General features: G+C 64.7%; 110 protein-coding genes and 3 tRNA genes (1 of these 113 running past the window's edge). 45 read left to right on the forward strand and 68 right to left on the reverse strand.

The window, feature by feature from the left end; all coding sequences use genetic code 11:
- Positions 1–29, reverse strand: the 5' end (the start) of a protein-coding gene (locus SH584_RS09295; protein WP_324806541.1) for a putative DNA modification/repair radical SAM protein. Its footprint begins 1,216 nt before the window's first position; 29 of the gene's 1,245 nt are visible here — the first part of the coding sequence; it begins with the start codon at positions 27–29; the stop codon falls past the left edge of the window.
- Between the two features lie 142 nt (positions 30–171).
- Between SH584_RS09295 and SH584_RS09300 the strand changes: the two genes are divergently transcribed.
- Positions 172–1,929, forward strand: coding sequence for a DUF885 domain-containing protein (locus SH584_RS09300; protein WP_324806543.1), 1,758 nt, complete (start codon positions 172–174; stop codon positions 1,927–1,929).
- Positions 1,930–1,932: 3 nt separating this feature from the next.
- Here the strand turns inward: SH584_RS09300 and SH584_RS09305 are convergent, their stop codons facing one another.
- The 8 genes from SH584_RS09305 to SH584_RS09340 all read right to left on the reverse strand — a co-directional run bounded on the left by SH584_RS09305 (position 1,933) and on the right by SH584_RS09340 (position 7,411).
- Positions 1,933–2,343 (reverse strand): hypothetical protein, encoded by a 411-nt coding sequence (locus tag SH584_RS09305; protein ID WP_322841491.1) that lies wholly within the window; start codon positions 2,341–2,343, stop codon positions 1,933–1,935.
- Between the two features lie 50 nt (positions 2,344–2,393).
- Complete coding sequence (locus SH584_RS09310; protein WP_324806545.1) at positions 2,394–2,930, reverse strand: demethoxyubiquinone hydroxylase family protein; 537 nt, start codon at positions 2,928–2,930, stop codon at positions 2,394–2,396.
- Complete coding sequence (locus SH584_RS09315) at positions 2,927–3,418, reverse strand: disulfide bond formation protein B (RefSeq protein ID WP_324806547.1); 492 nt, start codon at positions 3,416–3,418, stop codon at positions 2,927–2,929. The genes SH584_RS09310 and SH584_RS09315 overlap by 4 nt, the downstream gene beginning before the upstream one ends.
- A complete protein-coding gene (locus tag SH584_RS09320) occupies positions 3,418–4,743 on the reverse strand; it encodes a S41 family peptidase (RefSeq protein WP_324806549.1) in 1,326 nt (441 codons plus the stop codon). The genes SH584_RS09315 and SH584_RS09320 overlap by 1 nt, the downstream gene beginning before the upstream one ends.
- 44 nt (positions 4,744–4,787) lie before the next feature.
- A complete protein-coding gene (locus SH584_RS09325) occupies positions 4,788–5,957 on the reverse strand; it encodes a murein hydrolase activator EnvC family protein (RefSeq protein ID WP_324806551.1) in 1,170 nt (389 codons plus the stop codon).
- Positions 5,954–6,376, reverse strand: coding sequence for a 23S rRNA (pseudouridine(1915)-N(3))-methyltransferase RlmH (locus SH584_RS09330; protein ID WP_322841486.1), 423 nt, complete (start codon positions 6,374–6,376; stop codon positions 5,954–5,956). Before SH584_RS09330 ends, SH584_RS09325 begins: the two co-directional genes overlap by 4 nt.
- Before the next feature lie 7 nt (positions 6,377–6,383).
- The gene (gene rsfS / locus SH584_RS09335; protein ID WP_322842327.1) at positions 6,384–6,713 is read right to left on the reverse strand and encodes a ribosome silencing factor; all 330 of its coding nucleotides are present in this window, start codon (positions 6,711–6,713) and stop codon (positions 6,384–6,386) included.
- A 74-nt stretch (positions 6,714–6,787) separates the two neighbouring features.
- Positions 6,788–7,411, reverse strand: coding sequence for a nicotinate-nucleotide adenylyltransferase (locus tag SH584_RS09340; protein ID WP_324806554.1), 624 nt, complete (start codon positions 7,409–7,411; stop codon positions 6,788–6,790).
- 72 nt (positions 7,412–7,483) lie between these two features.
- On the opposite strand from SH584_RS09340, the gene SH584_RS09345 reads away from it, so the two are divergent.
- The gene (locus SH584_RS09345) at positions 7,484–8,533 is read left to right on the forward strand and encodes a DUF3667 domain-containing protein (RefSeq protein WP_324806556.1); all 1,050 of its coding nucleotides are present in this window, start codon (positions 7,484–7,486) and stop codon (positions 8,531–8,533) included.
- Here the strand turns inward: SH584_RS09345 and SH584_RS09350 are convergent.
- The 4 genes from SH584_RS09350 to SH584_RS09365 form a co-directional block, all read right to left on the reverse strand.
- On the reverse strand, positions 8,530–8,910 hold the full coding sequence (locus SH584_RS09350; RefSeq protein ID WP_324806558.1) for a hypothetical protein: 381 nt from the start codon (positions 8,908–8,910) through the stop codon (positions 8,530–8,532). The genes SH584_RS09345 and SH584_RS09350 overlap by 4 nt on opposite strands.
- Before the next feature lie 74 nt (positions 8,911–8,984).
- Complete coding sequence (locus SH584_RS09355) at positions 8,985–9,365, reverse strand: hypothetical protein (RefSeq protein WP_324806560.1); 381 nt, start codon at positions 9,363–9,365, stop codon at positions 8,985–8,987.
- A 65-nt stretch (positions 9,366–9,430) separates the two neighbouring features.
- Entirely contained in the window at positions 9,431–11,383 is a 1,953-nt protein-coding gene (gene ftsH, locus SH584_RS09360) for an ATP-dependent zinc metalloprotease FtsH (RefSeq protein ID WP_324806562.1), read from the reverse strand.
- Between the two features lie 217 nt (positions 11,384–11,600).
- On the reverse strand, positions 11,601–12,287 hold the full coding sequence (locus SH584_RS09365; RefSeq protein ID WP_324806564.1) for a hypothetical protein: 687 nt from the start codon (positions 12,285–12,287) through the stop codon (positions 11,601–11,603).
- A gap of 187 nt (positions 12,288–12,474) precedes the next feature.
- Here SH584_RS09365 and SH584_RS09370 point away from each other — a divergent pair, with 187 nt between their 5' ends.
- Both SH584_RS09370 and SH584_RS09375 read left to right on the forward strand, forming a co-directional pair.
- Positions 12,475–13,626 (forward strand): aspartyl/asparaginyl beta-hydroxylase domain-containing protein, encoded by a 1,152-nt coding sequence (locus tag SH584_RS09370; RefSeq protein WP_324806566.1) that lies wholly within the window; start codon positions 12,475–12,477, stop codon positions 13,624–13,626.
- A gap of 225 nt (positions 13,627–13,851) precedes the next feature.
- Positions 13,852–14,061, forward strand: coding sequence for a hypothetical protein (locus SH584_RS09375; protein WP_324806568.1), 210 nt, complete (start codon positions 13,852–13,854; stop codon positions 14,059–14,061).
- Between the two features lie 69 nt (positions 14,062–14,130).
- On the opposite strand, the gene SH584_RS09380 is transcribed toward SH584_RS09375, so the two are convergent.
- The 5 genes from SH584_RS09380 to ptsP form a co-directional block, all read right to left on the reverse strand.
- Positions 14,131–14,529, reverse strand: a complete 399-nt coding sequence (locus tag SH584_RS09380) for a low affinity iron permease family protein (protein WP_324806570.1) — start codon at positions 14,527–14,529, stop codon at positions 14,131–14,133.
- A gap of 53 nt (positions 14,530–14,582) precedes the next feature.
- Positions 14,583–15,533 (reverse strand): tRNA lysidine(34) synthetase TilS, encoded by a 951-nt coding sequence (gene tilS, locus SH584_RS09385; protein WP_324806572.1) that lies wholly within the window; start codon positions 15,531–15,533, stop codon positions 14,583–14,585.
- A 19-nt stretch (positions 15,534–15,552) separates the two neighbouring features.
- Positions 15,553–16,452, reverse strand: coding sequence for a tetratricopeptide repeat protein (locus SH584_RS09390; RefSeq protein WP_324806574.1), 900 nt, complete (start codon positions 16,450–16,452; stop codon positions 15,553–15,555).
- A 71-nt stretch (positions 16,453–16,523) separates the two neighbouring features.
- Positions 16,524–17,309 (reverse strand): helix-turn-helix domain-containing protein, encoded by a 786-nt coding sequence (locus SH584_RS09395; RefSeq protein ID WP_322841474.1) that lies wholly within the window; start codon positions 17,307–17,309, stop codon positions 16,524–16,526.
- 86 nt (positions 17,310–17,395) lie between these two features.
- Positions 17,396–19,657 carry a phosphoenolpyruvate--protein phosphotransferase gene (ptsP, locus tag SH584_RS09400; RefSeq protein WP_324806577.1) on the reverse strand — a complete coding sequence of 754 codons (2,262 nt, stop codon included), beginning with the start codon at positions 19,655–19,657 and terminating at the stop codon, positions 17,396–17,398.
- A gap of 132 nt (positions 19,658–19,789) precedes the next feature.
- On the opposite strand from ptsP, the gene SH584_RS09405 reads away from it, so the two are divergent.
- Entirely contained in the window at positions 19,790–20,185 is a 396-nt protein-coding gene (locus SH584_RS09405; RefSeq protein WP_324806579.1) for a hypothetical protein, read from the forward strand.
- Between the two features lie 24 nt (positions 20,186–20,209).
- On the opposite strand, the gene SH584_RS09410 is transcribed toward SH584_RS09405, so the two are convergent.
- From SH584_RS09410 to SH584_RS09420, 3 genes are all read right to left on the reverse strand, one after another.
- Positions 20,210–21,052, reverse strand: a complete 843-nt coding sequence (locus tag SH584_RS09410; protein WP_324806581.1) for a hypothetical protein — start codon at positions 21,050–21,052, stop codon at positions 20,210–20,212.
- 130 nt (positions 21,053–21,182) lie between these two features.
- Positions 21,183–22,241 carry an NAD(P)H-dependent flavin oxidoreductase gene (locus tag SH584_RS09415; RefSeq protein ID WP_416385130.1) on the reverse strand — a complete coding sequence of 353 codons (1,059 nt, stop codon included), beginning with the start codon at positions 22,239–22,241 and terminating at the stop codon, positions 21,183–21,185.
- Entirely contained in the window at positions 22,238–23,494 is a 1,257-nt protein-coding gene (locus SH584_RS09420; RefSeq protein WP_324806583.1) for an aspartate kinase, read from the reverse strand. The genes SH584_RS09415 and SH584_RS09420 overlap by 4 nt, the downstream gene beginning before the upstream one ends.
- 53 nt (positions 23,495–23,547) lie before the next feature.
- Between SH584_RS09420 and ubiG the strand changes: the two genes are divergently transcribed.
- Positions 23,548–24,273 (forward strand): bifunctional 2-polyprenyl-6-hydroxyphenol methylase/3-demethylubiquinol 3-O-methyltransferase UbiG, encoded by a 726-nt coding sequence (gene ubiG / locus SH584_RS09425; RefSeq protein WP_324806586.1) that lies wholly within the window; start codon positions 23,548–23,550, stop codon positions 24,271–24,273.
- A 49-nt stretch (positions 24,274–24,322) separates the two neighbouring features.
- On the opposite strand, the gene SH584_RS09430 is transcribed toward ubiG, so the two are convergent.
- The 6 genes from SH584_RS09430 to SH584_RS09455 form a co-directional block, all read right to left on the reverse strand.
- On the reverse strand, positions 24,323–25,198 hold the full coding sequence (locus SH584_RS09430) for a class I SAM-dependent methyltransferase (RefSeq protein WP_324806588.1): 876 nt from the start codon (positions 25,196–25,198) through the stop codon (positions 24,323–24,325).
- Positions 25,199–25,275: 77 nt separating this feature from the next.
- Positions 25,276–26,043, reverse strand: a complete 768-nt coding sequence (locus SH584_RS09435) for a class I SAM-dependent methyltransferase (protein ID WP_324806590.1) — start codon at positions 26,041–26,043, stop codon at positions 25,276–25,278.
- Positions 26,044–26,147: 104 nt separating this feature from the next.
- Positions 26,148–26,819, reverse strand: coding sequence for a glutathione S-transferase family protein (locus SH584_RS09440; protein WP_324806592.1), 672 nt, complete (start codon positions 26,817–26,819; stop codon positions 26,148–26,150).
- A gap of 57 nt (positions 26,820–26,876) precedes the next feature.
- Entirely contained in the window at positions 26,877–27,320 is a 444-nt protein-coding gene (locus SH584_RS09445) for a hypothetical protein (protein WP_324806594.1), read from the reverse strand.
- Positions 27,321–27,397: 77 nt separating this feature from the next.
- Positions 27,398–28,198 (reverse strand): undecaprenyl-diphosphate phosphatase, encoded by an 801-nt coding sequence (locus tag SH584_RS09450; protein WP_324806596.1) that lies wholly within the window; start codon positions 28,196–28,198, stop codon positions 27,398–27,400.
- A gap of 29 nt (positions 28,199–28,227) precedes the next feature.
- Positions 28,228–29,169 (reverse strand): complex I NDUFA9 subunit family protein, encoded by a 942-nt coding sequence (locus SH584_RS09455; protein WP_324806597.1) that lies wholly within the window; start codon positions 29,167–29,169, stop codon positions 28,228–28,230.
- Positions 29,170–29,314: 145 nt separating this feature from the next.
- On the opposite strand from SH584_RS09455, the gene SH584_RS09460 reads away from it, so the two are divergent.
- The 3 genes from SH584_RS09460 (at position 29,315) to SH584_RS09470 (ending at position 32,155) form a co-directional block, all read left to right on the forward strand.
- Positions 29,315–29,401: transfer RNA gene (locus SH584_RS09460), tRNA-Leu, on the forward strand.
- A gap of 149 nt (positions 29,402–29,550) precedes the next feature.
- The gene (locus SH584_RS09465) at positions 29,551–31,215 is read left to right on the forward strand and encodes a site-specific integrase (RefSeq protein ID WP_324806599.1); all 1,665 of its coding nucleotides are present in this window, start codon (positions 29,551–29,553) and stop codon (positions 31,213–31,215) included.
- Between the two features lie 190 nt (positions 31,216–31,405).
- Positions 31,406–32,155: a ParB N-terminal domain-containing protein gene (locus tag SH584_RS09470; protein WP_324806601.1), complete on the forward strand. Its 750-nt coding sequence runs from the start codon at positions 31,406–31,408 to the stop codon at positions 32,153–32,155.
- Between the two features lie 45 nt (positions 32,156–32,200).
- Here the strand turns inward: SH584_RS09470 and SH584_RS09475 are convergent, their stop codons facing one another.
- Both SH584_RS09475 and SH584_RS09480 read right to left on the reverse strand, forming a co-directional pair.
- On the reverse strand, positions 32,201–32,551 hold the full coding sequence (locus SH584_RS09475; RefSeq protein WP_324806603.1) for an excalibur calcium-binding domain-containing protein: 351 nt from the start codon (positions 32,549–32,551) through the stop codon (positions 32,201–32,203).
- 432 nt (positions 32,552–32,983) lie between these two features.
- Positions 32,984–33,703 carry a recombinase family protein gene (locus SH584_RS09480; RefSeq protein WP_324806606.1) on the reverse strand — a complete coding sequence of 240 codons (720 nt, stop codon included), beginning with the start codon at positions 33,701–33,703 and terminating at the stop codon, positions 32,984–32,986.
- Positions 33,704–33,901: 198 nt separating this feature from the next.
- On the opposite strand from SH584_RS09480, the gene SH584_RS09485 reads away from it, so the two are divergent.
- From SH584_RS09485 to SH584_RS09495, 3 genes are all read left to right on the forward strand, one after another.
- Positions 33,902–34,744, forward strand: coding sequence for a hypothetical protein (locus tag SH584_RS09485; protein WP_324806608.1), 843 nt, complete (start codon positions 33,902–33,904; stop codon positions 34,742–34,744).
- Positions 34,734–35,294: a hypothetical protein gene (locus tag SH584_RS09490; protein ID WP_324806610.1), complete on the forward strand. Its 561-nt coding sequence runs from the start codon at positions 34,734–34,736 to the stop codon at positions 35,292–35,294. The genes SH584_RS09485 and SH584_RS09490 overlap by 11 nt, the downstream gene beginning before the upstream one ends.
- Before the next feature lie 112 nt (positions 35,295–35,406).
- Positions 35,407–35,865: a hypothetical protein gene (locus SH584_RS09495; RefSeq protein WP_324806612.1), complete on the forward strand. Its 459-nt coding sequence runs from the start codon at positions 35,407–35,409 to the stop codon at positions 35,863–35,865.
- A 250-nt stretch (positions 35,866–36,115) separates the two neighbouring features.
- Here SH584_RS09495 and SH584_RS09500 read toward each other — a convergent pair whose 3' ends face one another.
- Complete coding sequence (locus SH584_RS09500) at positions 36,116–36,580, reverse strand: thiol-disulfide oxidoreductase DCC family protein (protein ID WP_324806614.1); 465 nt, start codon at positions 36,578–36,580, stop codon at positions 36,116–36,118.
- A gap of 134 nt (positions 36,581–36,714) precedes the next feature.
- Between SH584_RS09500 and SH584_RS09505 the strand changes: the two genes are divergently transcribed.
- From SH584_RS09505 to SH584_RS09520, 4 genes are read left to right on the forward strand one after another with little or no spacing between them, the layout of a single operon-like run.
- Positions 36,715–37,122: a DUF350 domain-containing protein gene (locus SH584_RS09505; protein WP_324806616.1), complete on the forward strand. Its 408-nt coding sequence runs from the start codon at positions 36,715–36,717 to the stop codon at positions 37,120–37,122.
- A gap of 24 nt (positions 37,123–37,146) precedes the next feature.
- Positions 37,147–37,545: a hypothetical protein gene (locus SH584_RS09510; RefSeq protein WP_322841435.1), complete on the forward strand. Its 399-nt coding sequence runs from the start codon at positions 37,147–37,149 to the stop codon at positions 37,543–37,545.
- A gap of 7 nt (positions 37,546–37,552) precedes the next feature.
- Complete coding sequence (locus SH584_RS09515) at positions 37,553–38,698, forward strand: glutathionylspermidine synthase family protein (RefSeq protein WP_324806618.1); 1,146 nt, start codon at positions 37,553–37,555, stop codon at positions 38,696–38,698.
- A 2-nt stretch (positions 38,699–38,700) separates the two neighbouring features.
- Positions 38,701–39,102, forward strand: coding sequence for a potassium channel family protein (locus SH584_RS09520; protein ID WP_324806620.1), 402 nt, complete (start codon positions 38,701–38,703; stop codon positions 39,100–39,102).
- 82 nt (positions 39,103–39,184) lie between these two features.
- Here SH584_RS09520 and SH584_RS09525 read toward each other — a convergent pair whose 3' ends face one another.
- Both SH584_RS09525 and SH584_RS09530 read right to left on the reverse strand, forming a co-directional pair.
- Positions 39,185–39,712, reverse strand: a complete 528-nt coding sequence (locus SH584_RS09525) for a glycine zipper 2TM domain-containing protein (protein WP_324806622.1) — start codon at positions 39,710–39,712, stop codon at positions 39,185–39,187.
- Positions 39,713–39,807: 95 nt separating this feature from the next.
- A complete protein-coding gene (locus SH584_RS09530; protein ID WP_324806624.1) occupies positions 39,808–40,125 on the reverse strand; it encodes a PilZ domain-containing protein in 318 nt (105 codons plus the stop codon).
- Positions 40,126–40,219: 94 nt separating this feature from the next.
- On the opposite strand from SH584_RS09530, the gene SH584_RS09535 reads away from it, so the two are divergent.
- The 4 genes from SH584_RS09535 (at position 40,220) to SH584_RS09550 (ending at position 44,603) form a co-directional block, all read left to right on the forward strand.
- On the forward strand, positions 40,220–40,744 hold the full coding sequence (locus SH584_RS09535; RefSeq protein ID WP_324806626.1) for a gamma carbonic anhydrase family protein: 525 nt from the start codon (positions 40,220–40,222) through the stop codon (positions 40,742–40,744).
- 40 nt (positions 40,745–40,784) lie between these two features.
- Positions 40,785–41,477 (forward strand): pirin family protein, encoded by a 693-nt coding sequence (locus tag SH584_RS09540; RefSeq protein WP_324806628.1) that lies wholly within the window; start codon positions 40,785–40,787, stop codon positions 41,475–41,477.
- Between the two features lie 94 nt (positions 41,478–41,571).
- Positions 41,572–42,903 (forward strand): hypothetical protein, encoded by a 1,332-nt coding sequence (locus SH584_RS09545; protein WP_324806630.1) that lies wholly within the window; start codon positions 41,572–41,574, stop codon positions 42,901–42,903.
- 83 nt (positions 42,904–42,986) lie between these two features.
- A complete protein-coding gene (locus SH584_RS09550) occupies positions 42,987–44,603 on the forward strand; it encodes a serine hydrolase (protein ID WP_324806632.1) in 1,617 nt (538 codons plus the stop codon).
- On the opposite strand, the gene SH584_RS09555 is transcribed toward SH584_RS09550, so the two are convergent.
- The 23 genes from SH584_RS09555 to SH584_RS09665 form a co-directional block, all read right to left on the reverse strand.
- The gene (locus SH584_RS09555; RefSeq protein WP_324806634.1) at positions 44,600–45,223 is read right to left on the reverse strand and encodes a DNA-3-methyladenine glycosylase family protein; all 624 of its coding nucleotides are present in this window, start codon (positions 45,221–45,223) and stop codon (positions 44,600–44,602) included. The genes SH584_RS09550 and SH584_RS09555 overlap by 4 nt on opposite strands.
- The gene (gene rlmB, locus SH584_RS09560; protein ID WP_322841426.1) at positions 45,223–45,963 is read right to left on the reverse strand and encodes a 23S rRNA (guanosine(2251)-2'-O)-methyltransferase RlmB; all 741 of its coding nucleotides are present in this window, start codon (positions 45,961–45,963) and stop codon (positions 45,223–45,225) included. The genes SH584_RS09555 and rlmB overlap by 1 nt, the downstream gene beginning before the upstream one ends.
- A 28-nt stretch (positions 45,964–45,991) precedes the next feature.
- Positions 45,992–46,681, reverse strand: coding sequence for a phosphate regulon transcriptional regulator PhoB (phoB, locus tag SH584_RS09565; protein ID WP_324806636.1), 690 nt, complete (start codon positions 46,679–46,681; stop codon positions 45,992–45,994).
- A 4-nt stretch (positions 46,682–46,685) separates the two neighbouring features.
- Complete coding sequence (phoU, locus tag SH584_RS09570; RefSeq protein WP_322841424.1) at positions 46,686–47,381, reverse strand: phosphate signaling complex protein PhoU; 696 nt, start codon at positions 47,379–47,381, stop codon at positions 46,686–46,688.
- A 14-nt stretch (positions 47,382–47,395) separates the two neighbouring features.
- The gene (gene pstB, locus SH584_RS09575) at positions 47,396–48,142 is read right to left on the reverse strand and encodes a phosphate ABC transporter ATP-binding protein PstB (RefSeq protein WP_324809551.1); all 747 of its coding nucleotides are present in this window, start codon (positions 48,140–48,142) and stop codon (positions 47,396–47,398) included.
- A gap of 191 nt (positions 48,143–48,333) precedes the next feature.
- Positions 48,334–49,536 (reverse strand): phosphate ABC transporter permease PstA, encoded by a 1,203-nt coding sequence (gene pstA, locus SH584_RS09580; protein WP_324809553.1) that lies wholly within the window; start codon positions 49,534–49,536, stop codon positions 48,334–48,336.
- Between the two features lie 88 nt (positions 49,537–49,624).
- Entirely contained in the window at positions 49,625–51,001 is a 1,377-nt protein-coding gene (gene pstC, locus SH584_RS09585) for a phosphate ABC transporter permease subunit PstC (protein ID WP_416385177.1), read from the reverse strand.
- 28 nt (positions 51,002–51,029) lie between these two features.
- Positions 51,030–52,067: a substrate-binding domain-containing protein gene (locus SH584_RS09590; protein WP_324806641.1), complete on the reverse strand. Its 1,038-nt coding sequence runs from the start codon at positions 52,065–52,067 to the stop codon at positions 51,030–51,032.
- 135 nt (positions 52,068–52,202) lie between these two features.
- Positions 52,203–53,207: an ATP-binding protein gene (locus tag SH584_RS09595; protein ID WP_324806644.1), complete on the reverse strand. Its 1,005-nt coding sequence runs from the start codon at positions 53,205–53,207 to the stop codon at positions 52,203–52,205.
- Between the two features lie 33 nt (positions 53,208–53,240).
- Positions 53,241–53,705 (reverse strand): hypothetical protein, encoded by a 465-nt coding sequence (locus SH584_RS09600; RefSeq protein WP_324806646.1) that lies wholly within the window; start codon positions 53,703–53,705, stop codon positions 53,241–53,243.
- Between the two features lie 31 nt (positions 53,706–53,736).
- Positions 53,737–54,078 carry a hypothetical protein gene (locus SH584_RS09605; protein WP_324806648.1) on the reverse strand — a complete coding sequence of 114 codons (342 nt, stop codon included), beginning with the start codon at positions 54,076–54,078 and terminating at the stop codon, positions 53,737–53,739.
- Between the two features lie 75 nt (positions 54,079–54,153).
- Complete coding sequence (locus tag SH584_RS09610; protein ID WP_324806650.1) at positions 54,154–54,747, reverse strand: response regulator transcription factor; 594 nt, start codon at positions 54,745–54,747, stop codon at positions 54,154–54,156.
- Positions 54,748–54,931: 184 nt separating this feature from the next.
- Positions 54,932–55,017 (reverse strand) — tRNA-Tyr (locus tag SH584_RS09615).
- A 52-nt stretch (positions 55,018–55,069) separates the two neighbouring features.
- Complete coding sequence (locus tag SH584_RS09620; protein ID WP_324806652.1) at positions 55,070–56,215, reverse strand: capsule biosynthesis protein; 1,146 nt, start codon at positions 56,213–56,215, stop codon at positions 55,070–55,072.
- Positions 56,216–56,259: 44 nt separating this feature from the next.
- Positions 56,260–57,741 carry a capsular polysaccharide export protein, LipB/KpsS family gene (locus tag SH584_RS09625; RefSeq protein WP_324806654.1) on the reverse strand — a complete coding sequence of 494 codons (1,482 nt, stop codon included), beginning with the start codon at positions 57,739–57,741 and terminating at the stop codon, positions 56,260–56,262.
- A gap of 142 nt (positions 57,742–57,883) precedes the next feature.
- Positions 57,884–58,753: a glucose-1-phosphate thymidylyltransferase RfbA gene (gene rfbA, locus SH584_RS09630; RefSeq protein ID WP_322841415.1), complete on the reverse strand. Its 870-nt coding sequence runs from the start codon at positions 58,751–58,753 to the stop codon at positions 57,884–57,886.
- A 19-nt stretch (positions 58,754–58,772) separates the two neighbouring features.
- Positions 58,773–59,663 carry a dTDP-4-dehydrorhamnose reductase gene (rfbD, locus tag SH584_RS09635; protein ID WP_324806657.1) on the reverse strand — a complete coding sequence of 297 codons (891 nt, stop codon included), beginning with the start codon at positions 59,661–59,663 and terminating at the stop codon, positions 58,773–58,775.
- Positions 59,664–59,666: 3 nt separating this feature from the next.
- Positions 59,667–60,725, reverse strand: a complete 1,059-nt coding sequence (rfbB, locus tag SH584_RS09640; RefSeq protein WP_324806659.1) for a dTDP-glucose 4,6-dehydratase — start codon at positions 60,723–60,725, stop codon at positions 59,667–59,669.
- A gap of 3 nt (positions 60,726–60,728) precedes the next feature.
- On the reverse strand, positions 60,729–61,292 hold the full coding sequence (gene rfbC, locus SH584_RS09645; protein WP_324806661.1) for a dTDP-4-dehydrorhamnose 3,5-epimerase: 564 nt from the start codon (positions 61,290–61,292) through the stop codon (positions 60,729–60,731).
- A 64-nt stretch (positions 61,293–61,356) separates the two neighbouring features.
- Positions 61,357–62,595: a glycosyltransferase family 4 protein gene (locus SH584_RS09650; protein WP_324806663.1), complete on the reverse strand. Its 1,239-nt coding sequence runs from the start codon at positions 62,593–62,595 to the stop codon at positions 61,357–61,359.
- Positions 62,596–62,601: 6 nt separating this feature from the next.
- A complete protein-coding gene (locus SH584_RS09655) occupies positions 62,602–63,417 on the reverse strand; it encodes an inositol monophosphatase family protein (protein ID WP_324806665.1) in 816 nt (271 codons plus the stop codon).
- Positions 63,418–63,495: 78 nt separating this feature from the next.
- Positions 63,496–64,338: a 3-deoxy-8-phosphooctulonate synthase gene (gene kdsA, locus SH584_RS09660; RefSeq protein ID WP_324806667.1), complete on the reverse strand. Its 843-nt coding sequence runs from the start codon at positions 64,336–64,338 to the stop codon at positions 63,496–63,498.
- A gap of 22 nt (positions 64,339–64,360) precedes the next feature.
- On the reverse strand, positions 64,361–65,470 hold the full coding sequence (locus SH584_RS09665; RefSeq protein ID WP_324806670.1) for a polysaccharide biosynthesis/export family protein: 1,110 nt from the start codon (positions 65,468–65,470) through the stop codon (positions 64,361–64,363).
- Positions 65,471–65,768: 298 nt separating this feature from the next.
- Between SH584_RS09665 and SH584_RS09670 the strand changes: the two genes are divergently transcribed.
- The 8 genes from SH584_RS09670 to SH584_RS09705 all read left to right on the forward strand — a co-directional run bounded on the left by SH584_RS09670 (position 65,769) and on the right by SH584_RS09705 (position 77,312).
- On the forward strand, positions 65,769–67,475 hold the full coding sequence (locus tag SH584_RS09670; RefSeq protein ID WP_324806672.1) for a glycosyltransferase family 2 protein: 1,707 nt from the start codon (positions 65,769–65,771) through the stop codon (positions 67,473–67,475).
- A gap of 11 nt (positions 67,476–67,486) precedes the next feature.
- Entirely contained in the window at positions 67,487–68,590 is a 1,104-nt protein-coding gene (locus SH584_RS09675) for a phytanoyl-CoA dioxygenase family protein (RefSeq protein ID WP_324806674.1), read from the forward strand.
- Positions 68,587–69,873, forward strand: a complete 1,287-nt coding sequence (locus SH584_RS09680; protein ID WP_324806676.1) for a hypothetical protein — start codon at positions 68,587–68,589, stop codon at positions 69,871–69,873. Before SH584_RS09675 ends, SH584_RS09680 begins: the two co-directional genes overlap by 4 nt.
- 171 nt (positions 69,874–70,044) lie before the next feature.
- Positions 70,045–70,692, forward strand: a complete 648-nt coding sequence (locus SH584_RS09685) for an SIS domain-containing protein (protein ID WP_324806678.1) — start codon at positions 70,045–70,047, stop codon at positions 70,690–70,692.
- Positions 70,689–71,630, forward strand: a complete 942-nt coding sequence (locus SH584_RS09690; RefSeq protein WP_324806680.1) for an NAD-dependent epimerase/dehydratase family protein — start codon at positions 70,689–70,691, stop codon at positions 71,628–71,630. Before SH584_RS09685 ends, SH584_RS09690 begins: the two co-directional genes overlap by 4 nt.
- The gene (locus SH584_RS09695; protein WP_324806682.1) at positions 71,627–72,925 is read left to right on the forward strand and encodes an HAD-IIIA family hydrolase; all 1,299 of its coding nucleotides are present in this window, start codon (positions 71,627–71,629) and stop codon (positions 72,923–72,925) included. The genes SH584_RS09690 and SH584_RS09695 overlap by 4 nt, the downstream gene beginning before the upstream one ends.
- Entirely contained in the window at positions 72,922–73,896 is a 975-nt protein-coding gene (locus SH584_RS09700) for a GHMP family kinase ATP-binding protein (protein WP_324806685.1), read from the forward strand. Before SH584_RS09695 ends, SH584_RS09700 begins: the two co-directional genes overlap by 4 nt.
- Before the next feature lie 125 nt (positions 73,897–74,021).
- A complete protein-coding gene (locus tag SH584_RS09705) occupies positions 74,022–77,312 on the forward strand; it encodes a glycosyltransferase (RefSeq protein ID WP_324806687.1) in 3,291 nt (1,096 codons plus the stop codon).
- On the opposite strand, the gene SH584_RS09710 is transcribed toward SH584_RS09705, so the two are convergent.
- Positions 77,309–80,113, reverse strand: coding sequence for a rhamnan synthesis F family protein (locus tag SH584_RS09710; protein WP_324806688.1), 2,805 nt, complete (start codon positions 80,111–80,113; stop codon positions 77,309–77,311). The genes SH584_RS09705 and SH584_RS09710 overlap by 4 nt on opposite strands.
- Positions 80,114–80,292: 179 nt before the next feature.
- On the opposite strand from SH584_RS09710, the gene SH584_RS09715 reads away from it, so the two are divergent.
- From SH584_RS09715 to SH584_RS09740, 6 genes are all read left to right on the forward strand, one after another.
- Positions 80,293–81,204: an NAD-dependent epimerase/dehydratase family protein gene (locus SH584_RS09715; RefSeq protein ID WP_324806690.1), complete on the forward strand. Its 912-nt coding sequence runs from the start codon at positions 80,293–80,295 to the stop codon at positions 81,202–81,204.
- Positions 81,205–81,265: 61 nt separating this feature from the next.
- Positions 81,266–82,960: a methyltransferase domain-containing protein gene (locus SH584_RS09720; RefSeq protein ID WP_324806693.1), complete on the forward strand. Its 1,695-nt coding sequence runs from the start codon at positions 81,266–81,268 to the stop codon at positions 82,958–82,960.
- Positions 82,957–83,184, forward strand: a complete 228-nt coding sequence (locus SH584_RS09725; protein WP_324806695.1) for a hypothetical protein — start codon at positions 82,957–82,959, stop codon at positions 83,182–83,184. The genes SH584_RS09720 and SH584_RS09725 overlap by 4 nt, the downstream gene beginning before the upstream one ends.
- 155 nt (positions 83,185–83,339) lie before the next feature.
- Positions 83,340–84,503, forward strand: coding sequence for a KpsE/RkpR family capsule polysaccharide export protein (locus SH584_RS09730; protein ID WP_324806697.1), 1,164 nt, complete (start codon positions 83,340–83,342; stop codon positions 84,501–84,503).
- A gap of 58 nt (positions 84,504–84,561) precedes the next feature.
- A complete protein-coding gene (locus SH584_RS09735) occupies positions 84,562–85,290 on the forward strand; it encodes an ABC transporter permease (RefSeq protein WP_324806699.1) in 729 nt (242 codons plus the stop codon).
- Positions 85,287–85,934 (forward strand): ABC transporter ATP-binding protein, encoded by a 648-nt coding sequence (locus SH584_RS09740; protein WP_322841393.1) that lies wholly within the window; start codon positions 85,287–85,289, stop codon positions 85,932–85,934. The genes SH584_RS09735 and SH584_RS09740 overlap by 4 nt, the downstream gene beginning before the upstream one ends.
- Here the strand turns inward: SH584_RS09740 and SH584_RS09745 are convergent.
- From SH584_RS09745 to SH584_RS09755, 3 genes are read right to left on the reverse strand one after another with little or no spacing between them, the layout of a single operon-like run.
- Positions 85,931–86,707: a DUF5672 family protein gene (locus tag SH584_RS09745; RefSeq protein WP_324806702.1), complete on the reverse strand. Its 777-nt coding sequence runs from the start codon at positions 86,705–86,707 to the stop codon at positions 85,931–85,933. The genes SH584_RS09740 and SH584_RS09745 overlap by 4 nt on opposite strands.
- A gap of 22 nt (positions 86,708–86,729) precedes the next feature.
- A complete protein-coding gene (gene kdsB / locus SH584_RS09750) occupies positions 86,730–87,542 on the reverse strand; it encodes a 3-deoxy-manno-octulosonate cytidylyltransferase (protein WP_324806704.1) in 813 nt (270 codons plus the stop codon).
- Between the two features lie 6 nt (positions 87,543–87,548).
- The gene (locus SH584_RS09755; protein ID WP_324806706.1) at positions 87,549–88,553 is read right to left on the reverse strand and encodes a KpsF/GutQ family sugar-phosphate isomerase; all 1,005 of its coding nucleotides are present in this window, start codon (positions 88,551–88,553) and stop codon (positions 87,549–87,551) included.
- 597 nt (positions 88,554–89,150) lie between these two features.
- Here SH584_RS09755 and SH584_RS09760 point away from each other — a divergent pair.
- Positions 89,151–89,888 (forward strand): outer membrane protein, encoded by a 738-nt coding sequence (locus SH584_RS09760; protein ID WP_324806708.1) that lies wholly within the window; start codon positions 89,151–89,153, stop codon positions 89,886–89,888.
- Positions 89,889–90,077: 189 nt separating this feature from the next.
- On the opposite strand, the gene SH584_RS09765 is transcribed toward SH584_RS09760, so the two are convergent.
- Together SH584_RS09765 and SH584_RS09770 are read right to left on the reverse strand one after the other, a co-directional pair.
- Positions 90,078–90,878 carry a transporter gene (locus SH584_RS09765; RefSeq protein ID WP_324806709.1) on the reverse strand — a complete coding sequence of 267 codons (801 nt, stop codon included), beginning with the start codon at positions 90,876–90,878 and terminating at the stop codon, positions 90,078–90,080.
- Between the two features lies 1 nt (position 90,879).
- Positions 90,880–92,769 carry a potassium transporter Kup gene (locus SH584_RS09770; protein WP_324806711.1) on the reverse strand — a complete coding sequence of 630 codons (1,890 nt, stop codon included), beginning with the start codon at positions 92,767–92,769 and terminating at the stop codon, positions 90,880–90,882.
- Positions 92,770–92,894: 125 nt separating this feature from the next.
- Between SH584_RS09770 and SH584_RS09775 the strand changes: the two genes are divergently transcribed.
- Positions 92,895–94,427 carry a sensor histidine kinase gene (locus SH584_RS09775; protein ID WP_324806713.1) on the forward strand — a complete coding sequence of 511 codons (1,533 nt, stop codon included), beginning with the start codon at positions 92,895–92,897 and terminating at the stop codon, positions 94,425–94,427.
- Positions 94,411–95,100, forward strand: a complete 690-nt coding sequence (locus SH584_RS09780; protein WP_324806715.1) for a response regulator transcription factor — start codon at positions 94,411–94,413, stop codon at positions 95,098–95,100. Before SH584_RS09775 ends, SH584_RS09780 begins: the two co-directional genes overlap by 17 nt.
- A gap of 48 nt (positions 95,101–95,148) precedes the next feature.
- Here SH584_RS09780 and SH584_RS09785 read toward each other — a convergent pair.
- Positions 95,149–95,222: transfer RNA gene (locus SH584_RS09785), tRNA-Gly, on the reverse strand.
- A gap of 51 nt (positions 95,223–95,273) precedes the next feature.
- On the reverse strand, positions 95,274–95,603 hold the full coding sequence (locus tag SH584_RS09790) for a hypothetical protein (RefSeq protein ID WP_324806718.1): 330 nt from the start codon (positions 95,601–95,603) through the stop codon (positions 95,274–95,276).
- Between the two features lie 111 nt (positions 95,604–95,714).
- On the opposite strand from SH584_RS09790, the gene ku reads away from it, so the two are divergent.
- Genes ku through SH584_RS09805 form a run of 3 tightly spaced genes read left to right on the forward strand, consistent with a single transcriptional unit; the run spans position 95,715 to position 101,257 of the window.
- Complete coding sequence (gene ku / locus SH584_RS09795) at positions 95,715–96,614, forward strand: non-homologous end joining protein Ku (RefSeq protein WP_324806720.1); 900 nt, start codon at positions 95,715–95,717, stop codon at positions 96,612–96,614.
- Positions 96,615–96,618: 4 nt separating this feature from the next.
- Entirely contained in the window at positions 96,619–99,084 is a 2,466-nt protein-coding gene (ligD, locus tag SH584_RS09800) for a DNA ligase D (RefSeq protein WP_324806722.1), read from the forward strand.
- Positions 99,085–99,121: 37 nt separating this feature from the next.
- Positions 99,122–101,257, forward strand: coding sequence for a penicillin acylase family protein (locus SH584_RS09805; RefSeq protein WP_324806723.1), 2,136 nt, complete (start codon positions 99,122–99,124; stop codon positions 101,255–101,257).
- Positions 101,258–101,264: 7 nt separating this feature from the next.
- On the opposite strand, the gene pip is transcribed toward SH584_RS09805, so the two are convergent.
- The 3 genes from pip to SH584_RS09820 are packed head-to-tail and all read right to left on the reverse strand — an operon-like array spanning position 101,265 to position 104,394.
- Positions 101,265–102,212 (reverse strand): prolyl aminopeptidase, encoded by a 948-nt coding sequence (gene pip / locus SH584_RS09810; protein ID WP_324806725.1) that lies wholly within the window; start codon positions 102,210–102,212, stop codon positions 101,265–101,267.
- Positions 102,213–102,227: 15 nt separating this feature from the next.
- Positions 102,228–103,598, reverse strand: a complete 1,371-nt coding sequence (locus SH584_RS09815) for a glutamate--cysteine ligase (protein WP_324806727.1) — start codon at positions 103,596–103,598, stop codon at positions 102,228–102,230.
- 55 nt (positions 103,599–103,653) lie between these two features.
- Positions 103,654–104,394, reverse strand: coding sequence for a 16S rRNA (uracil(1498)-N(3))-methyltransferase (locus SH584_RS09820; protein WP_324809555.1), 741 nt, complete (start codon positions 104,392–104,394; stop codon positions 103,654–103,656).
- Positions 104,395–104,524: 130 nt separating this feature from the next.
- Here SH584_RS09820 and SH584_RS09825 point away from each other — a divergent pair, with 130 nt between their 5' ends.
- Genes SH584_RS09825 through SH584_RS09835 form a run of 3 tightly spaced genes read left to right on the forward strand, consistent with a single transcriptional unit; the run spans position 104,525 to position 108,293 of the window.
- Complete coding sequence (locus SH584_RS09825; RefSeq protein WP_324806729.1) at positions 104,525–106,021, forward strand: phospholipase D-like domain-containing protein; 1,497 nt, start codon at positions 104,525–104,527, stop codon at positions 106,019–106,021.
- On the forward strand, positions 106,018–106,929 hold the full coding sequence (gene ubiA, locus SH584_RS09830) for a 4-hydroxybenzoate octaprenyltransferase (protein WP_324806731.1): 912 nt from the start codon (positions 106,018–106,020) through the stop codon (positions 106,927–106,929). The genes SH584_RS09825 and ubiA overlap by 4 nt, the downstream gene beginning before the upstream one ends.
- A gap of 17 nt (positions 106,930–106,946) precedes the next feature.
- Positions 106,947–108,293, forward strand: coding sequence for a TldD/PmbA family protein (locus SH584_RS09835; protein WP_324806732.1), 1,347 nt, complete (start codon positions 106,947–106,949; stop codon positions 108,291–108,293).
- Here the strand turns inward: SH584_RS09835 and SH584_RS09840 are convergent.
- Complete coding sequence (locus tag SH584_RS09840) at positions 108,290–108,724, reverse strand: CoA-binding protein (RefSeq protein ID WP_322841326.1); 435 nt, start codon at positions 108,722–108,724, stop codon at positions 108,290–108,292. The genes SH584_RS09835 and SH584_RS09840 overlap by 4 nt on opposite strands.
- A gap of 31 nt (positions 108,725–108,755) precedes the next feature.
- Entirely contained in the window at positions 108,756–109,721 is a 966-nt protein-coding gene (locus tag SH584_RS09845; RefSeq protein ID WP_324806734.1) for an Mrp/NBP35 family ATP-binding protein, read from the reverse strand.
- Between the two features lie 70 nt (positions 109,722–109,791).
- Between SH584_RS09845 and hflK the strand changes: the two genes are divergently transcribed.
- Positions 109,792–110,913 carry an FtsH protease activity modulator HflK gene (gene hflK / locus SH584_RS09850; RefSeq protein ID WP_324806736.1) on the forward strand — a complete coding sequence of 374 codons (1,122 nt, stop codon included), beginning with the start codon at positions 109,792–109,794 and terminating at the stop codon, positions 110,911–110,913.
- Positions 110,910–111,770 carry a protease modulator HflC gene (gene hflC, locus SH584_RS09855; RefSeq protein ID WP_324806738.1) on the forward strand — a complete coding sequence of 287 codons (861 nt, stop codon included), beginning with the start codon at positions 110,910–110,912 and terminating at the stop codon, positions 111,768–111,770. Before hflK ends, hflC begins: the two co-directional genes overlap by 4 nt.
- Positions 111,771–111,834: the final 64 nt, after the last annotated feature.

Here is a 111,834-nt window from a genome sequence, read left to right on the forward strand (position 1 = left end):
AGCTTCTCACGGGTGTCCAGTTGCGCCATCCGTTCTTTTTATGTTCCGGGTTGGGCGAAGTCCAGCGTTTTGAATCTCCACGACTTTCTTCGCCTCTGGTCGTTGGTCGATCTGTCGCTTGCCCTCCCGTCTACGCTGCCTACACTCGGTCGAAAATCAGGGGGAAATCACATGCGTCTTCGTCTCTTGTTGCTCGCCGCCACCAGCCTCGCGCTCGCCGCGCCTGCCGCCGCCGCGCCGGCCGACGACCTCAAGGCGCTCGCCGACGAATATTGGGCGTTCACGATGCGCGAATATCCGACCTACGCATCGGCGCTTGGTATCAAGGATTATGACGACCGTCTGACCGACGTCAGCCTTGCCGCCGAAGATCGCCGCGCTGCCGCATGGGCCGCCTTCCTCGCGCGGCTCGACCGGATCCCAGACGCCGGCCTGTCCCCCGCCGATCGCGTCAATAAGGCGATCCTGCGCCGCAGCCTGTCCGAAGGCGTCGAAGCGAACCGCTTCGGCCAGCGGATGATGATTTTCTCGAACAGCGGCGGCTGGCACCAGCAGATCGCCGGCCTGTCCGACCAGCTGACCTTCAAGACCCGCGCCGACTATGACAATTATCTCAAGCGCCTCGCCGCCTATCCCGCGCTCAATGCCGAAGCGCTGAAGATCAGCCAGCGCGCGCTCGACGAGGGCTACACGCTGCCCTGCGTCGCGCTCGGCGGGTTCGAGGACACGATCACCGGCGTCATTCCCGCCGATCCGACCAAGTCGCGGCTGTACGCGCCCTTCGCGGCGGCGCGGCCCGCGACCATTCCGGCCGCCGAATGGACTGAGCTGCAGTCGCGGGCGCGGGGCCTGATCGACAGCGATCTTCGCCGCGCCTATGCGCAGCACCTTGCCTGGTACAGCGGCCGCTACAAGCCGCGCTGCAACAAGTTGGTCGGCGCGTCGGCTTTGCCCAACGGCCAGGCCTATTACGCCTACAAGATCCGCAACCAGACCACGACGACGCTGACCGCGGACCAGATCCATTCGCTTGGCCTCAGCGAAGTCGCGCGCATCCGCGCGGAGATGGAGCAGGTCGCGAAGAAGGCAGGCTTTGCCAGCCGCGAGGCGATGATCGCCGACCTTCGCACCAACCCCAAATATTATGCGAAGACGCCCGAAGAACTGATGCAGGCCACCGCGCGCGAGTTGAAGAAGATCGACGGCAAGATGCCGACCTTGTTCACCGTGCTTCCGCGCCTGCCCTACGGCATTCGCGAGATCCCGCTTGAGATCGCGCCGGGGACGACCACCGCTTATTATAATCCCGGCAGCCCCGAAAACGGCATTGCCGGCACTTATTACGTCAACACGACCAAGCTCGATCAGCGTCCGTTATGGGAAATCCCGCCGCTATCGGTGCACGAGGCTGTTCCCGGCCATCACCATCAGATCGCGTTGCAGCAGGAACTGTCGATGCCCGCATGGCGACGCAACGGCACCTTCTTTACTGCCTTCGTCGAGGGCTGGGGGCTTTATTCGGAGCGGCTAGGGATCGAGATGGGTCTCTACGACACGCCCGCGAAGGACATGGGTCGGCTAAGCTACGAGATGTGGCGTGCCACGCGGCTGGTGGTCGACACCGGCCTGCACGCCAAGGGTTGGCCGAAAGAGCGCGCGATCGCCTTCATGACCGATAATAGCGCGCTGTCGGCGGCGAACATCGAGGCAGAGGTCAACCGCTACATCGCCGATCCGGGACAGGCGCTCGCCTACAAGCTGGGCGAACTCAAGATCCGCGAACTCAGGGAGCGGAGCGAAAAGGCACTGGGGGCAAAGTTCGACCTTCGCCGCTTCCATGACGCGGTGCTGGGGCAGGGAGCAGTGCCGCTCGATACGCTTGACGCGCAGATCAGCGCGTGGATCGAAAGCGAGCGTCAGCGCTCCTGACGATCACTCGTCGGGAACGACCTCGGACGCGGTCTGTTCGCGGCGTTCGCGCATCGCCTGGTTGATCGTCTGCTGCATGCAGCCGGTGAAGCCTGCGGGCCCGACCGGCGAACAGCTGTTGATGCCGCTCTTGCCGTAATGCTCGATCGCCATGGCGCGCTGGGCCCAGCTCTGGCGCGCCTGAAGCGAACCGCCGTCGCGAAGCCGCTCGGGGATGCGATAGCGATCCTTTTCGGACCGGCGGACGCAGACCACGACGTCGTCGTCGGTCGAACGCGGGCAGGGATCGGTGCCGAACACCTCGATCTCGCGCATCGCCGACTGGGCGAGCGCGGGCGTGGTCACGACGAGCGCGGGAAGCGTCGCGGCGACACCGGCCAGGGTGAGGATCAGCGGGTTAAGAATACGGGTCATAGGGCCTCTCTTCAGCGGGTACAGCGGCCGAGCCGCGCCCCCGGTTCCCATCAAATACGTTTTGAAAGTTCGATCGCGACCCGGCACCCGGCGCGAATCGCTGCGGTCAGGACCGGATAGGCGATGGCATCCTGCGCCCCATGCTCGCGGGCGGTTTCGCGATGCTCGAGCTCCTCGGCCTGAAAATCGCGAATGTCGGCGGCGAGCTCGGGATCGGTTTCGCCAAGGTCGATCAGCTGGTCGGCATAATGCTTGTCGATCTCGGTTTCGACGGCGTCGGTGCAGGCCATCGCCGCCTTCTCGCTCATCAGCGCCGTCGCGGCGCCGAGCGCAAAACCGGCGACGTTCCAGAAGGGCTGCAGAAAGGTCGGTCGTACCCGGCGCTCGGCCAGCAGATGGTTGAAGCGGGCCAGGTGCCGCTCCTCCTGTGCCGCCATCCGCGCGATCTGGTGCGCGGTCGGCGATGCGCGGCCGAGGACGGCCAATTGCCCGGCATAAATGCGGGTGGCGCCATACTCACCGGCCTGGTTAACGCGCAGCATCGAATCGACGTCGGGTCGACGGTCGCCGGGTTTCCATTCGCTCATCGACGCGTCCTCCTGGTTGCCAGCACGACGATCGCGGCGGCACCGGCGAGGGAGATGATCGCATTCCATGCTGCCAGCGACAGGCCGAGGAACGACCATTGCACCTGGTCGCAGCGTACCAGCGGGACCGACATGATGTCCTCAAGCGAGGTCGCGCCGCTCGTGGTGCAGGTCGTCAGCCCTTCCCACCAGCCGAATTCGACGCCAGCGTGAAACACGCCGATCGCGCCCGACACCGCAACCGCCAGCGCCGCCAGCAGGACCAGCGGTCGTACCCGCGGCGATTGGATCGGCGAGAAGACCGCGATCGTCGCCAGCACCAGCGCCGCGACGTGCGGCCAGCGCTGCCAGTGACACATTTCACATGGGTAGAGCCCGCCGACGAATTGCGACAGAAGCGCGCCGCCGAGCAGGACGCCCGGGACAATGAGCGCAAGCACCCGCGCCTTGCCGAGACTCGCCGTCTGGTTGCCCGGCGGTGCCAGCATCAGCGGGTCGCGACCTTGGGTGCCGCAGCGGCCGCCGGCGCGGTCCGCTTGATCGCCTTCAGCGCATAGTCGAGCTGGAAGTCCTTCACGCCCTTCTTCTCCAATTCGGCCGCGGTGGCGGTGAAGCGGGGATCGGGCTTGTCGTCGTCCTCAAGGACCTCGTCCTTGATCGTCGCCTGGTTGACCAACGCACGGCGAAGGTCGGCCTCGCGAAGGCGGGGACGGGTCTTGTAATCCTCGTCCGACAGCTGCGGAACGGCGATGTCGGGATCGATCCCGCCGGCCTGAACCGACCGGCCCGACGGCGTGTAGTAACGCGCGGTGGTCAGGCGGAGCGCCGACTGCGGCCCGGTTTGGATCACGCTCTGCACCGATCCCTTGCCGAACGAGCGTTCGCCCATGACGATCGCGCGGCGATGGTCCTGAAGCGCGCCCGCTACGATCTCGGCGGCGGAGGCCGAACCGGCGTCGATCAGGACGATCACCGGCTTGCCCTTCGCCAAGTCGCCGTCCTTGGCATAGAAGCGCTGGATGTCGCCGGCCTCACGGCCACGCTCGGACACGATCTCGCCCTGCGACAGGAAGGCGTCGCTGACCTCGATCGACTGGTCGAGCAGGCCGCCCGGATTGGAGCGCAGGTCGACGATGTAGCCGGTGGCACGACCCGCGGTCGCCTTGTCGATCCCGGCCAGCGCCTCGCGGGTCAGTTCGCCGGTCTGAGCAGAGAAGCCGTTGATGTTGATGATGCCGACATTGTCCTTCACCTCCCACTTGACCGGCTTCAGGCTGATCCGTTCGCGGTTGAGGGTGACGTCGAAGGGCTTGTCGCGGCCGACGCGGACGATGGTCAGCTTGACCCGGCTACCCGGGGCGCCGCGCATCTTTTCGACCGCTTCGTCCAGGCTGAAGCCATAGAGGAACTCGCCGTCGATATGGGTAATGAAGTCGCCCGCCTTGATACCCGCGCGATCGGCCGGGGTGTCCTCGGTCGGCGCGATCACCTTCACCGCGCCATCCTCTGTCGACACGGTTAGGCCAAGCCCGCCGTAATTGCCCTCGGTCGTGGTGCGCAACTGGGTGAAGTCCGATGCCTCGGCATAGCTCGAATGCGGATCGAGCGCCGACAGCATCCCGTCGATCGCGCCCTTGATCAGCGTATGGTCGTCGACCTTGTCGACGTAATTGGCGCGCACCCGCTCGAACACGCTGAAGAATGTTTCCAGCTCTTTCTGCGTATCGGCATCGGCCGCGGCCATCGCACTGGTCGTGACCGGCACCATCGCGAGCGCGCCGACCAGCGCGAGAGGGGGGAGGAGCTTGGCCATGGAAATCATCGGATCGATCCTAATCTTCAGTCGCACGGGCGAGATTAGCGGCTGTTACCGCTATTTGACAGCGGAACAGATGAAGCTGCGATGAAGGCGGGGGAGACCGTGCGTCCATCCTGTCGCAATTCGACCCCGACCGGTCCCAGCGCGCGGCCGATTGCATCCCCGCGGCGCACCGTCGCCCCGCGCTGTAGGTTGCTCGAGACGTTGAGCAACAGGCTGGTCCAGCCGCGGCCGTGATCGATGATCATCAGGCCGTCCTGCCCGCGATAGGGCGCGGCGAAGAGAATACGGCCATCGGCGGGCGCGCGAACCTCGGTCCCGCGTGGCGCCGTCAGCTGCAGGCCGCGCGAGACGATCCCGCTGCGGCTGACCGATCCCAGTCCGTCGATCGCATCGCCGCCGACGGGCAGCGAATAAGCGGGGGCAGGAGAAGTCGCTTTCGAATCGCCCGGCGTCGGGCGCGGCGGCGCCATTCCGAGCGGGAGCAGCGCGGCGGCCGTGGCACGGGCAAGCCGGCGCTGCTGCGATTCGTTGCTTGCGGCGTCGATCGCTTCTCCGCCCGCCAACACCCGATCGCCGGCGCCGACCGCATCGCCCGTAAGCGACGCCGCACGGCGCGACGCCTCGACCTCCAGCGCGGCGAAGCGCTGCTGCCGCTCGGCGAGCGTGCGGCGGTCGGCGGCAAGCGCTTCTCGAGCGGATCGGGCCGACGCGGCAAGCGCGCGGCTGCGGGTCACGTCGGCGCGAAGCGAGGCGCTTCGTCGCTCTATTTCGGGCATAGTCGCGTCGAGCAATCCGCGGACGCGCACCATCTGCTCGACTGATCCGCCGTCGGCCAGCGCCAGCAACGGCGGCTGGCGCCCCATCTGAACCAGCCCGGCGACCAGCGAAGCGAGCGGCGCGCGCTGCGCCGCCAGTCGCGCGTCGGCCAGCGCGACGGCGGCTTCGACGCGGCGAAGCGTGGCATCGGCAGCGCTGATCCGCGCTTCGCTATCCTCGATCGCCGCGGCGGCGACGGCTTGCTGCGCCTTCAATCGTTCCGCTTCGCCCTCTGCCTCCGCCGCTTGGCGTTCCAGCGTCGCCAGTTGCCGGTTCGCGTTCGCCGCCTCGGCCTGGATCCTCGCCAATTCGGGATCGCTTGCGACCGGCGTCGTCGCGCTCGCCGCGAACAGCGGCAGCGTCAGCAGCAGGGCGAGACCGCGCTTCATCCTTCGCGGTGGTAAGGATGGCCCGCGAGTATTGCGGTCGCGCGGTAAAGTTGTTCGGCCAGCATCGCGCGGGCAAGCATGTGCGGCCAGGTCGCCGCGCCGAACGACAGCAGCAGGTCGGCGCCGTCGCGCTCGGCCTCGTCATGCCCGTCGGCGGCGCCGATCAGGAAGCGCGCCTCACGCCGACCGCCGTCACGCCATGCGCCAAGCCTGTCGGCGAAATCGGCCGACGACATCGCCTTGCCGCGTTCGTCGAGCACGATTCGGACGGGATTGTCCTTCGCCGCCGGCATCGTGCCGCCGCGATCGGGAAGTTCGGTGACCTTGGTCGGCCAGCTGATCCGCTTGAGATAGCGTTCGGTAAGCTCGGCTTCGGGCGAGCGACCGATCTTGCCGCGTGCGACGATGTGCAGCAGCACGGTGGCGTCAGGCGCCGGGGGCGGCCGCCTTCGGGGACGCCTCGTCGCCGAACGCCCACATCCGCTCCAGATTGTAGAATGTGCGAACCTCGGGCCGGAACAGGTGGACGATGACGTCGTCGGCATCGATCAGCACCCAGTCGGCGATCGGAAGGCCTTCGACGCGAACGATCTTGCCGAAATCCTGCTTGATCTTCGCTGCCAGCTTATTGGCCATCGACGCGACCTGGCGGGTCGACCGGCCGCTGGCGATCACCATGTGGTCGGCGATCGACGACTTGCCGGCGAGCGGGATCGTCACGACCTCGACCGCCTGGTCGTCGTCGAGCGATTGCATCACGAGGGCATGCAGCGCCTCGACGTCGACCGCATCGGTCTTGTCGTCGGGCACGTTGGCGGGATCGGACAAATTCACTCCTCAGGGGTTGCTGGCGGGGCCGCGGGGTCGCTTGAAAAGCGGCGGTGCCAGTCGGGGTCGCGCGTGCGCAGGCTGGTCGCGGAGGTGGTATCGGGTGGCAGGCGAAGGAAGATAATCGCCGGTGCACTCCATTGTGTCCAACTCCGCATGATGGATGCGGGGCGGACAAACCGCCGCAACCAGCCCATCGCGCGCGCCGCGCGGGCCTCGTCATCATAGCCCGGACGCGACATCACCGCAATCGGCACGAGTCGCGCCAGCCGCCGCCATTCCCTCCAGCGGTGAAAGTCGGGCAGCACGTCCTCGCCCATCAGCCAGATGAAGCGGTCGTTGGGATAACGGCGGGTCAGCTTGCTCAGCGTGTCGACGGTGTATCGGGTGCCCACCTTCGCCTCGAAATCGCTGACCATGATGCGGCTGCGACGGGCGACAATCCGGGCCGATGCGAGCCGCGCCTGAAACGGCGCCATGCCCTTGGCAGGCTTGAGCGGATTGCCGGGCGAGACCAGCCACCACACCTCGTCGAGCCCAAGCGCGTCGAGCGCCGCGAGGCTCATCCGGCGGTGGCCGCGATGGGCGGGATTGAAGCTCCCGCCGAGAAGGCCGATGCGGCGCATGCCCGACGGTCGCTAGCATCCGCCTCTGGTCCGCGCCAATCCCCGGCGGTAAGAGAGGCGCGGGGGAACGGCATGAGCGATATTGAGGGCATCAGCGACGTTATCACCGGGGCCGCGATCGCACGCGCGGTCGAGCCTTCCGCGGGCGGGGTTGGTGCCGACGGGCACACGCACGAATCGGCTTGTCTCAACTGCGGCACGATCCTGGTCGGCGACCATTGCCACGCCTGCGGCCAGCACGCCCACGTTTATCGCACGCTCAGCGCCTTCTTTCATGATCTGTTGCACGGTGTCTTCCACTTCGAAGGCAAGGTGTGGCGCACGCTGCCGATGCTGGCGTGGCGCCCGGGCGAGCTGACCCGCGCCTATATCGACGGGAAGCGCGCCAGCTTCGTCTCGCCGATCGCGCTGTTCCTTTTCTCGGTCTTCCTGATGTTCGCGTTGCTGGGGATGATGGGCAATATCTCGATGCCGCCGCAGGATGCGATAGGGGCCGAAATAAAGGCCGACTTGGCCGCCGACGCGCGCAAGCTTGCGACGCTTCAGTCCGACCTGCGCCGAGCGCGCGAGGCCGCGCAACCCACCGCTAGCATTGAGCGATCGATCAAGAGCCTGAGCGAGGACATGGCGGTCGAGCAGCGGATCGCCGACGAAGGCTTCGTTCGCGGAAGCGTGGTGCAGGTCAGCGACGACATGCCGCCGTGGCTGAAGGTGCCGGTGGAAAAGGCCGCCAAGAACCCCGAGCTGCTGCTCTACAAGGTGAAGACCAGCGCTTATAAGTGGAGCTGGGCGGTGATCCCGCTGTCGGTGCCGCTGCTGTGGCTGTTATTCCCGTTCAGCCGCCGCTTCCGCCTGTACGACCACACCGTGTTCGTCACCTATTCGTTGGGCTTCATGATGCTGCTGGCCTGCCTCGCCAGCCTGCTGATCGCGGTCGGCCTGGGCGCAGTCGGCGGGCTGCTCTTCTTCATCCCGCCATTCCACATCTACAAGCAGTTGCGCGGCACCTACGGCCTGTCGCGTTTCGGGGCGATCTGGCGGGCGATCGTCCTCGTGGTCGGCGCAATCACCGTGCTGTCGCTATTCGGCGTCGCGCTGTTCGGCGTCGGGATGTTCGACTAGCCCTTCTTGCAGGGATGCTTGCGGATCAGCAGCCGGGTCATCGCCTCGGTCATGTCGATCTTTGCGCGCTCGGCGCCAAGCGACGTCATGCCGTCAAGGAATTCGTGATTGCCAATGCGCTTGCTTCCCGGCGGCGGGCAATAGCGGCCCTGCTTGCCTTTTGCCTCGGTGGCGAGGCGGATCGCCCGCGCCTTTTCGCCCGCGGCCTTGGCCTCCTCGACGACCGGGCGAAGGTCCTTCGACATCAGCGCCAGCGGCCCCTTTTTCTTCAGCGCCATCGCGCGCTTGTAGAAGGCCTCGGCATTCATGTGCTGGGCGGTGGCGACGGTGGGAAGAGCGGCGGCGGAGGCCACGACCAGCAGGGCAAGGGTACGCATCGACAGGTCGGCTCCGGACTTGAAACGGCAATTAAAGCGGGAGCCTGCGTCGATCTTCGCGTGAACGCAAGGGGTTAGCGGGGGCAGGGGTATTTGGCGGTCAGGATCCGAAGCATCGCTTCAGTCATGTCGATCCGGCGGCGATCAGCGACCGGAATCGCCGACAGCCGCTTCATGAATTCGGTCGATCCCATCTCACGCTTGCCCGGCGGCGGGCAGAAACGGGTCGGGCGTCCGGCCTTCTTGTCGGCGTCGTAACGCGCACCGGCGGCTTTCCCCGCGGCTTGGCCCTCGGCCATCAAATTCTTGATCTCACCGCCCGAGAACAGCGCCATCGGGCCCTTCTTCTTCAGCGCGGTGGCGCGGGCGTGGAAGCTTTCGGCGTTCATCGTCTGGGCATGGCCGGTGGCGGGAAGCGCGACGGCGGCGAGGGCAAGCAACAGAAACCGTGACATCAAGAAAAAACCCTCCGCACCATGACGATGCGGAGGGTCTTCACGACAATTGTGGCGCGAAAAGGTCAGGCGCCGGCAGAGGCGGGACCGCCGATGCCGGGTTTCGGCCGGCGGCTCTTGGGGATCGAGGTCCCGGTCGCCGGGAGAACCGGCTTGTGATCGGTCCCACGATCGATGTCGCCGCCCTTCAACAGCGTCTTGATCTCCTCGCCCGTCAGCGTCTCATATTCGAGCAACGCCTTGGCGATGATGTGCAGCTGGTCGAGATGCTTGGTCAGGATCTCACGCGCCCGCTCCAGGCCCTGCTCGACGAAGCGCTTCACCTCGGCATCGATCAGCTTGATGGTTTCGCCCGACATGCGCTTCTGCTGCGGCGCGAAGTAACCCGTCGGGGTCTCGTCGCCGTCGGAGAAGTCGAGCGGGCCGAGCTTGTCGGACATGCCCCACTTGGTGACCATCGCCCGGGCGAGACGGGTCGCCTGCTGGATGTCGCTCGAGGCGCCCGACGACACCTTGTCGTGACCGAAGATCAGTTCTTCGGCCACGCGGCCACCGAAGGCGACGGCGAGGTCGGCATGCATCTTGTCACGGTGGTAGGAATAGCTGTCACGCTCCGGCAAGGGCTGGACCATGCCCAGCGCGAAACCACGCGGGATGATCGTCGCCTTGTGAATCGGATCGGCGGTCGGCTCGTGCGCGAAGACGAGCGCGTGACCGGCCTCGTGATAGGCGGTCATCTTTTTCTCGTCCTCGGTCATCACCATCGACCGGCGCTCGGCGCCCATCATGACCTTGTCGCGCGCGTCGTCGAACTCCTGCGCGGCGACGAGGCGCTTGCCTCGGCGGGCGGCAAGCAAGGCGGCTTCGTTGACGAGGTTGGCAAGGTCGGCACCCGAGAAGCCCGGCGTGCCGCGAGCGATAACGCGTGGATCGACGTCGGGCGCCAGCGGCACCTTCTTCATGTGGACGGCCAGAATCTGCTCGCGGCCCTCGATGTCCGGGCGCGGCACCATCACCTGGCGATCGAACCGGCCCGGGCGAAGCAGGGCAGGATCGAGCACGTCGGGACGGTTGGTCGCGGCGATGATGATGATGCCTTCGTTGGCTTCGAAGCCGTCCATCTCGACCAGCAGCTGGTTGAGCGTCTGCTCGCGCTCGTCATTGCCGTTGCCGAGCCCGGCGCCGCGATGACGGCCGACCGCGTCGATTTCGTCGATGAAGACGATGCAAGGGGCCGACTTCTTGGCCTGTTCGAACATGTCGCGGACGCGGCTTGCGCCGACGCCGACGAACATCTCGACGAAGTCCGAACCCGAAATGGTGAAGAAGGGGACGCCTGCCTCACCCGCGATGGCGCGGGCGAGCAACGTCTTGCCGGTGCCGGGTGACCCGACCAGCAATGCTCCCTTGGGGATCTTGCCGCCGAGGCGCGAGAATTTGCCGGGATCCTTCAGGAACTCGACGATCTCGGTCAGCTCCTCGCGGGCCTCGTCGATCCCCGCGACGTCGGAAAAGGTCACGCGGCCTTCCTTGGGGACCAGGATCTTGGCGCGGCTCTTGCCGAAGCCCATCGCGCCGCCGCCGGCATTCTTCTGCATCTGGCGCATGACGAAGAAGCTGATGCCCAGGATCAGCAGGAAAGGCAGCGACTGGTAGAGCAGGATCAGCCAGAAGCTCGACTGCTCCTCGGCCTTGACCGCGACGCCGACGCCCTTGGCGATCAGGCGATCGGAGACATTGGCGTCGGACGGGGCGACGGTGCGGAAGGGCTTGCCGTCGGCCATCTTGCCGCTCACCGCGACGTTGCCCGTGCTCGACGTGGCGATGGTCACCGACTGGACATTGCCTTCGTCGACCTGCCGCACAAAATCGGAATAGGAGAGCGGCTCGCCCGTGGTGGCTGCGCCGGTGTCGAAGGCGCGCACGAACATGACGAGGCCGACGATCACCGCGATCCAGATCAGCAGCGATTTCGTCCAGGGGTTGCCGGGCTTCTTGTCCAGATTCTTGTCGTCCACGAGCTTTGAGTCTCCTTGTACGCCCAAGATAGTCGTCCCAGCCTTAATAACAATGGAACGGGCGACGAGGCGTGAAGGGGCAGCGCTTAGGTTCGCAAAGTTCGTGGAGTGAGGCGCATTTCCGGGGCCGATTTGCGAACTTAAGCGATCGGGCGATCGAGGCTGCGAAGTTGTTCGATCATGCCATGACGGCGCGGTTGTAGGACAGGCTTTTCGGTCAGGCGTTTCCGCCAAGCCACTTGATCCGCCACTGCCCGCCTTCGTCGACCAGCACGAGGACGGTGCCCAGCGGGCTCCTGACCTGATCGTAGCGGACGTGCCCGATGCCGCCTTCGCCAACTGCGACTTGGGCCCAGCCGCGGTCGTCGGGTCCGGTCAGAAGGGTCAACCGGACGCTCTGCGCGACGGACTGGACGGCCGACGAGGACCAGTCCGGGGCGGATCGGACGACGAGCGGACGGAGTGCGATCACGCCGTCGCCGGTCTCGTCCTCGGTCATCGACGCCACGAACGGCAGCATGGCGCGCCCCCGCCGCACCGCGCATCCCAGGCCAAGCAGCGTGTCGAGTTCGCTCCAGACGGCGGCCGCGGCGGGGCGGTCGAGCCCCCAGTCGGTGTTTCCCGGAACGCCGCCGATCCCGTTCATCCGCATCCGCCCGTCGGCCGCGAACAGGCCGCGCAAGCCGGCCGCGTCGCGCGCCGCGACGGTCGCCCGCAGTCGGGCACTGAAGGCGGCGTATCCGGGGAGGGAGGCGCATTCGTCGGGCCACGTCACCGCAACACTGTTGCGTGCTGCGACGGATGACGTTGGCGGAGCGGGTAGATCGCAGCTTGCAACGGTCAGGCCGAGCCCAATGCAACAGATGGTCAGAACGACGGGCGGCACGAGAATTGCGGTACGCATGGAGGCCATCCTTCGATCTGACGAAGAATGGTACCATGTGGAGGGTGATCGGCAATGCGCATGCGGGACGCTTGCACGAAGCCTTGTGAAGCAAGATTGGATGCGTCGCATGTTCCGTCGAGCGGTGACCTCGACGCGCCCGTGCGGGTCTGGCAACCCTGCGCATCGGTAGAAGGGGATCGGCCGGATGCAGTTGAGCGATCGGGATGCAGAGCGGATGCTGCTTGAAGGCGTGACCGCGCTTCGGTCGGGTGATGCGGCGACGGCGCGGGCGCGCTTCGCGGCGGTCATCGACGCCGGGCGCGCGGACGGGCAAAGCCTGATCCTGCTCGCGATGGCATGCCGGGGGCAGGGCGACCGCGCGGCAGAAGAGGCAACGCTCGACACGCTGTTGCGCCTCGAGCCGCGCACCGTTCGCGGGCGGATCATGAAGGGTGATTGTCGCGTCGAGGCGGGTGACGAGGGGTCGGCGCTAGGCTTCTACAGCAGCGCGCTGCAGATTGCGGACGGGCAGGAACTGCCGGCCGACCTGATGGCCGAGCTTCGCCGGGTCGAAGCCGCGGTCGCGACGCTCAAGTCTTCGCGGCTGGCAAAGCGGGAGGAGACGCTGGTCGCGCAGGGCCTGCCGCCCGAACAACGCAGCGACCGCTTTCGGGCCTCGCTCGACATCCTGTCGGGCGCCAAGCAGATCTTCCTCCAGGAGCCGACGGGCTATTACTTTCCCGGCCTGCCGCAAATTCAGTTCTTCGACTTGGGCGATCAGCCGTGGGTGAAGGAAGTGGAGGCTGCGACGGACGCAATCCGCGCCGAGCTGGATGCCCTGCTGACCGCGGGCCGGGACGGGTTCCGGCCCTATCTGCGATCGGATGCCAATCGGCCGCGGCTCGACGATGAACGCCTGCAGGACAGCATGGACTGGAGCGCCCTGTTCCTGTGCGAGAATGGCGAGACGTTCGACGATGCCATCGCACAATGCCCGCACACGTGGGACACGGTCCAGGCGGCGCCGCTGCCGCGCATGACAAACTCGCCGACCGTCATGTTTTCATGGCTGCGCCCCGGGGCGAAGATTGCGCCGCACACGGGGACGCACAACACCCGTCTGACCTGCCACCTTCCGCTGATCGTGCCGCCTGGGTGCGGATTTCGCGTCGGGAACGAGGTACGCGAATGGCAGGTCGGCAAGCTGATGGTGTTCGACGATTCGATCGAGCATGAAGCGTGGAACGAGAGCGGCAAGAATCGCCTGGTGCTGATCTTCGACATCTGGCGGCCCGAGCTCAGCGAACAGGAGCGGCGCGAGGTGGGCGCGTTGTTCTATGCGTCCTCGCTCGAATAGGCGCTTAAATCTCCCGGGTTCGGTAAGCCTGTGATATGCTTCGGCCCTCGAGTCCGGAAGGAACCGAAGATGGCAGGCGGAATTGGACTACCCTCTCTGACGGGCTTGTTGGGAAGTGCCTTGCTAGCTGCCCCCGGCGAAAATCCGGACGCTTCGACAGCGCAGTTGAAAGTCTGTCAGATGGTCGTCGGTGCCCAACCGGGCGCCAAGCCTTATCGTCTCTGCATGACAAAGGCCGAATGGGACGCGAAGAAGGCCTTGGACGCCAAGAACGCCAACCGGATCGTCTGTCACTATCAGGATCGGCCAGGGACGCGGTTCCGGTCGGCGAAGGTGTGCATGTCGGCCGCGGAATGGACTAACGAACGCCTCCGCAATCGGCAGGCGGTCGAACAGATACAGATGCGATCGTGCGTTCCCGGCGGCGGTTGCTAAGCGCCCAAACCTGATCGCGGCCGGGGCGGTGCCGCCCGGTGGCGAATAGCCGGGCGCGATCCGACGTCCTTATCGGCTTTTCAACAGTCGTTCGATCGCGCGGTGGTGGGCGACGTCGTCGCCGACGAGGCGCTCCAGCGTTCGGCGGAGCGCCACCAGTTCGACCGCGGACAGGTGCTCGATCCCGATGAACTCGTTTCTTGCCTTGCCGCCCGCGCGGATCAACTCGTCGAGCTTGGCCTGGATCGCGGAGGCGTCGCGGTTCTGCGCATTCTGGATCAGGAACACCATCAGGAAGGTGACGATGGTCGTGCTGGTGTTGATGACCAACTGCCACGTGTCGGACCAGCCGAACAACGGCCCAGAAAGCGCCCACAATAACACGATCGTGAACGCGACGGCGAATGACTTGGACTGACCCGCGGTCGCAGCGACACGCTCCGACAGGCGCTCGAAAAACGGATGCATGGCAGCCCCCTTCGTGGTTGGTGGGCAAATCTACGCCATGTGGGCGTCAGACCCTAGCGCGGCGGTGGCGCCTGGGTGATGATCCATTGCGCGCCGCCGGCCAGCTTCAGGCCGGAAAGTGTCACGGTCGCGCCGGCTTCGAGCGCGGTGATTGCCCGCATGAGATCGGGGCCGCGCGGGGTGGGGGCTTCCAGCGCGTCGAAGGCGGCGAGCAACAGGCGGCGACGAAACTCTCTTGGCAGGTCGACGGGGTGGATGGTGAGGCGGTCGCCCGCTCGTTCGAGCCGAGTGGCGAGGAGGGGGGCGAGCGCCCATTCGATGGCGTCGTCGGAATCGCGAATTGCGGCGGCGCTCGCGGCGAGGCGGGCGGGGTCTAGCCAGTCGGCCCCGCGCAGGAACTGGCGGATGCGCGAGCGGTCGTGGCGGGGGTCGCGGTTCGACGGGTCGTCGACGGCGTCGAGGCCAGCGGCGTCGACCAGCGCGACGAGGTCGGTCTTTCGCCAGCCGAGCAGCGGGCGGATCAGCGCGACGCCCTCCAAGAGAGGACGAGTGGGCCGCGAGCCGCTGAGGCCGGCGATGCCCGATCCGCGCGCCAGCCGCATCAACAGCGTTTCGGCCTGGTCGTCGGCGTGATGTGCAGTGGCGACGGCGGGGAAGCCGCGCACGGCGGCCCATTGGCCGAGCAGGCGATAGCGCATCGCCCGCGCCTCGGCCTGGATCGCGGCGGTCGGCGGAGATGCCCAGTCGGCGACCAGCGTCTGGTGCGGGATGCCGAGCCTGGCACACACTGCCGCCACGGTCGCGGCTTCGTCGGCGCTGCCCTCGCGAAGGCTATGGTCGACCGTCGCCGCTTCGATCAGCCCCGGCCGCGCGGCGGCGGCAAGCAGCAGCAGCGCGAGGCTGTCGGGCCCGCCCGACACCGCGACCCCGACGCGGACGCCGGGCGCGATCAGCGCGTCGAGGTCCTTGCGAAAACGGGCGACGAGGGCCGGATCGACCGTCATCCGACGGTCGGCGCTTGCCTTAGCTGCACTTCGCTTCGGTCTTGGCGGCGCGCAGGTCGGCGCGCAGCGGTGCGCGGAGCGAGGTGCCGTAGACATCCTCAAGCTCCGCATAGGCCTTGCACGCCTGCGCCGGCTGCCCGAGCCGGGTCAGCGACTTGCCGAGGTAGAACAGGCTGTCCTGCGCGCGCTCGCCCTTGGGATCGCGGCGATAGTTGGCGAGGAGGGTCTCGGCGGCGGCGCGGGGCTGGCCCTTGTCGAGCAAGGCGCGGCCATGAAGGTTGTGCGCCCAGCTGACGCGGCGATGGTTCGGGTAGCGTGCCGCCATCGCCTTCAGCGCGGTGATCGCCTGGTCGTACTTCTTGGCGACCCACAGCTGGTAGCCGGCATCGTAGGCGGCTTCGGCAGGGTCGGAGGATGCAGCGGTCGACGTGGTGGTCGTCGCGGACGGGGTATTGGAACCCTCGAAGCGCGGGCGCGACGGCGGCGGCGAGGGCTCGTCGAGCGAGGTCACTTCGCGGCCTTCGTCGCGATCATTGTCGTCGGGGACCACCGGCTGGGCATTTTCGATCGCGCGGAGGCGGCGGTCCTGGTCGGCGCGGAGGCGCGCGACTTCGGCTTCCATCGTCGCAAGGCGGTTGGTATTTTCCTCCGACGTGCGGACGATCTCGGCGACCTGCCGCTCAAGCGCATCGAGGCGGTTGCTCTGCGCGGTCACGACGACCTGGCTTGCGGCGGGCTCGTCGCTGAAGCCGGCGGTGTCGGCGGGCTGGCCTTTCGGGAAGACCTGGCGCTGCACCTGTCGCACCTGCCGCTCCAGCCGGTCGATGCGCTGGTCCGGGGTCTGCGCCCGCTGCGCCGCCGCGGGCGAGGCGGCGATCATGGTCAGGGCAACGAGCGGAAGGGCAGTCGAGAAACGCATGATATTCAAAAATCCTCGCGAAGGCTGATGGCGGCGCGACGGTGACTCGCGGTTCCTGACGCGCCGATGAACTAGGGCGTGGGCGTGGCGCTATTCGCCGGGGGTGTGGCCGCGGGCGCACGCATCAGGTCGGCGGGCTTCAGGCTGACGCCCGACACGCGCTGGCCTGCCGGACCGACCGGCGGCGCGTCGGCGGTGCCGACCGAAATGCGGAGAGCCTCGGGCTTGCCGGTGGTGAGGACCGGCGCGGTCGCGGTCGCCGGGACCTCGAAGCTCTGGCCGACGCCGAGTTCACCCTGGCGAAGGACGTTGGCGCCGTCGCGGACCTCGATCCACACTGCGTCGTCGGCGGTCAGGACGACCGGACCCGACGCGGCGGGAAGCGCGCCCGGCGCGGGGGCTGCCGCCGGACCCGCCGCCGTCGCCGGCGCCTCGGGCAGCGGGGCCTGCGGCTCGAGCGAGCGATTGCTCATCCAGGTGAAGCCGAGCACTGCGATCAGCACGAGCGCGAGCGCGCCGAAGACGAGGCCCTTGGGCATCGTGCGCGCAGGGTCGGCGGCCTCATAGACTTCGGACATGGTCGCCATCGGCGCCCGGCTTCCGCCCATTTCGGCACGAAGCTGCTCGGCGATCTCTGCCTTGTCGAGCCCGACCGCGCTTGCATAATTCTTGGCGAAGCCGACCGAATAGGTCGCGGCGGGCAAATTGTCCCACTCGCTCGCCTCCAGGCTGGCCAGGTGGCGGGTCGGAATGCGGGTCGACGATGCCACGTCCTCGAGCGACAGGCTTTTCGCCTCGCGCGCTTCACGCAGGCGTTCGCCAACCGTCATCGGCACAGTGCCATCGGTCTCGTCCATCGCTATCCCCTGCGCTGCTGAAGCTTGATTTGCGTTGCACTTGTCGAGAGGCGGCGGCTTGCTGTCAACCGCCATGCCGGTCCTGGTCAGCCGATTGCCACCCCATGTCGCTTCGCCCAGTCCCCCAGCGACTTGCGCATGTTGGCGGGTGGCTTGGCAAGCAGCAATTCGACTTTCGCCCGAACCGCGGCGGCATCGACCGAGCGGATCATCGCCTTGACCGGCCCGACCGCGGCCGGCGTGATCGAGAAACTGTCTAGCCCGATGCCGATCAGCGCCATCGCTTCGAGCGGGCGACCGCCCATTTCGCCGCACACCCGGACGGGGATGTCGGCCGCCTTCGCCTCGCGAACGACGCGGCGAAGGAAGCGCAGGATCGCCGGGCTCAGCCAGTCGTAGCGCTCGGCGAGGCGCGGATCGGACCGGTCGGCGGCGAACAGGAATTGGGTGAGGTCATTGGTCCCGATCGACAGGAAATCGATCCGGGGAAGCAACAGGTCGAGCGTTTCGGCGAGGCTCGGCACCTCGAGCATCGCGCCGAACTCGACGCGAGCGGGCATCGGCCGACGTGCCTTCTGCGTCCAGTCGAGTTGCTCCTCGAACAGCGCGCGGGCTTCCTCATATTCCCACGGCTCGCTGATCATCGGGAACATGACGCGCAGGACCTTGCCGTCGGCGGCGTCGATCAGTGCGCGCGCCTGCGCCTTCATCAGCGCCTTGCGCTCCAGGCTGAGGCGAAGCGCGCGCCAGCCCATCGCCGGATTCTCGGACTCGTCCTTGTGATCGGCGAGGTAGGGCAGCGCCTTGTCGCCGCCGATGTCGACCGTGCGGAACACCACCGGCTTGTCGCCCGCGGCATCGAGCACCGAGCGGTAAAGCTTGTACTGGCTCTCCCGCCCCGGAAGCGTCGCGGCGACGAGGAACTGGAATTCGGTGCGGAACAGCCCAATTCCGTCGGCGCCGGTGATCTCGATCAGCGAGGCGTCCTCGGCGAGGCCCGCGTTGACCATCAGCTGCATGCGCGCGCCGTCCTTGGTCTCGGCAGGAAGCGCGCGGATGGTGGCATATTCGGCGCGGCGCTTCTGGCTCATCGTCATGCGCTGATCGAAGGCGTTGGCGATGGTGCGCGTCGGTCGGACCACGATCGCGCCGATGTCGCCATCGAGCAGGATCTGGTCGCCTTCGTTGGCGATGTGGCGAATGTCGAGGATCCGGCCCACGACGGGGACGCCCATCGCGCGCGCCACGATCGTCATGTGCGCGGTCAGCGACCCTTCCTCAAGGACCACGCCCTTCAGGCGGCGGCGGTCATATTCGAGCAGCTCGGCGGGGCCGAGATTGCGCGCGATCAGGATCGAGTCCTTGGCGAGGCCGGTCTGCGCGGCGGTGCCCATCCGCCCCGACACGATCCGCAGCAGCCGGTTCGACAGGTCTTCGAGGTCGTGCATCCGCTCCTTCAGGATCGGATCGTCGATGTCGCGCATCCTGGCGCGGGTGCGTTGCTGGACCCGCTCGATCGCGGCCTCGGCGGTCAGGCCGCTGTCGATCGATTCATTGATCCGCCGCGCCCAGCCCTCGTCATAGGCGAACATCTTGTAGGTTTCGAGGATCTCGTGATGCTCACCCGCGGTGCCAAATTCGGCCTCGCGCGTCATGTTGTCGATCTGCTCGCGCATCTTGCGGAAGGCAGAATAGACCCGCGCGCGCTCGGCCTCGGTATCCTCGGCAACGGTATGTTCGACGGTGACACGCGGCTGGTGGAAGACCGCGACGCCCTTGGCCATGCCGGTGACCAGCTTCAGGCCGGCGAGGCGCTGCATCCCCGCATCGCGGCTCGCCCCGCGCGACCCATCGACGAGGCGGGCGCTGGCGAGCAATTCGGACAACACCATCGCGACGGTCTGCAGCGCCTCGATCTCGACCTTTTCATAGCAGCGCGGGTCGGCGTGCTGGACGATCAGGACGCCGATCGCATTTTCGCGCCGGATGATCGGAACGCCGGCAAAACTGTGGAAATGCTCTTCGCCGGTTTCGGGCCGATAGACGAAGGCGGGGTGGGTCGATGCTTCGGCGAGGTTGAGGATGCGACCTTCCTCGGCGATCGTCCCGACCAGCCCTTCGCCAAGCCCGAGCCGGGTGACGTGAACCGCCTCCTTGCGAAGCCCGTGGGTGGCGAACAGCTCGAGCTGCTGGTCGCGAAGCAGGTAGATCGAGCAGACCTCGCTCTTCATCGCCACCGCGATCAGGTCGACGACGCGGTCGAGCTTGACCTGCGCCGATCCCCGGCGCGCCATCACGTCGTGGAGGCCGGTCAGGATTTCGCGGGCGGAAGCGGCGGCGGTCGGCATGGCCAAACGCTAGCAGGGAAAGGCGGGCCATTCCAACCGCCGTTGGTAGAACCGGATCGGAGGAAGGTGAAAGGAGTGGGAAAGCCGCGCGGGCCACGGGTGAAGCATCCCGAACGGCAAGGAAGCGCGGCCATGATCGAAGTGAAGCAGTGGCAGGGTACGCAGGAAGACGCGGTCGACCTGATGGAACGGCTAGTCGAATTGCTCGACGACTATCGATCGCGCGACGACGCGTTCCGGATCAGCCTGTGCCTTGCGAAACTGCATGGCGTCCTGCGGATGCACTGGCTGCGCCCGGCCTCGCGCCGACATGGCGGCCTGGTGTCCGACGTTGCGATCGCCTTCGAACAATTCGCCAATCGCTGGACGTCGTCGGCGGTGATCGCCGCCTCGATCGCCGACTTTCGCCGCGACGCGCTGGCAATGTGCGCGATGCTATTCGATCGATTTCGGAGCGAACAGGCGGCGGCGTTGGTCGCGACGGCTCAGCAAGCTCGATGGCAGGCGACGGCCGGACGACGCGGATAGCGCGTCCGGCCGCCTTTTCCCTCGTCAGCCCGTCTTGGTGCCGGTCCAGCTCGACTTCGACCCGTCGCGCGGGTCGGTGTTGGTGAAGGTGAACGACTTGCCGTCGGCATTGGGAACGACGGTGACGATCCCGACCTGCTTGCCCCCCCGCGTGTAGGTTTCGCGCAGGCCCGAGGCGCCTTCGCGTGCGACCGCGACGGTCGTGCCGCCGGTATCGCCGTCGATCGGAACCGCCGGCCCGCCGATCTTCGCGACCCAGGTCTGGCCCTGCGAAGTCGAAGTGACGGTATCGCCGTCGAAGGCGTAGCGGATGTTGAGCGCGTCCTCCGAATATTCGGCGATGCGATCGGGGGTCCACTGACCCGAGATTGCGTGGGCGCCCGCCGGGGCGGGTCCGGCGCGCTTGGCGGTCGAGCTTCCTTCGACCGGGGGTGAATTGGGCGTGGTGGCGTCGACGAACTTGGTGGTCAGGACATTGCCGTCCTCGGACACCGACAGCGTGGCGGAGGAAACCATCTTGTCGGCCTTGCGGCGCACGACCTCGACCGTGCGCGGATCGACGACCTTCACCGACATGCTGTCGAAATAGGGCCGGTCTACGACGGGGTGGAAGGCACCGTCGGCGGCGACGGTCAGCGGCGGGATGCAGGTCGAACAATTGTAGCTGCCGTCCTGGATGCGGAATTCGTCGGGCTTGCCCTCGAACTTCAGGCTGGCGAGGTCGGCCTTCCAGGTGCCGGCCAGGATTTCGCCCACGGTGGTGACGGGCCCGGCTTCATTGGCGGCCGGTGCCGCGCCTTGCTGCTTGCATGCGGTCATCGTCACCAGGACGAGAGCGGCCGCGATCGCGGTCGTGTGCGTTTTCATGGATGTGCCCCTGCTGGCGAGGGGCGCGATTGCCCCCCGCGTACCGGTCGGCTCCCATGAAATTGACGCCCCTCTACCCGGAGTCGTCCGACGCCGGATCAGTACCAATTCAACGCAAAGTTAACAATGGTTAGCCGCGGCTGCCCAGTGCGGCGGAAGCCTCGTCGACCAGTTCGGCGATGATGTCCGCGACGGGCTCTTCTTTTTTGACCATGCCGACCGACTGGCCGGCCATGACCGATCCGCCCTCGACATCGCCGTCGATGACCGCGCGGCGAAGCGCGCCCGCCCAATAATGTTCGATCTGAAGCTGCGCCTCGGCCATTTCGATCGACCCGGAGTCGAGATGACCCGCGACTTCGCGCTGCTTCGCGGCGAAGGCCTCCATCTCGCGATTCTTGAGCGCGCGCACCGGGATGACCGGCAGGCGCGGGTCGATCTGGACCGACGGGATCGCGTCGCGCGCCGAGGCGCGGATGAACGCCTTTTTGAAGTTGGCGTGGGCGATGCTTTCGGTCGCGCAGACGAAGCGGGTGCCAAGCTGGACCCCGACCGCGCCCATTTCGAGGTAGGCGGCGATCGCCTCGCCGCGACCGATCCCCCCCGCGACGAACACGGGAATGTCGGCGGCGACGTGCGGCAGGATTTCCTGCGCAAGCACGCTGGTCGACACGGGTCCGATGTGGCCGCCGGCCTCCATGCCTTCGATCACCAGCGCGTCGGCGCCCGAGCGGATCAATTTCTTCGCCAGCGCGAGGGCGGGGGCGAAGGCGATCAGCTTCGCGCCGCTGCCCTTGATCCGGTCGATCGCGCCGCCGGGGGGAAGCCCACCCGCCAGCACGACATGACCGACCTTGTGGCGCGCGCAGACGTCGATCAGCTCGCTCAATTGGGGGTGCATGGTGATCAGGTTGACGCCGAACGGCTTGGCCGTCCGCGCCTTGGTCTCGGTGATTTCCTTATCGAGCAGTTCGGGGTTCATCGCCCCGCAGGCGATCACGCCGAAACCGCCCCCGTTGGAAATGGCGGACACGAGGTTGCGCTCGCTGACCCAGCTCATCGCACCGCCGAGGATCGCATATTCGGTGCCGAGGAAGGCGGTCCCGCGCGCCATCAATTCCTTCAGGCGGATACTGCCCGCATCACCGTGAACCGCGCGCGTTTCCGCGATCATTCCCTCGCCGCTCATGCAACTTCTCCCGTGATCGCGTCGCGCGGCGCGTCGAGCCCGTAGGCGGTGTGGAGCACGCGCACGGCAAGCTCGGTATATTCCTCGGCGATCAGCACGCTCACCTTAATCTCGCTGGTCGTGATGGCGAGGATGTTGATGCCGCGCTCGGCGAGCGTTTCGAACATGCGCGCGGCGATGCCGGCGTTGGAGCGCATGCCGACTCCGACCGCGCTGACCTTGACGACATTGGTGTCGGTCAGCAGCTCGTCGAAGCCGATGTCGGCCTTGCGCTTCTGAAGCTCGGCGACGGTGTGGGCGAGTGACGCGCGCGGAACGGTGAAGGTCAGCACGCTCGGCTCCCCGCCGCGCGGGACGCTCTGCACGATCATGTCGACGTTGACGTTCGCGGCGGCGAGCGGCGCGAAGATCGCGGCGACCGTTCCGGCCTTGTCGGGCAGCTGGGTCAGCGTGACCATCGCTTCATTCTTGTCGTGGGCGATGCCCGTGATGACGTTGCGTTCCATCGCGCTTCCTTCAATCTGTTCGTCGCCAACGATCATCGTTCCCGGCCCGTCCTCGAACGAGGACAGGACGGTCAGCGGCATGTTGGTGCGCATCGCCAGCCCGACCGACCGGGTCTGCAGGACCTTTGCTCCGACGCTCGCAAGCTCGAGCATTTCTTCATAGGTGACGAGGTCGAGCTTGCGCGCCGCGGGCACGATGCGCGGGTCTGTGGTGTAGACGCCGTCGACGTCGGTGTAGATGTCGCAGCGGTCGGCCTTCATGGCGGCGGCGAGGGCGACCGCCGACGTGTCGGACCCGCCGCGCCCGAGCGTTGCCACCGCGCCTTCGCTGGTGACGCCCTGGAAGCCCGGGATGACCGCGATCCCGCCGTCGTCGAACACGCGTTCGAGCACCTCGACGTCGATCCCCTCGATCAGCGCGGCGCTGTGCCCGCTGGCGCGGATCGGCAACTGCCAGCCCATGTAGCTCTTGGCGTTGAGGCCCATGCCCTGCAGCGTGATGGCAAGCAGGCCGCTGGTGACCTGTTCGCCGCTGGCGACGACCACGTCATATTCGCGCGGATCGTAGAGCGCGGCGGCCTCGCGGCACAATTGCACTAGCCGGTCGGTTTCGCCCGCCATCGCGCTCACGACGACCGCGACCTGGTTGCCGCGTTCGACCTCTCGCTTGACGCGGGTGGCGACGGCGCGGATCCGTTCGATCCCGGCCATCGACGTCCCACCGAATTTCATGACGATACGGGGCATGGGGCGCGCGGTTCCTCGTGGCGGCAGGAGCGCCGTCCTGTTAGGAGGGGCCAATGAGCAATGCAACGATCGTGGCCCGCGAAGCCGCGCACTTCGGCAGCCTGGCAAGCGATTGGTGGGACCCCGACGGCGCGTCGGCGATGCTCCACAAGCTCAACCCGGTGCGGCTGGCCTATGTCCGCGACATGGTCGACCAGCATTTCGGGCTCGACGAATGCGGCTTCCGGCCGCTTAGCGGCAAGACCGCGCTCGATGTCGGTTGCGGGGCGGGGCTGCTGGCCGAGCCGCTGGTACGGCTGGGCGCGCAGGTCACTGCGATCGACGCCGCGCCCGAACTGGTTGAGGCCGCGAAAGCGCACGCGGCGGGGCAGGGCCTGACGATCGACTATCGCGCGATGGGTGTGGAGTCGCTGACCGGCCAGTACGACCTTGTCACCGCGATGGAGGTGATCGAGCATGTCGCCGACCCGCAAGGTTTCGTGGACGCGCTGGTGGCGCGGCTTGCGCCCGGCGGGCTGCTGATCCTGTCGACCCCCAACCGGACCGCCTGGTCGCGCCTGCTGACGATCACGCTTGCCGAAGGGACGGGGCGAATCCCGAAGGGCACGCACGACTATGACCAGTTCATCGATCCCGACGCGATGAAGGGCCTGCTGGCCAAAGCGGGCATGGCGGTCATCGACGTCGAAGGCATCGCCGTCTCGCCGATGCGCGGGCTGCATCTGAGCGACGACGTGCGGCTAAATTATCTGGTGGCGGCGAAACGGGCGACGGCCTGAGGAACGCGGCGCAGCAAATCGGGTAGCGGATATCCGATCGTCGCTGCGTCTATCCGTTGGTGCAGATGAAGAAGGAAAAGTCCGACTTTCCCTGTTCCAGCAGCAGTTGATCGATATTCATCAACGTATTGATGAATGCCTGATGCAGGTCAGGTCGGGGCCCCAGTTCAGACAGGTTCAGGAACGGGTAAAGGGGATGCATCAGCGCCCCTCCCAGGCGTCGTTCGTCGACGTTCTTGAAGTAAATCCTCAGAAAGTCCGGGATCAACTTCGACCTGACGGCTTCCGTCGGGTCACGAAAGAAAACCTGCTCGATCGTCGGATTGGGAAAGCGCTCAATATTCTTCAGCGACGGGGGTAGACCGTCGAGCACATTCTGGAGCACGTCGATCTGATCGGGCCGGTAAATATTGTAACAGTCGCCGACATATTCGTTGACGATGAAGACGCCCTCATCGGTAAGGGTTCGCCTGACTTGATGAAGAAGGTGCTCGATCTCCCGCACGTGATGCAGCGATCCCGTGCACAGGACCAGGTCATAGGTGGAATCGGCAAACTCCACCTGATTGAAGTCGCCGACGAAGAAATTGATTGTCTCGACGCCCGCTTCCCTGGCCTTGCCTTTGGCGATGTCGATGCTGGCGGATGAGAAATCGAATGCGTCGATCCGGGCGTTTGGATTGGCGTGAGCCGAGGCCAGTTCGTGGTCACCGACACCGCAGCCGATCGACAGGATGCGTTCGAACGAGCGGCCCTGAAGATGATCGGCGAATAGCCAACTCAGCCAGTGGCCGGCGCTCTGGCCATTCGAGATGCGCTTATAGATTGCGGCCGCGATGTGAGGGTCCGACGTCCATTGACTGTCCTGAGCAGCATTGGGATTTTCTTCCCAGAAGTTTGCGCTGTCGACAGTTGGAGCGTGCATGCATTCTCACCTGTGCTGTATTCAGCTGACGATACAGTAAATCCCCAAGAGGCAAAGCCGTCTGCGCAACGGCCCATTCAGACGTCTTCGCCGCGGAGGCGGCGGATGTGGACGTCGAGGCCGGGGCCGGGCTTGCCGTTGAGCGCAAGCGACAGTGCTTCGGCCGCCGCAAAATTATGGTTGGCGACCTTTCGCAGCAACTCGGCCGAGGCCTCCTCGCGGCCGAGCAGGATCTGGCAGGCGCTCAATTCGAAATGGGGGTTGTCGTGGACGAACGCGATCCGCGCGCCGATGTCGACCCACTGGTTCTCGCCGAACCGCTCGATCCACCATTCACGCTCATAGAGCAGGTTGTGGGTCGGATCGGTCCGTAGGTTGAGCAGGTGACCGAAGCGATCGCCGACATAGGGACCGGATTCGAGCATCGGGATCAGGTGGAACTGGAAGCCCGAACAGACGCGCGAAATCTCGGCGAGCGCCTTGTCTTTGATGTCGCTCGGCAGATGTTCGAGCGCGTGGACCGAATAGACCACGTCGAAGCTGTTGTCCTCGAACGGAAGCTCGGCCGCGCTGGCGACCTGGACCGAGGGGGCGAGGCTGTTCTGAACCGCCCATTCGGACACGTCGACCCCGTGGGCATCGACATCGAAGGTGGTCAGGTGGCTGACGATCGCGCCCGTCGCGCAGCCGATCTCCAGCGTGCGCCTGGGCCGGAAGAGCTCGACGATGGTCTGCGCGATCTCGAAATAGGTCCGGTTAAGCTTCGCGCCTTCGAGATAGTTGCGATACTGCGTCCCGCGCTCGCTGCCGTCCTGGAAATAGGCCTCGTCGAAGGCATTGGCCATGTCGTGCACCTCTTGTCGTCGATCAGCGCAATTTAAGACCAGATTAGACGGCGAATGACCAGCGAATGTCGGCAGTCCGAACAATGGCGGCCGTGCCGATTTCTTTAGAAATCGACCTTGTCGTAGTGGGCAGGGGGCACGATGACTTCCATCCGCTCGCCGAGCAGGGGGCGGAAGCAGGGGCGGCTCTTCATCACCGCATACCAGTCCTTGGTCTGCTTGTGCCCGCGCCAGTCGAGCGCTCCGAGGTAGTCGATGACGCTGAGGTGCGCCGCCGCGGTGAAGTCGGCAAGGCTGAGGCCCGCGCCCGCGATCCAGCGACGATGATCGAGCAAATAGTCGAGGTAATCGAGGTGGCCGTTGGCGATCCGCATCGCCTCGCGGAGGACGCGCGTGTCGGGCGATTCGCGGCTGATGAGGCGCTTGCGCATCCGCTCGTGCATCAGCGGCTCGACCACTTCGCGGAACAGCTTCTCGTCGAACCAGGCGGTCAGGCGGCGAATCTCGGCACGCGCGACCGCATTGCCGTGGATCATCGGCATCTTGTCGATCGTCTCTTCGAAATATTCGACGATCGGTTGGCTTCCGATCAGGACGATCCCCGCGGTCGAATCGACGATGACCGGGGTTTCGCCGGCGGGATTGAGGTCGATGAACTCGTCGCGCCGCTCCCACGGGTTTTCGCGGACCAGCTCATGCGCGACGCCCTTCTCGCCCAGCACGAGCCGGACCTTGCGGGAGAAGGGACAAAGCGGGAATTGGAAAAGCTGCCACATGGGTGGGCAGCTTTAACGGCGGCGCGGCGTCAGTCCACCGCGCCACCGACAAAAATATCAGCGAACGGGGTAGGTCGGGTTGGGGATGGTCGCCATCGCCCGCTCGATCTCACCGCGAGCGCCTTCCAGCGCGCCCATGATCGCGGGGAGCGACGACATCAGCGCGCGGGTCGCGGCCTGCATCGTGCGGCCGGTGGTCGCGGCCTCGGCGGCGACGCGCTGGTCGAGATAGGGATCGCCGATCGTGTCGCGAACGGTGCGCGCGCGGTCGTTCGGAGTGGCGGGGCGCCCCTCGATCGCCGCCTGAAGCTCGCCGACCGGCAGGTTCATCAGCCCGCGGGTCAGCGCGCCGGTCATGTTGCCGAGCCGTTCGGGAAGCGCGGGGTCGCTGATCGCCGGCGGGACCGCGACGGGCGCGGGCGGCATCGGCGCCGGATGGGTCTGGGCAGCGGCGGGCACGGCGGCCAGCAGCAACGGCAGGGACAGGATCAGGTTACGCATGGACGGGCACTCCAAAGACTCAAGCTCGTCCCGTAAAATCGGCCTTTTCAATTGGAACGTCAACCACTTGGGGTCGATCAGCGCATTCCCAGCCAGACGAGCGCCGCAATCCCGGCGACGATCCGGTACCAGGCGAAGGGCGCAAAGCCGTAACGCTGGATGATCGCAACGAACGCCTTCACCACGACGACCGCGACGATGAAGCTGACCAGCGCGCCGAGCAGGATCCAGCCGGTCATGCCCGGCTCCATCGCCGCGCCATGCTTGTACAGCTGCAATGCGGTCGCGCCCGAGAGGGTGGGGACGGCGAGGAAGAAGCTGAATTCGGCTGCGGTCTTGCGATCGACGCCGAAGCTCATCGCGCCAAGGATGGTCGCGCCCGACCGGCTGACGCCCGGGACCATCGCCAGGCACTGGACCAGGCCTATGCCGATCGAATGCTTTAGCGTGACGTTGGCGACGCCGCCGCTGTCGGTGGTCTTTGCATATTTTTCGACCACCAGGATGGCGAAGCCGCCGATGATCAGCGCCCAGGCGACGACCACCGCATTGCCCAGCAGCAATTCGATATAGTCACCGATCGCGAGACCGAGGACGACCGCGGGAATGAAGGCGACCAGCAGGTTGCGTACGAAAGCGAAGGCAGTCGCCTCGCGCTTCCACATGCCGACCAGCACGTCGCGGAAGGTGCGCCAGTAGAGAACGAGGATCGCCAGGATCGCACCCGGCTGTATCGCGATGTTGAACAACGCCCACTTGTCGGCGTCATAGCCCATCAACTCGGTCGCAAGGATCAGGTGCCCGGTCGACGAGACCGGCAGATATTCGGTCAGCCCCTCGACGATGCCAAGAATGATGACGAGCAGGAGGATGGGCACGGTCGGCTACTCTCTACAGGGCTGGGGCGTCAGGCGGCGCGGGGCGCGAAGCGGCCGCCCTTGTGGAAGCGGCCGAGCCATTCGGGCGCCACGGCGGCGATCGGGGTGGCAGCGATGCCGAATGCGTCGAGACCGGGGTGTGAGCCGTCGGCGACATTGTCGCGCTGGAGCATCGTCCACTGGTCCTTGCTGAGCGGCGCGACGGGCAGGAAGCCGAGCGCGGCCATGCCCCCGGCGACGAAGTCGGGCACGTCGACGAGGTCGGGCGACTGCCCGGCAAGGCCGGCGATCTCGGCATTGAGGTCGCGCATCGTCAGCTGATCGGGACCGCCGAGTTCGTAGGTCTTGCCGCCATGCGCCTTGGGGTCGAGCGCCGCCGCGGCGATCGCCTGGGCAAGGTCGCGGACATAGATCGGCTGGAAGCGCGTTCGGGGCGCGATCACCGGCAGGATCGGCAGGCGCGCCATCGACGCGAAGCGGTTGGTGAAATCGTCCTCGGGACCGAACACGACGCTCGGCCGGATGATGGTCGCGGACGGGAACGCCTCGCGAACCGCGGCTTCGCCAAGTCCCTTGGTACGTCCGTAATCGGACGCGGCGTCTGGGTCGGCGCCGATCGCGCTGACCTGCACGAAGGCCTCGGCGCCGGTCGCCTTCGCGGCTTCGGCCGCAAGGCGCGCGCCGGTGACGTGGATCGCGTCGAGGTTGCCCTTGAACACGCCGACGAGATTGACGACTGCCGATGCGCCTTCGACCGCGCGCTCGATGGTGGCCGGGCGCGACAGGTCGGCGGCGACCGCGGAGACCTGGCCGACGCTGCCGAGCGGCTGCAGGAACCACGCCTTGCGCGGGCTGCGCTCGGCAACGCGGAGGCGGACGCCGCTTTTCAGCAGATATTCGCAGACGTAACGGCCGACGAAGCCGCCGCCGCCGAAGACGGTGACCAGGGGCGGAGTGCCGCTATTCGCCATGAGAGTTCCTCGAGAGCATCGGGTGGAAATTGCCGCGCCGTCCTTGGGCCAAGCGAGAAAGCGGCGCAAGTCTCGCGAGGCACGGTTGACAGGGTGCCGTGCCGCCTTCTAAGCGCCGCCGCCTACCGAAGAGACGACCCCGAGTGCCCAGGTGGCGGAATTGGTAGACGCACCAGCTTCAGGTGCTGGCGATCGCAAGGTCGTGGAGGTTCGAGTCCTCTCCTGGGCACCATCGGTCTACTAACTCGTTGGTATATGGCGTGATGGCGGGAAACCGCCAACGACACAGGGAAAATGGCTACAAACTGGCGCTACAAGCGCCGAGGAGTCATGCCTGTGTCTTTTCGAGTGTCACACGTTCGCCCGCTTGCATCGGGTCGCTTGGAATACCGCCGTTCCTTCCCCCAAGATTTGCGCCTTCTGCTCGGGCGCCGCGAGCATATCGTCACTTTAAAGGCGAGGAGCCTAGCCGACCCTGGGGCGATGGAGCGCTATCAGGCCGCGAATGAGACTTTTGCGCGTTTGGTATCTGGCGCCCGGCGGGCTGCTTCGGGTCCATATGATGAGTTGACCGGCGCCCGCAGGGCCTGGGTCGTTGCGACCTATGAAACTGACGTCCTTGCTGCTGACGACAGTGCTCGACTTGCGGGCCAAACGGATGCCGAGGCACATGACGCCGCAGACAGCGGCTGGACAGACGTCCTCGAACAGGGCGACTTGGCGGTCGTGCGCGAGATGATGGGAGCCGATGCGGCATCAATCGCGGCCCGCCAAGGGTGGGTTTTCGACAAGACCTGCGAGGCATTTGGCGTCCTTTGTTTAGACCTGGTTCGGACGATGGTCCGCGCAAATAGGGTCCGCATGGAGCGGGATAGGGGGCACCCACTTGCCACGCCCGTGGCGCCTCAAGTGATGCCAGCGGTCGAGAACCAACCGGCCTGTGTGGATCGAAAGAATCCGGAATCGTTCTGTGCGATCGTCGTTGACGAAATGGCGCGCCCCACCTTCAGCGGTGGGCCTTCGACGAAGCAAAGCTGGCGGACGGCATTGCGATATTTCCGTGAAACACATGGCGACCTCCTCCCCGCGCAGATTACTCGTCGCCATGCCAGCGAACTTGCTGACCAGCTCGCCCTCGCCCCGGTAAAGCGAGCGGTAAAGTCGAAGGAGCGCGTATGGCCGCTTTCCAAGCTTGTCGAAGCCTATGCGGGTAAAGACGTGCAGCGGCTCTCCTGGAAATCAAGGCAGACGGTCTTGGGGGCGTTACAGGCCGCCTGGACCAAGAGTCAGCGCTCAGGGCGCATTGAGGACGACGGAGGCAACCCGTTTTCTCGGCCTAATCTTGGCAAGGCTCCTCGCAAGCGCACAAACGACGGCATTTCACGTGACATTTCCCGCGCGATCTTTGGTCTTTCAGTCTTTACCAGCGGAGCGCGCGTATCGCCTCGACAGGGAGAGGCTGGGTATTGGATGCCGCTTTTGCTCATCACGACCGGCGCTCGACCCGAGGAACTTGCACAGGCGCTTGTTGAGGACGTGCGCCGGGACGCCGAAGGCCATTGGTGGCTGACCGTCACCGCAGAAGGGGAGCATCCCGCAAAGGGCCAGCGGACGCTTAAGTCGCCGAGTGCCGAACGCTCCGTGTATTTGCCGCCGATCCTCGTTTCGCTCGGGTTCGGGGACTATCTGCGCTGGTTGACAGAAGGAGGGGAGAGCGCACTCTTTCCCGCCTTGCGACCCAAGGGAGAGCGTCGCGAATTGTTTGCCGGTTTCGGTATTTGGTGGAGCCGGTACCTCCGTGACAATGGCGTTGAATTGGCTGGGAAGCGTCCATCCCGCGAGTTTCGACCCACCTGGACCACTATCGCCCGAGAGTGTGGGATGACACGCGAGGCCCAAGACTTTCTGATGGGCCATGCGCCAAGCGCGAACGATATGAACGCCCGCTATGGTTCCCGCGAACCGTTGCGCCGCGAAGCGTTCAAACTGTCGTTTGACGGATGGGGCTTGGAACAAGTCCGCCGATGGCAAGCTCCATCCCAATGATACATTGTCCCAATCGCCCATCAGCCCGCCCAAGGAGTAAGCCGAAGCTGAGGAGTTAGTGGGATTTTTGAAGGCAGAGAGCGCTTCCGAAAATTCGAATATTCCACGCCTTTTCGGGTGGGTCGCCCACCCATATTTGCCTCCGGAAAGCGCCCACTCCCATCGTTCAAATTATACACGGAGAAATGTCATGTCGAAATCGGATGAAGGCATCCTATGGCGTTACAAGTCGGTGGGACTAAGGGCCTTGAATGTCGACCAACGCTTCCAGATGCGCGCCGACGGCTTGGATGAGCAGCGCGTCAAGAAATATGCGTTCGATATGCGCCGGGGTGATGGTTTCCCAGCTATCACGGTCGCCAGCATCGACGGTCGTCTGAACGTCCTTGACGGATTTCACCGCGTCGAAGCGGCGCTACGGGCCGAACTCCCAGACATTAACGCTAAGATTGCCAAACTGACCGAGAAGGCCGCTGTCCGCGAGGCGATAAAGGCGAATGCTCGCCACGGCCTCAATCTGAACCGGAAAGACAAAAGGAATATCTTTCGCCTATACCTTGAGCGTGGCGACCACCTCCGCCGCGATGGCGAACCAAAGTCCCTTCGACAAATGGCAGCGGACCTTCATCATTTGGTATCGCACGGGACCGTTCGGAACTGGTTGAAGGCCGAGGGCATCACGCCCACTGAAGATCCGGACGGGCCGCTGCCGTTCCCTGAACAAGACCGCCGCTTTATCAGTCCCGGCCTTGATGAGTTCAATGAAGCGCTGGGTTACACGGAGGAATTGTTCCTCCAGTTGGAAAGTGGCGACCAGACCGAGGCGATGTATGGCTTACTTGGCGTCGCAGACCGGCTGGCGAACGGAGAAACGCGCTGGATGGATGCAATCGCTCGGTCGAATCTGCCGTTGGACGTAGCGAAAAAACTCGAAATCTAGTTGGCCACCACAAATCCCTGCGTAGAGTTATGACGGGCGCAAAGGTCACCGGCCTCGATGACGCTCGCAGGCTACCCCATCCAGGTCATTGTCCATCTTTGTCCGGTAGCCAGGTTCGCCAATGTAAAGCGGCGCAACTCCAGCGGCACGGGCGGCGGCACAGTTCTGGTAATATGCTTCGGCTTGCGGGGCGTCCCCGCGTCCGACGCCATCGGGTGCGGCCAGTAATCCCTGCTCGATGGGCGGCACTTGCTCGCTCGTGAACACGCCTAACAACGTCAGAAGGGCCACCCCTATCGCGGACGTGACGAGTGCTTGCCGATTTATAGAACCCGAGTCGCCGTGATCTAGGCGGTGTTGGCGTCGACCTTGCCTGAAATAGGGGGCGTTTCTCATTGCCCGACTATAAATGAGAGGAAGTAAATATAGTCTCAAAGGCCAAGAAGCATAGCAGCGCCTGCGTGCAGCATTGCCGCTTTCGACCCATTGCGGACAGTCGCCGCAATGCGATAACTATTGCGGTAAGTGGAGGCCGCTCGAAGTGCATCGACAAGCTCGAACTAAAGTAGGTCAGAAGTCGATAGTGGGGCCAGTCGTCAAGCCGTGGAGTTCAGCCGACAGATTACGGCTGCGCTTACTCGGTAAGCCTTGGTTATGTGCTCGATTTCCCCGCCTGTGTGAGTGGATGAGGGAAGGGGTGCGTCTCCATCGGTGCTGCGAAATCAATGACTGCTGGAATGAACCAACGTGCACGTGGGCGGAGCAGAAAGTTTGTGCTCGTCACTATGCCGAAATAGCCAAGATTGCGGCCGCCGACCGGTCATCCGCTTAGGGCGCCTTATCGCTCCCCGCATATGAATCTGAGGACACGCCCGCCGCTTCAACGCGCGCCAGTAGATTTTTGACAGACGTGGCGTGCCATGTGGCTCCGCGAGGCGTCCGCATCCGACGCTCATTCAAGCCAGCCGCGAGTTCCCGGAGCGACGAACGCCCTTCCGCTTGGAGGTCCTTAATAACGTCGGCAAGGTCAGCGGCGTGGCGGTCTGCGTTCGCCCTTATCGCGTGTATCGCAGCGCCGTTGCCTTTTCCCGCACGCCTGATAGCCGCCGCCCCGTTTGGATTGCCTAGCTTCGTCCCCCGGGCCTTCGCGGCTTTTAGGGCAACTGAGGTCCGTTCTGAAATGGCTTTGCGTTCGGCCTCCGCTACCACGGCCAAAATGCCAATGGTCATGTCGTTAACGTTCGGCTGGTCAGCCGCCACCAATTTGGCGCCGCTGTCGCGTAAAGCGAGGAGGAAAGCGGCATTACGGGAAAGACGGTCTAACTTGGCAACGACCAGGGTAGCACCCGTCACCTTGGCATGACGGAGGGCTTGGATCAGCTTGGGTCTATCGTTTCGCCTTCCGCTCTCAATCTCCACGTACTCGCCCAAAACCTCGCATGAACGACCACTACAAAATTCGGAGATGGACTGTCGCTGTGCTTCTAAGCCTAGGCCCGAACGACCTTGGGTGACCGTCGAGACGCGAAAGTAGGTGACCACCCGCATAGATACGTTCCTCTGTATCAAACCCCGTAACGTTGGTTACGCCATCTTATCCGCATGGCAACCATTCTTTAGTGCCTTCCCATCCCTGTGTTCGATGGAGATCCGAGGGGTGCCGATTGCCACGGCGTGTCCGGCTAGGTATCGCGAGCCAAGCAGATGATGGGAGATGCTGCATAAGATGGTTAAGGCAGCGCGAGCATGAGCCTCAATTTTGAACTTCGGCGAGAGCACCACGCTATTGGTGAGTTCACCGCATCATTGAATTTTTTCCAGCCGATTAGCGCTCCGACTTTTGCGGTGGTGACTTCCGCACTCAAGGAGGTCGCTCAAGGCCTGAACTTGCCCGCCTCGGTTCCGGTACCATCGTTTCAGTTTACGGTCGAAATGCAGGGATCGCCCGGCGTCGTGCCGCCGCAGATTCAGTCAAACGGCGTCGGCTTTCAGCGTTTTTCGCCGGAAGGCGAGATTGCCGAATTTCTCTCGTGCAGTCCTAGTGCAATCACGTACGTGCTTCGCGACTACACCGTCTGGGAGGAAGTCGGAGCCAAGGTCGTCGAGATATTCAGCCGTCTCGCTGCTAGTTATGTGAAGGAAGTTCCGGCAATCGAGTCCGTGCGAGTTCAGTATCAGAATGAATTTCGCTCCCTGATAGGTTCGCCGCTAAGCGCTGCCGAACTGTTTCGTGCGGACAACGGCTGGGTCGCTCCCATCGCTTGCCAAAGCATGGAAGCATGGCATTCCCATGTTGGCGTTTATATCCCGCACAGTGAGATTGAGCGGCGACTAGTCAACGTAAATTGCGACATATCGCCTCTCCAGTTTCCGGGTGAGGGAGTGCCACGGACCTTAGCAAAAGTGCTTGTGTTCTGCGGATGCTTCTTCAATGTTCCTGGTAAGCAACCATTGATATTGAGCGGTGAGGAACTGGTATCAACGCTCCGAACCAAGTTCGACGAGGCGCATGACCTTGAGAAGTTAGTCCTTGGCGAAGTGATTTCGGATCCCTACTTGAGGGCCATTGGAGCTTTGCATGCCGAGTAGCGTGAAATCCTTGGGTGAGAACATTGCTGAAACGGACCGCGCGAGCAAAGTTGAAGCAGGCCCCTCTTGGTCTTATGCGTTCGGTCGCGCCTTACAGACGTGTGACTTCACCAAAATAAGTCCGAATGCCGCCTATACGAATGGGACTTTTGCAGTGGTGCGAGCCGCTCCGAAGGTGGCGGAGATAAATCGGCAGGTCGAACGTCTCAGGCATGCCAAAGAATTTGCCGAGGCGTCGGGTCTCCCCTGTGATTTTGACGGCCTCGTTTCATCAATCCAGCTGTTACAGCATCTAGTCAGCGGTCCCGTTCCGGTGCCGGTTGCTTCGTGGGATGCTGACGGTGGACCTTCTCTCTTTATCTCCGAGGAAGGCTTCTACGGAGACCTGGAAATAAACGGCAAGGTCATCGAATACCTGCTCAAGATTGAGGGCGGGCAAGGCTCGCGCGAAATCTACGACAGCGAGGAAATTGAAGAAGGCCGCATTCCCCCACGCCTTCTGACGCATCTCTTCGCTAAATTCGCGAAATCGAATGCCTACATGCCTTGAGCTGATCTGGCACAGCGGGTTGGAAGGACCACCGCTGCAGATTGCACTAGACCAGCATCACCCGAACTTCGGTTGCGAACTGGATTGTTGCAGTCCCCACTCGCCAGGTCCCGTGAACGATAACGAGGACGTCGCCTTCCTGCTTATCAATCCATTGCATTTTGACGAACAGCGAAACGTAGTGGTTCCAAGCGCCTTCCAAGAGCTGACAAACCGCGATCTTTCGGTTCTGCGCTTATCGTATGCAACACAACAAGAGGCGCGAGACACCAAGAACGAATTGGTGGAGCGAGGTGAAGGCCGAATTCCACCCCAATTGCGACTTGTGGAAGAGGTCTGCATCGCGTCGGTTTCTGAGCTGCGCGCCAGCGTTGGGCCGCAAGGACGGCTCATCGGCGTTTTCGATACAGCTCTGCCTAGCAAGCCCAGTCATGCCTCGCTTTTCACGAATGCCGCTGCCCTTGACGACAGACGCTTGCGAAAGCTCGTGCGTCAACGGGTTCATGACGTGATGACGAAGCGACGCGAACGCTTCAGCGAATTAGTCGACCGTCTACCTTCGTCGGAGTGAAGGCGGCGTGAGAAGGGTCCCTTATCTGCAAGCGGACCGAACAGCGCCGAGCGGACCTATTTCAAAAAAAGGGGTAAAGCTCGCAAAGCGCTGTTGTTAGTTGGCTCATCATGGGCTGACAAAAGGCCAAGAATGTCACAAGCTACAAATTAGCGCTACAATTGGTCGTCCGGGCGTGGTGCAAAAGCATTCATTTTTGGCCATTTTTCCTTAATCGGTTTCCATTCCTCTCCTGGGCACCATTTCCGGGTCATGGCGGGTCAGGATCCTGATCGCGCCGCCGCTCGACGAACCCGTCACAGCATACGCGATCGGTAGCGCTCGGGTGCGACCCAGCACGTCGTTCGCTTGCGAACACGCGATAGCGGTTGCGGGCGATCAGCCGATACAGCGGATCACGCACCGCGGCCGGGACGATCCGCAGCAGCGACACCAGTCGCCAAGGGTAGCCCAAGCCTTCGTAGATGCTCAGCACGGCGTCACTGTCTTTGCGAACGATCGCCCCGTCGACCACCAGGATGCTGGTCGGGTCGGACGGGTCGAGCCCATGCGCCCGAAAAAGCGAGGCGCCGACATCCCCCTGCATAGACGCCAGGCGGAAGCATTCCTGCCGGTCGTGCGTCAGGACGAATTGCGCGTTGGCCGAGCAAAGCACGCATTCGGCATCGAAGAGGATGATGGGTCCCGAACCGGGTAAAGGTCGATCTACGCTCACGACGTTGATCTACCCGCCCGACAGGCAGTCTGTCACGCTTTGGCGTGGCGCGGCCGAATGCGTTTTGTGCCACAGCGATTTCGTCTTTCCGACGACTATTCGCCCTGTTACGAATCGCGAAACGGGGGGTAAACATGGTCCAGTATTTCACGGCAACGCTGCCGCATTTTCTTGCGTATTTCGGGGCTGCGATCCTTCTCGCCGTCGCCTTCATCACGCTTTACGTGATGATCACGCCTCACCGCGAGCTTGCGCTCATCCGCGACGGCAATTCGGCGGCGGCCACGCAGTTGGTCGGCACCTTCCTCGGCTTCGCCATTCCGGTGGCCATGGTGATCGGCCATTCGGTCAACATTCCCGACATGCTGTTATGGGGCGCGGTCGCCGCGATCGTGCAACTGGTCGTCTTCTTCATCATCTCGCGCCTTCTTTTCAAAGGCATCGAGCAGCGCATCACCGACAATTGCTCGGCATCGGGCATCTTCATCGGGGGGATCGGCCTCGGCATCGGCATTCTCCAAGCCGCGTGCATGGTTCCCTGATCGGCCGGTGCGAGGAGTTTCGCGATGAAGAAGCAATTATTCATGACCTCCGCGATGGCGGCCACGTTGATGGCGACAAGCGGCTGTTCGTCCAACGACGGCTGGGACGACCAGGAAGTCTATGCGGCGACGGATACCGCGGTCTGCGTCGATGGGAACGGGTCGCGCATCGATGACGATCTGTGCAATGACAACAGTTACCGGGGCGGCTCCGGCGCTTATTGGTATTTCCTCGGCCGCAATTCGGCCGTGCCTTACTATGGCGATTCGATCCACGACCGTCGTTTCGTCGGCTCGCGGTCGAGGCGGCCGGGGGCGAGCTATGCGCTGGCGCCTATGTCGACCAAGATGACCCGCTCGCAGGCCGTTTCACGCGGCGGATTTGGGTCGAGGTCGCGCAGCTTCGGCAGCGGCCGCTCCTAACCGCGCCATGCAACGTCATTCGATCACGCCGCGCCGCGACTGGAAAGCCGCGGTCGAGGAGCAGGGCCTCATCTGGCATTCGGATGGCGACAAGCCCTATTGGGACGAGAGCGCCTATTACACCTTCACCCTGGCCGAGATCGAGAAGATCGAGGCGGCCACCGAGGAACTGCACGGCATGTTCCTGAAGGCCGCCGAACGGGTCGTCGCCACGCCCGAGCTGATGACGCTGTTCGGCATTCCCGCTTACTGCCATCGCGCGATTCAGCAGGCGTGGCACAGCGATGCGCCCGCGCTCGATTACGGCCGCTTCGACTTCGGTTATGACGGCGAGGGCGACCCCAAGCTGTTCGAGTTCAACTGCGACACGCCGACCTCGATGCTGGAGGCCGGGGTGGTCCAGTGGACGTGGAAGGAAGAACTCTTTCCCGACAACGACCAGTTCACCAGCCTGCACGAGAAGCTGATCGCGCGCTGGTCCGAGCTTCGCCCAGCGCTCCTTGGCGATCGCGTGTGGTTCACGCACGTCGCCGACCCGTCGCACGAAGACACGATCACCACGACCTACATGCGCGATCTCGCGGCGCAGGCCGGGCTGGAGACGCACGCCGTGGTCATCGACGACATCGGCGTCGATGCCGCCGGCCGCTTCGTCGACAATGAGGATCGCCTGATCAGTGCGATCTTCAAGCTTTATCCGTGGGAATGGCTGATGGCCGAGGCCTATGGCCCGAATATCGTCGACCAGAGCGCACAGACGCTCTGGATCGAGCCGATCTGGAAGATGGTGTGCAGCAACAAGGCGATCCTGGGCGTGCTGTGGGACATGTTCCCCGACCACCCTAACCTGCTGGCGGCGTCCGACCGGGTCGAACGGGTCGGCAGCAACCATGTCGCCAAGCCATTCCTCGCGCGCGAGGGTGCGAACATCGACGTCGTCCGGGACGGGCAGCGCGTCGCGACGAGCGGCGGCGACTATCTCGATGGCCAGATCATGTTCCAGCAGCTCTATCCCCTGAAGGACTTCGGCAACGGCTATCCGGTCATCGGCAGCTGGGTCGTTGCCGGCGAGGCCGCCGGAATGGGAATTCGCGAGGACGGCCTCATCACGGGCAACCAGGCCCGCTTCATTCCCCACATCATCGAAGGCTGACGATGAACAAGATCCGTGCCGCGACCGACACCTTCAAGGAATTGGTCTTCATCTACGTGGCGTTGCTGGTGGGCGCATCGCTGATCTTCATGATCGCCGAAGGCCATTCTTTCGCTGACAGCCTCTATTGGGCGGGCACGACGGCGACCTCGACGGGCTATGGCGACATCAGCCCGAAAACCAACCTTGGCCGCGGGGTGGCAGTCATCCTCATGCACTTGTCGATCTTCGTGATCGCGCCGATGATCGTCGTCCGCCTGATCGACCGGCTGAACGAGAACCGCGATGCGTTCACTCACGAGGAGCAATTGCTGATCCTGGAAGGCATCCAGAAGATCGACGATCGCCTTGCGCGACTGGAAGGGTCGGCAAAGGCTGACGAGCGACACACCCCGGCTCGCTAACATCGGGCGTCGGCGAACAAGGTAGGCAGCATACGAAAAGAGGCCGGCGCGGGCGCCGACCTCTTTCCTTCAGTCGCTCAGCTTAATTGCAGCGAACGCTGCCGCGGGCGATTTCGCGGCCCAGCAGGGCACCGGCGGCGCCGCCGATGACGGTGCTGACCGTGGCCGAACCGCCGGTATCGATGCGGTTGCCGATCAGCGCGCCGATCCCGGCACCGATGATCAGGCCGGTCGTCCCGTCGCTGCGGCGGCAATAATATTGCCCGTTCTGGCCGCGATAGATGCGGTCGTTCCGCGTCAGGCGACGGTCGGCATAGTAGCGGCCATCACGATAATAGCGGTCGGCATAGTAGCGATTATAGCCGGGCTCGTAGCGGTTATAGTCGTAGCGGTTGTACTGGCGCCAGTCGCGGGCCGAGGCCCGGCGAAGCTCGCGGCGGCACTCGCGCAGTTCGCTGCGATATTCGGCGCGGCTGTTGGTCCGCCGAAGCTCGCGGTTACACTCGCGCAGTTCGCGGTTGTAATTGGCGTTCTGGGCGTGCGCGGGGGCCGCAAAGGCAACGGGCGTCAGCACCGACGCAGCGGCGGTGGCAAGAATCAGCGGTTTCATGGGGGTACTCCTTCGTCCGTCCCAAACATCGGGATCGTGAAGGAAAAACGCCGGGCGCTCGCGCCCGGTTGCGTGAACTGAAAACAACAATCCGTTCAGCGCAGGTCGTTCGATCCAAGGCGCTCGCACAGCATCGAAAAGACCGACGGATAGAGCGGCCGGTCGAACTCCACGCCCGCGGTCCAGTCGCGGACCCAGCAGATCCGGCCGGGGATCGATTCCATCTTGGGAAGGCTGATCCAGATGAGGTCGCCCTGTTCGACCCGGATCGGGGTCTCGATGCGGCAACCTTCGGGTGAGAAGTCGAGCAGGGTGACGCGATAGCGATGGTCGCCCGCGCGGCGAAAGTCGATTTCGGCCGAGATGGTGACTCGCGCCGCTCGTCGGGGAGAAGGCTGGTCGGCCATGTGCATGTGTCGTCCCTTGCGTCGGTCGGCAGTGGGGCGTCATACATGACGGGTAAGCATCCGCAGTGGGCGGCTGATCCGTTTTGGACCTTATCGACAAATGCCCCTCTACTCAATCGACGACGCCAGCCCCTCGATCGCCCCGAGCGCATGGGTCGCGCCGTCGGCGGACCTGATCGGCGACGTCCGGCTGGCGGCGCGGGCCAGCGTGTGGTTCGGGGCGGTGATCCGCGCCGACAACACTCCGATCCTGATCGGCGAGGACAGCAACTTCCAGGACGGCGCGGTCGGGCACAGCGACCCGCACGCGCCGCTGAGCATCGGGGCGCGCGTAACCGTCGGGCACCAGGCGATCCTGCACGGCTGCACGATCGAGGACGAAGCGCTGATCGGCATGGGCGCACGGATCCTGAATGGCGCGGTGATCGGAAGCGGCTGCATCGTCGGCGCGGGCGCGCTGGTGACTGAGGGCAAGATGTTCGAGCCTGACTGCCTGATCGTCGGAAGTCCGGCGCGGGTCGTGCGAACGCTGGGCGACACGCAGCGCGCGATGCTTCGCGCGTCGGCGGCGCACTATGCCGAAAAGGCGGCGCATTATGCGCGGGGACTGCGGTTACATCGCTGACACTTGAAGCGGGGTGGGCAGGGGGTCCATCTTGCCGATCATGATCGACATTCGCCCCTTCGCTTCGCTCGGCCACGCCGACCACGGCTGGCTCGACGCCCGCCACCACTTCAGCTTCGCCAACTACCACGATCCTTCGCGGATGGGGTGGGGTGCGATCCGCGTCTGGAACGACGACAAGATCGCCGCGAAGAGCGGCTTTCCGCCGCATCCGCATCGCGACATGGAAATCGTGACCTACGTCCGCACCGGCGCGATCACGCACCAGGATTCCATGGGCAACAAGGGCCGAACCGCCGCCGGCGACGTGCAGGTGATGAGTGCGGGCACGGGCGTGACCCACGCCGAATATAATCTGGAGGACGAGGACACGACGCTGTTCCAGATCTGGATCCAGGCCGATCGCCCGGGCCTGCCGCCGTCGTGGGGAATGAAGCCTTTTCCCAAGGAACAGCGCGACGGCCAGTTCCAGCTGCTTGCCAGCGGCGATGCCGATGACGGCTCGCTCACCATCGGCGCCGATGCGCGGGTGATGGGTGCGACGCTTGGTGCGGGCGAGACGCTCGAGCATGACGCCGATCCTTCGCGGCACCTCTACTTGGTGTCGTCGGCACCGATCCGAATCAACGGGGTCGAAGCGGGGCCTCGTGACGGCGTCGCGATCACCGGCGAGGAGCGGCTGACGATCAAGGCGACGGCGGGCGCGGAATTGGTGCTGGTCGACGCACGCTGAGGCCCGAATTAGCCATAAACCCTTGTGTGCAGGCGATTTGCGCGGCAATAGCGCAGGCGATGAAAAGGCGCGCCGTGGGGCCGGCGCACATGCCTTGACCAGCAACAGCCAGGGCGGGGAAATGTCGGTGTCGCACCGCGTGCAATGGAAAATCTTGGCGCTGACGATCGGCGCCGTGGCGCTGCCGCAGGCGGCGGTCGCCCAGAACAGCGAAACGCCGATCGACGTCACCGCCGCGCCGCCGCCGACCGCGGGGACGGTCGGCCCGGCGCAGCTGCGCAACTTCAACCTCAACGGAACGAGGACGCAGTCTTCGGAGGCACCCGCGAAGACGACCGCACCGGCGGCGCCGACGAGTGCGCCGGCATCCGGCAATGGCACAGCATCGCGTCCCGCCGCGCCGCGCACCGCACCGACGACTTCCCAGGTCGAACGCCAGCCTGCCCCTACGGCGTCGACGCCCCGGCCGGCCCGCGACACTGCCGCGCCGGTATCGGTGCCGACGGCGCCGGTCAGCAACGTTCCCGATCTTTCGCTGTCGGTCCCGACCGAAGCCGCACCCGCGGCCCCGGTCTCAGTGGCGCCGTCGACGCTGGCGCCGGTCGACGACCCAGCCACGCCGGCCGACGGCCTGCCCTGGGCGTGGATTGCCGCGTTGGTCGCGTTGATTGGCGGCGGACTGTTCATCTGGCGAAGCCAGAAAGCGCGCCAGCAACGCTATGGCGACTTCGGACGACTGGCCTTTGCCGGTGGGCCGGACGCCGATTCCCTTCCGTCTCCGTTGCCGACGCCGCGACCGGCGCCGAGCCCGCGCGCGCATCCCGTGCCGCCGCGCGCCGATCCCGTTCCGCCTAGCCCACGTCCGGACCCCGCGCCCGTGTCGGGGGTTCGCGGCGACGGCATGATCACCGCCTCGCGGCTCAAACCCGATCTAACGTTGAAGTTCACGCCCGATCGCGCGGTCGTCTCGGCGACCGACGTGCTCGTCCAATTCGACGTTGAAGTGGTCAACAACGGTTCTGCGCCCGCACGCGACGTGCTGATCGAGGCGATCATGGTCAGCGCGCACGCCGGCCAAGACCGCGACATCGCCGAATTCTTCATGCGGCCGCCGGGCCCGGGCGATCGCATTGCCGGAATTCCGCCGCTGGGCCGCGTGTCGCTGAAAAGCGCGGTTCGAATGCCGATCGACCGGGTGCAGAGCTTCGACGTGGAAGGGCGCAAGCTGTTCGTGCCGCTGGTCGCGCTCAACACGCATTACCGCTCGAGCGCCGTGGACGGGCATCGATCGGCTAGTTTCCTGGTCGGTCGTGGCGACGAGACGGTCGAGAAACTCGCGCCGTTCCGGCTCGACCTCGGGCCGCGGATCTTCCGCGGGCTGAGCGCTCGCCTGCACAGCTCGGGGTTGACCAGCAAGGCCGCTTGACAACTGTATTGTATCAGCAATACACCTCCGTAGGAACGGGGGCTTGAATGCATATAAAGTTGATCTCAGCGGCAATGGTTTCGGTGACGGCAATTGCCGCACCCGCACAGGCTCTTCCCGCCGACTTCAAGACCAAGGCTGACGCCCTGCTGGCGAAAAGCTACGCGGCCGATGGACCCGGCGCACAGGTGGTGGTCAGCGAGCGTGGGCGCGTGGTCTATCGCGGTGCTCGCGGGATGGCGAACGTCGACAGCAAGGCGCCGATCGACGAGACGACGGTGTTTCGCATCGGGTCGATCACCAAGCAGTTCGCCGCGGCGGTCGTCCTTCAGATGGCGGCCGAGGGCAAGCTCAAGCTCGACGACCCCATCGTCAAATATCTGCCGGCCTATCCCAACGGGGCGGCGATCACCGTGCAGCAGTTGCTGAACCACACCAGCGGTATCCAGAGCTACACCGGCATCCCCGGCTGGATGGTCGAGGCGAAGACCAACAAGGCTTATTCGACCACGGCGCTTATCGCCGAGTTCAAGGACATGCCCGCGGTGACGAGTCCGGGCGAAGCCTTTGCCTACAACAACAGCGGCTACGTGCTGCTTGGTGCGTTGATCGAAGCGATCAGCGGCCGACCATGGCACGAGGAAGTCGAGCGGCGCCTGACGAAGCCGCTCGGCCTGACGAGCCTTCGCTATGGAGTGGATGAAACGTCGGTCCCAACGATGGCCAGGGGACACACCGACTTCGGTGGCACGGTCATCCCGTCGCGCCTGATCCACATGAGCGTGCCCGGCGCGGCCGGCGCCCTGGTCGGATCGGCCGGCGACTTGGCGAAGTGGCACGACGCGCTGCATCACGGGAAAGTTGTCCCGGCACCTTACTACGCACGCATGATCGCGCCGACTGTCCTGCCCGACGGGAAGACCGAACAATATGGCTTTGGCATCGCACCCGGCACGCTGCGTGACGTGCCAGTGGTCGGACACGGCGGCGGCATCTTCGGGTTCTCGTCGGACAGCGTCTACGTGCCCAGCGCCGATGTCTCGGTGACGGTCCTGACCAACAGCGACAGTCCGCCGGTCGATACCTCTCTGGTCATGAGTCGCCTGGCGGCGATGGCGATCGGCAAGCCGTTCGAGGAGTTCACCGCCCAGCCGCTTGACGCTGCGTCGGTCACGCCCGCGCTAGGCCGTTACCAGTTTGCCACGGCCGAGCGGGTGCTGACCCTGGTGGACGGCAAGCTTTATGCGCAGCGAGTCGGCGGCTCGCGCCTGCCGGTCCTGTCGGCGGGGAAGGGCCGATACTTCTATGGTCCAGCCGATCTCAGCTGGTTCGAACTGGCGACGGATCCTGCCGGGAAGCCGGTGATGAAGTTCTACGCCAACGGTTCCGAGAAAGCGGAAGCAGGCAAGTATCTCGGCCCGCCGCCGGTCGAAGCCGCGGCGGTGACGGTGCCCGCGGCCATGCTGGCGGCCTATGTCGGAACCTATTCAACCCCGGTTGGGAAAGCCGCCGTGACGTCGGATGCTGGCCAACTGATGATCCAGCTCCGGGGAAGCGCCTTGCCGATGAAGGCGGTCAGCCTTGCGGAATTCACGGTCGACCAAGTGGCCGCCAAGGTCCGGTTCGTCAGCACGGCCGGGAAAGTCACGGAGATCGAGATCGAGCAGGGCGGTCGAACCCTGCCGGGCACGCGCGACTAGAGCGCGGTCCCGACGCTGTTGTAGCTGTGCCAGGCGAGCACGGCGGCGGCGCCGCGATGGGGGCGCCAATTTTCGGCAAGCGCGCGCAGCTGCTTTTCGCTCGGCCGCTCGTCGAGACCCAGCAGGCGGCCGATTTCGACCTGCACCGCGAGGTCGCCCGCGGGCCACACGTCGCCGCGTCCCTCCGCGAACAGCAGGTAGATTTCGGCCGACCAGCGCCCGATGCCCTTGATCCGCGTGAGCAGCTCGATCGCTTCCTCGTCGTCTTCAGGAAGGCGCGTCAGGTCGAGGTCGCCCGACAGGACGAGACCGGCCAGGCTGCGCGCATAGCCCGCCTTCTGCCGCGACAGGCCCGCCTCGCGCAGTTCATCGTCGCTCGCGGCCAGCAGCGCCGGAAGGTCGACCGGTTCGCCATATTTCGCGACCAGCTTGTTCCACATCGACCGTGCGGCGGCGACGCTGACCTGCTGGCCGACGATCGTGCGAAGCAGGGTCTCGACGCCGGGTTCGCTAAGGCGGGGTTCCGGCTTGCCGTGGCTCGCAAGGACCGCTGCGAACGCCGCCTCGCGCTCGACCAGCGCATCGAGGCTGGCGTGGAGCGATTGGCGGGTTCGGACCATCAGGCGACGGTGGCGGCGTAGAGCGCGACCGCGGCGGCGTTGGACACGTTGAGGCTTTCGACCTCGGCCGTGATAGGCAGCCGCGCGAGCGCGTCGCAATGCTCGCGGATGTTATGGCGCATGCCTGGACCCTCGGCGCCGAGCACCAGTGCTACCCGCTGAGGTCCCAGCGCGGCCTTGAGGTCGTCCTTGGCCTCACCGGCCAGCCCGATCCGCCAGAAGCCCGCCTCGGCGATTTCCTCGAGCGCGCGCGACAGGTTGACGACGCGGACCCACGGCACGCGCTCCAGCGCGCCCGATGCGGCCTTGGCGAGCGCGCCGCCTTCGGGTGGCGCGTGGCGGTCCTGCGTGACGATTCCGATCGCGCCGAATGCGGCGGCCGAGCGCAGGATCGCGCCGACATTGTGCGGGTCGGTGACCTGGTCGAGCACGAGCAGCACTGCGCGCTCGGGCGCGTCGGCAAGCAGGTCGCCAAGCCAGATTTCCTCAAGCGGTTCGACTTCGATCACCACGCCTTGATGCGGGGCGTCGGACGGAACCATGCGGCCAAGGTCGGGCCCTTCGGCCATGACTACGGGAAGATCCTTGGGGAAATTCATGAACGCCGCGGCCTCACGGCTCGACCAGGCCTTCAGCACTCGCCGTTCGGGATTGTCGAGGGCGGCGGCGACCGCATGCTTGCCCCAGAAACGGGGACGGTTCGGATTGCCGCCGGACTTGCTCTTGTTCTTGCGCGCCATGGGGTGCGCCTAGCCCAAGGACGGCGGCTTACGCCACCCCTTCGGCATCGAGCGCATAGCCCGCCGAGCGAACGGTGCGGACGATATCGGGCTCGCCAAGCGCCATGCGCAGGCGGCGGATATGCACGTCGACGGTGCGAAGCTCGATATCTTCGCTGTGCGGCCACACGGTTTCGAGCAATTGCTGGCGCGAGAAGACGCGGCCGGGGTTTTCGAGGAAATGACGAAGCAGACGATACTCGGTCGGGCCCAATTGCACCGGCTCGCCGTCGCGTTTTACCCGGTGCGCGGCGAGGTCCATCTCCAGCCCGCCATAGCTGAGCGAATCGGCGGCAAGTGCGGGACGCACCCGGCGGAGGACGGCGCCAGCGCGCGCGACCAGTTCCTTCGGGCTGAACGGCTTGGTCATGTAATCGTCGGCGCCGGTTTCTAGGCCGCGGATGCGGTCGTCCTCCTCACCGCGCGCGGTCAGCATGATGATCGGCACGTTGGCGGTCGCGCCGCGGCGGCGCAGGCGGCGGCACACTTCGATCCCGCTGATGCCCTCGATCATCCAGTCGAGCAGGACGAGGTCGGGCTTGATCTCCTCCGCAAGGATCAGCGCTTCCTCGCCGTCGCCGGTGCGGGTGACGGTGTAGCCGGCGCGGTCGAAGTGAAACGAGACCAGCTCCGCCAGGGCGCGGTCGTCCTCGACCAGCAGCAGGCGCTTGGCGGCCATGACCTCAGCCTCTCCAGTCGGCGCCGCGCGGTCGGTCGGCGAGATGCTGACCGGTTGCGGCGTAATAAACCATTTCGGCGATGTTGGTGGCGTGGTCACCGACCCGCTCAATGTTCTTGGCGATGAATAGAAGGTGCGTGGACTGACCGATGTTGTTCGGATTTTCCATCATGAAGGTCAGCAGCGTGCGGAAGATCGAATTATAGAAATCGTCGACCGCGCGGTCCCGCTCGACCACGCGCACCGCTGCGTCGGCGTCGCGCTCGACGAAGGCGTTGAGGACGTCGTGGACCATCTCGGTCGCGATGCGCGCCATCTCGGGCATCAGGCTGATCGGTTCGATCTTGCCGACGCTGTCGATCAGCGCGACGCGCTTGGAGATGTTCTTGGCATAGTCGCCGATGCGCTCGACCACGCTGGAGATCTTGAGCGCGGCAACGACGTCGCGAAGGTCGCCTGCCATCGGCGCCCGAAGCGCGATCAACTGGATCGCGCGGCGCTCGGTCTCGATTTCCAGCGCGTCGATCTTCTTGTCGTTCTCGACAACATTTTCAGCGCCCTGCAGGTCGTGCTGGACGAGGCAACGCATGGATTCGCGGATAGCATGCTCGGCAAGCCCGCCCATCTGGCTGATGAGCGCGCGCAGCCGGTCGAGATCGTCGTCGAACGCCTTGATCGTATGTCCGCCGGTGGTGGCCATATTCGTCTCTCCGCTCAGCCGTAACGGCCGGTGATGTAATCTTGGGTGCGCTGCTCGCGCGGATTGGTGAAGATCTCGCTGGTCTTGCCGTATTCGACCAGCTCGCCGAGGTGGAAGAAGGCGGTTCGCTGACTGACGCGTGCCGCCTGCTGCATGTTGTGCGTGACGATCGCGATGGCGTAGCGGCCGCGCAGGTCGTGGATCAGCTCCTCGATCCGCGCTGTGGCGATCGGGTCGAGCGCCGAGCAGGGCTCGTCCATCAGGATGACTTCGGGATCGACCGCGATGGCGCGGGCGATGCACAGGCGCTGCTGCTGCCCGCCCGACAGCGCGGTGCCGCTTTCTGCCAAGCGATCCTTGACCTCTTCCCAAAGGCCGGCGCGCTTGAGCGATTTTTCCACCACCTCGTCGAGCTCGGCCTTGTTCGCCGCCAACCCGTGAATGCGCGGGCCGTAGGCGACATTTTCGAAGATCGACTTGGGGAAGGGGTTGGGCTTCTGGAACACCATGCCGACGCGGGCGCGGAGCTGAACCACATCCATCGCGGGGGAGTAGATGTCCTGCCCGTCGAGCGTGATTTCGCCGGTGACGCGGGCACCCGCGATCGTGTCGTTCATGCGGTTGAGCGTGCGCAGGAAGGTCGACTTGCCGCAGCCCGACGGACCAATGAACGCCGTGACGCGGTCGTCGTGGATGTCGATGTCGACGCCCTTCAGCGCTTCCTTCGCACCGTAAAAGACGCGCACGTCGCGCGCCGACATCTTGGGCGTGCGATTGTCGTTCACGTCAGCGGCGGCCTCAGGCCCGTCTGCGGCGATGTGGACCGAGCCGCGATCGGCGACGGCGGGGCCGCCGCGCGGAATGACCTGGTCGTGCTCGGCCTCGGCCGCGACGGCGGTCGAAGGAGCGGGATTGGGGACGAGGGGGGTCGTGGGTTTCATGGGTTTCAAGCCTACCAGCGGCGTTCGAAGCGATTGCGAAGATAGATGGCGAGCCCGTTCATCAACAGCATGAAGACGAGCAGAACGATGATCGCCGCCGAGGTCTTCTCGACGAAGTTGCGGTCGACCTCGTCGGACCACAGGAAGATCTGCACCGGCAGAACACTCGACGGCGCGGTGATCCCGCCTGGCGGCGTGGCGATGAAGGCGCGCATGCCGATCATCAGCAGCGGCGCGGTTTCGCCCAGCGCGCGGGCCATGCCAATGATCGTGCCGGTCAGGATGCCGGGCAGCGCGAGCGGCAAAACATGGTGGAAGACGACCTGCATCTTCGACGCGCCGACGCCCAGCGCCGCGTCGCGGATCGACGGCGGCACCGCCTTGATCGCGTTGCGGCCGGCGATGACGATGACCGGCATGGTCATCAGCGCGAGCGTCAGGCCGCCGACGAGCGGGGCCGATCGCGGCAGGTGCATGAAGTTGAGGAACACCGCGAGGCCAAGCAGGCCGAAGATGATCGACGGCACCGCGGCGAGGTTGTTGATGCTGACCTCGATCATGTCGGTCCAGCGATTGCGCGGGGCGAATTCCTCCAGGTAGAGCGCCGACAGCACGCCGATCGGGAAGGCGAGCGCCATCGTCACGAGGATGGTGAGCAGGCTGCCCTTCAAGGCGCCCCACACGCCGACCACCGAGGCATCGGTCGCGTCGGAGGACGTCAGGAAGGCGGCATTGAAGCTGCGACGGGTCTCGGCGCGCGTCAGCATCGCCTCGAGCGCGGGATCGCCGTCGCCCTTCACCGCGACGTCGCCGCGCGAGGACAGCGGCAGCCACAGCTGCGCACGTTTGCTCAGAAGGGAGGGGTCGTCGACCAGCTGGTCGGCGAGTTCGCGGACGCTGGCGGGCCCGAACAGGTCGGCGCCCGCCGCCCCGAATTGCGCGACGGCGGCCTGGTCGACGACGCCTTCGAGGCCCGCCGACTGCAGGACGTTCGACGCGTCGGAACGACTGAGCGCGGCGGGATCGACCATCAGGTCCGACCTCGGGAAGTCGATCGTCAGCTGCGCCTCGCCGCGGGTGAAGCCGCCCGCGCCTTTCCACGCCATCGTGATCAGCAGGAAGGCGAGGAAGGCGACGCTGATCCCGACCGCAGCAAGCCCGAACAGCTTGAAGCGGCGCTCGGCAGCATAGCGGCGCGCGACGCGGCGCTGCATTGTGCCATCGGTCCAGCGCGAGGGAATTCCCGCGGTCCCGGAAGAGGCGGTTCCCGTGCTCGTCATGCCCCCGGCATGTCTGCGCGCGTCACTCATAAGCTTCCCGATACTTGCGGACCACGCGCAGCGCGATGAGGTTGAGGATCAGCGTGATTACGAACAGCGCGAGGCCGAGAGCGAAGGCGGCGAGCGTCTTGGCGCTGTCGAATTCCTGGTCGCCGGTCAGCAGCTGGACGATCTGCGTCGTGACGGTGGTGACGCTCTCGAACGGGTTGGCGGTCATGTTGGCGGCGAGGCCCGCGGCCATGACGACGATCATCGTTTCGCCGATCGCGCGGCTGACCGCGAGCAGGACTCCGCCGACGACGCCCGGAAGCGCGGCGGGAAGCACGACCTTCTTGATCGTTTCCGATCGCGTTGCGCCGAGCGCGAGGCTGCCGTCACGCATTGCCTGCGGGACCGCGGCGATGCTGTCGTCGGCCATCGAACTGACGAACGGGATGATCATGATGCCCATGACGAGGCCCGCGGCGAGCGCGCTTTCGCTGCTGGCGGACGAAATGCCGATGCCGATGCCGAGGTCACGAACCAGCGGCGCGACGGTCAGCGCGGCGAAATAGCCGTAAACGACGGTCGGGACGCCCGCGAGGATCTCGAGCATCGGCTTGAGCCACGCGCGCAGCCGCTGCGGCGCATATTGGGTCAGGAAGATCGCGCTCATCAGGCCGAGCGGGATGGCAACGATCATCGCGATGATCGCACCGATGAAGGCCGTGCCCCAGAACAGCGGAATCGACCCGAACGCGCCCGACGATCCGGCCTGGTCGGCGCGGAGCGCGGTCTGCGGGCTCCAGGTCGTTCCGAACAGGAACTCGGTCGGGCTGACCATCTGGAAAAAGCGGAGGCTTTCGAACAGCAGCGACATGACGATGCCGAGCGTGGTGAGGATCGCAATCAGCGACGCGCCGACGAGCAGGCCCATCAGCCACCGCTCGACCCCGCTGCGCGCGCGGAAGTCGGCGCCGATGCGGCGAAGCGCGAAGAAACCGCCAAGCAGCGCGACGAGCAGGGCAATCCCGCCGCCGATCCACGACAGGCGGCTATTCGCCTCCGCATAGACCGGGGCGATGCCGGCAGATTCGGGGATGAAGCCGACGCTGCGCTGGCCGAGCGCGATCTGGCGCGCCTCGCTGATAATGTTGTCTCGCGCCATGGCGAAGTCCGGCAGCGCCTGGCCTGCGGGCGAGGCGAGCACCGACTGTTCGACCAGCCCAGGCTGGACTGAGGCCCAGATGCCGAGGAACAGCAGCGCCGGAAGCAGCACCCACAGCGCGACGTAGATGGCGTGGTAATTGGGCAGGCTGTTGACCCGCGTCCCGCCGGCACGAATGCCGACGACCCGGCGCCGGGCATAAAACCCGGCGCCGAGCGCAATCAGGAGGACCGCGACGAGCGCGAACGTCAGGGACATGGGCCTGGCCGAGCTCCGCCGCTTACTTCAGCGTCGCCGGGTCGAGCGGTTTGAGCGCCGTGGCCTGCGCGTTCGCGGCCGCGGCGTCGGCGTCATGCAACGGCACGAGGCCACGCTTTTCGAGCGGGCCGCCCTTGCCCCACATCTTGGCATAGGCCGCGACGAACTGGCGGATCGCCGGCTTGGCGGCCAGATGCTCACCCTTCACGTAGACGAAAATCTTGCGGCTGCCCGGATAGCTGAGGTCGCTGATCGTCGCTTCGGTCGGGGTGACGCCGCCGATCGTCACCGGGGCGACGCGGTCGGCATTTTCCTCGAGGAAGCTGTAGCCCAGCACGCCGAGCGCGCCCGGATCGGCAGCGACCTTCTGTACCAGCAGATTGTCGTTCTCGCCGGCTTCGACATAGGCGCCGTCTTCGCGGATCTTGGTGCAGGTCGTCTTGTGCTGGTCCGAGTTGGCGGTCTTGAGCGCCTTCATCGCCGGGTCGCTGTCGCAGCCCTTCTCGAGGATCAGCTCGGCCAGGCTGTCGCGCGTGCCCGACGTCGGCGACGGGCCGATGACGCGGATCGGCGTCGCGGGAAGCGACGGGTTGATGTCCTTCCACGTCTTGGCGGTCTGCGGCTTGCCGAACGGGTTGGCGGCGAGCGCCTTGTAGATTTCGGCGACGGTCACGTTGAGCGCGGGCTGGCCCTTGGCCTGTACCAGCGTCAGGCCGTCGATGCCGACCGGAAGCTCGATGACCTGCTTCACGCCCGATGCCTGGCAGGCGGCATATTCGCTAGCCTTCATCGGGCGCGAGGCGTTGACCATGTCGGGGAATTGTTCGCCAACGCCCGAGCAGAACAGCTTGATGCCCGCGCCGGTGCCGGTCGATTCGACGATCGCGCTGACGCCGGCATTGGTGCGCTGGAAATCTTCCGAGACGGCGGTGGTGAACGGATAGACCGTCGAGGAACCGACGATCTTCAGCTGGCTAACCGCGCCCGCACCATCCGAACCGCCGCTTCCGCAAGCTGCAACAAGCGCCACCAGCGGCAGCGCGCCGAACAATTTCTTCATGCGTCAAACTCCCCAATTGCCGGGTCCTCGGCGCGAATCCCAATTGCGCCGTCCGGTGATCGCGGACGCTCTAGCGCCGGCTCGGCCAGTCCCTGTGACAGTGGGGTTACCGTTTGATGACAGCGATTCCGGCGGTCAGGCGGAGGGGATCGTCACCGTCACGGTGGTGCCCGACCCGAGCGAGGAGCGGATCGTCATTCGCCCGCGATGTCGTTCGACGATGTGCTTCACGATCGCGAGGCCAAGGCCGGTGCCGCCCGATTCGCGGCTTCGAGCCGAATCGACGCGGTAGAATCGCTCGGTAAGGCGCGGGAGGTGCTCGGCGGCGATGCCGTCGCCATCGTCCTGAACAATCAGCTCGACCTTGCCCGCGTCGGCGCTGACCTCGACCCGTACCGTGCAGCTGTCCTCGCCGCAGCCATAACGAAGCGCATTGCCGATGAGGTTGTCGGCCAACTGCATCAGCTGTCCGAAGTCGCCCTGCACCGATGCCGATTCGATCGACGGGACAAGCTCCACCGTACAATTGCGCTGTTCGGCATGGGCGGCGGCATGATCGACCGACAGGCGTGCCACCTCGACCAGATCGACCGTTTCGTCGGGGAGGCGGAAGCGATCGGCCTCGATCCGCGACAGGCTCATCAGATCCTCAACGATCCGAAGCATCCGCCGCGCCTCGCCCTCGATGGTGTGGCCAAACCGGCTGCGCATCTCGTCGGGGAGCGGCCCGTCTTCGGCAAGCGTCTCGGCATAGCCGATGATGGTGGCGAGGGGCGTGCGCAGCTCGTGGCTGGCATTGGCGACGAAGTCGGTGCGCATCCGCTCCGCCGCGAGCGCGGCCGAACGGTCGCTTAGTCGAACCAGCACCGCACCGCCGTTGAGTGGGCGAACGGCGAGCACCCACGGGCGCTCCGCCGATCCGATCCCGATGACCTCGACATCGGCTGTGCGGCCCGACGCGATCGTTTCGAGCGCGAGCGGGTGACGGATCGCGATCCGCACGTCGCGGCCGACGACCTGCTCGCCCAGAATGGAGCGCGCCGCGCGGTTGGCGGCGGCGACCGTCCCCGACGACAGGATCAGCGCCGGATCGGCGATCGCATCGAGGATCGACTGGGCGAGGGGATTGAGGGTGACCACGGTGTCGATCCTAGGTCGGCATCCGCAGAAGCGCTAGGTCGCGCCTTGAGCCTTGGCAGCTTTGGCGCGGCGGACCCGGCGATGGCGCCGCCAGGTACCCACGGCCAGGACCAGCAGGATCGGATAGCCCCAGAACTGGAGGGCGGCGCCATAGGCGTGGGGAAGCATGTCCTGCTCGACCGATTTCAGCGCATGGCCCATCGCGGTGGTCAGCTGGAAGCCGGCGACCCACAGCGGCCAGAACCGCGTCGACTGGAGCGCGACCGCGACGAAGCCCGCCAGCACCGCTAGGTCGACCAGCATCAGCCCTTCCTCGACGCTGCTGTACCGGCTCACCCAGGGCGAGACCGTCAACAGGGTCGCGACCGTGCCGAGGATACAGATGGCGCCCGCGATCCGCTCGTCCCGCCCGCCGAACGCAAAGGCGTAGAGGCAGACGGCCAGCAGCAGGGGGATGAAGATCGAGGCGCCAAGCATGGTCGGTGGAAGCCGGACCACGACGCGCGTGGTCCAGTCAATCCTTGTCCCGTCAGGCGACGACGCGAAGGTCGGCGCGTGCGGTCGGCGGGCATTCCTGCGCATCGCCGAAGCCGACGGTGCGAAGGCCCGGGACGACCTGCTTGGTATCCTTCAGCGCGCCGTGGCAGCGCGCCATGCCGCCGCGCGCCGCGACCAGTCCGGTCAGCGACTGCATCAGATGCTCAAGCGCGTCGTGACCGGTGGCGGTGGCGACCCCGGCGACGGCGCGGGCGCGGATCATGCGCGCCTGCAGTTCGGCGATTTCCTCAAGGGCGGTCTCGATGCTGTCTTCGACCAGGCGGACCTGGGTGGCGACATCGTAGGCGGGGGCTTCGATCATTTGTTTGCGCATGACTATTCCTTCCCAAGCGCGGGGGATTCCCGCGCTGGGCCATGGGTCAGCGATGGAAGGGCATCGGCGGGCTGGCTAGTTGCCGATCATCCGCGAGAGGCTTTCGAGGCCGGCGAGGTACATTCCCGCCGAGAAAGAAGCGCCGATCGCAATCAGGGCAATCCACATCAGCCGCTGGCCGATACTCATCGCATTGCTGGGATGGCTCCTCGTTGCGAACGGCGGATGCAGGGAAGACCAGGACCCCTCCGAAGCTTGCTCGGTTATAGCCCCGGAAGAACTGGCCTTCCCCACACGGTCAGCGTGCCGAATCTGATGGCTGACCGCCCCGTCCTGATGCGGGTCGGCGGCCGGAGCGTCGATGTGCGGCGATTGATGTATCAACCGTTGATATGCGTCGGAGGACGTCGTGGTGGAGGCGGCAACGATGCGCGCGGCCTCGCCGCGCCGGTCGACGCCCAGCTTTTCCAGGGCGCCGCGGATGCGCTGGTCGACGGTATGCGGGCTGATGCCCAGGCGAACCGCGATTTCCTTGCTGTTGAGGTGCTGGTCGACGAGCAGCAGGCAGTCGACCTGCCCGGGCGTCAATTTGGAAACCTTGGCCAAGTCATCGTCGCCAACGACGACGTGCCGACCACTTGCCTCAAGCGAAGCATCTTGCCGCAACATGATTCCTTCCGAGCATGGAACGCTGCGCATTCGGTTGATTCAGTTACGATTCTCTAGCGCGACCCAACCGAATCCTCAAATATTCTTGGCAAACGTAGCGGAAACGATCTTCGCGCAGCCTCGGCTACGAAGAATTACATCCGATCTGGTGGGTTCGACCATCGCCGGACTTGTCCGTTGAAGATGGTGGACAGGGCTGGATTCGAACCAGCGTACGCTTGCGCGGGCAGATTTACAGTCTGCTGCCTTTAACCACTCGGCCACCTGTCCAGATGGGGTCGCGGCGCGCTCTTGGCCTCCAGCCGTTTGACTGTCAACCGCGTCAGAAGCCGAGGCGCTTAAGGATGGAGGCGATCAGCGTCGACACCGCCGATTCGCTCGCGAGCCCGCCATAGACGAGGCAGCGATCGACGAGGACGCGCTTGAAGGTCTCGTAAAATCCCGGCTCCGGCGGCTGCGGCGCTTCCCAGAAGCTGTCGACGTGACCACGGTGGGTGAGACCGGGCATGTCGTAGACCGCCTCGCCGATAGTGCAGACGGGAATGTCTTGCTGAAGCGCGATCGTCGCCGACGTGCTGTTGACGCACACCAGCCCCTTCGAATGGCGCACCATCTCATCCAGGTCGCCGCCGTCGACGAAGTGAAGCCGCCCTTCGACGCCGAGCCGCTTCGCCTCACGCCGAACGAAGCGAGTCCAGTTGAAGAAGCTGCAATCGAGTGGATGCGCCTTGATCAGCAGGTGGGTGCCTTCGGGCGCATTGTTGGCAAAGCTTTCGAACACGAATTGCGCGGCGCTTTGCATGTTGCCGAACGGCGAATGGGTGCGGATCTGGAAGTCGCCCGATAGCTGGAGCGGAAAGACGAAGGTCGGCTTCCCCGCGATGCCCGCGACGATGTTCTTCACGCGCGACCGCCGGCGTTCCTGCGTCGCGAACTTCCACAGCCAGCCAAGCCCTTCCTTGACGATCGATCCCTGACGGTGGGAGCGATAGTGGCGGTAGTGCAGACGGCCGGTCACGACCCGGTGGTAGTGCCAGTAGGAGTCTCTGGCGCGGCGACGGAAACTTGACGTGATCGGCGGCAATTCCGCCGGCGGCTCGATCTTGCCCGCCTCGCGAACGAACCAGTCGCGGTCGCGGCGAAGCGGGGACCGCGCGTTCACCCCGTCCAGCTCGAGCGTCATCCAGTTCGGTCGAAGATAACCCTCCTCCAGCACATGGATCCGAACGCCGAGGTCGGCGGCGATCTTGTGCGCGCTGACATGGTAGGGGCGGCAGTCCCCGTACAGCATCAGGTCGGTGACCTCATGGTCGCGCAAATAATGGTCGATGAAGACCGGCCATTCCGAATAGGTGCCGAGATAATCGATCGCGCCATCGGGCCAGTCGCGCTGGTCGCCACCGCTCAGGTTGATACGATGGACGTGGGCGCCGCGCGCGGCGAGTTCGTGGCCCAGCTGACGGAACATCGGTCCGGGCGGACCCTGCAGGAAAAGAAAGGCGCGCCGGCCGGTCACTCCGGCGCTCGGCGCTTCAGCCCGGCCAGCAGGTTGCGCAATCGACCCTGCAGTCGACGAAGTGCCACCAGCGGCCGCGGCTTCGGCCGCGGGGTCGACAGTCGCTGGATGAGAACTTCGGGCGGGCATGGCAGTCCGGTATCGGGATCGAGATAGCGTGGATAGATCAGGAGGACGGCCGCCACCAGCGCATCGAGCGAGGGGCGGGCCGACCGCCGTTCCGGTACCGCGCCAAGGTCGCGGGTCAAGCCCCAGCCGGCGTAGAAGGGAACGCCGTGCGTCGTCACCGGCTTGTGGCGCAGCAAGGCCTCGAACCCGGCCAGCGAGGTGTTGACGTGAACCTCGTCGACTGCCGCGATGACGGTCGAGATCGGAGCGTCCGACAGGATTTCGTCGGCGTAGGCCCGGCATTGATCCTCCGGGATCGCGCCGATGCGGTGGCCGGCGATGACATCGGGATGCGGCTTATAGATGATGTGGGCGTCGGGCCGATCCTTACGCACCCGCTTCAGCAATTCGAGGTTGGTGCTCACCGCGCCGCCGCCGCTGATGACCGATCGGTCGTCCTCGACCTGGCCGGGAACGAGGATTTGATGTTTGTCCGAACGGGCCTGCCAGCCGCCGGTAGACGCCGAGCCGTACTTGCTGATGCCCGACGCAACGATGACCTCGCGCAATCGCCGCGCGCGGTCGACCATTTCCTCGGGGATTTTGCCGTGCTGAATCAGCAGCTCAAGTTCGCTTGGCGCTGCAGGATCGAAGTGGGCGCCGAGGCGGTCGACGGTGATCGACAGCGGGGGGACGCAGTCGGCGCCAAGTCCGACCGAGCGAATGAAGCCGTCCTCGACCTCGACCAGCTTCGCTCCCGCCGACGCCAGTTCGCCCTTCTCGCGCGGCGACAGGCGCGATCGCCACACGGCGACGTTCGACCCGGGGGCAAGGTCGGCTGCCGACCGGGTGAACGGCAGGTCGGCGAGGCCCGGCCACAGCAGCGGGCGAACGGTTTTCCGCTTCCAGCCGGCGAACCCCATCGCCGCGGCAAGCCCGCGATTGGAATCGATCGTCTCCCGCCAAAATGCGCAAAGCGCGATGATCTCGGCCAGCGTCGCCGGCTGCCCGTCGAACGGATTGCGGTAGGAAAGGCCGTCGACGGCAGCGGCACGGAACGCGGCGCGCCGCGCGGCCGCTCCGTCAGAAACGGGAACGCACTTATCGAACATCCCCGCTGAGACGCAAGTCACGGGCAAACCCAAGAGCGCTGCGAAAAGCGCGATCGGATTGTCGCCGTCGGTGACGACCTTTCCTGCACCCGACAGCAGGTGCCACGGGTCGCAATCGGCCGGTGCGCGGAACAGCGATTCGTCGGTCAGTGTGTGATGGTGGCGCTCGGGATCGCGGATCGCGACCAGCGTGTACGTGGCCTGTGGCAGGAGCGGATGATGCCCCCAATATTCACCTCCGACCCGCTCACGGACCATTGCCCGCAACAGGTCGTCGATCTCTTCGTCCGAAGCCGGAGGGGCAGGGGGCCCGCTCCGAACGGCCAGAACCGTCGGGCCCGCCGACGGAAACGGAGGCGCCTCGAAAAGTCCTACTGGCACGGTGACCGGGTCATCGGCGTCAGCGGTGTTTCGGCAGGTCGGCCAGATATCTCGCATAGTCGCTCTTGCCGAGACGACCGATGCAGCGTTCGAGACCGGCGTCGTCGATAAAACCGCTGCGCCATGCGATTTCCTCGGGGCAGGCGATCTTCATTCCCTGCCGCCGCTCGAGCGTGGCGACGAACTCGGCCGCCTCCAGCAGGCTGTCGGGGGTTCCGGTGTCGAGCCAGGCGAACCCGCGGCCCATGACTTCGACGCCCAGCTTGCCGCGCTCGAGGTAGACGCGGTTGACGTCGGTGATCTCATATTCGCCACGCGCCGAGGGCGCGATGTTGGCGGCGATGTCGACCACGTCCTGGTCGTAGAAATAGAGGCCAGTGACCGCCCAGTTCGACTTGGGCTGCGCAGGTTTCTCCTCGATCGTCAGCGCGCGCATCTGGTCGTCGAAATCGACCACGCCGTAGCGCTCCGGATCGGCGACGTGGTAAGCAAAGACGGTCGCGCCGTCGGTTCGCTCACGCGCGCGCTCCATCAGCTCGGGCAGGCCGTGCCCGTGATAGATATTGTCGCCAAGGATCAGGCAGGACGGACCGCCGCTGACGAAATCGGCGCCGATGGTGAAGGCCTGCGCCAGGCCGTTGGGTTCGGGCTGGACCGCGAAGCTGATCTCCATGCCCCATTGCGATCCATCGCCAAGCAAGTGGCGAAAGCCAGCCGCATCGTGCGGCGTGGTGATGACCAGCACCTGCTTGATCCCCGCCAGCATCAGGGTGCTGAGCGGATAGTAGATCATCGGCTTGTCGTAGACCGGCATCAACTGCTTCGACACCGCCAGCGTCATCGGGAAGAGGCGCGATCCGCTGCCGCCTGCGAGGATGATACCCTTCATCGTCCGTTGCTCCGTTAATTCAGGATGGCGCGTGGAGCAGACGCTCCACTACCAGCGCCGCCGAACCATGCCAGTCAGGAAGGCTGACGCCATGGGTCGCGGCAAGTTTTTCGCAATTCAGTCGGCTGTTCGGCGGGCGCGTGGCCGCGACCGGATAGTCGGCAGTGGTGATCGGCACCACCGTCGCAGATGGGGCGCCCTGCGCCGATGCGGCCGCGAAGACGGCGTCGGCGAACTCGGCCCAACTGGCCTCGCCCGCAGCGGTCATATGGAAGACGCCGCGCAGTTTTGCGTCGCGATCGGCGACAAGATTGCGCGCCACCGCGATGATTCCCGTCGCGATGTCGAGCGCGCTCGTCGGATTGCCTATCTGGTCGGCCACGACGCGCACTTCGTCATGGCTTTGGCCCAGACGCAACATCGTCTTCACGAAATTCGCGCCGAAAGGGCTGTAGACCCACGCGGTGCGAAGGATCGCGACGTCGTCGTGCGCTGCGAGCACCGCCTGCTCGCCGGCCAGCTTGGACGATCCGTAAACGCCGGTCGGGCCCGTGGGATCATCCTCGCGATAGGGCTCGTCTTTACGGCCATCGAAGACATAGTCGGTCGACACGTGGATCAGCGGGACGCCACGCGTCGCCGCGGCTTTCGCCACGGCTCCGGCACCCCGCGCGTTGATCGCAAAGGCGGCTTCCTCGTCGCTCTCGGCCTTGTCGACCGCGGTGTAGGCGGCAGCGGACACGATGACGTCGGGGCGCGCGGCGGCGATCGCGGCAAGGATGTCCTTGGCGGGGGCTGACAGGTCTAATTCGGGTCGACCAAGCGGAACGACCTCGATCCCCGACGCCTCGCCGCGTTCGACCAGCGAACGGACGACCTGTCCTTCACGGCCGGTGACGAGCATTCGCATGGTTCAGACCTTCGCCGGCTCGACCAGGCCGATGCGCTCACCCGCATATCGGTCGCGGAGCGGCTTCCACCACCAGTCGTTGTCCAGGTACCAGCGCACGGTCTTCTCGATGCCGGAATCGAAGTCTTCCTGCGCTTTCCAGCCCAGTTCCTGTTCCAGCTTCGTGGCGTCGATCGCGTATCGGGCGTCGTGGCCCGGGCGATCGGTGACGAATTCGATCAGTTCCTGACGCGGCCGATCGGCGGGGACGAGGCGATCCAGCACGTCGCAAATGCGGCGGACCACCTCGATATTCTGGCGCTCGTTGCGACCGCCGACATTGTAGGTTTCGCCGATCCGGCCGCGCTCGATGATCAGGTCGAGCGCGCGCGCATGGTCGTCGACATAGAGCCAGTCGCGGACGTTATCGCCCTTGCCGTAGACGGGCAGCGGCTGCTCGTTGAGCGCGTTGAGGATCGTCAGCGGGATTAGCTTCTCGGGGAAGTGATAGGGTCCGTAATTGTTCGAGCAATTCGAGACGACGACCGGCAGGCCGTAGGTCCGCTCCCACGCCTTGGCGAGGTGATCGGACGAGGCCTTTGATGCCGAATAGGGCGAGCTGGGATCGTAGGGCGTGGTCTCGGTAAACAGGCCGTCGTCGCCGAGCGAGCCGTACACCTCGTCGGTCGAGACGTGGAGGAAGCGGAAGCGATCCTTGGCTTCGCCCGAGAGACTTCCCCAATGCTGGCGCGCGGCTTCGAGCATCGTGAAGGTGCCGATGACGTTGGTCTGCACGAATTCGGCTGCGCCGGTGATCGAGCGATCGACGTGGCTTTCGGCGGCAAGGTGCATCACGCGATCAGGCTGGAACTGGGCGAACGCGTCATCGATCGCCGAGCGGTCGCAGATGTTGGCCTGAAGGAAGCGATAGCCCGGCTTGTCCTCGACCGAACGCAGCGACGCCAGATTGCCGGCGTAGGTCAGCGCATCGATGTTGAGGACCTCATAGCCCTTGTCGAGGACGAGGTGCCTGACGAGGGCCGACCCGATGAAGCCAGCCCCACCCGTCACGATTACACGCATCACTTATCCTTTGGTCGAAAAGTAGGTCGGAAGCTCGGCGAGGGCCGGCTGTCGCTGGTCCTTGTCCGACAAGGTCGCGGCGTTCGCAACCGCCGGCCAGTCGATCCCGATATCGGGATCGTCCCACGCCACGCCCTTGTCGCACGGCTGGCTGTAATAATCGGTCACTTTATAGGCGATGACCGAATTGGGCTCGAGCGTGCAGAACGCGTGGCCGAAGCCGACCGGAACCCACAACTGATTGTTCGCCTCCGGGGTCAGGACCGTCGAGATCCAGCGACCGTAAGTAGCGGAGCCCGAACGCAGGTCGACCGCGACGTCGAACACGCTTCCCGACAGGCAGCGAACCAGCTTGCCCTGGGCTGCGGGCTCGCTTTGAAAGTGGATGCCGCGGATCGTGCCGGTCGCGATGCTGAGCGACTGGTTGTCTTGGACGAAGGTGACGGGTCCGCAATGCTGTTCGAACAGGTCGGTCCGGAATACTTCGGAGAAATAGCCGCGACTGTCCGCGATCTTTCGCGGCAGGATTTCGACAGGGCCTTCCACCTCGAAGGTCGAGAAGTTCATTCTGATTCCTTGCGTTCGTCCGAAGGGGACTTGCAGCGGTCGCTTAGTCGATTGCCCCTCGGTTTCAAACCCGACGGCGATCAAAAGGCCGGATGGAAGGTTGCCCGCCCAATTCTGCGATCCAATCCTCGACGATCGCGAAATGCGACGGCCAGTCGGGCGCCGAATATCCCTTCATCCGGCGAAGCTGGGCCGGTCGATCGCCACCATCGGATGCGTAATCGAGGATCGCGTCCTGCCACAGGTCGGGGCGATCCGGATCGATCAGCTGGACGATATCGCCTGCCAATTCCTTGAATACGGGCAGGTCGCTGGCGATGACCGGTGTCCCCAGCTGCAGCGCTTCGATGACCGGCAACCCGAATCCCTCGGCATAGGACGGCATCAGCAATGCCCGCGACCCTGCCAGCAGGCCCGCCAACTCCTTGTCGCCGCATGTCTCGCGGAACTGGACGTGACCGCGATATCGCTCGGGAGAGGACAGCGCTTCGATTTCGGCACTGGCTTCCCATCCCCGCTGACCGATCACGATCAGGGTCGGAATGTTCTCGTCATTCCGGGACAGGAGCCGCGACCAGACGTCGAGAAGGAGACGGTGGTTCTTCCTGCCTTCGACGGTTCCCAGCACCACGAAATAGGGCTTGGCAGGTACAGATGGTTGCTGCGGTGGGGACGGGGGAGGGCCGCTGATCCACGCCGCGACCGAAGGCGGCATCGGCTGCCCGCTGTCGCGCGCGTAGGTGGCGAGATCGTCGAGCGTTGCCCGCGAGTTGCCGATCACGCCGGAAGCAGTGCGTAGAACGGTATCCATCCGCTTCGCATGGCGCTCGGCCTCTCCGACCCGGCAAAATTGCGGGTGGGTCAGGGGGATGAGGTCGTGCACGAGGTAGATCGGCTTCAGCGCGTGTCGCTCGGTCCACTCCGACAGCGTGGGCTCGTTAAGCCCGGTGTGGCCGACGTTGAGATAGATTTGCCCCCGCTCCACGCGTTGTCTCGGCAGGCGTGCGAAGGCCTTCGCCAGCGTCCACACCAGCCGTCGTCGGCTGGCCGGTCCGGGGTTGAGAAAAAGGTCTGCCAACCGATCGGTACCTTCCTCGGACAGTACGAAGAAATGCCCTCGGCGCTGGATCACGGCGCGGGCGCGGCCTCTGAAATGGTCCAGATAAGCCAGGCAAACCCGGTCGATGCCCGTCGGCAACCGCCGGCTCCAGTAGCGCCATACCAGCCGCGACACGTCGATCAGGTAGGGACGGACGGATTGCGACGGCACGGCACCCGACGCCGCGGTGATGGGACTTTTCATCGCCTGTCAGCCGAGCGACGCAAGGCGGGCGCCCTCGTCCCACAAAGCGGGAGTCGAAGCGGCGAGCAGGCCGTGGCGTTCGTCGTCGACCCGATAAGCGCTGCCGTCGAACCGCCGCGCGTCACCGCCCGCTTCGGTCAGGCACAGCACCCCGGCGGCATGATCCCACGCCAAGGTGCGCTGAAAGAAGGCGAGGCTGTTCCTCCCGAGGAGCAGCCGCGGATATTCTTCCGCGGCACACCGCGCCATGTCGATCACGTTGAAGGATGGCGAGAGGCCTTCGCGCAAGGTGCGGCGCCGGTCGTCCGGAACGAGCGCCGACAGTCCAGCGGTTCGCTCGCCCTGCGGCTGCTCTTGGACCCGGACCCTGCGTTCATCGATCCATGTGCCCGCGCCCTTCGCCGCCGCGACGAAGCGCTTCGACCGCGGATCGAGGATCCAGCCGCCGATGACCTCCCCGCGTTCGGCCAGCGCGACCATGATCCCGAACGGGCCGTCGCCCGATACAAAATTGCCGGTCCCGTCGAGCGGATCGATGATCCAGCAAAGCTTCTCGCCCAGGCGGTGAATGATCGACGGGTCGACGCTGGCATCTTCTTCCCCGACCACCAGCGCGTCGGCGATGATCTTGGAGAGCCCTTCGGACAGGATCTCTTCGCTTTCGCGGTCGGCAATAGTGACCGGATCATCGACCGCCTTCTGGGCGACATCGCCGACGGCCAGCCTTCGATAGCGTGGCATGATCGCGCGGTCAGCGGCCTCGGTCATCACCGCCTGAACGGCTTGATGGAGCGTGGCGGACGAATGGGAAAGCGAGGTCACGGGCGTGATGTTCCACGACAAAGAGAGCGGGTCCGGCCTTAGCGACGACTCCGCCGCTTGCCCACCGGCGCAACGCCGTCAGGCGATCGGTAGCGGGCCGAAGCCTTTTACCAGGCGATCGATTGCCACCACCTGTTCGAGGAAGGGGCGGAGCAGCAGCAAGGGCAGGGCGGAAGGCCCGTCGCAGAGCGCCTCGTCTGGATTCGGGTGCGTTTCGACGAACAGGCCCGCCAGCCCGAGCGCCATCGCCGATCGAGCAAGGGCCAGTGCCTGCGTGCGGCGTCCACCAGCGCTGTCTTCGCGGCCACCCGGCTGCTGCAGCGAATGGGTGACGTCGAAGACGACAGGAGCGAAGTTCTTCATCAGGTCGACGCCAAGCATGTCGACCACCAGATTGTTGTAGCCGAAGCTCGAGCCCCGCTCGCACAGCATCACCCGCTCGTTGCCGTTTTCGCGGCACTTGGCGATGATGTGGCGCATTTCCGGCGGCGCGAGGAACTGCGGTTTCTTCACGTTGATGGCGACGCCGGTCCGCGCGACGGCGGCGACCAGGTCGGTCTGCCGGGCCAGGAAGGCGGGAATCTGGACGATGTCGACCACCTCGGCGGCGGGAATCGCCTGCGCCGGCTCGTGAACGTCGGTCAGCAACGGAACGCCGAACCGCGCCTTTACCCCCTGCAGGATGCGCAGCCCCTCGTCGATGCCGGGCCCGCGATAGCTGTGGTTCGACGACCGGTTGGCCTTGTCGAACGATGCCTTGAAAACGAGCGGAACGCGGAGATCGCCGGCGACCGTCGTCACTTCCTCGGCGACGCGGAACAGCGTGTCCTTGTCCTCTATCACGTTCATGCCCGCGATCAGGACGAACGGACCCCGATTATCGAAGGTAATGTCAGGACCGATGGAAACGGCGCTGGTCATGCCTTCGTCCTGCACGGCGCGATCAGGGCTGGTTCGTCGTCAGGTTGCGCGCCGCATTCTGGACCGTAATGATCGGGGCGAACAGCTGGCTGAGCAACTGGATGAACTTCGCCGGCTGGTTGGCGCGGGCATTGCCGACATACAGGACGTCGCCGTCGCGCATCGCGAAGCGCTGCGACAGGAAATAGGCGCCCGGCTTCATCATGTTGACGTGATACACCACCGGGATTTCCGAGCCGTCCTCGCGACGGACGTAACGGAAGACGAAGATCGCGGCGGCATCGCCGGCCGACGGATTGGTCCCCCCCGAAAGCGCGACGGCCTGTGCAAGTGTCAGGCGGGTCCGCGGGAAGCGGATTTCTTCGGAACGATTGGCGGCGCCGAGCACCGAAAAGGCCTGCGGGCTGTTGATGACCGTGATCCGGTCGCCGGGCGCGACGGGGACGTTGAGGCCGGGATAGGTCAACAGGTCGCCAAGGCGGACCTGGAAGGCCTGGTCGCCGCGCTCGACCCGGGCGATCATGTCGCGCGCTTCGCCGCGATAGCCGCCGGCAAGCGCGATGATGTCGCTCAACGTTTCGCGATTGGTGTCGAGGGTCAGGCGGCCGGGCTTCGCGACTTCGCCGGACATGATCACGCTGCCGGTCAGCGACCGCTCGATCGATACCAGCACCTGTGGATCCTGCGACAGGCCACTCAATCCCGAGCGAACCATGACCGCCACGTCGCGAGCCGTCTGGCCGGCGACCGAGAGGCGGCCGACGTAGGGCAGGCTGATATAGCCATTGTCGTCGACGCGAACCTGGATCTGCTCGGCGCTGGCGCTGGGATCAAGGCCCAAGGCGCCCGCCTGACCGGTCGCCAGCGTCCGCGCGCCCCCGCCGAACAGGGTCACCCCGGCCTCGTAGACGGCGACGTTCAGCTGGTCGCCCGGACCGACCAGATCGGTCGGGCCGACGATCGGCGTGGCCAGCGTCGAAATGGGAAGTTCCGGCGCGGCGGGAAGGGCTTCGGCGGTCTCGACCTCGACGACCGAAAAGGGCAGCTGGCCGCCCGATCCGTCGGCCCCGCGAAGCACCGCGGTTCCAGTCGGCCCGCTGACCGGCAGGGTCGAACAGCCCGCAGTTGCCACGGCCAGTAAGCAAAGGAACAGGCAGTCGCGCAACGAAGCGCCACCGCGCGGCAACATAGGTAGGTTCATTAGGTTGGAAGTCCCGCACTGATCAAATGATCGCCGAAGACCTTACCATCCTCCGCCGGAAAAACGCAACTGGAAGGGCGGTTGGCGAATTCAGCCAAGTGCCGACAATCGGGGTTCAATCCGGCGCAGGGAGCGAATAGGAGGCGGCGATGGGACAAGGCGAAGCCAAGGCCGAAAGACCGCTTCCCTGTGGTTTCGTACGACAGACCGATGGCGGTAAAGCGAGTAGATGAATTTCCTTCAGGCCTTCTGGATGACCTTGCGGTGGCGTCCCGCCCAGGCGCTTGCGGGCCTCTACTGGCACGTCACGCGCCGCCGCGTCCGCGCCCGGAACCGCCTGCGGGAAGGCGCGGCGGGAGCGCCGCATGCCTATGACCTGTGGATCGACACCGTCGAGCAGCCTCGATCGCAGGCGCTGAAGAGCAATAGTGGTGGCGAGGACGGGCCGTTTTTCACTCTGATTCTGCCGAGTGACGCCGACACGGACGCCGCACGGCGCATCGTGTCGGTGCTGGAGCGGCAATCGTATCCGAACTGGGAGCTCATCGGTCCGGCACGGTCGCTTGCCCCGCTTCGGAATGAGCGCATCCGCGGCGTCGACGAAGTGGGGTTTGCTCAGTCCTTCCAGGATGCGAGTGGCGACTTCGTCGTGCCATTGAGGCCCGGCGTCATCCCATCGATCGATGCCTTGCATCATCTCGCCGACGGGGTGCGGAGGCATCCGGACGCGGCCATCCTGTATGGTGATCAGGACTTGCTGACGGCCAAGGGACGACGAAAGCAGCCTTGGTTCAAGCCCGCCTGGGATCGAGAGATGTTTCTGGCCCAGGACTATCTGATCGACGCATTCGCGATGAAGACAACGCTCGCGCGTTCGTCTGCTCGGGGTGGCGCTTCGCTTACCGAGGTCCTTCTTGGGGCGGTCGCGGCAAGTCGGGACGACGAAATCGCGCACGTCCCCGCCATCCTCTCGCACCGCGAGGAAGCGTCGGCGAGAGCGAACGACGACCGGCTCGACGCTGTCGAAGCGAGCATACGCGCTGCCGGCGGGACCGCGAGCGATGGACCGTTCGGCACGATCAAGGTCGACTGGCCGCTGCCGTCGGACTTGCCGGCTGTGAGCATCGTCATTCCGACCCGCGACAAGGTCGAACTGCTTCGCCCGTGTGTCGAGAGCGTCTTGGCGAAAACCGACTATCCCAATTTCGAGGTTGTCGTCGTCGACAATGGCAGCAGCGATCCGGCCGCATTGGATTATCTGAAGCAGATCGCGCGTCAGCCGCAGGTTCGCGTCATCGAAGATCACCGGCCGTACAATTACTCGGCGATCAACAATGCAGCGGTCGCCGCGACCGACAGTCCGTTCGTCTGCCTGCTCAACAACGACACCGAGGTGCGGACCCCGGAATGGCTGAGCGAACTGATGCGCCATGCGTCGCGACCCGATGTCGGCGCGGTCGGGGCGAAGCTGCTCTATGAAGACATGACCATCCAGCATGCGGGGGTGGTGGTCGGCGTCTGCGAGGCCGCCGGCCATGCGCATCGCTTCGTCCGAAACGACGAAGCCGGCTATTTCGCGCAGCCGCACATTACCCATCGCGTCAGCGCGGTGACCGCCGCCTGCATGCTGGTCGATCGCGCCAAGTTCGATGCGGTCGGCGGGCTCGACGAGGATGGGCTTGCGGTCGCGTTCAACGACGTCGATTTTTGCCTGAAGCTGGAACGGGCCGGCTGGCGGAACATCTATGTGCCGCACGCCGTCCTGCTCCACCATGAATCGAAATCGCGGGGGCTCGACACGACGCCTGCCAAGCGGTCGCGCTACATGGGGGAGCTGTCGGTGCTCCAGACCCGGTGGGGCACGAAGAATTATCGCGATCCACGGCTCAATCCGAACCTGGATCGTTACAGCGAATCATTCATCCTGAAGTTCTGAGGGAAGTTCCGATGTCTCCGGCCAATGCCATTTTTCCGGGCGTACCCATCGTCGAATCGCCGCTGTTCGGTCAGCTGGTTGACACGCTTGGCTTGACCGATACGCAGCGATCGGCGGCGACGCAGCTTCACGAGCGCGGCTATGCGCTCATCGACTTTCCCGACCCCTTGGTTGGCGAGCGGATCGACCGGATCAAGGCGCGGCTGGCGCCGGTGTTCGGAGTGGACTTCGACGATCCGGCGGTCATCAAGAATGCCAAGGGCGACCTTCGCGTCCAGGACGCATGGCAGTTCGACGAGGACGTACGCGCCATCGCCGCCAATGCCGAGGTGCTCGAGCTGCTGTCGGCGCTTTACGGGCGCCGCGCCTTCCCGTTCCAGACGTTGAACTTCCCGGTCGGCACCCAGCAGAATCTGCACAGCGACTCGATCCACTTCTCCAGCATCCCGGAACGCTTCATGTGCGGGGTCTGGCTCGCGTTTGAGGACGTCAGCGAAGGCGCAGGGCCGCTCGAATATCTGCCGGGTTCGCACAAATGGCCGATCGTTTCGAACGAGATGATTGGCCGGCGCGGTGAGGATCACCGCGAAGGATCGGCGCAGGACCCGTTCGAGCAGGCATGGCAGGCGATGGTCGCTGCGTCGGGCCTGCAGAAGGAGCAATTCCTGCCGCGCAAGGGGCAGGCGCTGATCTGGGCCGCGAATCTTCTGCACGGGGGGTCGTTGCAGACCGACCCGACGCTGACCCGCTGGAGCCAGGTAACGCATTATTACTTCGACGATTGCGTCTATTACACCCCGGCTTTTTCCAACGAAGCGTTCGGTGAACTGGACGTCCGGTCGATCACCAACATCGCGACCGGGGCGCTCGTCCCCAATCTGCGTCAGGGCCAGGAATATCGAGTGGCGAAGGCCGAAGCGGCGCCGCGACGGAAGTTCTGGAAAGGCATGGCGCGAAAGGCGGCTGCCCCGCATCCGGACCTGCCCGCCGATTTCGACGCGGAGGCTTATTACCAGCTGAACCCGGATGTCGCAAAAAGCGGGGTCGATGCGGCCGAGCATTATCTCAACCATGGTCGCGGCGAGAAGAGGCTCTACCGGCGTCCCTCGCTGTGAGGCGGCGCGGGTTCCTGATCGGCGGCGCGACGATCGCGGCGGCCTTACTGCTCGCCGTGGTCCCGGCGAAGGAATCGCCGGCGCAGCGTCGGTCAATCGACAAGCAGATCGGAAACGACCGGATCACGGTATCGGTCGAGCCCGGCCGCTTTGCCGGCGCCGTCAATTCGCTGACGTTCCGCGGCATCGAATATGTCGATAATTTCGACCATGGACGACAGATCCAGTCGGCGCTGCAGATCAATGGGCTGGGCGAATGCCTCAACCCGACCGAGGCAGGATCGAAAGCGGACGCCGCCAAGTCGACGACATCGAGCAAGGCGCAGTCGATCGCGGTCAGTGACAACCGGCTGACCACGGTGACGCAGGCCGCCTACTGGCTTTCGCCTGGCGAACAATATGGCCGCCGTTGTTCGGCGCTTAGTGGCAAAACCCAGGCCCAGAACCGTTCCGCGCTGTCGCCGGTGCTGATTTCGAAAACGATGTCCTTTTCGCCGCTCCATCCCAATTTGCTGACGGTCGACGTGTCGTTCAGCGTGCCGAGCGGGCTGCAGTCGGGGAGCGTCGAGGCGCTGACGGGCTATCTGCCGGCCCGGTTCAATAGCTTTTATTCCTATGAGCCGGCGACGCGACGGCTGGTCAGGCTGGAGGCCAATACCGCTGGCGCCATGGTCATGGCCCCCGTCATTATCGCCACCGCCGACCGTCGCCACGCGATGGGGGTCATCTCGCCCGACATCCATCGTCGCGGCTTCGATCGATCCTATTACGCTTACTTCGCCTTTTCCGGGAAAGAAGGCGCGTCCAAATGGTCGTGCGTCTTCAACGAGTCGAACATCCCGGCGGGCCAGGCCCTTCGCTATCGCTGCCCGATCGCGGTCGGCACGGTCGCCGAGGTCGTGGCCGCGCTCGACGCCTTCGCCGTGGCCGAGCGCATGGTAATGACCGCCCGCCCGGCCCCGACCGAACGGTCAGACGGCAAATGGCAGTTCGGCGGTGCAGCGTTCACGCCGCTCCGCCAGCCGGCAGCCGACCGGATCGCATTGTATGCCTGCGCGATGAAGGGGTCGGGCAATGCGTTCGTGTCGACGCGGATGGACTGCGAGATGTCGAACCCGGCCGGCATGATCGGCTACGCTCGACAGTCACCGCTCGCCGGTTGGGTCGGCCTCAACCGCTACTATCATGCGGGGCAGGGGAGGCACCTCATTTCGACGCAGGAGCCGAGGTCGGTGGGCCAAGGCTACGCGCTCGAAGGGATCCTCGGCTACCTCCCCCGCTGATCCTGGCGCCGTCGAATATTCGCTCGGCTTCGGAGCCGATCGAACGCACTTCGGCCGCGCCGCTTGGTTGACGCAAATCAGGCCGCAAGCTAACCGGCGCGGCGGTCGAAAGACGCGGAAAAACCGCATGAAAGCAATTTCATCTTCTTGAAATAGGTCGAAGGTCTTTTGATGGACACTACTCCCCAGGATCCGCGTCATCTGAACGACATGTTCGATGACAGCTCGATCGACGCGTATAAGCTGAACTATGCCAACGCCCTGAAAGTGGCACTCGACGGCGTGTCGTCGGCCGAGATCGACAAGCTGTGCCAAACGATCATCCGGGTCGCCGACGCGGGCGGGCAAATCCTGGTGGCCGGGAACGGCGGGTCGGCGGCAATTGCCGAGCACCTATGCTGCGACTGGACAAAGGGGACGTCCTGCGAAGGGCATAATGTCATTAACACGCGGTCGATGACGTCCAACGTCGCGCTCTACACCGCGATCGCCAACGATTATGGTTTCGAGAATGTCTTCGGGACGCAGCTCGATTTCTTCGGGCGCGAAGGCGACCTGCTGATCGCCATATCTTCGTCGGGCAACAGCCCGAACATCCTGAACGCCGTGACGGCCGCGAAGGAGCGGGGCATGTTCGTCGCGGGCTTCTCGGGCTTCAGCGGCGGGAAGCTGAAGGACATGGTCGACGCGTCGATCTACGTCGGGATCGACAATTACGGCATCGTCGAGGATGCACACCAGGCCGTGATGCATGTCATCGCGCAATATATCGCCGGACGCCGCGACAAGGCGAATGCGGAAGGCAAGGGCGCGCAGTGAAGATCCTCGTCACCGGCGGCGCCGGCTTCATCGGTAGCCATGTCTGCGACGCGCTGATTGCCAACGGACATGACCTCGTCGTCCTCGACAATTTCTCGCTGGGGCGGGAAACGAACGTCGAGCACCTGGCCGACAATCCGAACTTCCGGCTGGTGCGCGGCGACGCGACCAATCGCGCGCTGCTGGCCGAGATCTTCGCCGACGGCGCGTTCGAATGCGTGTTTCATCTGGCCGCGAATTCGGACATCGCACGGTCGCACGCGGCGCCTTCGGTCGATCTCGACAATACGTTCATGACGACCTTCTGCCTGCTCGAGGCGATGCGCGAAGCGGGGACGAAGCAGATCGTCTTTGCCTCGACTTCGGCCATTTATGGCGAGGCGGCCGGGGAAGTGGGCGAGGATCATGGCCCCCTGGCGCCCATTTCGCACTATGGCGCGGCCAAGCTCGCGTCCGAGGCTTTCATCAGCAGCTATGGCGAGAATTACGGCATCCAAAGCTGGATCACCCGCTTCCCCAACGTGGTCGGTCCGCGCGGCACGCACGGGGCGGTGTTCGATTTCGTGCAAAAGCTGCGGCGCACGCCAGGCGAACTTGAAGTGCTCGGAGACGGGACTCAGGAAAAGCCGTACTTGAATGTCCACGACTTGGTGGCCGCCATCCTCATGGTGTGGCGCGAGACCAGCGAGCGGATGAACATCTTCAACGTCGGTGCGCCGACGCGTTCGACGGTTGCGGACATCGCCCGCATCGTGATCGAAGAGGGCCCGGGCGACGCCGACATCCGTTACACCGGCGGCAATCGCGGCTGGGTCGGTGACGTGCCGAAGTTCGCCTACGACATCAGCAAGATCAGCGCGCTCGGTTGGGCGCCGACGATGACTTCGGACGAAGCCATCCGCGTCGCCGCCCGCGCGATCTGGGATGAGGCGCAGTGAAAGCCGTGGTGATCGCCGGCGGCAAGGGCACCCGGCTCGGCCTGGGTGACCTGCCCAAGGCGATGGTCGATGTCGACGGGACGCCGTTGCTGGAGCGCACGGTTCGCGCAGCCGTCCGCGACGGGATTACCGACTTCATCTTCCTCACCGGGCACCTGTCGAATGCGATCGTACGCCACTTCGGTGACGGGCAGAGGTTTGGCGCGACCATCCGGCATGTGGTGGAGAAGGAGCCGTTGGGGACGGCGGGGGCGTTCCGGGAAATCCGCGACCTTCTCACCGAGCCGTTCGTAGTGATCTACGGCGATGTCCTGATGGACGTCGACCTTCGTGCCTTTGCCGACGCGGCCGATCGCAACGACGGCGCGGGCACCTTGTTCGTCCACCCCAACGACCATCCTTACGACAGCGACCTGCTGGAGTGTGACGAGAATGGGCGGATCATCGCCTTCCATCCCAAGCCGCATGCCGAAGGGGCGTTGTTACCCAATCTAGTCAACGCGGCACTGTATATTCTTCACCCGCGCGTGCTCGATTACATCCCAGTCGAAGGCCAGTCGGATTGGGGCCGCGACGTCCTCCCGATCGTCGCTCGCGAGGAGAGCCTGTTCGGCTATCGCAGCTGCGAATATGTCAAGGACATCGGCACGCCGGACCGGTTGGCGAAGGCCGTCAAAAGCCTTCGCGATGGTAAGCTGGATCGTCTCGCGCTGCGCACGGCCAAGCCTGTGCTGTTCCTCGACCGCGACGGCGTGATCAACGAGGAAGTGGACGGCGCATTGTCCCCTTCGCAAGTGACCGTGCTGCCCGGTGTGGCAAGCGCCATTCGCGCATTCAACGACGCGGGCATTCCCGTCATCTGCGTGACCAACCAGCCTGCGCTCGCCAAGGGGTTCATGAGCTGGCAGGACCTTCGTGATGTCGGCGCAGAGATCGATCGTCAACTCGCGGATCAGGCGGGCGCCTATCTCGACGACCTCCTGATCTGCCCGCATCATCCCGAAGCCGGGTGGGAAGGTGAGGAGCCCGCGCTGAAAATCGACTGCGACTGCCGCAAGCCCGGCGACGGAATGCTCCGCACCGCGGCGGCGATGCATAACATCGACCTTGGCCGCTCGTGGCTTGTCGGCGATCGCTATTGCGACGTGGCGGCGGCCGCGTCGGCAGGGGCGCATTCCATCCTGGTTCGTGGCGGTCATGGCGGGAACGACAGATCGTCGTTTGATGTGCGGCCCGATCATGTCGTCGCCGACCTTGCCGAAGCGGCCCCGCTCATTCTGGCCGACCTGACATGATCATTTCGCGCACGCCGCTTCGCGTCAGTTTCGTCGGCGGCGGATCCGACCTGCCCAGCTTCTACCGCGAGCATGGCGGCGCGGTGCTGAGCATGTCGATCCAGAAATATGTCTACCTGTCGATGCATCGCTACTTCGAACCGACCGGCAGCATCCTCAAATATTCGGAAATCGAAAAGCCCGGCTCGGTCGACGAAATCCGTCATCGCATCATCCGCCAGGTCTTCCGCGATCTGGACATCGACGGCGTCGATTTCAATTCCAGTGCCGACGTGCCCGCAGGTACGGGAATGGGGTCGTCGAGCGCCTTCACCGTCGGGCTGCTTAATCTCTGCCACGCCTACAAGGGCGAATATGTTTCCCGCGGAAGGCTCGCGGAGTTGGCGTGCGAGATCGAGATCGACAAGTTGGGCGAGCCGATCGGCAAGCAGGACCAATATGGCTGTGCGCTCGGCGGGATCAATTTCATTGAATTCCTGCCCGACGGGAGTGTCGCGCACCAGACGGTCCCGCTGACGATCGAGCAGCGGCGCCAGATGGAGCGGAATCTCGTCCTCTTCTATCTCGGCACCACCCGCTCGGCGAGCGACCTCCTGTCGAAGCAGGCGAAGGCCGTGTCGAGCGACGCCGACAAGCTGGCGACGCTCAGGACCATGGTCGGGCAGGCGCATGACCTTCGCCGCGACTTGTGCGGGGACATCGACGTCCTCGGGCACTTCCTGCACGACGGCTGGATGCGGAAGCGTCGATTGTCGGCGGATATCTCCAGCCCGTTGATCGACGATGCCTACGACCGCGCGCTGAAGGCCGGCGCGACCGGGGGGAAGCTGCTCGGGGCAGGCGGGACGGGCTTCCTGCTGTTCTACGCGCCGGACGGCAAGGTCGCCGATGTCGAGCGTGAGCTGGCCGAGTTCCGATCGCATCCCGTCTATCTCGACTCCGCGGGTTCGACGATCATCTATAGCGATTGACGGGAACGATGAGCGCAGAGCAAAACTCCGTTTCGGAGCGGTCGGGCGACAGTCCGGCCGTTTTGCCGCTTGCTCGGTTCAAGAAGCGGCTGGCAAGACTTGTCGGCAAGATAGCGAATAAAAAGGTGGATCAGGTGCAACGCGATTATCGGGCATTGGCGGACAGCGGGCTTTTCGATCCCGAATATTATCTGCGGGAAAATTCCGACGTCGCGAAGCTGGGCATCGATCCGCTCCAGCACTTCATCGACTGCGGTTGGTCCGAGAGCCGAAATCCCAATTCGCTGTTCGATACCCAATGGTACCTCGATGAATATCCCGATGTGGCCCAGTCGGGGATCAACCCCTTGCTGCATTACCATCGTATCGGCGGCTTCATCGGCCGGAACCCCAGCCTGCGGTTCGACAGCAAATGGTATCTGGATTTCTACCCCGACGTTCGCGAAGTCGGCGTCAATCCACTGTCGCATTACCTGGTCAGCGGCCAGTTTGAATCGCGTCAGGCCAAGTCGGTCGTCGCCGCCGCGGCAGCAGGTGGGCGTGCACAGACGCCGTACGATCATTGGATGGAGGTCAATCGCTTCAGCGCTCGCGACCGCGCCGAGCTTGAGCAGAGGCTGAAAGGCCACAAGGCGCGTCTGCCGAAGATCTCGGTCGTGACGCCGGTGTACGATACCGACCGTCACCTGCTGACCGAGACTGTCGATTCCGTGCTCAACCAGGTCTATCAGAACTGGGAGCTATGCCTCGTCAACGATGCCAGCCCAGCCGCGCATATCGCGCCGCAGCTGGAACGCTTCGCGACCTCCGATCCGCGCATTCGGGTCAGGCACTTGTCGAAGAACGGCGGTATCTCGATCGCGACCAACGAAGCCGTCGAGATGGCGACCGGCGACGTCGTTCTGTTTCTCGATCATGACGACCTGCTGACGGTCGATTGCCTTGCGGAAATCGCGCTCCACTATGCCGAGCATCCCGACGTCGACATGGTCTACAGCGACGACGACAAGATCGATGTGAAGGGCCGTCGATACGCCCCACAGTTCAAGCCAGACTGGTCCCCGGTCCTGCTGCTGTCGTGGATGTACATCGGCCACGTCTTCACCGTGAAGCGGTCGCTGTTTCTCGATGTCGGGGGCTTCCGCGCGGACTTCGACGGATCGCAGGATTACGACTTCGCGCTTCGCGCGGCGGAGCGAGTCCGCGGCGTCGGCCACGTTCCAAAAATCCTCTATCACTGGCGCGCGGTCGAAGGTTCGACCGCGACCGGCGGCGAGGCAAAACCCAGCAGCATGAACCGCGGCCTGCTCGCGGTGCAGGAAGCGATCGACCGCCGCGGGATCAAGGGCGCCAAGGCTTTTTTCCCCGACTGGGCGCAGGAAGCGAATGTCGGCATGTTCGACATCAAGTTCGCCGACCGGGGGCCCACGGTGACGATCATCATTCCGACCAAGGACCAGGTCGGGCTGCTTCGCAATTGCATCGAGTCGATCGGCAAGACGACCTACCGCGATTTTTCGATCCTCGTCGTCGACAATGGCAGCGAAGAGGAAGAGACCGCCGAATATCTCGAAACGCTTTCGGAGAATCCGTCGTGCCGAGTGGTGGCGATCCCGAACGACAAGGCCGGGTTCAGCTTCGCGCGCGTCAACAACAAGGCGGTCGAACAGTGCGACAGCGAGTTCGTGCTGTTTCTCAACAATGACACGCAGGTCATCACCCCCGGCTGGCTCAGCCAGATGATGGGCTATGCCCAGATGCCGGACGTCGGCGCCGTCGGGGCTCGCCTTTATTTCGAGGACGGCACGCTTCAGCATGCCGGGATCGTGCATGGCTATCACGGCGGTCTCGTCGGGCATGCCTTCCGTGGATTGCCGCCGCATAATTGGGGCTATCTCGGCTTCGTGCGGAGCGCTCGCGAATATTCGGCCGTGACCGCTGCGTGCATGCTCACGCCGCGCGCGCTGTTTGAGGAAGTCGGCGGGTTCGACGAGGAGAATTTCGCGGTCGCCTACAACGACGTCGATTATTGCTACCGCCTCGTCCAGCACGGGAAGACCTGCGTCTACTGCCCGACCGCCGAGCTTTGGCACTACGAAGGCAAGTCGCGCGGCTTCAACGACAATCCCATGGAACGCGCGAACTTTCGCCGCCTTTACGGCGAATGGGTCGATCGCTGGTACAACCCTAATCTGTCGCTGGAGAATGAGGAGTTCGAGGTCCGGCCGATCCGGCCCGCGACGATCAGCAAGGATCCCATCCGAATCGGCGCCTTTACGCATAATCTGAACAACGAGGGTGCGCCGACGACGTTGATGGACCTGATCATCGGCATGAAGAAAAAGGGGTTGATCGATCCGGTCATTTTCTCGCCCGCCGATGGTCCGCTGAAGTCGCTTTACGAGGCGGAAGGATGTCGGGTCATCATTCTCGATGGCGCGATGCATGGCGCGAAGGACCGCGACACGCAGACGACGGGCTTCGCCGGGATCGGCATGCTGCTTCGCGCGCTTGAGATCGAGGTCGTCATCGCCAACACGCTGCAAAGCTATTGGGCGGTCGAAGGGTCGCGTTTCGCTCGCATTCCGTCGATCCTTGCGCAGCACGAGAGCGAGCCGTGGGAAACCTATTTCGACGACTTGGCGCCCGACATGCGCGACGCCGCCTACAAGGCGTTTGCGGACGCGTATCGCGTTCTCTACGTCGCCGAGGCGACGCGGCGCTCATGGCTGCCGGTCCAGACCCGTCGCAACTTCGAAGTCGTTCGGCACGGCATCCCGCTCGATCGCCTGAAGGCCGAGACGACTCGGTGGACGCGCGCTGCTGCCCGCAAGAAGCTTGGCGTTCCAGCGGGCGCGTACGTCCTGTCGGTGGTCGGGACGGTCTGTCGGCGAAAAGGTCAGCTCGACCTCGTCAAAGCCTATGCCCGCCTGAGCGAAGAGCGGCGCGCCAGCACCTACGTCTTCATCGCGGGCAAGATCGTTGACCCTGAATATATTGTCGAGTTCAACGAAGTGCTGGACACCCTCGACAATCCGAATTTGGTGCTGACCGACCACATCGACGACCCGTTCCTGTTCTACGCAGCGAGCGATATTTTCGTCTGCACCTCACTCATCGAAAGCGCGCCGAGGGTGATCGTCGAAGCGATGGCGTGCGGCCTTCCCATCGTGACCACTCCGGTGTTCGGAATTCCCGAGCTCGTCGATGAGGGTGTCAACGCGGTCTATTACGAGCCGGGCGACGATCAGGAACTGGCGGAATGGATCGAACGCATGCTGTCGGACGACCAGCTGCGCGGCAAGCTGGCCAAGAACAGCCCCGCCGTGCTCGCCGGGCAGGCCGGGTTTGCCGAGATGGTCGACCAGTATGGAGAGATCGTTCGACAGGCGGTGAACCTGGAGATCGTCGACTAACTCTGCGCCGGGATTGTCTCAGTTAGCGCTCGATAGAAGCGGTCGCGGATCCGACGCCGTTCGGTCACGCTTTGGTCGTCAACGTCCGACGACGACCGCGACTTCTCGCAATCGGCATCGCGACTTTCCCGGGCGTAGACGGCGGCGAGTTCCAGGCCGACCTGGGCACATGCCATCGGCCAAAGTCGTTCGATCGCGTGAAGTACGGTGCCGTCGACCTTGATCGGCTCGGTCGGCCAAGTCGATTGTATCGTCGCCTCGCGCATCGCGTGAAGAACGGCCCCGCGAACCCAGAACATGTTGCCGATCGGGAAAGGCCCGGGATGATAGGGCAGGTTCTCGGTCCACGCGGCGGCGATCTTCTTCGCTTCGGCCCAATTCTCGGTCCAGCCGTTGTTTCGCGGATTGTCGGGGATGACGAGGCCGACGGCTGGATCGTTGAACAGGTCGATCGCCGGCTGCGACAGGACGCTGCGATACATGTTGTCTCGCCACCGCTCGCCGAACCAGTCGCCCGCTTCTGGGCTCTTCTTCGTATGCACATGGCACACGACGTCCGAAGGAGCGCATCGCGACGCCAGTTCGTCGATGAACGGTCCGATGTCACGTCCGCGGTTGGATGGGGTCACGACGATGTCGATATTCTCCATCGAGAAACGCTGACCGATCGTCCTGATCTCGGAAGCTTTCTCCTCGTTGGGAGTGGTGATGACGAACGATGCCGATCGCGCGCCCTTGGCGAATTGTCCGAAGATTTCGGGAAGAACGTCGGGGTAATAAGCGTGCACATGGACGATGGTGGACGCGGGCACGTCCTCGATCCTTCGATCCTGGCACCACACCGACCGGTAATGAGCCATGCGCCCATTTTCGTCACGGCGTGAATGCACGCCGGGCCGCGGGTTGAAGGTCGCAATGCCAAGGCGGAGCGAGCGCTCGATCAAATGCTTGGTCTCGACCATCTCGCGCTCGTCATTGAAGCGGTTGAAGCGGGTCTTGAGCGCGGGACCGGTGTAATCCGGATCGACCGTTTCGTTCGGCTCGATCGGCAAATCGCGGAGCGCTTCCGCAGCCTTGAAGACCTCGGCGGCATAATTGCCGTAGGTGCGCACCGATCCAACCGAGTGCTCCGGACGCTGCCGCTTTTTCCAAGGCCATTTCGCTGCTTGCGAGGCCGTCGTTCGTTCGATCGCGTCGACGATCTGCTCGACCGATCCATAGTCGGCTTCGATGAGGTCAATTTCGCCAAGCCGCGCCAGGTCGCCGAGCCCGGTCGCGCCAGCGAACGCGACCACCGGCGTTGCACGCAACGCCGCATCGAGCGCGACGTTCGGGAGGGGGTCGAGACGCGACGGCACGACGAAAACGTCGGCCGCGTCCATGAGCACCTCATACGCGGGCCCGGCAGGCACGAAGTGAACGACGTCGGTTCCGAATTGACACGCGGCCTCCTTGATGTGGACGTGCAGCCAGATACCGAAGCCGCGATCGTGTTCGTTGACCTGTTGCCCCACCCAAACGCAGACATGGCGACGGCGTCTGCGGCGAAGATCGGTGGCGACTTGCAGAAAGGTGTCGACCCCCTTGCGCATCTGAACCGCCCCGGCGGCAAGCACCAACGGGTCATCGCCAAGGTCGATGTTGAGCGATTTTTCGACCAGGGAACGGGCCTCGGCGCGGCTCCACTTTCGTTCGGAGCCAGCGCTCGGCGGCTGCGGAAGGACGATCGACCGCTGCGGCGGCCGGCCGACTTCCTGGATCAGCGTCGCCCATGATGTCCTCAGGCGCTCCGACGAGAAGACCAGCAGGTCGCAGTAATTGACGATGCTTCGTTCGAACTGGAAAAAATCTTCGCGGAACTCATGGACGAGGCAGACGATCTGCACGTCGCATTCGGCGATTGTCCGGATCAGTGGCTCGCAGGCGACGCTAGAAAAAACGGCGCGTGTGATTCCAAACCGCGCATTGAGGCTTTCATAAATGAAGAGCGCCTCCTGCATATTCGTCCCGGCGTGCACGGTGATCGGGAAGCGATATTGGGCGATATCGAGCAGCGGGCCGTCGTTCAGCAAAAAGAAGATCACGTTGAACTGCGACGACAGTTCCTGCGCCAGGTCGAGACCGACCTTGGGGGCGCCCGTTTGTGAGCCTTCGTGGATGCCCACGAGGATGAACGGAAGGCCGGGGGTCACGACGCGGTCGTTGAAGATGATCGAATCAAGCACGTCGAGGTTCGACCGACGGCCTTCTGCGCGGCCATGGCGCATGTAGTGGATAAGCGGCGGGATCGGAAAGTCGCGCAGGTCGGGATTGAACCGGATGTAGGCGGCCGCGGAGAAGAAGTCCTCGTCTGCTTCGCCTTTTCGCAGCGCATCGATCAGGCCGCGAAGATAGTCGGGATGGTCGGGGCCGTGCCCTGGAAACGGGACGAGGCCCTCCGCGATTGCCTGCTGGTCCAACCCTTCAGCCATCAGAAAGCTGGCGAAGGTGCCGTGGCGGCCTTCCGCCTGGCCGTACTGAATGAAGTGCGCGAACTTGCACTCCGCCTTGGCAAGGTCGGGATAGGTGTGAGCGTAGAAAGCAGGGTCGAAGAACGGGCCCGGGCTCAGACCCTCGGCTTCGCCCTGATCGACATAGTCTCGAGCGAGAGCCGCCCTGTCGAGGCTCTTTGAAAACCCGCGAAGCCCCGCATAATATGTCGGATCGAACCGCTCGGATTGCTCGACAATATCGTAAAGCGACACCTCGTCGGATGCGGTGACCGCATCCGAACCTTCGCCATCCTGCACAGCGGTCATCATAATCTTTCGAAGAATTCGAGCTTCGCCAATCGCCGCGCCCGCGGCTTTGCTTAAAATGGCGGGCCGCTTTAAGTCAATTCGGAGAAATTAACGTAAAGCGTCGCATTAATGGTGGCAACTCAATCGGCTATGGATGCGGAAAACCCAATGCGGCGGCGTCTGCACTTCAGGAAAACTCAGTGACGGATCGTCTGCGCATACTCGTCATCGGCGGCGGCTTTATTGGCAAGGCGGTCGTTCGACGACTGATCGCCGATGGGCATCAGGTCTCGGTCATCACCCGCGCGCCGCGCCCGTCGTCGATCGCCGGAGTGGATTGGCGGCACGGGGACATCGTCAGCGCGTGCAGTCCGGACACGCTGTCCGACGTCGATGCCATCTTCTGTTGTCATGGAACGATCGCGCCCGCCACGAAGCTTGCGAGCGTCGCGGACGCCTTGAGGAGCGAGACGCTTCCGATGGTCGATCTCGCAGAACTGGCGGCCAAGAAGGGGGTTCGGCGGCTCGTATTCGTGTCATCCGGTGGCACCGTCTACGGAGCCGCGAGCGAGGTTCCGACGTCGGAAGATTGCCGACCGGCGCCGATCAATACCTACGGAATGACGAAGGTGCAGACCGAATATGCGCTGCTCGACGTCGCGCGCCAGACCGACCTCGGGACGACGATCTTGCGCGTTTCCAATCCCTTCGGGTTCGATCAGGTGGGGACGTCGCGCAACGGCTTCGTCGCCGCCGCAATCTCGGCCGCGCTGTCAGGCGAATCGTTGGCTCTCTGGGGTGATGGCTCGGTCGTCCGGGACTTCGTGGCCGTCGATGATGTTGCCGGTGCGGCCGCGCGCGCGCTAACCGATCGGGGCGAGGAGTCTCGCGTTCTCAATGTCGGATCGGGAGTGGGGACCTCCCTGCAAGAGGTCTGCGACATTGTCGAAGCGGTGGTGAAGCGTCCGCTCCGCATTGCCTTCGAGCAGGGTCGCCCGGTCGACGTCCCGATCAATGTCCTCGATATCGGGCGCGCTGCCGAGCAACTCGGCTGGCGACCACGAATTGGCCTTAGGCAGGGGATCGAGGAAATCGTCGCCAGATTGGCCTGAAAGGTTGCCTTGATCACCTCGGGACGGCACGGCGGTCCCGACAACAGATCGGGGCCAAGCGATGCATCACACTGCGGCAAAGATCGGCGGCCTTGTGCTCAAGGCATATTGCCCGACCGCCGATGGCGACATTCTGGAGATCGGTTCGCTCGATGTGAACGGGTCCCTCAGAGCAGCCGCGCCGCCATACCGCTCCTACACCGGTATCGATTTCGAGCAGGGGCCGGGCGTGGATATCGTCGTTCAGCCGGGCGAGGAATGGCCGGTCGAGGATGCAAGCTTCGACTTCGTCATGGCATCCTCGGTCTTCGAGCATGACCCGGCATTTTGGCAGACCTTCAATCGAATGGCGCGCAAGGCGCGACCGGGCGGGTTCCTCTATGTCAGCGCACCGTCGAACGGGACGATCCATCGCTATCCGCAGGACTGCTGGCGGTTTTATCCCGACGCTGCGCCTGCCCTCGTCGACTGGGCGGCCGAAAACGGCCTGCAACTGACGCTGGTCGAAAGCTTCGTTGCCGAACGCGAGCATGACATCTGGAACGACTTTTGCGCGGTGTTCCGCCGGGAGCCGACTGACGAGCCACTTCCCGAGAAGCTCGTCTTCGAGGATCATGACTGCGTCAACGTCAGGACGTGGAAGTCGCCCGATCTGATCCGCCCCCGCGACGCGAGCCAGGACATGGTGCTGCTGAGCGGGCAGGCGGCGGAGATCAAGCGGCTGAACGAGCACATCGCCGATCTCGGAAAGGCGATCTCGGACTCGCAGCAGGCGGCGAGGGATTCGAGCGCAGCGGTGCAAGCGGCGGTGGAACAGGAACTGGCGGATGCCTCGCGCCAGAAAACGGCATTCGATTCGTTGGAAGCCGCCTTGCGGGAATCGGTCGCGTCACTCTCGATGCAACTCGACGAGACCAAGCAGCGTCTGGCGGCAACGCGTTCCGAGGTGGAGACCCTGAATGCGGAGGGCGCTCAGACGACGGCGAAGCTCGCCAGCGCGCAGGAAGAGGTAGAGTCAAGTCGGAAGCTGTTGGACGAGGCGGAGGCCAGGGAGCGCGTCCATCAGGAAGCGATCGCGCAACTTCAGGAGCAGATTTTCGATGCTCAGCGCCTATCAGCCGAGGCCCAGGCGCACGCCGCGGCGCTTCGGGAGCAATTCGACAGCGAGGCCCAACGATTGCGGTCGAATGCGCTTGATCGTGAAGAGGCGGAACAGGCGTTGCGCACCGCCGCTGCGAGCGTTCGCGAGGCGGAACAGGATGCCGAAACGGCGAGGCTCGATCTTGCCAAATGCCGGGACGAGTGCAATCGACTGAGGACGATGATCAACGTTGCTCCGGCCTCTGGCGACGAACTGCCGGCCATGAAATCCGCTCTGCAAGCCCTCGATAAGGAAAATGCCGCCGCCGACGCGCGCGCCGCCCGGGCCGAAGCGCGACTGGAAACCTGCTACGCTGAGCTGGCGCAGCTGGCCAACACGGTGCTGAAGGCCGAAGGGCGTGTCGCACTTGGCGACGAGACGATCCGCTGGCTCTCGGAAGTCTATCGGTCGAAAAACACCAAGCGCTCCTGGTACTGGTCGCTTATGCCCGAGGGATGGCGCAAGAAGCGGGAGTTTGCGGAGCTGAAGCGCAAAGGGCTCTTCGATGCGACCGCGTACGAGACCCAATACCCCGATGTGAAGGCGGCCGGGTTGGACCCGCTCTACCACTACATGTTCCACGGAATGCACGAGAAGCTGGAAGGCCGTCGATGATCGCAGGCGCCGAGCTCGGCGAACGCGTGACGGATGCCGAGATCGAAAAGCTGCTGACGAGCGGCAGATTCGATCCATTCTGGTATGACGAGCAGTATCCCGACGTGCGCCGAAGCGGCCTGTGTCCTGCCAGTCATTATCTGCTCATTGGCCGTCGCCTGGGCCGTCTTGGGAAAAAGCCGGCACCCGATCTGGCGTTCCCTACCGACGACGCCGTCGCATGACGCCATGCCGCCGCGCACCGTATAATCCGGTTGTCGTTACGGGTCCCGCAGAGTAAGGGCGTCGGCAGCCTCATCCCATTGTCTTCAGGCGGTTTATCACCGCCCTTCGCGCCGACCTCTCGACAGTGTGTTGCGCCAGCCCTTATAGGAAACCCATGAACGCGCCTCCGACGGACCAGGAAATTCTCCGCGCCCCTACTCGCAAGGCGTCGCGCCTGAAGTTTCTAGGGCGGCACCGCTGGTTCGTGGTTTTCGTCGGGCTGCCGACGTTGCTCGCCATTCTCTATTACGGCCTGATCGCTTCGGACGTGTACATTTCCCAGTCGCGGTTCGTCATCAAGACACCGGGGCAAAAGGGCATGCAGACGACGACGCTGGCAAGCCTGATCCAGACGACCGGCTTTTCGAGCGGCAAGGATCAGACCCAGGAAGTCATCGAATATATTCAGTCGCGCGACGCGCTGAAGGCGCTCGAAGGACGCGTGAATGTCCGCCAGCGCTACTCGCAGCGCGATGCTGACTTCCTCAGCCGCTTCCCGGAGATTTTCCGCGATACCTCGTTCGAAAATCTCTATCGCTACTACGGCAAGAAGGTGAATGCGGAGATTGACGCCGAGAGCGGCATGGCCGTGCTCGAAGTGCGCGCCTTCCGACCTGAGGATGCCTTCCTCATCAACGCGCAATTGCTCGACCTCAGCGAAACGCTCATCAACCGCCTGAACCAGCGCGCCGAAGGCCGCGCCATCGCCGAGGCGGAGCGCCGCGTGACCATCGCGGAGGACCGTGTCCGCAATGCGCGCAGCCAGATGGCCGAATTCCGCGACCGTCAGGAAATCGTCGATCCGGCGAAGCAGGCCACCGCCGCGCTCGAAATTTCGAACGAACTGATTGCCGAGCAGGCGGCGCTTCGCTCGCAGCTGTCGCTCATCAGCCGCGCGGCGCCGCGTCATCCCGCGATCCCCGCCTTGCGGAGCCGCATCTCGGCGATCGGCCAGCAGATCGATGCACAATCGGGTCGGGCCGTCGGCGGTACCAACAACATCGCGTCAAAGCTGAGCCGCTTCCAGCAGCTCGAGCTTGAGCAGGAGTTCGGGACTCAGACCCTGACCGCCGCGACGGCGAGCCTGGAGCAGGCACGTACCGAGGCGCAGAAGCAGCAATTCTACCTTGAGCGGGTGGTCGAGCCGAATAAGCCTGATCTTCCCCTGCTGCCGAACCGCCTGCGCTCGATCCTCGTGATCTTCGCCGCTTCGATGTGCCTCTACTTCATCGGCTGGATGCTGGTGGTCGGCATTCTCGAGCACTCGCCCGAAGACTAGGATGTTTGCTCGACTTCAAACGGGATTGCGCATCCAGCGCCGGGTCATCGGCGCCCTGATGATCCGCGAGCTCGTCACGCGCTACGGACGCGAGAACATCGGCTTCCTGTGGATCATGGTCGAGCCACTGCTGTTCGCGGTCCTCGTCGGCGTCATGTGGCGCGCGATGAAGGGGCCCGAAGATCACGGCGTCAGCGTCATCGCCTTCGTGGCGAGCGGATACATTCCCATCACCCTGTTCCGCCACGCGGTCAGTCGGTCGGTGCGGGTGTTCACGGTCAACAGCAGCCTGATGTACCACCGCCAGATAAAGGTGCTGGACTTCATCACGGTCCGGTTCCTGGTCGAGTTGATCGGCGCGATGATGGCCTATTTCTTCATCGTCCTGATCCTCATGCAGATCGGCGAATTCCCCGTTCCCGACGACCTCGGGAAGCTCTTGGCGGGGTGGTTTCTCTACGCCTTCTTCTGCTTTTCGCTCTGCCTGATCCTCGCGCCACTGTCGGAGAAATCGGACGTTCTCGAGAAGATCATTCCCGTGTCGACCTACATCATGATTCCGTTCTCGGGCACGTTCAACATGAACGCCTGGCTGACGCCCGAGGCGCAGGCGGTGATGTGGTATTCGCCGTTCGTCCACGCGATGGAGATGATGCGCGAAGGGATCTTCGGGCAAAGCGTCAATGCAATGTACGACTGGCAGATGCCCTTCTGGACCTCGGTGGTTTGCGCATTGATCGGGCTCGCGATGTGTCGCCGCGTCCGCCGTCATCTGGTGGTCGAATGATCACCTGCGAGGATTTGAACAAATCCTACCCGATGGGCCGCGGTCGCAAACATGTTCTCAAAGGGTTGAACCTCTCGGTCAGCCCTGGGGAGAAGGTCGGCTTGCTCGGGCGTAACGGGGCCGGCAAGACCACGCTGATCAAGCTCATCGGTGGGGTTGAACTGCCGACTTCGGGGAAGATCACCCGCCGAATGTCGGTCAGCTGGCCGCTGGGCTTTGGCGGCGGCTTTCAGGGGAGCCTGACGGGCTACGACAATGCCCGCTTCATCTCGCGCATCTACGGACACGATTATTCGACGATCAAGGATTACGTCGAGGACTTCTCCGAGCTCGGAAAACAGCTCCAGATGCCGGTGAAAACCTATTCGTCGGGCATGCGCGCGCGTCTTGCGTTCGCACTATCGCTGGTGATCGAATTCGACTGCTATCTGATCGACGAAGTCATCCTGGTTGGCGACCAGAGCTTCCACCGGAAGTGCCATTACGAATTGTTCGAAAAGCGGGCCGATCGCACGCTGATTTTGGCGTCGCACAGTGCCGAATTAATCCGCGAATTCTGCGATCGTGCGATGGTGTTGCACGACGGCAAGGGCACGACCTATGGCGACGTGAACGAAGCGCTGGAAATCTACGACAAGCTTTAAGCGCGACGCGGACTCATCGCGTATTTCAGTCGATCCACAGTCAACTTCAAGCGTCGGCGCGGCGCATCGGGACCCGACTTCAATTGGCGCATCAGGATGCCGAAATCGCGCATCGCGGTTCCGGGCCCGTCCAACCCTTCATAGAGTTGCCAAAATCGATCTGCCCCGATCAGGGGGATGAGGTTGAAAATGCCGTGAAAGCCGAAAGTCGGCCCTGCCGGCTGCCCTCGCTCAAACGAAAAACGCTCGGCAAGTTCGCGCGTCGCGAAGCGAATGCCATGCTCTCGCTCCAGTAGGTCCCGATTGGCCCGCCCGATTGCAATGTCCTCTGCCATGCCGCCTTCGAAGCGTGGGTCGAGGCAGGCCGCCATCAGTCGGCGGCTTCGCAATGAGAACCCGCCATTGCCGACGTCGTGGCCATCGTCGAATTGCGGCCATGGGGCGCCGACATAGTCGACATCTGAAAATGCGGCATCCCATGCTTCCGCATTGATGACAAAACCGTCCCACTGGGTGATCAGGCAGTGGTCGGTGCGAACGTGATGAACCAGATCGCGCAGGATGAAATCGGAATAGGCTTGCGACGACGCGATCGCCGGAATGCGGACGACGCGGAACGCCTCGGCAGTCGCGTCGACCTCGGCCTCGGTGAAGAGGACCGCATCGCCGACATCGACGTGGCGCAGTGACTCTCGTATCGCCGCGACCGTCGGCTGCACATGGATCGACGTCGCCGCACATAGCGTCACCGAGGGTAGCGAGAGCTTCGTCACGAGGCCGCGACCCGATGGTCGGTCAAGCGATGCCGCGCTCGACCAGGATCCGCTCGATCGCGCCGACATCGCTTGGATTGTTCAGTTCGATCGAATCCCACCCCAGCGGGTCCATCTGCATGACCGAGACAGGCAATCCGATGTCGAGAAAACGGAGCTGCTCGAGCCCTTCGACTTCTTCGAGCGTCGAGGGGGTCGCGGCGAGATAGTCAACGAGGGCGTGCGGTCGATAGGCGTACATGCCGAGGTGGAGAAACACCGGGATCGCGTCCACGCTCGCTGCCCTGTCCGGGAGATAGGGGATCATTCGCTTCGAAAAATAGAGTGCGCGCGAGGCGCGGTCGAAAACGACGGTCGTGCCACCGACGCGACCGTTGGCGGCATCGTCCTCCAAGTGGCGATAGAGCGTCGGGGAACAACGCACAGCCGGGGTCGCCATGGCTGCGTCCGCCTCGTCCGCGAGCCGCTTGACGAGGTCCTGAACGATCACAGGTGGGGAGAGGGGGGCATCCCCCTGCAAATTGACGATGATGTCGACGTCGAGGTCGAGCGCTGTGATTGCTTCCGCGCACCGCTCGGTTCCGTTCCGGCACGAGGTCGAAGTCATCACGACCTGCCCCCCGAAGCCCTCCACGACCTCCGCGATGCGATCGTCGTCGGTCGCGACCCAGATCCGGTCGGATGCGCCCTCCACTTCGCGGGCGCATTCCCAGCTCCGCTGGATCAGCGGCTTGAGCAGTCCGCTCGCCCCGGCAAGCGGCGCAAGCGGCTTTCCCGGAAAGCGCGAGGATTCGTAACGCGCCGGAATGATGATCGCGAAGCTGGGCGACGGCATCGTGGCTTAGCTTAGGCCGATCCGCAGGAAGTCATGGATGTGGACGAAGCCGATAGGAACGTTGGCATTCACGCTCGCGCGCCGGTCCATGACGAACGCGCCGGTGATCTTGTTCTGATTCAGGAGGTGCAACGCGTCCTCGGCAATTGTGTCGTTGCACAAGGTGATCGGGTCGGCGGTCATCACTTCCGCGGCCTTGGCAGTGGCCAGATCGTCGAAGTGCCGGCGAATGTCGCCATCGGTGATCACGCCGACGAGCCGGCCGGCCATGTCCACGACCCCCGCCATCCCAAAGCCGGTCGAGGTCATCGTCAGGATGACGTCGCGCATCGAGGTAGCCTGATCGACTAGGGGCATCCGCGCCGGACCGTGCATCACTTCCCGGACCGGAGTCATCCGAAGACCAAGCGACCCGCCTGGATGAAGGACTTTCATCCGGTCGAGCGAGAAACCGCGAGAATCCATGAGGGCGAGCGCCATGGCATCGCCAAGCGCCAACTGCATCGTCGTCGATGTCGTTGGGGCGATGTTGACCGTGCAGGCCTCGCGCGCTTCGGGATAGAGAAGGCGAACGTCCGCATTCTGCATCACCAGCGATTCCATGCGCGAGGCCACGCCGATGATCTTGACGCCAATGCTGACCGCGTAGCTGAGGAAAGCACGCAATTCGCTGGTGTTGCCGCTGTTGGAGATGACGATCAGCACGTCGCCGGGAATAAGCATCCCCAGGTCGCCATGTGCTGCTTCGGCGGGGTGAACGTAGATGGCGGGGGTGCCCGTCGCGGCCATGGTTGCGGCCCATTTGCGACCGATATGCCCCGACTTGCCCATACCGGTGACAACCACGCGGCCGGTGCTGGACAGGATGGTATTGCAGGCATCAACGAAGGTTCCGTCGAGCGACTGCGCGAGCGCCTGCAGCGCCTCGGCCTCGACCGCGATTACTTCCGCCCCACGGCGCAACATCATCTCGTTCAGCGGTGGTCGCCGAACACTTGCTTGAACCGTCATCGCTATCCCTTGCCAATCTGACCGACGCACGGCACGGCGCGTTCACGCTCGTCAGGACAAGCGCCTCCCTTACACGCAACAGCGCCTACGCAAAACAGCCTTTGCGACTGTTGGATCCCTACGGGATGCGAATTGCTGACCAAGCATGAGGATTGAAGTTCATTATCCCATTAGAACCATTGTTGATCGAAACTGGATATTAACGGCAACCGTGAAGACTTGCTTCATGCTCCCGAGAGACTTTGGCATTTCATCGAGACCTTACGCTTTAGGCTGACCTGGCCGAGCCAGACTGAGGTCTGTCGCGTTTTTTCGGACACTATTGCAAATGGGCAACGATCCGGCACAAAAACAAATCCGGCCGTGGAACCAGATCCCTTTCCCTTCGTCTGGAACGTCGTCAGATGCTCGCCTCGAAACGGGGGTGGCAGAAGTGAATTTGGCATTGCGCGGTGCAAAATCGTCACCTGTGCGAAACGAGTGCACTTTCGAGCAACACGATTGGATGCTATCGAGTGGCGGAGCACGGTTTTTGTCCGCGTTTAAATATTGGGTGGCCTCAGGGAGGTCACCAGGGTTTTGAGAAAGGGGAGTATTATGAAGCGTATTGCTTATAGCGCTCTGACGACCCTCGTTTTGCTGACTGCTCAGCAAGCGAGTGCGCAGGGAATTCAGTTCAACGGCGTCCGCGCCGAAGGACACATTGGTGGTGACCGGTTCTATTCGGAAGGCAACAATGACACGCACCTCGGTTGGGGTGGCGCAGTCGGTGTCGATCTTCGTGCCGGCAACCTCGTGTTCGGCCCGGAAGGCACCTTCTGGAACGCACGTGGCGAGAACATCACGCGCGACGGCGCCGGCGTTGCCGAGCGTAAGTCGTTCGAAGAGTGGGGCGTTGGCGCCCGCGCCGGCGTTCTGCTGTCGGAATCGACCCTGCTGTACGGTAAGGGCATGTTCGTCGTTAATGAACAGCGCAAGCGGTTCATCGCCGACAACCCCCTGGGCAGCTACTACAACCACTACCGCACCCGCGGTTGGCAGGTCGGTGCCGGCATCGAGCAGTCGCTTAGCCCGAACTTCTTCGTGAAGGCTGAAGGCCGCTACTCGAACTACCGCACGAACTCGTCGCGTCTGACGGCCCTCGTCGGCCTGGGCGTCCGCTTCGGTGCAGCGACTGCGGCCCCGCCGCCGCCGCCCCCGCCGCCGCCGCCCCCGCCGCCGCCTGCTACGCAGACGTGCCCGGACGGTTCGGTGATCCTGGCGACCGACGTGTGCCCGGCTCCGCCGCCGCCGCCGCCGCCGCCGCCGCCGCCGCCCGCTCCTGAGCGCGGCTAAGGTAGCTGAGATAGGGTCGGCTGGGTTCTGAGGAACTCAGCGGATCTTCGGGAAGGGCTCGCCGGCAACGGCGGGCCCTTTTCTGTGTCTGTTCGCTATGATCCGCCGCAAGCGGAAGGGCGCAGTGACCGATCTGGTCCGGGCCGAGAGACCAGCGTTAACGGAAGTCGCCGCTTGTCCGCGGCTGGCCTAGAACCGCACACTTGCCCCGGCATAGACTTCCACCCGGGGAGCAGGGCCACTGAGCCCAAAATTGGCGCCGAGATCGACTTGCAGTGTTCGGCTGAGGGCCAAGGCCAAGGCTGCATCGGCCGAGGCGGCGGTCGTCCTGTCCGCCGGAACGAAATTGGTGGCGGCCCAAAGCTCTCCGACGACCGTCAGGCGCGGCGAAAGCGGACGCGACACATTGACCAGATTGACCAGTTGAAGATGATGTCCGGCGCCGTCGCCGTCGGCCAGAATGTCGACCTCTGGGCCGAAGACGATCGAATAAGGCGTGTCGGTCGACACCAGGATCGGGACGGCCACGCCACCTTCGACCTCGTCGTTGCCAATGCCACGCTTGGCGGTCGGCAGTTTGACGAACGGGATCAGCCCCACCTGAATTCTTGAATCGCTCGGAGTCAGCCGATGCTTGTAGCGGACGGTCACGTCGCCAAACCCCAACGCTCGTTCGATGGTGCCAGACACCTCCGTCCTGATGCCGACAAGCGGAACGACGCCAATCTGGAGGTCCGATCGGCTGGTGAGGCCCAACTTGATCGTTGTGCCGCCAAATGTTGTTGCCGTCGTCCGCGTGCTTCCCGTTTCGGTGAGCGACCACGACGTAATGCCTGTCTCAAGCTGAAGCGCGCCCGGCGGAACCGTGCAGGTGGCATTGGCCTTGGCGGGTCGGTCGGTGCAGATCGGCGCTTCGTCGACCGTTTGGCCGCTCACGGCTGCGGGCATGACGAGGGCGATCGCCGATAATGCCAGATGGATCTTCTGCATGTCAGATCTCCAGCTGGCTGCCAAGTTCGACGACCCGGTTCGTCGGCAGGCGGAAGAATTCCATCGCATTCTCGCTGTTCTTGGTCATCCACGCGAACAATTGCTCGCGCCACAGCGCCATGCCGGGCCGCTTCGATGCGATCAGTTTCTGGCGACCGAGGAAGAAGCTGGTCGTCATCATGTGGAAGGGCGCGCCGCACGCCTCGACGAGGGCGAGGTCGCCGGGCACGTCGGTATCGTCCATGAAGCCGTAGCGCAGGATGACCCGGTAGACGCCTTCGCCCGCGGCGCTGATCGTCGACCGTTCGTGGGGCGCCACGTGCGGCACTTCGTCGATCAGTACGGTCAGGATGACGACGCGTTCATGCAGCACCTGGTTGTGCTTGATGTTGTGCAGCAGCGCGGACGGGATGGTGTCGGCGGACGAAGCCATAAACACCGAAGTCCCACGCACCCGGTGCAGCGATGCGGCGGTCGACTTGATGAACACCGACAGTGGCATCGCTTCTTCGGCCAGACGCTCGCGCAACAGGCGTCGTCCCTTCGCCCATGTGGTCAGCACGACGAAGATGACGGCCGCGACGAGCAGCGGAAACCAGCCGCCGTCGCCGAACTTGGTCAGGTTCGAAGCCAAATAGGCGCTGTCGATCAACAGGAACGCGCCGATGACGATGCCGGCCAAGATCGGATTCCATTTCCAGACGCGGAACAGCACGACGGCCAGCATGCAGGTCGTGATGAACATCGTGCCGGTGACCGCGATACCGTATGCCGATGCCAGCTTCGTCGATTCGCCGAAGCCCACGACCAGCAGCACGACCATGGCGAGCAGTGTCCAATTGACTATCGGGATGTAGATCTGGCCCGCGGCCTTGGCGCTGGTGTGCCGGATCGACAGGCGCGGCAGGAAGCCTAGCTGAACCGCCTGCCGGGTGACGGAAAAAGCGCCCGAGATAACTGCCTGGCTGGCAATGATCGTGGCCAGCGTGGCAATGCCGACCAAGGGCAGGCGAGCCCATTCCGGCGCCATGTAGAAGAATGGATTTTGAACCGCCTCGGGATTGGTCAGCAGCAAGGCGCCCTGACCGAAGTAGCAAAGCATCAGGCAGGGGTAGACCAGGGTCAGCCAGCTCAGCCCGATCGCCTTTCGCCCGAAATGACCCATGTCGGCGTAAAGCGTCTCCGCGCCGGTGACGGCTAGGACGACCGAGCCCAAGGCGAGGAATGCCTTGGTGGGATCGATCGCGAAGAAGTTCACCGCCCAATAGGGATTGAGCGCGCCGAAAATCTGCGGATACGCCGCGATGTTGGTCACGCCCAGAACGGCCAGCGTTGCGAAATAGACAAGGATGATCGGTCCGAAGAGCAGGCCGACCTTGGCAGTGCCGCGCGCCTGGATGAAGAAGAGGCCGACGAGGATGCCGATCGATATCGGCAGGATCAGCGGAGCAAGGCGGGCCTCGGCGACGGTCAGCCCCTCGACCGCGGATAGCACCGAGATCGCGGGCGTGATGATCGCGTCGCCGTAGAAAAGCGCAGTGGCGAGGACGCCGAGCGTGACAAGCCCCGTGGTCCACTTGCCGCCTTCGACCCGCCGGGAGATCAGCGCGAGCAGGGCGAAAGACCCGCCTTCGCCCTTATTCTCCGCACGCATGGCGACCATCACATATTTGGCGGTGACGACCATCATCAACGTCCAGAAGACGAGCGAAAGCACTCCGAAAACATGCGCCTGGTCAACCGCCAACGGGTGCGGGCCGATGAAGCTTTCCTTCATGGCGTAGAGTGGCGACGTCCCGATGTCGCCGAACACGACGCCGATGGCGCCGAGCATTAGCGCGGGGAGCGATTCCTTGGGCCCATAAGGGGCGGAGCTGTCTTGGCTTGTCATTCCGCCGATGTGGTCGGGGAGCGTGTAAGGATGCCATGTGAACCTCGCGGCGCGGCATAAGGATGTCGGAAAGTCGAGGCTTCGCCCCCTCGACGTTCGCCGGAAGCGGGTCCAATTATCGCGTGATGAACGACCGATCGTCCAAAATCGACGCTGCGCCGTGCGACCGTCCGACGCCGCCGCGAGCCTATGCGGAATCGCTATTCATGGTGGCCGCGGCGACCGGCATCGGGCTGCTGATGTCAGCACCGTGGGGAACGTCGGCAGTCGATCTGGTCTACCTCGTTCCGGTCGTCGCCTCCGCCAGCCTGTACGGTTTTGGACCCGGAGCGCTCGCGGCCTTGGCCTCCGCGTTGACGTACAATTTCTTTTTCACGCAGCCCATCCACAGCTTCCGCGTCGACCGACCCGCCGACATCGTCACCGTGGCCATGCTGCTGGGCGTTGCCCTGGTGGTCAGCCGTCTTGCCGCTGCGATGCGGGCGCAGGCACGCCAAGCGGTCGCGAATGCCGAACGCAACGCGACCATCGCCGGCTTCGCGGGGGAGCTGCTGTCCTGTGTCGACGAGGAGCGGATCGGCCTTGCCGCGTGCCGCAGCCTTGCGCGGCTGTTCGACTGCAACGCAGTGCTGATGGCGGACCGCGGGGGCGACCCCGTCGCGATCGCCAGCGAGCCCCATACGGCACGACTAACTCCGGCCGACTTCGGCGCGGCCGGAATCGTGCTCAAGGATGGGAAGGTCGTCGGTCGAGGGTCGCCGCGGCTCAGCCCCGCCGATTGGCTGTTCTTCCCGGGGACGTCGGACGGTAAGGTGCTCGCAACGATCGGGCTGGCCCGCGACGACGGGCGCACTCCGGTCGACGATGACCAATTGCCGCTGCTGACGAACCTGCTCGACCGGGTGGCCCTCGCGCTGGACCGTTCCCGGCTTGAACGGCAGATGCAGGACGTGGCGTCCCTGCGCGACCGCGATCGCCTGCGCGGGGCCTTGCTGTCGTCGGTCGGCCACGATCTTCGCACGCCCCTGACCGCCATCATCGCGGCGGCCGGAGAGCTTCGCGAAGCGCAGGCGCCGGCCCCCCTTGTCGACACGATCGACGACGAGGGAGCGAAGCTCGGGCGCTACATCGCCAACCTGTTGGACATGGCGCGGATCGAGGCCGGATCGATCCGGCTGCACGATGAGGCGGTCGACCTGGTCGATTCAGTCGGGGCTGCGTTGCGCGACTTGAAGAGGGTCGTTTCATCACGCCGCGTCGATATCGATCTTCCTGTCGACCTGCCGCTGGTGCGGACCGATCCGCACTTGCTCCACCACGTGCTTCTGAACCTGATCGACAACGCCCTGCGCTACAGCGGAAGCGGCGGTATTCGGATCACTGGTGAACAGGGTGACCGGGGTGTTCGCCTGTCGATCATCGACGAAGGACCGGGCCTACCAGAGGCATCGGACCGGATGTTCGACCGGTTCGCGCGGATTGCCGGATCGGACCGCAAGGGCGGGGCCGGGCTTGGCCTAGCAATCGTGAAAGGCTTCGCCGAGGCAATGGAAGTCGAGGTGGCGGCAATCAACAATGATGGGCCGGGGGCGACCTTCGCCCTGCTGTTTCCACCAAAGGCGATTGTGAGAGAGGACCGACTTGACCAAGGCGCTTAGGATATTGGTGGTCGACGACGAACCGACGATCCGCACCCTTCTGCGTTCGACGTTGACCCGCGCCGACTATGACGTCGTCGAGGCCGCGTCAGCGAAGGAAGCGGCGGTCAGCGTCGGCATCGATAAGCCTGACCTCGTCCTGCTCGACCTCGGCCTTCCCGACCGCGACGGGCTGGAAATGATAAGTGCGATGCGCGGCGACGCGGGAACGCCGGTGATCGTCGTTTCGGCGCGCGAGCAGATGGAGCAGAAGGTCGCCGCGCTCGACCTTGGCGCGGACGACTACGTCACCAAGCCGTTCGATACGCTCGAACTGCTGGCTAGGATCAGGGCGGCCTTTCGCCGCAAGCTAGCCTCGTCGGCGGAAAAGGAAGTGGTGGAGATAGGCGACATCCACATCGATCTTTTCCGGCGGATCGTCCGCCGCGGGCCGACCGAGGTGCACCTTACGCCCAAAGAATATTCGGTGCTTGCCGAACTCGCACGCCACCCCGGGCGCGTGCTGACCCATGCGCATTTGCTTCGGTCGGCGTGGGGTCCGGCGCAGGAGCGTCAGACAGAGTATTTGCGGGTCACGATGAGGGCGCTGCGCCAGAAACTCGAAGACACTCCCTCGGACCCGAAGTTGCTGATCAACGAACCGGGGGTTGGTTATCGATTGATGCAGATCTGATGGGTCGTGGTCTCTACCTCGGCGTGCGTGAAACGCAGCGGCGAGGTGTGGAGCGGGTGAAGGGAATCGAACCCTCGTCGTAAGCTTGGAAGGCTTCTGCTCTACCATTGAGCTACACCCGCCCATCGGCGTGAGGCGGCGCTTTGCCATCCGGCGGCGCCCGCCGTCAAGGATCAGCTTGCAAGCAACAGCAGCGCGGCCCCCGACGCCAGGATCGACACGACGACGAGCAGCACGAGCAGGAGGACAAACCCGGCGCCTTCCTTTCTGTCGGCAATGGCCCGCTCGTCGAGATGAAGGCGTCCGTCGCGGCCGCGGACGATCGATCCCTTTTTAATCGCGTAATCCAGATAGGCCTGCTCTTCCTTGCTCGTGGCCGTAAAGGCGATCGCACTCGACGCCCCCAGCGCCCGGGCATCGCGGAATTGCTGGAACAGGGTATCGCGCGCCTGTTGCTCCGCGCTTGCGGCGATGATCGCAGCGGTGATTGCCGGGTTGCTCATGCAATTCTCTCCCTGTCGGCCAATCATAACGCCCGCCCGATCCGACCGCCAGCGGAACGAGTCCGTCGCTGGTCGATTGACTCGCCGGCATCACGGGGAATGGAGACGAGCATGGCGGCACGACCCTCCTGGCGAGGACAGATCCGGCTCGCGCTGGTCGCGATCCCGGTCGAGATTTATCCCGCGACGAAATCGGGCCGGTCGATCGCCTTCCATCAAGTGCATGAACCCTCGGGTCAGCGCGTCCGCTACGAAAAGGTCGTGCCGGGAATCGGCCCGGTCGATCGCGACGAAATCCTCAAGGGCTATGAAGTGTCGAAGGGCGAATATGTCCTGCTCGACCCCGAGGAGATCGAGAAGGTCAAGCTCGAGAGCCGCAAGACGCTCGAGCTGACGCAGTTCGTCGACATCGGCGACATCGACGCCATCTATTACGACAAGCCCTATTTCGTCGTGCCGTCCGACGACCTCGCGGAGGAAGCGTTCGTCGTGCTGCGCGAGGCGCTCAAGCGCACCAAGAAGGTCGGGATCGGCCAGCTAGCCATGCGCGGGCAGGAGTATGTCGTCAGCCTAAAGCCGTGCGGGCGCGGCATGGTGCTGGAGACGTTGCGCTATGCCGACGAAGTCCACCGGGCCTCGTCCTACTTCCGCGAAATCGGCGACACCAAGCCCGACGCCGACCTCCTCGATCTCGCCGAGACGCTGATCGACAAGAAGGCGGGCGACTTCGACGCCGCCGACTTCGAAAACCGCTACATCGACGCGCTCAAGAAATTGATCGCCGAGAAGCAGAAGAAGAAGGGCAAGCGCGTCATCCAGGACGACACGCCCGACAAGCCCGCCAAGGGATCGAACGTGATCGACCTGATGGCGGCGCTCAAGAAGAGCCTGGACAGCGGCGCGCGCACTCCGGCCAAGACGGCTGCGGCCAAGAAAGCTCCTGCCAAGAAGGCCGCCTCGGCGAAGGCCGCGCCGAAGAAGAAGGCGGCTCCGGCGCGCAAGCGGGCCTGACGCGATGGCGCGGCGACCCAAGCTCGACATCGAGACATATAACGCCAAGCGCGACTTCACGAAGACGGCGGAGCCCAAGGGCAAGACCGCGCACAAGGGCGGCGATCGGTTCGTGGTGCAGAAACATGACGCGTCGCGACTGCACTGGGATTTTCGGCTCGAACTCGACGGCGTGTTGAAAAGCTGGGCGGTGCCCAAGGGACCGTCGATCGACCCGGACGACAAGCGCCTTGCGGTTCGGACCGAGGATCATCCACTCGACTACGGCACGTTTGAAGGCACGATCCCTAAAGGCGAATATGGCGGCGGCACGGTGATGCTGTGGGATCATGGCCGCTGGATCCCCGAACCGGGCAAGGATCCGTCGAAAACGATCGAAGAGGGACATCTTCACTTCACGCTCGAAGGCGAGCGGATGAAGGGCGAGTGGGTGATGTTCCGGCTGAAGGGGCGGCCCGGTGAGAAGGGCGAGAACTGGATGCTGAAGAAGGTCGACGATGCCTTCACCGGGCCCGGCGAAGAATTGATCGAGCGCGGCCTGACTAGCGTCACCACCAATCGGACGATGGAGGAAATTGCGGCGGGCAAAAGAGCTGCGGTCAAAAAGGTTGTTACTGGCAAAAAGGCTGCCTCTAATGGCATTTCGGGCAAGCGTCCCGCTTTCCACGCGCTCCAGCTCGCGACCTTGGTCGATGCGGTCCCGGCCGGCAGCGAGTGGATCCACGAGTATAAATATGACGGCTATCGCTTGCTGCTGGCGGTGAGCGAAGGCGGAACCGTCGCCTGGACCCGCAATGGCAAGGACTGGTCGGACCGCTTCGCCGGTCTCGTCGCCGCAGCCACCGATCAGTTCCCACCGGGGACATTGATCGATGGCGAGGCGGTTGCCCTCGGCGAGAACGGGAAGCCGAACTTCGGCCTGCTCCAGCGCCGCTTGAAGGATGACGGATCGGCCGAGCTCGACTTTTTCGCGTTCGACCTGCTCGTCGAAGGCGGCAAGAGCCTCGCAAAGCTGTCCAATCTGGAACGCAAGGCGCGGCTGGCGGCACTGCTCGAAAGCTCATCCCCGCCGCTCCATTACGCCGACCATATCGTCGGCAAGGGCGAGCAACTGTTCGACGCCATCTGCAAGGAAGGCGGCGAGGGGATCATCTCGAAGAAGGCGTCGGCGGCCTATTCGGGCCGGCGTGGCCGCAACTGGCTCAAGATCAAGTGCATTAATCGCCAGGAATTCGTCATCATCGGCTGGACGAAGAGCGACAAGGCGCGGGGTTTCCGCTCCCTGATGCTGGCGACCCGCGACGGCAAGACGCTGACCTACGCCGGCAAGGTCGGCACCGGTTTCACCATGGCGTCGATGGACGAGCTCCTGGAGCAGTTGAAGGCCATCGAGACGGACAAGGCGGCGGCGACCGTCCCGCGGGCGGAGGCGCGCGGCGCGGTGTGGGTCGAACCGAAGCTGGTCGCCGAGATCGCCTTTACTGAATTCACCTCCGCCGGGACGCTTCGCCATCCCAGCTTCCTCGGCCTGCGGGAGGACAAGCCCGCCAAGTCGGTCAAGCGCGAGAAAGCGGCGCCGCTCAAAAAGGCCGAGGCCAAGGTGGCCGACCATGGCGTGACGATCAGCAACCGCGACCGCGTGATCTTCCCCGAAGGCAAGCTGACCAAGGGCGACCTCGCCGACTATTACGAACAGGTCGCGCCGATCTTCCTTCGCGACGCCGCCAATCGCCCGATGACCTTGGTCCGCTGCCCGCAGGGGCGCGGCAAGCAATGCTTCTTCCAGAAGCATGACAACGGCGGCCTCGGCGCCGGGGTCAAGCATGTCGCGATCAAGGAAAAGGACGGGACCAAGGAAGACTATCTGTGGTTCGACGAAACCGCGGGGATCCTTGGATGCGTCCAGATGGGGACGATTGAATTCCACGGCTGGGGAAGCCGCATCAAGCCGCTGGAGAAGCCTGACCGGATGGTGTTCGACCTCGACCCTGATGTCGGCCTCGACTTCGAAGCGGTCCGCGAGGGCGCCAAGCAGCTCAAGCAGGCGCTGGCCGACATCGGCCTCGTCAGTTTCGCGATGCTGTCGGGCGGCAAGGGCGTCCACGTCGTCGTCCCGCTCGACCAGACCGCGACCTGGCCCAAGGTGAAGAGCTTCGCCGAACGCTTCAGCCGTGCCATCGCCGAGGATCAGCCAGAACGATTTACTGCCAATATTCGCAAGGCGCAGCGCAAGGGGCGCATCTTCCTCGACTGGCTGCGAAACCAGCGCGGCGCGACGGCGGTGATGCCTTACTCGGCGCGTGCCCGCGAACATGCGCCGGTTGCGTCACCGATCGACTGGAGTGAACTTGATGGGATCGACACCGCCGCGCGCTTCACTATCCAGGATGCCGACGAGCTGTTAGCCCGCGCGGGATCAAAATTGCTCGCGGGGTGGGGGGAAGCCGACCAGGCGCTTCCCGACCTGTGACTTGGCAGCGGCAATGGCCGCGCCTAGCCTCCCGCTCATGCGCATCGCCCTTCTGCCGCTCGCCCTTTTCCTCATCGCGGCCGCGCCGCCCTTGCCGGGATCGGAACAAGCCCGGCGCGTGACGATCGAGCGCGACGATTTCGGCATCGCGCACGTCCATGGACGGACCGATGCCGATGCCGTGTTCGGTATGATCTATGCGCAGGCGGAGGACGATTTCCCGCGGATTGAAGCGAACTATCTGACAGCGCTGGGACGAACGGCGGAAGCCGAGGGTGAGGCGGCGATCTGGCGCGATCTGCGCGCCCGGCTCTACGTCAGCGAGAATGAGCTGAAGGCGAATTATGTCCGCAGTCCGGCATGGTTGCGCGACTTGATGGATGCTTGGGCAGCGGGGCTCAATCATTACCTGGCGACCCATCCGCACGTTCGACCGCGCGTCCTGACGCGGTTCGAACCGTGGATGGCGCTGTCGTTCACCGAAGGCAGCATCGGCGGCGATATCGAACGGATTGACCTGGCCGGCCTGGCCAAATTCTACGGCGCGACGGAAAAGGTCGCGGAAGCCCCGTTCGACCCCGAGCCGCGCGGATCGAACGGCATCGCCATCGCTCCGGCGATCACGCGCGACGGTAAGGCGTTGCTGCTGATCAATCCGCACACCAGCTTCTTCTTCCGCTCCGAATTGCAGATGACCAGCGACCAGGGGCTCGACGCCTATGGCGCCGCGACGTGGGGGCAGTTCTTCGTCTACCAAGGGTTCAACCGCACCGCGGGTTGGATGCACACCAGCGCGGGGAACGACAGCGTCGACGAATTCTCGATCGACGTGCGCAGGGGCGTCCGGCCTTCCTACCGCTACGGCACAACCTGGCGGCAACTGGGGATGCGGCCGATCACGATCCGTTACCGCACCCGCGACGGCAAGTTTGCCTCACGCAGCTTCCGGACTTGGCGCGAGCATCGCGGCCCGATCGTCCGAAGCGAAGGCAACCGCTGGGTGTCGTTCGCGATGATGGACCGGCCCGTCGAAGCGCTGCAGCAAAGCTTTCTCCGCACCAAGGCGCGCGACCTCGCCAGCTTCATCGATGTCGCAAAGCTGCGCGCGAACAGCAGCAACGGCACCCTGTTTGCGGATGCCAAGGGTCGGATCGCCTATCTGCACCCGCAGTTCGTGCCGCGCCGCAACGACCGCTTCGACTATCGCGGCGTGATCGACGGCAGCGACCCGTCGACCGACTGGGGCGGTCTTCACGCGGTGGCCGACATGCCCAACAGCATCGCGCCGCCGAACGGGTGGGTGCAGAACACCAACACCTGGCCGTATCGCGCCGCCGGCGCCTACAGCCCGAAGCCCGCCAACTTCCCCAAATATATGGACATGTTCGGCGAAAATTACCGCGGCCTGCATGCGCTTCGCCTGCTCGAAGGATCGAAGGGCTGGACGCTCGATCGGCTTCAGGCGGCGGCGTACGACTCTTATCAGCCCGGCTTCGCCGACATCCTCCCGCCGCTCGTTACTGCGTGGAAGGCGCTACCGGCAGGCGATCCCCGACGCGCGCGTCTCGCCGCGCCGATCGCGCTGCTCGAACGATGGGATTACCGCTGGAGCTCCGAGTCCGAGGCGCAGTCGCTCGCGACCTTTTGGGCCGAAGAAGCGGTGAAGAAGATCCCCGCCAAGCGTCAGGCCGTCGCCCGCACGCTATCCGAACTTGGTGCCGGGACCAGCGCCGACGCCAAGCTCGCCGCGCTCGACGAAGCGATGGTTCGACTGACCCGCGAATATGGGCAGTGGCGCGTCGCGTGGGGGCGGATCAATCGCTTCCAGCGAATTTCGCCCTCGATCGACCATCCGTTCAGCGACGCGGCGCCAAGCATTGCGGTCCCGTTCGCATCGGGCAATTTCGGCTCGCTCGCCTCGTTCGGCGCCGCCCCGCGCAAGGGCACGACCAAATGGTACGGCACCTCGGGCAACAGCTTCGTCGCCGTGGTCGAATTCGGACCGCGTGTCCGGGCGAGGGCGGTCAGCGCAGGTGGAGAGAGCGGCGATCCTGCCTCGCCACACTTCAACGACCAAGCCGCGCGCTATGCCGCCGGGGCGCTTCGCCCGGTCTATTTCCACCCGGACGAGCGCGCGGGACACATCAAGCGCCGCTACTCGCCGGGCGAGTAAGTCACTTTCACGCGAAGCGGTCGGTCGCGCGGATCAGGCCGTCCAGCACGCCGGGTTCGCTGTATAGGTGTCCGCCGTCGGGGACGATCTGCAGGTCGACCTCGGGCCACGCCTTCTTCAGCGCCCAGGCAGCGGCGGGCGGGGTGCAGCAATCGTGGCGTCCTTGGACGATGACGCCGGGAATGCCCTTCAGCTTGTCGGCGCCGCGCAGCAACTGCCCTTCCTCGAGCCAACCACGATTGGCCATGTAGTGATTTTCGATCCGCGCGATCGCGATGGCATGATCGTCGGCGGTGAAGTCGGCGAGCATCTTCGGGTCGGGAAGGAGCGTGACGGTCAGGCCCTCCCACGTGCTCCATGCTTTGGCCGCGCGCAGTTTGGCGGCCGCATCGTCGCCGGTCAGCAGCCGCCGATAGGCTTCGACCAGGTCGCCGCGCTCGTCCTGCGGAACCACGTTCAGGAAGTCGTCCCAGCCTTCGGGGAACAGTTCCGAGGCGCCGTAACGATAGAGCCAGTCGATCTCGCTCTGGCCGAACAGGAAGATGCCGCGGAGGACGAGTTCGCTGACTCGCTCGGGATAGGTCTGCGCATAAGCAAGGCTGAGCGTCGATCCCCAGCTTCCCCCGAACACCAGCCATCGCTCGTGCCCGCACATCGTCCGCAACTTCTCGATGTCGTCGACGAGGTGCCACGTCGTGTTGGCCTCCAGGCCCGCATGCGGCGTCGACTGGCCCGCGCCGCGCTGGTCGAACAGCAGCACGTCGTAACGCGCCGGGTCGAATTGGCGGCGGTGATTGGGGCTCATTCCGGAGCCGGGACCGCCATGCAGGAAGATGGCGGGTTTCGACCCCGGCGTGCCGCACCGCTCCCAATAGAGCGAATGCCCGTCGCCGACGTGGAGCATCCCGGTCTCGTAGGGTTCGATTTCCGGATAGAGCGTGCGGCGGTCGGTCATGGCTGGCTCCAGGGGCTAGAAACTATACTCATCATAAACGTGGGAAACGTCGCCGTTCCACTCGCCGTGATAGCGATCGAGGAGGCGGTCGGCGAAGGTCTTGCCCGATGCGACCACGTCGCGCAGCGGGTCGAGGAAGCCGCCCTCATTGTCGCCGGCGGCGTTGGTCTGGGCGCGGTCGGTGAGACCCGCCGCGGCGATATCGAGGACTTTCGCGGCGAGATCGCGGACAGTACCGCCGCCGGGCACCGCGGCGTCGAGCGCCTGCCGCGGAACGGCGTGGCGAAGCGCCTCGCGCTCCTCGATCGACCAATGCTTGACGAGGTCCCACGCCGCGTCGAGCGCGCTGCCGCTGTAGAGCAGGCCAACCCACAGCGCGGGCAACGCGCAGATTCGTCCCCAGCGCCCGCCATCGGCCCCGCGCATTTCGAGGAAGCTCTTCAGGCGCACTTCGGGGAAAGCGGTCGACAAATGGTCGGTCCAATCGGCGACGGTCGGCTTTTCGCCCGGAAGTACCGACAGCCTGCCATCGAGGAAATCGCGGAAGCTGCGTCCCGCGGCGTCGATGTAGCGGCCGTCGCGGAACACGAAGTACATCGGCACGTCGAGCGCATAGTCGCAGTACCGTTCGTAGCCGAAGTCGTCGTCGAACACGAACGGCAGCATCCCGGTGCGCGCGGGGTCGGTGTCTTCCCAGATGTGGCTGCGGAAGCTCTTGAAACCGTTGGGCTTGCCTTCGGTAAAGGGCGAATTGGCGAACAGTGCGGTCGCGACCGGCTGAAGCGCGAGGCCGACGCGAAACTTCTTTACCATGTCGGCTTCGGATGCGTAATCCAGATTAACCTGGATGGTACAAGTGCGAAGCATCATGTCGAGCCCGAGTGTACCCACGCGTGGCATGTGATTGCGCATGATCTCGTAGCGGCCCTTGGGCATGATCGGCAATTCGGCGCGCGTCTTGTCGGGCCACATGCCGAGCCCCAAGAAGCCGAGGCAGAGCCGGTCGCCGACGGCCTTCACCTGCTGCAGGTGTCGGCCGCTTTCGGCGCAGCTTTCGTGCAGGTCGCGAAGCGGCGCGCCCGACAGTTCGAGCTGCCCCGCCGGCTCCAGGCTAATCGTGCCATCCTTGCCCGACAGCGCGATGATCTTGCCGCCTTCCTCGACCGGCTGCCAACCGAACTCAGTCAGTCCCTGAAGAAGGTCGCGAATTCCGCCAGGCTCGTCCCACGACGGCGCGCGGTGGTCGGCGGTGCGATAGACGAATTTCTCATGCTCGGTGCCGATGCGCCAGGCGTCCTTTGGCTTCTCGCCGCCGGAAAAAACGGCGAGCAGGTCGTCGCGGCTGTCGATGAGGGGACTGGCCGAAAGGTCGGTGCGCGTGGTCATCATCGCCCCCTACTGCCCATTCGGTCGAGGTCAACGCGAATGTATCGCGACCAGCCTAGCGCCAGTCGCCGACCGCCGCCATCCATGCCGCGACCGATGCCAGCGCGGCGGTCTCGGCGCGGAGGATTCGCGGGCCAAGGCTGATTGCACGCGCGCCCTTTGCCGCGCGGATCGCGGTCGCTTCGTCGGGGGTGAAACCGCCTTCCGGGCCGGTGAGGATCGTCGCCGGCCCCTCGACGAAACTGGTCAGCGCGCGGTCCCCGCCGGTTTCGTCGGCGAAGTAGAGCCTGCGCGCCGGGTCGTGCGCGGCAAGGAAAGCCGCCAGCTTGATCGGCTCGGCCAGCGCCGGAAGGATCGTCCGCCCGCACTGCTCGGCGGCCTCGATCACGATCGACTGAAGGCGGTCGGCGCGCATCCGCTCGACCACGGTGCGCTGGGTGATGACGGGCTGCAGTCGCGCCACGCCAAGTTCTGTCGCCTTTTCGACCAGCCACTCCAGCGGCGCGCGCTTGACCGGCGCGAAGGCGAGCGTGAGGTCGGGTACCGCTTCGGGCGGCTTGGTCTGTTGCCCGACCGCAAGGCTCATCCGGCGCCTGGCGACCTCTGCGACTTTTGCCACCCATTCGCCCGAGACGCCGTCGAACAGCAGCACGTCGCTGCCTTCCTTCAGGCGCATGACGTTGCCGAGATAGTTGGCCTGTGCGCTGTCCAATTCTACCAGCACCCCGGTCGACAAGGGGGGCGGGACGAACAGGCGCGGCAGGCTGCGCGGCGGCCAGGCGGGGGTAGCAGGCATCGCCGACCCATAGACCGCGCGCCGCCGCTGCGCCAAGCTGACGATCGTCGCGACTGGCGACGCGCGGTGGAACGCGGTAGCGCTTCGTCGATTGAGCGAATGATCGATGGTTTCGACGGGGGCGTCACGAATGAGCGAAGCGTTGAAACCGATTGTCGACAAGGGCCGCAATTGCTGGCGGATCGGTCGCGCGACCGAGGCAACGGTGATCGTCGATGCCGCCGATTATTATCACCACATTCGCGAAGCCATGCTGGCCGCGTCGAAGCGAATCTTCATCGTCGGCTGGGACTTCGACACGCGCATCGCGCTAGTCCCGGACGAGAAGGGCAAGGGCGAGACGCTCGGACGCTTCTTCCTCAACCTCGCCAAGGACAAGCCCGAGCGGCAGATCGACATCCTCAAGTGGAATTTCGGCGCGCTGAAGCAGTTCGTCCGACCGCAGGCGATGGTGTGGCTATTCCGCTGGTGGCGGACCAAGGCCATCGATTTTCGCTTCGACGCCTCCCATCCGGTCGGATGCAGCCATCACCAAAAGATCGTCGTCATCGACGAGCGGCTTGCGGTGTGCGGCGGGATCGACATCAGCACCAACCGCTGGGACACGAGCGAACATAGCGACGACGAGCCGCGCCGGACCAACCCTGACGGCAAATCCTACATGCCATGGCATGACGCGACGATGCTGATGCGCGGCGCGGTGGCGCAGGATCTCGGCGAGCTCGGCCGCGAGCGATGGAAGACCGCGACGCACCAGCCGCTCGATGCGATCGATCCGTGCGACGACGATTGGCCAAAGGACCTCGACGTCACCTTCCGCGACGTCGACATCGCCATCGCTCGCACCCGTGCGGCCTACGACGAATTGCCGGAGGTGCGCGAGATCGAGGCGCTCTACCTCGACATGATCGCGGCGGCGAAGCGCTTCATCTATTTCGAGAACCAGTATTTCACGTCCGGCAAGATCGCCGCCGCGATCGCCGCGCGAATGGCCGAGCCCAACCCGCCCGAGATCGTGCTCGTCATGCCGCGCACCGCCGATGGCTGGCTCGAGCAGCAGGCGATGGACGGCGCGCGGCTGAAGCTGGTCGCGGCCATCGGCCTCAACGACAAGGGCAATCGCTTCCGCGTCTACGTGCCGGTCACGAAGGGCGGCGAGGACATCTACGTCCACGCCAAGGTGTCGATCGTCGACGATCGCCTGCTTCGGGTCGGATCGTCGAACCTCAACAATCGCAGCCAGGGCCTGGATAGCGAGTGCGACGTCATCATCGACGCCGCGCTCCCCGCCAACAAGGACACGCCCGCCGCGATCACCGCGCTTCGCCATCGCCTGATCGCCGAGCATCTCGGCTGCAGTTCCGAGCAGTTCGCCGAGGCCGAGGCCCAGGCCGAATCGATGGTCGACGCGATCGAGGCATTGCGCGGCAGCGGGAAGACGCTTGAGTTGCTCGACATGGAGAAGCTGGGCGCAGCGGAAGACTTCATCGCTTCTAACGAAATCCTCGACCCCGAATGCGTTGACGACATGTTCGACCCGATCGGAAAGCGCGGGCTGAAGCAAAGCTGGGCGCGGGGACGGGCCGCGATCGGGCGCCGCATGGGGCGTCGTCGCCAGCCCAAGTGACCGACGACCTAGTCCCCGACAGCGAGCGGCGCGGCCTGATTGGCGCCTTGCCGGGGGCCTTGCGCCCCTATGCCTCGCTGATGCGCGTCGACCGTCCGATCGGGACGTGGCTGCTCTATTGGCCGTGCGCGTGGAGCGTCGCGCTAGCCGGCGTGCAAGGCCAATGGGCGCTGTTTGGATGGCTGCTGCTGGGCGCGTTCGCGATGCGCTCGGCGGGCTGCGTCTACAACGACATTGTCGACCGCGATCTTGATGCGAGGGTCGCGCGGACGCGGCTCAGGCCACTGCCTTCGGGGATGGTTTCGCTTCGTGCGGCATGGGTGTTGGCGATCGCGCTGTCGCTCGTCGGGCTGGTAGTGCTGTTGCAACTGTCCCGGACCGCTCAATTGATCGCGCTCACAAGCATCGCCCCGGTCGCGGCCTATCCCTTCATGAAGCGGATCACCTGGTGGCCGCAGGCGTGGCTTGGGCTCGTCTTCAGCTGGGGAGCCCTGGTCGGATGGCCGGCAGTGACGGGCAGCTTCGCGCTCGCGCCCATGATGCTGTGGATCGGCGGCATCTTCTGGGTGATCGGCTACGACACGCTCTACGCCATCCAGGATATCGAGGACGATGCGCTGGTCGGGGTTCGATCGAGCGCGCGGGCAATGGGCGCGAATGCCAGGGGCGGCGTGGCGCTCTGCTATGCGCTGGCCGTGCTTGGGTGGGCGGTCGCGATCTGGCTCGTCCGGCCCGACCCTTTGGCGCTGCTCGCCCTGCTTCCCGCCGCCTCGCATCTTGCGCGACAGGTGACGCGTATCGATCCGAACGACGGCGCCGGGGCGCTCGCGCTGTTCCGAAGCAACCGCTTTACCGGCCTGCTCCTGCTGCTCGGCTTCCTCGCGGTCGGCTTGTCGTCCACGGGCTGACGATCTAGGCGACGCGGATGCTCGAAACCAATGCCGCCCGCGACAAGGTCGCCGCCCTCGTCGAGAAGGCCCGCCGCGCGGGCGCCGATGCCGCCGATGCCGTCTATGTCGGCGATCGCTCGCAAAGCGTCAGCATCCGCCTCGGCGCGCTGGAGGACGTCAATCGTTCGGAAGGCGAAGAAATCGGCCTGCGCCTGTTCGTCGGCAAGCGCAGTGCTAGCGTCGCCTCGTCTGACCTCAGCGACGACGCGCTGTCCGCCTTGGTCGAACGCGCCGCCGCGATGGCACGCGAAGCGCCCGAGGACGCCTTCGCCGGATTGGCTCCCGAAGACATGCTGTTCCGCGGGACACCCGTCGACCTCGACCTCGACGATGGCTGCGATCCCGATCCGGCGACGCTCCGCGAACGCGCGGCCGAGGCGGAGGATGCCGCGCGCGCCGTTCCGGGCGTAACCAACAGCAATGGCGGCAGCGCGTCGGCATCGGCATCGACCTTCGCGATCGCCACCAGCCACGGTTTCGCCGCCGCCACTCGCGCCACCGGCTACGGCAATTCGGCCAGCGTCGTCGCGGGCGAAGGCTCGGGCATGCAGCGCGACTACAGCTTCCACTCGGCGCGCCACCTCGCCGACCTGGAGCCTGCCGCCGACATCGGTCGCCGCGCCGCCGAGCGCGCCGTCGCGCGGCTCAACCCCGTCCGCCCAACGCCGGGCGCGATGGCGGTACTGTTCGACCCGCGCGTCGCGACCTCGCTGCTCGGTCATCTGATCGGCGCGATTAACGGCTCATCGATCGCGCGCAAATCCAGCTTCCTGCTCGACGCGCTCGGCACGCAGGTGTTCGGCGACGGCGTGTCGATCCTCGACGATCCGCTGCGCCCGCGCGGTCTTCGTAGCCGCTCATTCGATGGCGAAGGCCTTCCCGTCGCGCCGTCGGCCATTATCGACAAGGGCACCCTGACCGGATGGCTCGCCGACAGCGCCGCCGCGCGTCAATTGGGGATCGCCCCGACCGGGCACGCAGTGCGCGGCGTATCGGGCGCGCCGGGGGCGGGACCGTCAAACCTTCATCTCGCCGCGGGTAAGCGCAGCCCCGAAGAGATGATCGCGGGCATTTCCAGCGGCGTGCTGGTAACCGAGTTGATCGGGCAGGGTGTCAACGGCGTGACCGGCGATTATTCGCGCGGGGCTGCCGGCTTCATGATCCTTAATGGCGAGATTGGTCCGGCGGTGTCCGAAATCACGATCGCGTCGAACCTGAAGGACATGTTCGCGACACTCGAGCCCGCAAGCGACCTTCGCTTCCGCCGCGGGGTCGACAGTCCGACCGTCCTCGTCCCGTCGATGACGGTGGCAAGCGCCTAGGCGTTCGCGACCGGCTTCAGGCCCAGTCGGGCGAATTCGATCTTCGGGCAATGGTCCATCACGACCTTGAGCCCCGCCGCCTCGGCCTTGGCAGCCGCTTCGTCGTTGACCACGCCAAGCTGCATCCAGATCGCCTTCGCGCCGATCGCGATCGCGTCGTCGACGATGGGGCCGACATTCTCGCTGCGCATGAAAATGTCGACGATGTCGATCGGCTCCCCGATCTGCGATAGTTCGCGCCAGATATACTCGCCGTGGACGTGCTCGCCGGTGATGCGCGGATTGACCGGGATCACGCGATAACCCTGCTCCTGAAGGAAGCGCATCACGCCGTAGCTGGCACGGTCCGGGCGGTCCGACGCGCCGACGAGCGCGATGGTCCGGGCATTGGTCAGCAGAGCGGCGATATCGTCGGGGGCGGTCAGCGGCATGGATCGGCTCCTTTTCACCGACGACAATGCGTCAGCCGCCGACTTTCTCCAATTGCGCCATCATTGCCGAGGCAATCGCCGCAAAGGCCGTCGCCGCCGGACCGTCGCCCGCGGCGGGGGGAGCGCCGGCATCCGATGCTTCGCGCAGGCTGGTCGAAAGCGGCAAGCGCCCGAGAAACGGGATATCCAGCCGTCCCGCACCCGCTTCGGCGCCGCCGCTTCCGAACGGATCGCTGTCCTTTCCGCAATGCGGACAGGTGTAGCCCGCCATATTCTCCACCAGCCCGAGCACCGGCACGCTGGTCTTGCCGAACAGATCGATCGCGCGCGTCGCGTCGATCAGCGCCAGATCCTGCGGGGTCGAGACGATCAGCGCGCCGTCGGGCCGCGCCTTCTGGATCAGCGACAGTTGGACGTCGCCAGTGCCGGGCGGCAGGTCGACGAGGATCAGCTCGACGTCGCCCCAATCGGCCTCGATCAACTGGGTCAGCGCCCCTGCCGCCATCGGCCCGCGCCATGCCAACGCCTGTCCTGCAGGCACAAGCTGCCCCACCGACAGCAGGCGAACGCCGAACGCAGTGTTGACCGGGAACAGCTTTTCTCTCTCCGCCCGCGGCTTTTCGTGCGCGTTGAGCAATGTCGGTTGCGACGGGCCGTAGATGTCGGCGTCGATCAGCCCGACCTTGTGCCCCTGCCGCGCCAGCGCGACGGCGAGGTTGGCGGTCAGCGTCGATTTGCCGACGCCCCCCTTGCCCGATCCGATCGCGACGATCTTTCGGTCGGGGCGTGAAGTCGTCATCGCGATCCGCGCCTCGGTCACGCCTTCGACGGCCAACGCTGCCGACCGCACCGCTCCCTCGAACGCCTCGCGCTGGCGCGGGGTCATGCCGGTGGCGTCGGCGACGATCGTGGCGATCGTTCCGACCAGGCGGCGGCTGCGGATGCGCGACGCCTCGGGAAGCTGGTCTAGCGCGGCAAGCGGGTCGGGGGAGGTCATGGCAGGGCGCTTAATTGGCTTTTCGACGGACGCCACTGTTTTTCGCCGAAACCCTACCTATTATGGAGCCATGACGATTTACAGCTGGGCCGGCCGAGTGCGCGGTCTTTTCGCCGACAACAAGGGCCCCTGGGGCACTCCTCCGAGCGGTGGGGGCGGCGATACGCCGCCGGGCAACGAGCCGCAAAGCCCGTGGGGACAGCCGGCCAAGCCGCGCCCGACCGGCGGTCGTTCGTCGGTCAGTTCGCTCGATGATTTCCTGAAAAAGAGCCGCGGTCGCCTTGGCGGCGGTGGCGGATCGGGCCGCGGCTTCGGCGGAATGGGCGGACGGCCCGACCGTTCGCTGTTCGTGTGGGGCGCCATCGGCCTCGCCGCCTTGTGGTTCCTATTCACCACCATGCACGTCATCGCCCCTGAAGAGCGCGGCGTGGTCACCCGCTTCGGCCGGTATAGCCATACGCTCGGGCCGGGTGTCGGCCTGACGCTGCCGTCGCCGATCGACCGCGTGCAGAAGGTCAACGTCGAGGAAATTCGCGAGATCGCGCTCGGCTCTGCGGCCGAAGAGACGCTGATGCTGACCGGCGACCAGAACATCATCGACATCGCCTATCAGGTCCGCTGGAATATCCGCGATCCCGAGCAATTCCTTTACGAACTCGCCGCGCCCGAGGACACGATCCGGCAGGTCGCCGAAAGCGCGATGCGTCAGGTCGTCGCCCAATTTAGCCTGAACGACGCGATCGGCAACCAGCGCGGCCAGATCGAAAGCCGCGTCCAGGAAGAGATGCAGCAGACGCTCGACAGCTATGACAGTGGCGTTGTCATCCAAGGCGTCGCCGTCCGCCAAGCCGACCCGCCCGCCGCGGTCAACGAGGCGTTCAAGGACGTCACCGCCGCGCAGCAGGACGCCCAGCGCGAGGTCAACGGATCGAATGCCTATGCGCTTCAGCTGCGCCAGATCGCGCAGGGTGAAGCGACCGCGTTCGACAAGGTCTACGAGCAATATCGCTTGGCCCCGGAGGTCACCCGCCGCCGCATGTATTACGAGACCATGGAACGCGTCCTTCGCGGCGTCGACAAAACGATCGTCGAGACGCCGGGCGTCACTCCCTACCTTCCCTTGCCGCAGATGGGCAGGCCGGCCCCGGCCGCGCCCGCCGCACCGGCGCAGCCGCAGGGAGCCGGTCGATGATCGACTTCGTTCGCCGTCACACGCTGGCCTCGGGCTTTATCGCCTTCGTCCTGCTGATCGCCATCTTCAGCAGTGTCTCGGTCGTTCCCGAAACGCGCCAGGGTATCGTCACCAGCTTCGGCAAGCCCGTCCGGATCGTCAATCGCTTCAAACAGGGCGAGCAGATTGGACAGACCGGCGCGGGCCTCGCTTTCCGCATCCCGTTCGTCGAGCGGATCGACTGGATCGACAAGCGCGTGCGCGACATCGACATGGAGCGGCAGCAGGTTCTGTCGACCGACCAGCTTCGGCTCGAGGTCGACGCCTTCGCCCGTTATCGCATCGTCGATCCGTTGCGCATGTACATCGCCGCGCGGGGCCGCGAGGAGAATGTCGAGACGGCGCTTCGTCCGATCCTCGGCTCGCAACTCCGCAACGAGCTTGGCAAGCGACCGTTCGCGTCGCTGCTCAGCCCCGAGCGTGAGGGCGTGATGGAGAATATCCGCATCGGCCTCAACCGTGCTGCCCGCCAGTACGGGGCGGAGATCATCGACGTCCGCATCAAGAAGGCCGACTTGCCCAGCGGCACCCCGCTCGAATCCGCGTATGAGCGGATGCGCAGTGCCCGCACGCAGGAAGCGCGCTCGATCCGCGCCGAAGGGTCGAAGCGGGCGCAGATCATCCGCGCCGAAGCCGACGCGCTCGCGGCACAGACCTATGCCGCGGCCTTCGGCAAGGACCCGGAATTCTACGATTTCTATCGGGCGATGCAGTCGTACCAGACGACGTTCCTGGGCGACGGCAAGAACCAGCCGGCCAACACCAACATCGTGATGTCGCCGGACAACAGCTATCTGAAGGAATTCTCTGGACGATAGGACCCCGACCCGTTCAAATCGCGTTCATGCGCTTGACCTAGCGTCGCCCATGAAACGACCGGAT

The sequence above is a fragment of the Sphingomonas sp. LY29 genome (assembly GCF_035593985.1).
Classification (GTDB): domain Bacteria; phylum Pseudomonadota; class Alphaproteobacteria; order Sphingomonadales; family Sphingomonadaceae; genus Sphingomicrobium.

What these genes read in the sequence shown, in the direction of transcription:
- SH584_RS09300 (WP_324806543.1), top strand. Translation starts at nt 172, where the DNA reads ATGCGTCTTCGTCTCTTGTTGCTCGCCGCCACCAGCCTCGCGCTCGCC.
- SH584_RS09305 (WP_322841491.1), bottom strand. Translation starts at nt 2,343, where the DNA reads ATGACCCGTATTCTTAACCCGCTGATCCTCACCCTGGCCGGTGTCGCC.
- SH584_RS09310 (WP_324806545.1), bottom strand. Translation starts at nt 2,930, where the DNA reads ATGAGCGAATGGAAACCCGGCGACCGTCGACCCGACGTCGATTCGATG.
- SH584_RS09315 (WP_324806547.1), bottom strand. Translation starts at nt 3,418, where the DNA reads ATGCTGGCACCGCCGGGCAACCAGACGGCGAGTCTCGGCAAGGCGCGG.
- SH584_RS09320 (WP_324806549.1), bottom strand. Translation starts at nt 4,743, where the DNA reads ATGGCCAAGCTCCTCCCCCCTCTCGCGCTGGTCGGCGCGCTCGCGATG.
- SH584_RS09325 (WP_324806551.1), bottom strand. Translation starts at nt 5,957, where the DNA reads ATGAAGCGCGGTCTCGCCCTGCTGCTGACGCTGCCGCTGTTCGCGGCG.
- rsfS (WP_322842327.1), bottom strand. Translation starts at nt 6,713, where the DNA reads ATGCAATCGCTCGACGACGACCAGGCGGTCGAGGTCGTGACGATCCCG.
- SH584_RS09340 (WP_324806554.1), bottom strand. Translation starts at nt 7,411, where the DNA reads ATGCGCCGCATCGGCCTTCTCGGCGGGAGCTTCAATCCCGCCCATCGC.
- SH584_RS09345 (WP_324806556.1), top strand. Translation starts at nt 7,484, where the DNA reads ATGAGCGATATTGAGGGCATCAGCGACGTTATCACCGGGGCCGCGATC.
- SH584_RS09350 (WP_324806558.1), bottom strand. Translation starts at nt 8,910, where the DNA reads ATGCGTACCCTTGCCCTGCTGGTCGTGGCCTCCGCCGCCGCTCTTCCC.
- SH584_RS09355 (WP_324806560.1), bottom strand. Translation starts at nt 9,365, where the DNA reads ATGTCACGGTTTCTGTTGCTTGCCCTCGCCGCCGTCGCGCTTCCCGCC.
- SH584_RS09365 (WP_324806564.1), bottom strand. Translation starts at nt 12,287, where the DNA reads ATGCGTACCGCAATTCTCGTGCCGCCCGTCGTTCTGACCATCTGTTGC.
- SH584_RS09370 (WP_324806566.1), top strand. Translation starts at nt 12,475, where the DNA reads ATGCAGTTGAGCGATCGGGATGCAGAGCGGATGCTGCTTGAAGGCGTG.
- SH584_RS09375 (WP_324806568.1), top strand. Translation starts at nt 13,852, where the DNA reads ATGACAAAGGCCGAATGGGACGCGAAGAAGGCCTTGGACGCCAAGAAC.
- SH584_RS09380 (WP_324806570.1), bottom strand. Translation starts at nt 14,529, where the DNA reads ATGCATCCGTTTTTCGAGCGCCTGTCGGAGCGTGTCGCTGCGACCGCG.
- tilS (WP_324806572.1), bottom strand. Translation starts at nt 15,533, where the DNA reads ATGACGGTCGATCCGGCCCTCGTCGCCCGTTTTCGCAAGGACCTCGAC.
- SH584_RS09390 (WP_324806574.1), bottom strand. Translation starts at nt 16,452, where the DNA reads ATGCGTTTCTCGACTGCCCTTCCGCTCGTTGCCCTGACCATGATCGCC.
- SH584_RS09395 (WP_322841474.1), bottom strand. Translation starts at nt 17,309, where the DNA reads ATGGACGAGACCGATGGCACTGTGCCGATGACGGTTGGCGAACGCCTG.
- ptsP (WP_324806577.1), bottom strand. Translation starts at nt 19,657, where the DNA reads ATGCCGACCGCCGCCGCTTCCGCCCGCGAAATCCTGACCGGCCTCCAC.
- SH584_RS09405 (WP_324806579.1), top strand. Translation starts at nt 19,790, where the DNA reads ATGATCGAAGTGAAGCAGTGGCAGGGTACGCAGGAAGACGCGGTCGAC.
- SH584_RS09410 (WP_324806581.1), bottom strand. Translation starts at nt 21,052, where the DNA reads ATGAAAACGCACACGACCGCGATCGCGGCCGCTCTCGTCCTGGTGACG.
- SH584_RS09415 (WP_416385130.1), bottom strand. Translation starts at nt 22,241, where the DNA reads ATGAGCGGCGAGGGAATGATCGCGGAAACGCGCGCGGTTCACGGTGAT.
- SH584_RS09420 (WP_324806583.1), bottom strand. Translation starts at nt 23,494, where the DNA reads ATGCCCCGTATCGTCATGAAATTCGGTGGGACGTCGATGGCCGGGATC.
- ubiG (WP_324806586.1), top strand. Translation starts at nt 23,548, where the DNA reads ATGAGCAATGCAACGATCGTGGCCCGCGAAGCCGCGCACTTCGGCAGC.
- SH584_RS09430 (WP_324806588.1), bottom strand. Translation starts at nt 25,198, where the DNA reads ATGCACGCTCCAACTGTCGACAGCGCAAACTTCTGGGAAGAAAATCCC.
- SH584_RS09435 (WP_324806590.1), bottom strand. Translation starts at nt 26,043, where the DNA reads ATGGCCAATGCCTTCGACGAGGCCTATTTCCAGGACGGCAGCGAGCGC.
- SH584_RS09440 (WP_324806592.1), bottom strand. Translation starts at nt 26,819, where the DNA reads ATGTGGCAGCTTTTCCAATTCCCGCTTTGTCCCTTCTCCCGCAAGGTC.
- SH584_RS09445 (WP_324806594.1), bottom strand. Translation starts at nt 27,320, where the DNA reads ATGCGTAACCTGATCCTGTCCCTGCCGTTGCTGCTGGCCGCCGTGCCC.
- SH584_RS09455 (WP_324806597.1), bottom strand. Translation starts at nt 29,169, where the DNA reads ATGGCGAATAGCGGCACTCCGCCCCTGGTCACCGTCTTCGGCGGCGGC.
- SH584_RS09470 (WP_324806601.1), top strand. Translation starts at nt 31,406, where the DNA reads ATGTCGAAATCGGATGAAGGCATCCTATGGCGTTACAAGTCGGTGGGA.
- SH584_RS09475 (WP_324806603.1), bottom strand. Translation starts at nt 32,551, where the DNA reads ATGAGAAACGCCCCCTATTTCAGGCAAGGTCGACGCCAACACCGCCTA.
- SH584_RS09480 (WP_324806606.1), bottom strand. Translation starts at nt 33,703, where the DNA reads ATGCGGGTGGTCACCTACTTTCGCGTCTCGACGGTCACCCAAGGTCGT.
- SH584_RS09485 (WP_324806608.1), top strand. Translation starts at nt 33,902, where the DNA reads ATGAGCCTCAATTTTGAACTTCGGCGAGAGCACCACGCTATTGGTGAG.
- SH584_RS09490 (WP_324806610.1), top strand. Translation starts at nt 34,734, where the DNA reads ATGCCGAGTAGCGTGAAATCCTTGGGTGAGAACATTGCTGAAACGGAC.
- SH584_RS09505 (WP_324806616.1), top strand. Translation starts at nt 36,715, where the DNA reads ATGGTCCAGTATTTCACGGCAACGCTGCCGCATTTTCTTGCGTATTTC.
- SH584_RS09510 (WP_322841435.1), top strand. Translation starts at nt 37,147, where the DNA reads ATGAAGAAGCAATTATTCATGACCTCCGCGATGGCGGCCACGTTGATG.
- SH584_RS09515 (WP_324806618.1), top strand. Translation starts at nt 37,553, where the DNA reads ATGCAACGTCATTCGATCACGCCGCGCCGCGACTGGAAAGCCGCGGTC.
- SH584_RS09520 (WP_324806620.1), top strand. Translation starts at nt 38,701, where the DNA reads ATGAACAAGATCCGTGCCGCGACCGACACCTTCAAGGAATTGGTCTTC.
- SH584_RS09525 (WP_324806622.1), bottom strand. Translation starts at nt 39,712, where the DNA reads ATGAAACCGCTGATTCTTGCCACCGCCGCTGCGTCGGTGCTGACGCCC.
- SH584_RS09530 (WP_324806624.1), bottom strand. Translation starts at nt 40,125, where the DNA reads ATGCACATGGCCGACCAGCCTTCTCCCCGACGAGCGGCGCGAGTCACC.
- SH584_RS09535 (WP_324806626.1), top strand. Translation starts at nt 40,220, where the DNA reads ATGCCCCTCTACTCAATCGACGACGCCAGCCCCTCGATCGCCCCGAGC.
- SH584_RS09540 (WP_324806628.1), top strand. Translation starts at nt 40,785, where the DNA reads ATGATCGACATTCGCCCCTTCGCTTCGCTCGGCCACGCCGACCACGGC.
- SH584_RS09555 (WP_324806634.1), bottom strand. Translation starts at nt 45,223, where the DNA reads ATGGTCCGAACCCGCCAATCGCTCCACGCCAGCCTCGATGCGCTGGTC.
- rlmB (WP_322841426.1), bottom strand. Translation starts at nt 45,963, where the DNA reads ATGGCGCGCAAGAACAAGAGCAAGTCCGGCGGCAATCCGAACCGTCCC.
- phoB (WP_324806636.1), bottom strand. Translation starts at nt 46,681, where the DNA reads ATGGCCGCCAAGCGCCTGCTGCTGGTCGAGGACGACCGCGCCCTGGCG.
- phoU (WP_322841424.1), bottom strand. Translation starts at nt 47,381, where the DNA reads ATGGCCACCACCGGCGGACATACGATCAAGGCGTTCGACGACGATCTC.
- pstB (WP_324809551.1), bottom strand. Translation starts at nt 48,142, where the DNA reads ATGTCGGCGCGCGACGTGCGCGTCTTTTACGGTGCGAAGGAAGCGCTG.
- pstA (WP_324809553.1), bottom strand. Translation starts at nt 49,536, where the DNA reads ATGCAGCGCCGCGTCGCGCGCCGCTATGCTGCCGAGCGCCGCTTCAAG.
- SH584_RS09590 (WP_324806641.1), bottom strand. Translation starts at nt 52,067, where the DNA reads ATGAAGAAATTGTTCGGCGCGCTGCCGCTGGTGGCGCTTGTTGCAGCT.
- SH584_RS09605 (WP_324806648.1), bottom strand. Translation starts at nt 54,078, where the DNA reads ATGCGCAAACAAATGATCGAAGCCCCCGCCTACGATGTCGCCACCCAG.
- SH584_RS09610 (WP_324806650.1), bottom strand. Translation starts at nt 54,747, where the DNA reads ATGTTGCGGCAAGATGCTTCGCTTGAGGCAAGTGGTCGGCACGTCGTC.
- SH584_RS09620 (WP_324806652.1), bottom strand. Translation starts at nt 56,215, where the DNA reads ATGTTCCGTCAGCTGGGCCACGAACTCGCCGCGCGCGGCGCCCACGTC.
- SH584_RS09625 (WP_324806654.1), bottom strand. Translation starts at nt 57,741, where the DNA reads ATGGTCCGTGAGCGGGTCGGAGGTGAATATTGGGGGCATCATCCGCTC.
- rfbA (WP_322841415.1), bottom strand. Translation starts at nt 58,753, where the DNA reads ATGAAGGGTATCATCCTCGCAGGCGGCAGCGGATCGCGCCTCTTCCCG.
- rfbD (WP_324806657.1), bottom strand. Translation starts at nt 59,663, where the DNA reads ATGCGAATGCTCGTCACCGGCCGTGAAGGACAGGTCGTCCGTTCGCTG.
- rfbB (WP_324806659.1), bottom strand. Translation starts at nt 60,725, where the DNA reads ATGCGTGTAATCGTGACGGGTGGGGCTGGCTTCATCGGGTCGGCCCTC.
- rfbC (WP_324806661.1), bottom strand. Translation starts at nt 61,292, where the DNA reads ATGAACTTCTCGACCTTCGAGGTGGAAGGCCCTGTCGAAATCCTGCCG.
- SH584_RS09650 (WP_324806663.1), bottom strand. Translation starts at nt 62,595, where the DNA reads ATGAAAAGTCCCATCACCGCGGCGTCGGGTGCCGTGCCGTCGCAATCC.
- kdsA (WP_324806667.1), bottom strand. Translation starts at nt 64,338, where the DNA reads ATGACCAGCGCCGTTTCCATCGGTCCTGACATTACCTTCGATAATCGG.
- SH584_RS09670 (WP_324806672.1), top strand. Translation starts at nt 65,769, where the DNA reads ATGAATTTCCTTCAGGCCTTCTGGATGACCTTGCGGTGGCGTCCCGCC.
- SH584_RS09675 (WP_324806674.1), top strand. Translation starts at nt 67,487, where the DNA reads ATGTCTCCGGCCAATGCCATTTTTCCGGGCGTACCCATCGTCGAATCG.
- SH584_RS09685 (WP_324806678.1), top strand. Translation starts at nt 70,045, where the DNA reads ATGGACACTACTCCCCAGGATCCGCGTCATCTGAACGACATGTTCGAT.
- SH584_RS09700 (WP_324806685.1), top strand. Translation starts at nt 72,922, where the DNA reads ATGATCATTTCGCGCACGCCGCTTCGCGTCAGTTTCGTCGGCGGCGGA.
- SH584_RS09710 (WP_324806688.1), bottom strand. Translation starts at nt 80,113, where the DNA reads ATGATGACCGCTGTGCAGGATGGCGAAGGTTCGGATGCGGTCACCGCA.
- SH584_RS09720 (WP_324806693.1), top strand. Translation starts at nt 81,266, where the DNA reads ATGCATCACACTGCGGCAAAGATCGGCGGCCTTGTGCTCAAGGCATAT.
- SH584_RS09725 (WP_324806695.1), top strand. Translation starts at nt 82,957, where the DNA reads ATGATCGCAGGCGCCGAGCTCGGCGAACGCGTGACGGATGCCGAGATC.
- SH584_RS09730 (WP_324806697.1), top strand. Translation starts at nt 83,340, where the DNA reads ATGAACGCGCCTCCGACGGACCAGGAAATTCTCCGCGCCCCTACTCGC.
- SH584_RS09735 (WP_324806699.1), top strand. Translation starts at nt 84,562, where the DNA reads ATGATCCGCGAGCTCGTCACGCGCTACGGACGCGAGAACATCGGCTTC.
- SH584_RS09740 (WP_322841393.1), top strand. Translation starts at nt 85,287, where the DNA reads ATGATCACCTGCGAGGATTTGAACAAATCCTACCCGATGGGCCGCGGT.
- kdsB (WP_324806704.1), bottom strand. Translation starts at nt 87,542, where the DNA reads ATGCCGTCGCCCAGCTTCGCGATCATCATTCCGGCGCGTTACGAATCC.
- SH584_RS09755 (WP_324806706.1), bottom strand. Translation starts at nt 88,553, where the DNA reads ATGACGGTTCAAGCAAGTGTTCGGCGACCACCGCTGAACGAGATGATG.
- SH584_RS09760 (WP_324806708.1), top strand. Translation starts at nt 89,151, where the DNA reads ATGAAGCGTATTGCTTATAGCGCTCTGACGACCCTCGTTTTGCTGACT.
- SH584_RS09765 (WP_324806709.1), bottom strand. Translation starts at nt 90,878, where the DNA reads ATGCAGAAGATCCATCTGGCATTATCGGCGATCGCCCTCGTCATGCCC.
- SH584_RS09770 (WP_324806711.1), bottom strand. Translation starts at nt 92,769, where the DNA reads ATGACAAGCCAAGACAGCTCCGCCCCTTATGGGCCCAAGGAATCGCTC.
- SH584_RS09775 (WP_324806713.1), top strand. Translation starts at nt 92,895, where the DNA reads ATGAACGACCGATCGTCCAAAATCGACGCTGCGCCGTGCGACCGTCCG.
- SH584_RS09790 (WP_324806718.1), bottom strand. Translation starts at nt 95,603, where the DNA reads ATGAGCAACCCGGCAATCACCGCTGCGATCATCGCCGCAAGCGCGGAG.
- ku (WP_324806720.1), top strand. Translation starts at nt 95,715, where the DNA reads ATGGCGGCACGACCCTCCTGGCGAGGACAGATCCGGCTCGCGCTGGTC.
- ligD (WP_324806722.1), top strand. Translation starts at nt 96,619, where the DNA reads ATGGCGCGGCGACCCAAGCTCGACATCGAGACATATAACGCCAAGCGC.
- SH584_RS09805 (WP_324806723.1), top strand. Translation starts at nt 99,122, where the DNA reads ATGCGCATCGCCCTTCTGCCGCTCGCCCTTTTCCTCATCGCGGCCGCG.
- pip (WP_324806725.1), bottom strand. Translation starts at nt 102,212, where the DNA reads ATGACCGACCGCCGCACGCTCTATCCGGAAATCGAACCCTACGAGACC.
- SH584_RS09815 (WP_324806727.1), bottom strand. Translation starts at nt 103,598, where the DNA reads ATGACCACGCGCACCGACCTTTCGGCCAGTCCCCTCATCGACAGCCGC.
- SH584_RS09820 (WP_324809555.1), bottom strand. Translation starts at nt 104,394, where the DNA reads ATGCCTGCTACCCCCGCCTGGCCGCCGCGCAGCCTGCCGCGCCTGTTC.
- SH584_RS09825 (WP_324806729.1), top strand. Translation starts at nt 104,525, where the DNA reads ATGAGCGAAGCGTTGAAACCGATTGTCGACAAGGGCCGCAATTGCTGG.
- SH584_RS09835 (WP_324806732.1), top strand. Translation starts at nt 106,947, where the DNA reads ATGCTCGAAACCAATGCCGCCCGCGACAAGGTCGCCGCCCTCGTCGAG.
- SH584_RS09840 (WP_322841326.1), bottom strand. Translation starts at nt 108,724, where the DNA reads ATGCCGCTGACCGCCCCCGACGATATCGCCGCTCTGCTGACCAATGCC.
- SH584_RS09845 (WP_324806734.1), bottom strand. Translation starts at nt 109,721, where the DNA reads ATGACCTCCCCCGACCCGCTTGCCGCGCTAGACCAGCTTCCCGAGGCG.
- hflK (WP_324806736.1), top strand. Translation starts at nt 109,792, where the DNA reads ATGACGATTTACAGCTGGGCCGGCCGAGTGCGCGGTCTTTTCGCCGAC.
- hflC (WP_324806738.1), top strand. Translation starts at nt 110,910, where the DNA reads ATGATCGACTTCGTTCGCCGTCACACGCTGGCCTCGGGCTTTATCGCC.